103 protein-coding genes, 1 other RNA gene and 2 pseudogenes (2 of these 106 cut by a window edge) are annotated in these 111,632 nt (G+C 71.1%); 49 read left to right on the top strand and 57 right to left on the bottom strand.

All coding sequences use genetic code 11. The features are described from left to right. The 3 genes from ACZ68L_RS19645 to ACZ68L_RS19635 all read right to left on the bottom strand — a co-directional run. A protein-coding gene (locus ACZ68L_RS19645; RefSeq protein WP_469578554.1) for a substrate-binding domain-containing protein crosses the window boundary here: on the bottom strand, window positions 1–268 show its 5' end (the start). It extends 980 nt beyond the left edge of the window; 268 of the gene's 1,248 nt are visible here — the first part of the coding sequence; its start codon is at window positions 266–268; its stop codon lies beyond the left edge, outside the window. Between the two features lie 195 nt (window positions 269–463). Next, a complete protein-coding gene (locus ACZ68L_RS19640; RefSeq protein WP_469578552.1) occupies window positions 464–820 on the bottom strand; it encodes a DUF4190 domain-containing protein in 357 nt (118 codons plus the stop codon). Between the two features lie 95 nt (window positions 821–915). Then, window positions 916–1,599: a TetR family transcriptional regulator gene (locus ACZ68L_RS19635; RefSeq protein ID WP_469578550.1), complete on the bottom strand. Its 684-nt coding sequence runs from the start codon at window positions 1,597–1,599 to the stop codon at window positions 916–918. Between the two features lie 230 nt (window positions 1,600–1,829). Here ACZ68L_RS19635 and ACZ68L_RS19630 point away from each other — a divergent pair, with 230 nt between their 5' ends. The 3 genes from ACZ68L_RS19630 to ACZ68L_RS19620 all read left to right on the top strand — a co-directional run bounded on the left by ACZ68L_RS19630 (window position 1,830) and on the right by ACZ68L_RS19620 (window position 5,049). Next, window positions 1,830–3,161 (top strand): glycosyltransferase family 4 protein, encoded by a 1,332-nt coding sequence (locus tag ACZ68L_RS19630; protein ID WP_469578548.1) that lies wholly within the window; start codon window positions 1,830–1,832, stop codon window positions 3,159–3,161. Between the two features lie 62 nt (window positions 3,162–3,223). After that, window positions 3,224–3,979: a class I SAM-dependent methyltransferase gene (locus ACZ68L_RS19625; protein WP_469578546.1), complete on the top strand. Its 756-nt coding sequence runs from the start codon at window positions 3,224–3,226 to the stop codon at window positions 3,977–3,979. Beyond that, entirely contained in the window at window positions 3,976–5,049 is a 1,074-nt protein-coding gene (locus tag ACZ68L_RS19620) for a prenyltransferase (RefSeq protein WP_469578544.1), read from the top strand. The genes ACZ68L_RS19625 and ACZ68L_RS19620 overlap by 4 nt, the downstream gene beginning before the upstream one ends. Window positions 5,050–5,147: 98 nt before the next feature. On the opposite strand, the gene ACZ68L_RS19615 is transcribed toward ACZ68L_RS19620, so the two are convergent. Beyond that, window positions 5,148–5,438 (bottom strand): hypothetical protein, encoded by a 291-nt coding sequence (locus ACZ68L_RS19615; RefSeq protein ID WP_469578543.1) that lies wholly within the window; start codon window positions 5,436–5,438, stop codon window positions 5,148–5,150. 151 nt (window positions 5,439–5,589) lie between these two features. Between ACZ68L_RS19615 and ACZ68L_RS19610 the strand changes: the two genes are divergently transcribed. The 4 genes from ACZ68L_RS19610 (at window position 5,590) to ACZ68L_RS19595 (ending at window position 9,030) form a co-directional block, all read left to right on the top strand. Next, the gene (locus tag ACZ68L_RS19610) at window positions 5,590–6,174 is read left to right on the top strand and encodes a hypothetical protein (RefSeq protein ID WP_469578541.1); all 585 of its coding nucleotides are present in this window, start codon (window positions 5,590–5,592) and stop codon (window positions 6,172–6,174) included. A gap of 243 nt (window positions 6,175–6,417) precedes the next feature. Further along, complete coding sequence (locus ACZ68L_RS19605) at window positions 6,418–7,194, top strand: maleylpyruvate isomerase family mycothiol-dependent enzyme (RefSeq protein ID WP_469578539.1); 777 nt, start codon at window positions 6,418–6,420, stop codon at window positions 7,192–7,194. Window positions 7,195–7,309: 115 nt separating this feature from the next. Further along, window positions 7,310–8,398 carry a PHP domain-containing protein gene (locus ACZ68L_RS19600; protein ID WP_469578538.1) on the top strand — a complete coding sequence of 363 codons (1,089 nt, stop codon included), beginning with the start codon at window positions 7,310–7,312 and terminating at the stop codon, window positions 8,396–8,398. Beyond that, window positions 8,395–9,030: a VOC family protein gene (locus tag ACZ68L_RS19595; protein WP_469578536.1), complete on the top strand. Its 636-nt coding sequence runs from the start codon at window positions 8,395–8,397 to the stop codon at window positions 9,028–9,030. The genes ACZ68L_RS19600 and ACZ68L_RS19595 overlap by 4 nt, the downstream gene beginning before the upstream one ends. Here ACZ68L_RS19595 and ACZ68L_RS19590 read toward each other — a convergent pair whose 3' ends face one another. From ACZ68L_RS19590 to ACZ68L_RS19550, 9 genes are all read right to left on the bottom strand, one after another. Beyond that, complete coding sequence (locus tag ACZ68L_RS19590) at window positions 9,031–10,053, bottom strand: LLM class F420-dependent oxidoreductase (protein ID WP_469578534.1); 1,023 nt, start codon at window positions 10,051–10,053, stop codon at window positions 9,031–9,033. It abuts the gene before it with no gap. 122 nt (window positions 10,054–10,175) lie between these two features. Continuing rightward, window positions 10,176–11,012, bottom strand: a complete 837-nt coding sequence (locus ACZ68L_RS19585) for a hypothetical protein (RefSeq protein WP_469578532.1) — start codon at window positions 11,010–11,012, stop codon at window positions 10,176–10,178. A 192-nt stretch (window positions 11,013–11,204) separates the two neighbouring features. Continuing rightward, window positions 11,205–12,146, bottom strand: coding sequence for an N-acetylmuramoyl-L-alanine amidase (locus ACZ68L_RS19580; RefSeq protein ID WP_469578530.1), 942 nt, complete (start codon window positions 12,144–12,146; stop codon window positions 11,205–11,207). A 22-nt stretch (window positions 12,147–12,168) separates the two neighbouring features. Beyond that, window positions 12,169–12,825, bottom strand: a complete 657-nt coding sequence (locus ACZ68L_RS19575; RefSeq protein WP_469578528.1) for a class I SAM-dependent methyltransferase — start codon at window positions 12,823–12,825, stop codon at window positions 12,169–12,171. A 132-nt stretch (window positions 12,826–12,957) separates the two neighbouring features. Beyond that, the gene (locus ACZ68L_RS19570) at window positions 12,958–13,416 is read right to left on the bottom strand and encodes a PIN domain-containing protein (protein ID WP_469578526.1); all 459 of its coding nucleotides are present in this window, start codon (window positions 13,414–13,416) and stop codon (window positions 12,958–12,960) included. Next, on the bottom strand, window positions 13,406–13,675 hold the full coding sequence (locus tag ACZ68L_RS19565) for a type II toxin-antitoxin system Phd/YefM family antitoxin (protein WP_469578524.1): 270 nt from the start codon (window positions 13,673–13,675) through the stop codon (window positions 13,406–13,408). The genes ACZ68L_RS19570 and ACZ68L_RS19565 overlap by 11 nt, the downstream gene beginning before the upstream one ends. Window positions 13,676–13,908: 233 nt before the next feature. Beyond that, complete coding sequence (locus ACZ68L_RS19560) at window positions 13,909–15,237, bottom strand: M20/M25/M40 family metallo-hydrolase (protein WP_469578521.1); 1,329 nt, start codon at window positions 15,235–15,237, stop codon at window positions 13,909–13,911. Further along, a complete protein-coding gene (locus ACZ68L_RS19555; RefSeq protein ID WP_469578518.1) occupies window positions 15,234–16,616 on the bottom strand; it encodes a cytosine permease in 1,383 nt (460 codons plus the stop codon). The genes ACZ68L_RS19560 and ACZ68L_RS19555 overlap by 4 nt, the downstream gene beginning before the upstream one ends. Continuing rightward, window positions 16,616–17,569 carry a DUF1177 domain-containing protein gene (locus ACZ68L_RS19550; RefSeq protein ID WP_469578516.1) on the bottom strand — a complete coding sequence of 318 codons (954 nt, stop codon included), beginning with the start codon at window positions 17,567–17,569 and terminating at the stop codon, window positions 16,616–16,618. Before ACZ68L_RS19550 ends, ACZ68L_RS19555 begins: the two co-directional genes overlap by 1 nt. Window positions 17,570–17,744: 175 nt before the next feature. Here ACZ68L_RS19550 and ACZ68L_RS19545 point away from each other — a divergent pair, with 175 nt between their 5' ends. Continuing rightward, window positions 17,745–18,575: an IclR family transcriptional regulator gene (locus ACZ68L_RS19545; protein ID WP_361445032.1), complete on the top strand. Its 831-nt coding sequence runs from the start codon at window positions 17,745–17,747 to the stop codon at window positions 18,573–18,575. An 82-nt stretch (window positions 18,576–18,657) separates the two neighbouring features. Then, window positions 18,658–19,386 carry a dipeptidase PepE gene (pepE, locus tag ACZ68L_RS19540; RefSeq protein ID WP_469578513.1) on the top strand — a complete coding sequence of 243 codons (729 nt, stop codon included), beginning with the start codon at window positions 18,658–18,660 and terminating at the stop codon, window positions 19,384–19,386. A gap of 69 nt (window positions 19,387–19,455) precedes the next feature. Here pepE and ACZ68L_RS19535 read toward each other — a convergent pair whose 3' ends face one another. Further along, window positions 19,456–21,270, bottom strand: coding sequence for an MFS transporter (locus tag ACZ68L_RS19535; protein ID WP_469578511.1), 1,815 nt, complete (start codon window positions 21,268–21,270; stop codon window positions 19,456–19,458). Window positions 21,271–21,602: 332 nt separating this feature from the next. Between ACZ68L_RS19535 and ACZ68L_RS19530 the strand changes: the two genes are divergently transcribed. The 3 genes from ACZ68L_RS19530 to ACZ68L_RS19520 all read left to right on the top strand — a co-directional run bounded on the left by ACZ68L_RS19530 (window position 21,603) and on the right by ACZ68L_RS19520 (window position 26,641). Next, a complete protein-coding gene (locus ACZ68L_RS19530) occupies window positions 21,603–23,780 on the top strand; it encodes an acyl-CoA dehydrogenase (RefSeq protein WP_469578506.1) in 2,178 nt (725 codons plus the stop codon). 66 nt (window positions 23,781–23,846) lie between these two features. Next, the gene (locus ACZ68L_RS19525; RefSeq protein ID WP_469578709.1) at window positions 23,847–25,043 is read left to right on the top strand and encodes a lipid-transfer protein; all 1,197 of its coding nucleotides are present in this window, start codon (window positions 23,847–23,849) and stop codon (window positions 25,041–25,043) included. Window positions 25,044–25,210: 167 nt separating this feature from the next. After that, the gene (locus tag ACZ68L_RS19520; RefSeq protein WP_469578505.1) at window positions 25,211–26,641 is read left to right on the top strand and encodes an MFS transporter; all 1,431 of its coding nucleotides are present in this window, start codon (window positions 25,211–25,213) and stop codon (window positions 26,639–26,641) included. Window positions 26,642–26,665: 24 nt separating this feature from the next. Here the strand turns inward: ACZ68L_RS19520 and ACZ68L_RS19515 are convergent, their stop codons facing one another. The 4 genes from ACZ68L_RS19515 to ACZ68L_RS19500 all read right to left on the bottom strand — a co-directional run bounded on the left by ACZ68L_RS19515 (window position 26,666) and on the right by ACZ68L_RS19500 (window position 30,330). Continuing rightward, window positions 26,666–27,304: a response regulator gene (locus ACZ68L_RS19515; protein WP_469578503.1), complete on the bottom strand. Its 639-nt coding sequence runs from the start codon at window positions 27,302–27,304 to the stop codon at window positions 26,666–26,668. 130 nt (window positions 27,305–27,434) lie between these two features. After that, on the bottom strand, window positions 27,435–28,646 hold the full coding sequence (locus tag ACZ68L_RS19510; RefSeq protein WP_469578501.1) for a sensor histidine kinase: 1,212 nt from the start codon (window positions 28,644–28,646) through the stop codon (window positions 27,435–27,437). Between the two features lie 11 nt (window positions 28,647–28,657). Continuing rightward, window positions 28,658–29,380: an ABC transporter permease gene (locus tag ACZ68L_RS19505; protein WP_469578498.1), complete on the bottom strand. Its 723-nt coding sequence runs from the start codon at window positions 29,378–29,380 to the stop codon at window positions 28,658–28,660. Further along, window positions 29,380–30,330, bottom strand: a complete 951-nt coding sequence (locus ACZ68L_RS19500) for an ABC transporter ATP-binding protein (RefSeq protein ID WP_469578495.1) — start codon at window positions 30,328–30,330, stop codon at window positions 29,380–29,382. The genes ACZ68L_RS19505 and ACZ68L_RS19500 overlap by 1 nt, the downstream gene beginning before the upstream one ends. A 276-nt stretch (window positions 30,331–30,606) precedes the next feature. On the opposite strand from ACZ68L_RS19500, the gene ACZ68L_RS19495 reads away from it, so the two are divergent. From ACZ68L_RS19495 to ACZ68L_RS19485, 3 genes are read left to right on the top strand one after another with little or no spacing between them, the layout of a single operon-like run. Beyond that, complete coding sequence (locus ACZ68L_RS19495) at window positions 30,607–31,479, top strand: MaoC/PaaZ C-terminal domain-containing protein (protein ID WP_469578491.1); 873 nt, start codon at window positions 30,607–30,609, stop codon at window positions 31,477–31,479. Between the two features lie 43 nt (window positions 31,480–31,522). Continuing rightward, window positions 31,523–32,599 carry a Zn-dependent alcohol dehydrogenase gene (locus tag ACZ68L_RS19490; RefSeq protein WP_469578490.1) on the top strand — a complete coding sequence of 359 codons (1,077 nt, stop codon included), beginning with the start codon at window positions 31,523–31,525 and terminating at the stop codon, window positions 32,597–32,599. A gap of 51 nt (window positions 32,600–32,650) precedes the next feature. Then, window positions 32,651–33,592: a 3-oxoacyl-ACP reductase gene (locus tag ACZ68L_RS19485; RefSeq protein ID WP_469578488.1), complete on the top strand. Its 942-nt coding sequence runs from the start codon at window positions 32,651–32,653 to the stop codon at window positions 33,590–33,592. Window positions 33,593–33,669: 77 nt separating this feature from the next. Here the strand turns inward: ACZ68L_RS19485 and ACZ68L_RS19480 are convergent, their stop codons facing one another. Together ACZ68L_RS19480 and ACZ68L_RS19475 are read right to left on the bottom strand one after the other, a co-directional pair. Then, window positions 33,670–33,843, bottom strand: coding sequence for a hypothetical protein (locus ACZ68L_RS19480; protein ID WP_469578486.1), 174 nt, complete (start codon window positions 33,841–33,843; stop codon window positions 33,670–33,672). Between the two features lie 113 nt (window positions 33,844–33,956). Continuing rightward, complete coding sequence (locus ACZ68L_RS19475; RefSeq protein WP_469578484.1) at window positions 33,957–35,312, bottom strand: hypothetical protein; 1,356 nt, start codon at window positions 35,310–35,312, stop codon at window positions 33,957–33,959. A gap of 197 nt (window positions 35,313–35,509) precedes the next feature. On the opposite strand from ACZ68L_RS19475, the gene ACZ68L_RS19470 reads away from it, so the two are divergent. The 4 genes from ACZ68L_RS19470 to ACZ68L_RS19455 all read left to right on the top strand — a co-directional run bounded on the left by ACZ68L_RS19470 (window position 35,510) and on the right by ACZ68L_RS19455 (window position 39,626). After that, window positions 35,510–36,553 (top strand): ABC transporter substrate-binding protein, encoded by a 1,044-nt coding sequence (locus ACZ68L_RS19470; RefSeq protein WP_469578480.1) that lies wholly within the window; start codon window positions 35,510–35,512, stop codon window positions 36,551–36,553. A 213-nt stretch (window positions 36,554–36,766) separates the two neighbouring features. Beyond that, complete coding sequence (locus ACZ68L_RS19465; protein WP_469578479.1) at window positions 36,767–37,609, top strand: Nif3-like dinuclear metal center hexameric protein; 843 nt, start codon at window positions 36,767–36,769, stop codon at window positions 37,607–37,609. Continuing rightward, entirely contained in the window at window positions 37,606–38,349 is a 744-nt protein-coding gene (locus ACZ68L_RS19460) for a zinc ribbon domain-containing protein (RefSeq protein ID WP_469578708.1), read from the top strand. The genes ACZ68L_RS19465 and ACZ68L_RS19460 overlap by 4 nt, the downstream gene beginning before the upstream one ends. Next, complete coding sequence (locus tag ACZ68L_RS19455) at window positions 38,349–39,626, top strand: bifunctional RNase H/acid phosphatase (protein WP_469578476.1); 1,278 nt, start codon at window positions 38,349–38,351, stop codon at window positions 39,624–39,626. The genes ACZ68L_RS19460 and ACZ68L_RS19455 overlap by 1 nt, the downstream gene beginning before the upstream one ends. A gap of 95 nt (window positions 39,627–39,721) precedes the next feature. Here the strand turns inward: ACZ68L_RS19455 and eda are convergent, their stop codons facing one another. Continuing rightward, window positions 39,722–40,342, bottom strand: coding sequence for a bifunctional 4-hydroxy-2-oxoglutarate aldolase/2-dehydro-3-deoxy-phosphogluconate aldolase (gene eda / locus ACZ68L_RS19450; protein ID WP_469578473.1), 621 nt, complete (start codon window positions 40,340–40,342; stop codon window positions 39,722–39,724). Between the two features lie 74 nt (window positions 40,343–40,416). Then, entirely contained in the window at window positions 40,417–41,217 is an 801-nt protein-coding gene (gene yaaA, locus ACZ68L_RS19445; protein ID WP_469578471.1) for a peroxide stress protein YaaA, read from the bottom strand. Between the two features lie 134 nt (window positions 41,218–41,351). On the opposite strand from yaaA, the gene ACZ68L_RS19440 reads away from it, so the two are divergent. Then, window positions 41,352–42,794 (top strand): RNB domain-containing ribonuclease, encoded by a 1,443-nt coding sequence (locus ACZ68L_RS19440; protein WP_469578469.1) that lies wholly within the window; start codon window positions 41,352–41,354, stop codon window positions 42,792–42,794. Here ACZ68L_RS19440 and ACZ68L_RS19435 read toward each other — a convergent pair. After that, window positions 42,739–43,602 (bottom strand): hypothetical protein, encoded by an 864-nt coding sequence (locus ACZ68L_RS19435; protein WP_469578467.1) that lies wholly within the window; start codon window positions 43,600–43,602, stop codon window positions 42,739–42,741. The two genes, ACZ68L_RS19440 and ACZ68L_RS19435, sit on opposite strands and share 56 nt — an antisense overlap. After that, window positions 43,599–44,354: a MerR family transcriptional regulator gene (locus ACZ68L_RS19430; protein WP_469578465.1), complete on the bottom strand. Its 756-nt coding sequence runs from the start codon at window positions 44,352–44,354 to the stop codon at window positions 43,599–43,601. The genes ACZ68L_RS19435 and ACZ68L_RS19430 overlap by 4 nt, the downstream gene beginning before the upstream one ends. A gap of 179 nt (window positions 44,355–44,533) precedes the next feature. On the opposite strand from ACZ68L_RS19430, the gene ACZ68L_RS19425 reads away from it, so the two are divergent. Both ACZ68L_RS19425 and rnpB read left to right on the top strand, forming a co-directional pair. Further along, window positions 44,534–45,103, top strand: coding sequence for a Uma2 family endonuclease (locus tag ACZ68L_RS19425; protein ID WP_469578705.1), 570 nt, complete (start codon window positions 44,534–44,536; stop codon window positions 45,101–45,103). Window positions 45,104–45,155: 52 nt separating this feature from the next. Continuing rightward, an RNA gene (rnpB, locus tag ACZ68L_RS19420) (RNase P RNA component class A) lies at window positions 45,156–45,557 on the top strand. 107 nt (window positions 45,558–45,664) lie between these two features. Here the strand turns inward: rnpB and ACZ68L_RS19415 are convergent. Further along, a complete protein-coding gene (locus tag ACZ68L_RS19415) occupies window positions 45,665–46,819 on the bottom strand; it encodes a glutathione-independent formaldehyde dehydrogenase (RefSeq protein WP_469578463.1) in 1,155 nt (384 codons plus the stop codon). Between the two features lie 565 nt (window positions 46,820–47,384). On the opposite strand from ACZ68L_RS19415, the gene ACZ68L_RS19410 reads away from it, so the two are divergent. Both ACZ68L_RS19410 and ACZ68L_RS19405 read left to right on the top strand, forming a co-directional pair. Then, window positions 47,385–48,275 carry a metallophosphoesterase family protein gene (locus tag ACZ68L_RS19410; protein WP_469578461.1) on the top strand — a complete coding sequence of 297 codons (891 nt, stop codon included), beginning with the start codon at window positions 47,385–47,387 and terminating at the stop codon, window positions 48,273–48,275. Between the two features lie 165 nt (window positions 48,276–48,440). Further along, on the top strand, window positions 48,441–49,316 hold the full coding sequence (locus ACZ68L_RS19405) for a glycosyltransferase family 2 protein (protein WP_469578460.1): 876 nt from the start codon (window positions 48,441–48,443) through the stop codon (window positions 49,314–49,316). A gap of 199 nt (window positions 49,317–49,515) precedes the next feature. On the opposite strand, the gene ACZ68L_RS19400 is transcribed toward ACZ68L_RS19405, so the two are convergent. After that, window positions 49,516–50,178: a ScbR family autoregulator-binding transcription factor gene (locus ACZ68L_RS19400; protein WP_469578458.1), complete on the bottom strand. Its 663-nt coding sequence runs from the start codon at window positions 50,176–50,178 to the stop codon at window positions 49,516–49,518. A 133-nt stretch (window positions 50,179–50,311) separates the two neighbouring features. Between ACZ68L_RS19400 and ACZ68L_RS19395 the strand changes: the two genes are divergently transcribed. After that, entirely contained in the window at window positions 50,312–51,364 is a 1,053-nt protein-coding gene (locus tag ACZ68L_RS19395) for a ScbA/BarX family gamma-butyrolactone biosynthesis protein (protein ID WP_469578456.1), read from the top strand. Next, window positions 51,361–52,290: an NAD-dependent epimerase/dehydratase family protein gene (locus tag ACZ68L_RS19390; RefSeq protein ID WP_469578455.1), complete on the top strand. Its 930-nt coding sequence runs from the start codon at window positions 51,361–51,363 to the stop codon at window positions 52,288–52,290. The genes ACZ68L_RS19395 and ACZ68L_RS19390 overlap by 4 nt, the downstream gene beginning before the upstream one ends. Before the next feature lie 22 nt (window positions 52,291–52,312). Here the strand turns inward: ACZ68L_RS19390 and ACZ68L_RS19385 are convergent, their stop codons facing one another. The 3 genes from ACZ68L_RS19385 to ACZ68L_RS19375 all read right to left on the bottom strand — a co-directional run bounded on the left by ACZ68L_RS19385 (window position 52,313) and on the right by ACZ68L_RS19375 (window position 54,662). Next, window positions 52,313–53,194, bottom strand: coding sequence for a PhzF family phenazine biosynthesis protein (locus ACZ68L_RS19385; RefSeq protein ID WP_469578453.1), 882 nt, complete (start codon window positions 53,192–53,194; stop codon window positions 52,313–52,315). A gap of 82 nt (window positions 53,195–53,276) precedes the next feature. Beyond that, complete coding sequence (locus ACZ68L_RS19380) at window positions 53,277–53,744, bottom strand: lamin tail domain-containing protein (protein ID WP_469578452.1); 468 nt, start codon at window positions 53,742–53,744, stop codon at window positions 53,277–53,279. 147 nt (window positions 53,745–53,891) lie between these two features. Then, on the bottom strand, window positions 53,892–54,662 hold the full coding sequence (locus tag ACZ68L_RS19375) for an SDR family oxidoreductase (RefSeq protein ID WP_469578450.1): 771 nt from the start codon (window positions 54,660–54,662) through the stop codon (window positions 53,892–53,894). A gap of 262 nt (window positions 54,663–54,924) precedes the next feature. Here ACZ68L_RS19375 and ACZ68L_RS19370 point away from each other — a divergent pair, with 262 nt between their 5' ends. Further along, window positions 54,925–56,553 carry an alkaline phosphatase D family protein gene (locus ACZ68L_RS19370; RefSeq protein WP_469578448.1) on the top strand — a complete coding sequence of 543 codons (1,629 nt, stop codon included), beginning with the start codon at window positions 54,925–54,927 and terminating at the stop codon, window positions 56,551–56,553. A gap of 23 nt (window positions 56,554–56,576) precedes the next feature. On the opposite strand, the gene ACZ68L_RS19365 is transcribed toward ACZ68L_RS19370, so the two are convergent. Continuing rightward, window positions 56,577–57,581 carry a Gfo/Idh/MocA family protein gene (locus ACZ68L_RS19365; RefSeq protein WP_469578703.1) on the bottom strand — a complete coding sequence of 335 codons (1,005 nt, stop codon included), beginning with the start codon at window positions 57,579–57,581 and terminating at the stop codon, window positions 56,577–56,579. Window positions 57,582–57,668: 87 nt separating this feature from the next. Here ACZ68L_RS19365 and ACZ68L_RS19360 point away from each other — a divergent pair, with 87 nt between their 5' ends. After that, on the top strand, window positions 57,669–58,991 hold the full coding sequence (locus tag ACZ68L_RS19360) for a multidrug effflux MFS transporter (RefSeq protein WP_469578446.1): 1,323 nt from the start codon (window positions 57,669–57,671) through the stop codon (window positions 58,989–58,991). A gap of 206 nt (window positions 58,992–59,197) precedes the next feature. Here ACZ68L_RS19360 and ACZ68L_RS19355 read toward each other — a convergent pair whose 3' ends face one another. Next, window positions 59,198–60,505: a hypothetical protein gene (locus ACZ68L_RS19355; protein ID WP_469578444.1), complete on the bottom strand. Its 1,308-nt coding sequence runs from the start codon at window positions 60,503–60,505 to the stop codon at window positions 59,198–59,200. 141 nt (window positions 60,506–60,646) lie between these two features. Here ACZ68L_RS19355 and ACZ68L_RS19350 point away from each other — a divergent pair, with 141 nt between their 5' ends. Continuing rightward, complete coding sequence (locus ACZ68L_RS19350; protein ID WP_469578442.1) at window positions 60,647–61,654, top strand: small ribosomal subunit Rsm22 family protein; 1,008 nt, start codon at window positions 60,647–60,649, stop codon at window positions 61,652–61,654. 105 nt (window positions 61,655–61,759) lie between these two features. Here the strand turns inward: ACZ68L_RS19350 and ddaH are convergent, their stop codons facing one another. Continuing rightward, window positions 61,760–62,575 carry a dimethylargininase gene (gene ddaH, locus ACZ68L_RS19345; protein ID WP_469578440.1) on the bottom strand — a complete coding sequence of 272 codons (816 nt, stop codon included), beginning with the start codon at window positions 62,573–62,575 and terminating at the stop codon, window positions 61,760–61,762. A 197-nt stretch (window positions 62,576–62,772) separates the two neighbouring features. Here ddaH and ACZ68L_RS19340 point away from each other — a divergent pair, with 197 nt between their 5' ends. Both ACZ68L_RS19340 and ACZ68L_RS19335 read left to right on the top strand, forming a co-directional pair. Further along, window positions 62,773–63,411, top strand: coding sequence for a TetR/AcrR family transcriptional regulator (locus ACZ68L_RS19340; RefSeq protein ID WP_469578438.1), 639 nt, complete (start codon window positions 62,773–62,775; stop codon window positions 63,409–63,411). A 122-nt stretch (window positions 63,412–63,533) separates the two neighbouring features. Next, the gene (locus ACZ68L_RS19335; RefSeq protein WP_469578436.1) at window positions 63,534–64,280 is read left to right on the top strand and encodes a bifunctional DNA primase/polymerase; all 747 of its coding nucleotides are present in this window, start codon (window positions 63,534–63,536) and stop codon (window positions 64,278–64,280) included. Between the two features lie 122 nt (window positions 64,281–64,402). Here the strand turns inward: ACZ68L_RS19335 and ACZ68L_RS19330 are convergent, their stop codons facing one another. From ACZ68L_RS19330 to ACZ68L_RS19300, 7 genes are all read right to left on the bottom strand, one after another. After that, window positions 64,403–65,335 carry an SCO2278 family lipoprotein gene (locus tag ACZ68L_RS19330; RefSeq protein WP_469578434.1) on the bottom strand — a complete coding sequence of 311 codons (933 nt, stop codon included), beginning with the start codon at window positions 65,333–65,335 and terminating at the stop codon, window positions 64,403–64,405. Beyond that, window positions 65,268–66,239, bottom strand: a complete 972-nt coding sequence (gene efeU, locus ACZ68L_RS19325; RefSeq protein ID WP_469578432.1) for an iron uptake transporter permease EfeU — start codon at window positions 66,237–66,239, stop codon at window positions 65,268–65,270. Before efeU ends, ACZ68L_RS19330 begins: the two co-directional genes overlap by 68 nt. A 17-nt stretch (window positions 66,240–66,256) precedes the next feature. Then, window positions 66,257–67,534 (bottom strand): iron uptake transporter deferrochelatase/peroxidase subunit, encoded by a 1,278-nt coding sequence (gene efeB, locus ACZ68L_RS19320; RefSeq protein ID WP_469578431.1) that lies wholly within the window; start codon window positions 67,532–67,534, stop codon window positions 66,257–66,259. A 19-nt stretch (window positions 67,535–67,553) separates the two neighbouring features. Further along, window positions 67,554–68,690 (bottom strand): iron uptake system protein EfeO, encoded by a 1,137-nt coding sequence (efeO, locus tag ACZ68L_RS19315; RefSeq protein WP_469578429.1) that lies wholly within the window; start codon window positions 68,688–68,690, stop codon window positions 67,554–67,556. A 178-nt stretch (window positions 68,691–68,868) separates the two neighbouring features. Continuing rightward, a complete protein-coding gene (locus ACZ68L_RS19310; RefSeq protein WP_469578427.1) occupies window positions 68,869–69,711 on the bottom strand; it encodes a heme ABC transporter ATP-binding protein in 843 nt (280 codons plus the stop codon). Beyond that, on the bottom strand, window positions 69,708–70,808 hold the full coding sequence (locus tag ACZ68L_RS19305) for a FecCD family ABC transporter permease (protein WP_469578425.1): 1,101 nt from the start codon (window positions 70,806–70,808) through the stop codon (window positions 69,708–69,710). Before ACZ68L_RS19305 ends, ACZ68L_RS19310 begins: the two co-directional genes overlap by 4 nt. Next, window positions 70,805–71,887 carry a heme/hemin ABC transporter substrate-binding protein gene (locus ACZ68L_RS19300; RefSeq protein ID WP_469578422.1) on the bottom strand — a complete coding sequence of 361 codons (1,083 nt, stop codon included), beginning with the start codon at window positions 71,885–71,887 and terminating at the stop codon, window positions 70,805–70,807. Before ACZ68L_RS19300 ends, ACZ68L_RS19305 begins: the two co-directional genes overlap by 4 nt. A gap of 136 nt (window positions 71,888–72,023) precedes the next feature. On the opposite strand from ACZ68L_RS19300, the gene ACZ68L_RS19295 reads away from it, so the two are divergent. The 3 genes from ACZ68L_RS19295 (at window position 72,024) to ACZ68L_RS19285 (ending at window position 75,831) form a co-directional block, all read left to right on the top strand. Further along, window positions 72,024–73,418 (top strand): HtaA domain-containing protein, encoded by a 1,395-nt coding sequence (locus tag ACZ68L_RS19295; protein WP_469578420.1) that lies wholly within the window; start codon window positions 72,024–72,026, stop codon window positions 73,416–73,418. Between the two features lie 46 nt (window positions 73,419–73,464). Next, window positions 73,465–75,066 carry an HtaA domain-containing protein gene (locus tag ACZ68L_RS19290; protein WP_469578418.1) on the top strand — a complete coding sequence of 534 codons (1,602 nt, stop codon included), beginning with the start codon at window positions 73,465–73,467 and terminating at the stop codon, window positions 75,064–75,066. A 78-nt stretch (window positions 75,067–75,144) separates the two neighbouring features. Then, a complete protein-coding gene (locus tag ACZ68L_RS19285) occupies window positions 75,145–75,831 on the top strand; it encodes a PhzF family phenazine biosynthesis protein (RefSeq protein WP_469578415.1) in 687 nt (228 codons plus the stop codon). A 52-nt stretch (window positions 75,832–75,883) separates the two neighbouring features. Here the strand turns inward: ACZ68L_RS19285 and ACZ68L_RS19280 are convergent, their stop codons facing one another. Both ACZ68L_RS19280 and map read right to left on the bottom strand, forming a co-directional pair. Beyond that, on the bottom strand, window positions 75,884–76,549 hold the full coding sequence (locus ACZ68L_RS19280) for a biliverdin-producing heme oxygenase (RefSeq protein WP_469578412.1): 666 nt from the start codon (window positions 76,547–76,549) through the stop codon (window positions 75,884–75,886). A 267-nt stretch (window positions 76,550–76,816) separates the two neighbouring features. Continuing rightward, a complete protein-coding gene (map, locus tag ACZ68L_RS19275) occupies window positions 76,817–77,674 on the bottom strand; it encodes a type I methionyl aminopeptidase (protein WP_469578409.1) in 858 nt (285 codons plus the stop codon). A gap of 58 nt (window positions 77,675–77,732) precedes the next feature. On the opposite strand from map, the gene ACZ68L_RS19270 reads away from it, so the two are divergent. Then, the gene (locus tag ACZ68L_RS19270) at window positions 77,733–77,963 is read left to right on the top strand and encodes a hypothetical protein (protein ID WP_469578406.1); all 231 of its coding nucleotides are present in this window, start codon (window positions 77,733–77,735) and stop codon (window positions 77,961–77,963) included. A gap of 69 nt (window positions 77,964–78,032) precedes the next feature. On the opposite strand, the gene ACZ68L_RS19265 is transcribed toward ACZ68L_RS19270, so the two are convergent. Together ACZ68L_RS19265 and ACZ68L_RS19260 are read right to left on the bottom strand one after the other, a co-directional pair. After that, window positions 78,033–79,334 (bottom strand): MFS transporter, encoded by a 1,302-nt coding sequence (locus tag ACZ68L_RS19265; protein WP_469578404.1) that lies wholly within the window; start codon window positions 79,332–79,334, stop codon window positions 78,033–78,035. A gap of 214 nt (window positions 79,335–79,548) precedes the next feature. Next, on the bottom strand, window positions 79,549–80,151 hold the full coding sequence (locus ACZ68L_RS19260; RefSeq protein WP_469578401.1) for a hypothetical protein: 603 nt from the start codon (window positions 80,149–80,151) through the stop codon (window positions 79,549–79,551). Between the two features lie 140 nt (window positions 80,152–80,291). Here ACZ68L_RS19260 and npdG point away from each other — a divergent pair, with 140 nt between their 5' ends. Next, a complete protein-coding gene (npdG, locus tag ACZ68L_RS19255; RefSeq protein WP_469578398.1) occupies window positions 80,292–81,002 on the top strand; it encodes an NADPH-dependent F420 reductase in 711 nt (236 codons plus the stop codon). Window positions 81,003–81,094: 92 nt separating this feature from the next. Next, window positions 81,095–81,268, top strand: a complete 174-nt coding sequence (locus ACZ68L_RS19250) for a hypothetical protein (RefSeq protein ID WP_361447569.1) — start codon at window positions 81,095–81,097, stop codon at window positions 81,266–81,268. Window positions 81,269–81,275: 7 nt separating this feature from the next. On the opposite strand, the gene ACZ68L_RS19245 is transcribed toward ACZ68L_RS19250, so the two are convergent. Further along, entirely contained in the window at window positions 81,276–82,073 is a 798-nt protein-coding gene (locus tag ACZ68L_RS19245) for a site-2 protease family protein (protein WP_469578394.1), read from the bottom strand. A gap of 205 nt (window positions 82,074–82,278) precedes the next feature. Between ACZ68L_RS19245 and ACZ68L_RS19240 the strand changes: the two genes are divergently transcribed. Further along, on the top strand, window positions 82,279–85,602 hold the full coding sequence (locus ACZ68L_RS19240; RefSeq protein ID WP_469578391.1) for a BTAD domain-containing putative transcriptional regulator: 3,324 nt from the start codon (window positions 82,279–82,281) through the stop codon (window positions 85,600–85,602). A gap of 17 nt (window positions 85,603–85,619) precedes the next feature. Here ACZ68L_RS19240 and ACZ68L_RS19235 read toward each other — a convergent pair whose 3' ends face one another. From ACZ68L_RS19235 to panB, 3 genes are all read right to left on the bottom strand, one after another. Beyond that, the gene (locus tag ACZ68L_RS19235) at window positions 85,620–86,480 is read right to left on the bottom strand and encodes an ABC transporter permease (RefSeq protein ID WP_469578388.1); all 861 of its coding nucleotides are present in this window, start codon (window positions 86,478–86,480) and stop codon (window positions 85,620–85,622) included. After that, window positions 86,477–87,499 carry an ATP-binding cassette domain-containing protein gene (locus tag ACZ68L_RS19230; protein ID WP_469578385.1) on the bottom strand — a complete coding sequence of 341 codons (1,023 nt, stop codon included), beginning with the start codon at window positions 87,497–87,499 and terminating at the stop codon, window positions 86,477–86,479. Before ACZ68L_RS19230 ends, ACZ68L_RS19235 begins: the two co-directional genes overlap by 4 nt. A gap of 233 nt (window positions 87,500–87,732) precedes the next feature. Beyond that, window positions 87,733–88,620, bottom strand: a complete 888-nt coding sequence (gene panB, locus ACZ68L_RS19225) for a 3-methyl-2-oxobutanoate hydroxymethyltransferase (protein ID WP_469578381.1) — start codon at window positions 88,618–88,620, stop codon at window positions 87,733–87,735. Window positions 88,621–88,799: 179 nt separating this feature from the next. Between panB and ACZ68L_RS19220 the strand changes: the two genes are divergently transcribed. The 3 genes from ACZ68L_RS19220 to ACZ68L_RS19210 all read left to right on the top strand — a co-directional run bounded on the left by ACZ68L_RS19220 (window position 88,800) and on the right by ACZ68L_RS19210 (window position 92,483). Then, a complete protein-coding gene (locus ACZ68L_RS19220; RefSeq protein WP_469578378.1) occupies window positions 88,800–90,413 on the top strand; it encodes an MFS transporter in 1,614 nt (537 codons plus the stop codon). Between the two features lie 131 nt (window positions 90,414–90,544). After that, window positions 90,545–91,207, top strand: coding sequence for a TetR/AcrR family transcriptional regulator (locus ACZ68L_RS19215; RefSeq protein WP_469578375.1), 663 nt, complete (start codon window positions 90,545–90,547; stop codon window positions 91,205–91,207). Between the two features lie 247 nt (window positions 91,208–91,454). Next, complete coding sequence (locus tag ACZ68L_RS19210; RefSeq protein ID WP_469578371.1) at window positions 91,455–92,483, top strand: endonuclease/exonuclease/phosphatase family protein; 1,029 nt, start codon at window positions 91,455–91,457, stop codon at window positions 92,481–92,483. A 361-nt stretch (window positions 92,484–92,844) separates the two neighbouring features. On the opposite strand, the gene ACZ68L_RS19205 is transcribed toward ACZ68L_RS19210, so the two are convergent. From ACZ68L_RS19205 to ACZ68L_RS19185, 5 genes are all read right to left on the bottom strand, one after another. Further along, window positions 92,845–94,599, bottom strand: a complete 1,755-nt coding sequence (locus tag ACZ68L_RS19205; RefSeq protein ID WP_469578368.1) for an NAD+ synthase — start codon at window positions 94,597–94,599, stop codon at window positions 92,845–92,847. Window positions 94,600–94,676: 77 nt separating this feature from the next. Further along, complete coding sequence (locus ACZ68L_RS19200) at window positions 94,677–96,398, bottom strand: multicopper oxidase family protein (protein WP_469578364.1); 1,722 nt, start codon at window positions 96,396–96,398, stop codon at window positions 94,677–94,679. A gap of 404 nt (window positions 96,399–96,802) precedes the next feature. After that, window positions 96,803–97,228: a CBS domain-containing protein gene (locus ACZ68L_RS19195; protein ID WP_469578362.1), complete on the bottom strand. Its 426-nt coding sequence runs from the start codon at window positions 97,226–97,228 to the stop codon at window positions 96,803–96,805. Between the two features lie 128 nt (window positions 97,229–97,356). After that, a complete protein-coding gene (locus ACZ68L_RS19190) occupies window positions 97,357–98,076 on the bottom strand; it encodes a DUF305 domain-containing protein (RefSeq protein ID WP_469578359.1) in 720 nt (239 codons plus the stop codon). Further along, window positions 98,073–98,750, bottom strand: a complete 678-nt coding sequence (locus ACZ68L_RS19185; RefSeq protein ID WP_469578354.1) for a DUF3105 domain-containing protein — start codon at window positions 98,748–98,750, stop codon at window positions 98,073–98,075. The genes ACZ68L_RS19190 and ACZ68L_RS19185 overlap by 4 nt, the downstream gene beginning before the upstream one ends. A 246-nt stretch (window positions 98,751–98,996) precedes the next feature. Between ACZ68L_RS19185 and glnA the strand changes: the two genes are divergently transcribed. The 5 genes and pseudogenes from glnA (at window position 98,997) to ACZ68L_RS19160 (ending at window position 103,662) form a co-directional block, all read left to right on the top strand. Beyond that, a complete protein-coding gene (gene glnA, locus ACZ68L_RS19180; protein WP_072483343.1) occupies window positions 98,997–100,358 on the top strand; it encodes a type I glutamate--ammonia ligase in 1,362 nt (453 codons plus the stop codon). 532 nt (window positions 100,359–100,890) lie between these two features. Continuing rightward, window positions 100,891–101,039: pseudogene (locus tag ACZ68L_RS19175) on the top strand (IS1380 family transposase); the annotation flags it as partial. Window positions 101,040–101,837: 798 nt separating this feature from the next. After that, entirely contained in the window at window positions 101,838–102,179 is a 342-nt protein-coding gene (locus ACZ68L_RS19170) for a hypothetical protein (protein ID WP_469578347.1), read from the top strand. A gap of 233 nt (window positions 102,180–102,412) precedes the next feature. Then, window positions 102,413–102,793 (top strand): annotated as a pseudogene (locus ACZ68L_RS19165) (transposase); the annotation flags it as partial. Next, window positions 102,790–103,662, top strand: a complete 873-nt coding sequence (locus ACZ68L_RS19160; RefSeq protein ID WP_469578344.1) for a glutamate racemase — start codon at window positions 102,790–102,792, stop codon at window positions 103,660–103,662. The pseudogene ACZ68L_RS19165 and the gene ACZ68L_RS19160, both read left to right, overlap by 4 nt. A 697-nt stretch (window positions 103,663–104,359) precedes the next feature. On the opposite strand, the gene ACZ68L_RS19155 is transcribed toward ACZ68L_RS19160, so the two are convergent. After that, complete coding sequence (locus tag ACZ68L_RS19155; RefSeq protein WP_469578341.1) at window positions 104,360–104,569, bottom strand: hypothetical protein; 210 nt, start codon at window positions 104,567–104,569, stop codon at window positions 104,360–104,362. Window positions 104,570–105,084: 515 nt separating this feature from the next. Between ACZ68L_RS19155 and ACZ68L_RS19150 the strand changes: the two genes are divergently transcribed. Next, window positions 105,085–105,234: a hypothetical protein gene (locus tag ACZ68L_RS19150; protein ID WP_469578337.1), complete on the top strand. Its 150-nt coding sequence runs from the start codon at window positions 105,085–105,087 to the stop codon at window positions 105,232–105,234. Window positions 105,235–105,369: 135 nt separating this feature from the next. Here ACZ68L_RS19150 and ACZ68L_RS19145 read toward each other — a convergent pair whose 3' ends face one another. Further along, complete coding sequence (locus ACZ68L_RS19145) at window positions 105,370–105,960, bottom strand: acyl-CoA-like ligand-binding transcription factor (RefSeq protein WP_469578335.1); 591 nt, start codon at window positions 105,958–105,960, stop codon at window positions 105,370–105,372. 406 nt (window positions 105,961–106,366) lie between these two features. Between ACZ68L_RS19145 and ACZ68L_RS19140 the strand changes: the two genes are divergently transcribed. Beyond that, on the top strand, window positions 106,367–107,167 hold the full coding sequence (locus ACZ68L_RS19140; RefSeq protein WP_469578333.1) for a putative protein N(5)-glutamine methyltransferase: 801 nt from the start codon (window positions 106,367–106,369) through the stop codon (window positions 107,165–107,167). A gap of 34 nt (window positions 107,168–107,201) precedes the next feature. Here the strand turns inward: ACZ68L_RS19140 and ACZ68L_RS19135 are convergent, their stop codons facing one another. Both ACZ68L_RS19135 and ACZ68L_RS19130 read right to left on the bottom strand, forming a co-directional pair. Beyond that, the gene (locus tag ACZ68L_RS19135) at window positions 107,202–107,504 is read right to left on the bottom strand and encodes a DUF6191 domain-containing protein (protein ID WP_469578330.1); all 303 of its coding nucleotides are present in this window, start codon (window positions 107,502–107,504) and stop codon (window positions 107,202–107,204) included. 102 nt (window positions 107,505–107,606) lie between these two features. Next, window positions 107,607–108,116, bottom strand: a complete 510-nt coding sequence (locus ACZ68L_RS19130) for a pyridoxamine 5'-phosphate oxidase family protein (protein WP_469578327.1) — start codon at window positions 108,114–108,116, stop codon at window positions 107,607–107,609. 298 nt (window positions 108,117–108,414) lie between these two features. Here ACZ68L_RS19130 and ACZ68L_RS19125 point away from each other — a divergent pair, with 298 nt between their 5' ends. Further along, window positions 108,415–111,405, top strand: a complete 2,991-nt coding sequence (locus ACZ68L_RS19125; RefSeq protein WP_469578325.1) for a bifunctional [glutamine synthetase] adenylyltransferase/[glutamine synthetase]-adenylyl-L-tyrosine phosphorylase — start codon at window positions 108,415–108,417, stop codon at window positions 111,403–111,405. A 50-nt stretch (window positions 111,406–111,455) separates the two neighbouring features. Here the strand turns inward: ACZ68L_RS19125 and ACZ68L_RS19120 are convergent, their stop codons facing one another. Then, a protein-coding gene (locus tag ACZ68L_RS19120; RefSeq protein ID WP_469578320.1) for a TetR/AcrR family transcriptional regulator C-terminal domain-containing protein crosses the window boundary here: on the bottom strand, window positions 111,456–111,632 show its 3' end. It continues 453 nt past the right edge of the window; the window shows 177 of its 630 coding nt (coding positions 454–630); the start codon falls outside the window, past its right edge; the stop codon is at window positions 111,456–111,458.

The raw sequence follows: 111,632 nt of genomic DNA, 5'->3' as shown, positions 1-111,632 counted from the left end.
CCTTGCCGGTGCCCTTCGTCGCGTGGTCCAGGCCCGCCATGAACCCGTCGCGGTACTGCTTCCCGTAGTCCGCGAGCAGCCCCGTACGGGAGTAGACCAGGCCCACCTTGACGGTCTGGTCCTTCGCGTCCTTCCCGGACGCGGGATCGGCCTCGCCCGCCTTCCCGGCGGCGGTGCACCCGGCCAGCAGAAGACCGGTCGAGGCCAGTGCGACGGCGACGGAGAGGGATCTGTGATGACGGACGGTGCCTGTGGCTCTGCGACGCATGGTGACCGGCTCCTCGGCGTGTTCATGTGATGTCGCCGAACCGTATGAACACCCTGCCGCCGTCGACATGGTGCAGGGCACCCCACCTGGCGCGGTGCGCATGTGGGGGCCGCACATGGGCCGCGCCCAGGGGGCGGAGCGTACCGCCCTTGGGCGCGGCGGCCTCTGCGTGTCAGCGCCGCGGGTGGTGACCCGTCAGGCGTACGCGAGCGCCTGGACCGTGGCCGTGATCACGCCGAGTGCGGCGAACGCGATGCCGATGATGCCCATCACCATTCCGGCGGTCGCCATGCCGCGGCCGCCGCCCTCGCCCCGGTCGGCCATGCGCCGGGCCGAGACGCCGAGGCACAGCGCGATGATCGGCAGGACGATCGGGATCAGCACCAGCCCGAGGATGCCGAGCACCATCGAGGCCGTCGCCTTGCCGCTGGGCAGCGAGGCACCACCGGGGTAGCCGTAGCCGTAGCCGGGCGGGGGCTGGACGCCGTAACCCGGCCCTCCCGGGGCCTGCGCCCCCGCCGGGACGCCCGCGCTGCCTGACTGGTCAGTCATGTCTTCCTCTCCATCGGTGCTGGTCAGGACCATGTTAGGGAGAGGTTTGTGGTGTTATCGGACGGAACGGTGAGGGATGTGTGACGAACGGTCCGTCAGGACGCGTCCGCAGGCGCGGAGGCGTCGGAACGCCGGGACGTGTCGGAACGCCGGGACGTGTCGGACCGCCGGGACGCATCCGGGGGAGCCGTCACGTCGATCAGCCGGCACACCGTCTCGATGTCTATCTTCACCTGGGCGATCGACGCCCGCCCCGACAGCCAGGTGATCAGCGCGGAGTGCCAGGTGTGTTCGATGACCCGGACCGCGGACAACTGCTCCGGCGTCGGGTGCTCCAGGCCCATCGCGTCCAGGATGATCGCCGTCGTGATCCGCGAGACGGTGTCCACCTCCGGGCTGACGCTGCGGTCCGCGAAGGTCAGCGCCCGCACCATCGCGTCCGCCAGATGCGGTTCGCGCTGCAGTGCGCGGAACGCCCGCATCAGGGTGCCGGCGACCCGCTGCGCCGCGTCGTCCCCGGCCGGGGGGCGTTTGTGCAGCGTCGTGTGCATGTGCTGGAGCTGGTCCTGCATGGTGGCGACCAGCAGATGGATCTTCGACGGGAAGTAGCGGTACAGCGTGCCCAGGGCGACCTCGGCGGCCTCCGCGACCTCGCGCATCTGAACCGCCTCGAACCCGCCCCTGCCGGCGAGCTGGGCGCTGGCGTGCAGGATGCGGCGGCGACGGGCCTCCTGGCGTTCCGTCAGCGGCGGCGACGCCGGCCTGGCTTCCGCTGTCATGTGTCCCCATCCATGGCTTCTGTCCGCAACCGGAGGGAGGCGCTCGGTCTCCCGGCGGCGCACAGCATGCCAGGGTGCCGGGCCGTGGCGCGAATCACCCGGTCCGGCCGTTGCACCGACGCTACCTGCCGGTAGATTCGTAGCTCATTGAACGATCCAGTCTGAAACTTGTTCTAGATTAGCGTGAGCGGTTACGCTCCGGCGAACACGCAGGGAGAAGGGGGCCGAGTGTGACCGCTGAGGCCGTGGAGTCGGGCCCCCGCACGGGGTGCGCCGCGTCGGGCACCCCCGGCGACCGCCCGCTGCGCATCGCACTCCTCACCTACAAGGGCAATCCTTTCTGCGGCGGCCAGGGCGTCTATGTGCGCCACCTCGGCCGCGAGCTCGCCCGCCTCGGCCACAGCGTCGAAGTGATCGGCGCCCAGCCCTATCCGGTGCTCGACGAGGGCGTCCCGCTCACCGAACTGCCGAGCCTGGACCTCTACCGCCAGCCCGACCCCTTCCGCAGCCCGAAGCGCGGCGAGTACCGGGACTGGATCGACGCCGCCGAGGTCGCCACCATGTGGACCGGCGGCTTCCCGGAACCGCTCACCTTCAGTCTTCGCGCCCGACGCCATCTCGCCGCCCGGCGCGGCGAGTTCGACGTCATCCACGACAACCAGACCCTCGGTTACGGGCTGTTGGCGGACCTCGGCGCCCCGCTCGTCACCACGATCCACCACCCCATCACGGTCGACCGGCAGTTGGACCTGGACGCCGCCGCGACCCGTCGCCGCCGCGCCTCCGTGCGCCGCTGGTACGCCTTCACCCGCATGCAGAAGCGGGTCGCGCGCCGGCTGCCGTCGGTGCTCACCGTCTCCGGCTCCTCCAAGCAGGAGATCGTCGACCACCTCGGGGTGCGCGAGGACCGCGTCCATGTGGTGCACATCGGCGCGGACACCGGTCTGTGGTCGCCCGACCCGTCCGTCGCCGAGGTCCCCGGCCGGATCGTCACCACCTCCAGCGCCGACGTCCCGCTGAAGGGCCTCGTCCATCTCGTCGAGGCGCTCGCCAAGCTCCGCACCGAGAACCCGCGGGCGCACCTCGTGGTCGTCGGCAAGCGGGCCGAGGACGGCCCGGTCGCGCGGGCCATCGAGCGGCACGGACTCCAGGACGCCGTCGAATTCGTCAAGGGCATCAGCGACGCCGAACTCGTCGACCTGGTGCGCGGCGCCCAGATCGCCTGCGTCCCCTCGCTGTACGAGGGGTTCTCGCTGCCGGCCGCCGAGGCCATGGCCACCGGTACGCCGCTGGTCGCCACCACCGGCGGCGCGATCCCCGAGGTCGCGGGCCCGGACGGCGAGACCTGCCTGGCCGTCCCGCCCGCCGACGCCGGGGCACTGGCCGACGCGCTCGCCCGGCTGCTCGGCGATCCGGAACTGCGCGCCCGGCTCGGCGCCGCGGGCCGCGCCCGGGTGCTCTCCCGGTTCACCTGGAAGCAGGCCGCCATCGGCACCGCCGCCCTGTACCGCGAGGCGATCGACGCCCGCGCGGGCACCACGCGCCCCGGCGGCCGACGGTGACCCCGCAGTCCGCCCACGCTGTCCCCGCCCCCTGACCCCCTCGACCGCGAAAGCAGGCATTTGTGCTGACCGTGGACTTCACCCGCTTCCCGCTCGCCGCAGGTGACCGAGTGCTCGACCTGGGCTGCGGCGCCGGACGCCACGCCTTCGAGTGCTACCGGCGCGGCGCCCAGGTCGTGGCCCTCGACCGCAACGGCGAGGAGATCCGCGAGGTCGCGAAGTGGTTCGCCGCGATGAAGGAGGCCGGGGAGGCCCCCGAGGGCGCCACCGCCACCGCGATGGAGGGCGACGCGCTCAACCTGCCGTTCCCCGACGAGTCCTTCGACGTCGTGATCATCTCCGAGGTGATGGAACACATCCCCGACGACAAGGGCGTGCTCGCCGAGATGGTCCGGGTGCTCAGGCCCGGCGGCCGGATCGCGATCACCGTGCCGCGCTACGGCCCCGAGAAGGTCTGCTGGACGCTCTCCGACGCGTACCACGAGGTCGAGGGCGGCCACATCCGCATCTACAAGGCCGACGAACTGCTCGGCAAGATCCGCGGCGCCGGCCTCAAGCCGTACGGCACCCACCACGCCCACGCCCTGCACGCGCCGTACTGGTGGCTGAAGTGCGCGTTCGGGGTGGACAACGACAAGGCTCTGCCGGTCCGCGCGTACCACAAGCTGCTGGTCTGGGACATCATGAAGAAGCCGGCCGTCACCCGGGTCGCCGAGCAGCTGCTCAACCCGGTGGTGGGCAAGAGCTTCGTGGCGTACGCGACCAAGCCGCACCTGCCCGTGGCCGCCGCCGAGGACCTCTCCAAGGCCGAGGCGTGACCACTCCCGAGCAGACAGAACATCTCGTACTGCCCGGAGTCCTCACCGCCGAGCAGGCCGCCGAGACCGTCGCCGCCCTCCTCGCCGCGCAGTGCGAGGACGGCGCGCTGCCCTGGTTCCGCGGCCACCACCTCGACCCCTGGGACCACACCGAGGCCGCCATGGCCCTGGACGCGGCGGGCGAGCACGCCGCCGCGGAACGCGCGTACGACTGGCTGGCCCGGCACCAGAACGAGGACGGCTCCTGGTACGCCGCGTACCACGACGGCGACCCGGAACGGCCGACGGACCGGGGTCTGGAGACCAACTTCTGCGCGTACGTGGCCGTCGGCGTCTGGCACCACTACCTCGCCACCGGCGACGACGCGTTCGTCGACCGGATGTGGCCGACCGTCTACGCCGCCGTCGAGTTCGTGCTGCGGCTCCAGCGGCCCGGCGGCCAGATCGGCTGGAAGCGCGAAGCCGACGGAACCCCCGTCGACGACGCGCTGCTGACCGGCTGTTCCTCCATCCACCAGGCGCTGCGCTGCGCACTCGCCCTCGCCGAGCGGCGCGAGGAGCCGCAGCCGGACTGGGAGTTGGCGACCGGTGCGCTGGCCCACGCGATCCACCGCCATCCGGAACGCTTCCTGGACAAGAGCCACTACTCGATGGACTGGTACTACCCGGTCCTCGGCGGCGCGCTCACCGGAACGGCCGCCAAGGAGCGGATCGAGGAGGGCTGGGACCGTTTCGTGGTGCCCGGCCTCGGAGTGCGCTGTGTGCTGCCCAATCCGTGGGTGACCGGCGGCGAGAGCTGTGAACTCGCCCTGGCGCTCTGGGTGATGGGCGAGTCCGACCGGGCGCTGGAGATCCTCCAGTCCATCCAGCACCTGCGCGCCGACGGCGGCATGTACTGGACGGGGTACGTCTTCGAGGGCAACCGGGCCTTCTGGCCGGAGGAGCTCACCACGTGGACCGCAGGTTCGCTGCTGCTCGCGGTGGCCGCGCTCGGCGGCGACGAGGCGACCATCGCGGTCTTCGGCGGCGAACGGCTGCCGCGTGGGCTGGAACCGGACTGCTGCGGATAGAACCGGCCGACCAGGGTCTTTCGTCCGGACCGGGCCGGATCGGCGAGCCGGGCCCGGTACCGGGGCACGCGGGACCGGCATGGTCCGGACGGGCGGCTTCAGCGCCGGATGCGGCCGGCCACCGCGTGACCCACGAAGAGGTAGACGACGGCGGCCAGTCCGTATCCGGAGACCACCCGGGCCCACGCCTCGTCGAAGGTGAACAGGTCGTACGACCAGCTCGCCAGCCAGCGTGCGGTGTGCTGGACGACGTTCACCAGGTCGTTGCCCCGGTTCGCGTCCAGCAGGTACATGAGGATCCACAAGCCGATGACCAAGGCCATGACGTCGGCCGCGACGGCTATGACACGTGCTGCGGTGGTGCTTCTCGTTCCTGTTCGAGGAGACATGGCTTGCGGGTTGCCGTTTCCCGGCGGGTGAAACCCGGACGGCGGCCCCGAGTGGCACGCCGCCCGCAGCCACGCGAGCCTTACGGAGAGTGGCGATGTCCGTCACTTACCGTAGAGGTCGCCGTGAGGTGCCCGGTCAGGGAGGCCCGCTGTGCGCAGTTCCGCCGCGAACGGTTCCGTACCGCTTCGCCGTCTGCTCGTCCCGCTCCTGCTGTCCTGCGTCGTACTGGTGGGCGCCACCGCGTGCGGCGGCGGTGACAAGGGCGGCGCGAGCCGTTCCGCGTCCCCGAGCGATACCGCGTCCCCGGGCGGGACGCCGTCGGCGCAGGCGCAGAAACTGGCCAAGACGCGGTTCGTCGCCAACGCGGGGCTCGCGGCCGGGGCGACGTACCAGTGGATCGTGAAGCCGTACCGCGCGGGCACGTTCAAGAAAGGTACCAACGGGCGGACGTCCGCCCTGGTCAAGGCCGGCCTCGCGGGTGGCTTCGCCTACAACCGGCTGAAGGCCGCCGTGGTCAACGCCAAGGGCGACCCCCTGCTGTCGAAGGCGGTCGCGCCGCTGACGGCGGGCATCGAATCGCTCAAGGGGCTCGGCACCAAACTGCGCAGGGGCGAGGCGGGCGCAGGCGACATCGGCGCCTTCGAGAGCGTGATCAACAGCGTCAAGGACGCGGGCAGGAGCGCGGGCGCCGATGTGAAGGACAAGGTGCCCACCACGTCGCAACTCGGCGGATGATCGATGGGGCCCCGGCTCTTGATCGAACTAAGGGCTGTCCCGTGATCCGTGGTGGATCGGCGCGCGGCGTCGGATGCGGTGCATCGCAAGGCGGAGGGACGTCCGCATACTGGATGTATTCGGACGTTCCGACAACGCGGCGAGGATGGGGCCTCCCCTGTTCGAGCGCAGCCGAGAGCTTGGGGAAGTAGCTGTCGTCGCGCGCCCGCCAGGGATGACGGGACAGCCCTTAGGGTGCGTGTCATGAGCGCACTGCCGCACGACCTCTACTGTGACGAAATCAGCGGCCGCACCGACGCGTTGAGGGCCGCGATCAGCGGCGCCGACCTCGGTGCGACCGTACCGACCTGCCCCGACTGGACCCTGCGCGATCTCGCGGTCCACGTCGGCCGCGCGCACCGCTGGGTGGGCGAGATCGTACGCACCCGGGCCACCGAAGCGGTCCCGCTCGAACGGGGACCGGAGTCCGGGCCCGAGGGCGACGACCCCGCCGTGCTCGACGCCTGGCTGGCGGACGGGGCGGCGGAGCTTGTCGAGCTCCTGCGCGCGGCCGGCCCGGACCGGAAGGTGTGGTCCTGGGGCTGGGAGCACAGCACGGGTTTCTGGGCGCGTCGCATGGCGCACGAGACGATCGTCCACCAGGCCGACGCCGCGCTCACCGCGAGGACCGGCTATGAGGTGGCACCCGAGCTGGCCGCCGACACGATCGAGGAGTGGCTGGAGATCGTCGCCTTCGTGCGGGCCGCGGGCAACGAGAAGGCGGCCGGGCTCACCGGCGCCGGGCGCTCGATCCACCTGCACGCCACGGACGTGCCCGGCGCCGAGTGGCTGATCGAGCTCGGCGAGGACGGCTTCACCTGGCGGCGGGCCCACGAGAAGGCGACCGTGGCGCTGCGGGGCCCGCTCACCGACGTCATGCTGGTCTTCAACCGGCGCCTGCCGGCGGACAGCGACCGGGTCGAGGTGCTGGGGGACGCGGAGGTGCTGGACTTCTGGCTGGAGCGCGCCGCGTTCGGCTGAGCCGCCGCGGGCCTCCGTGGGGGCGCCGGTCCCGCGTCCGCCGCGCGGGCCGGGCGGTGCTGAGCCAAGCTGGAATCGACAGCCCGTGTGTCCGGCGGCCCCTGTGGAGGTGCCGATGGAGCCCGTCCGCGCCCTGAAACGGATCGCCTTCCTGCTGGAACGCGGCAGGGCCGACGCCTATCGCGTACAGGCGTTCCGTACGGCTGCCGACGTGGTCGCATCGATGGCGGACGGCGAGATCGGGCGGCGGGCCGCGGACGGCTCGCTGGAGTCGGTCGAGGGCATCGGACCGAAGACCGCACAGGTGATCAGGGAGGCGGCGGCCGGGGAAGTGCCCGGCTACCTGGAACGAGTGGAGAAGGAGGCCGCCGCCGTCCCGCTCACCGAGGGCGGCGCGAGCCTCCTCGCTCTCCTGCGGGGCGACTGCCATCTGCACTCGGACTGGTCGGACGGCGGCAGCCCGATCGAGGAGATGGGCCGCACGGCGGCGGAGCTGGGCCACGAGTGGGCGGTCCTCACCGACCATTCGCCCCGGCTGACCGTGGCGAACGGGCTCTCCCCGGAGCGGCTGTACCGGCAGCTGGCGGCGATCGCCGGGCTCAACGAGCGGTGGGCACCGTTCCGGCTGCTCACCGGCATCGAGTGCGACATCCTCCCCGACGGCTCCCTCGACCAGGAGGACGAGCTGCTGGCTCGACTGGACGTCGTCGTGGTCTCCGTACACTCCGCACTGCGGATGGACGCGGCACCGATGACCAGGCGCCTGCTCGCGGCCGTCCGCCATCCGCGGGCGAACGTCCTCGGGCACTGCACCGGCCGGCTGATCACCGGCCGGGGGCGCCCGGAGTCGCGGTTCGACGCGGACGAGGTCTTCGCCGCGTGCGCGGAGGCGGGCACGGCGGTGGAGATCAACAGCCGGCCCGAACGGCTCGACCCGCCCCGCCGGCTGCTGCGCCGAGCCGTCGCCGCGGGCACCCTGTTCGCCATCGACACCGACGCACACGCGCCCGGTCAGCTGGACTGGCAGATCCACGGCTGCGCCCGCGCCGAGGAGTGCCGTGTCCCGGCGGAGCACGTCATCTCCACCTGGCCGGCCGACGACCTGCTGGCCTGGTCGCGCGCGGGCACGACCCCGGAGCGGGTCCGCTCCGGAGCGGACGGGACCCATCGGCGCGGCCCCGGGACAGGAACGGTGAACCCATGACGGCCACAAGCGTGCGCGGCATCGACCACATCGGGGTCACGGTCCCCGATCTGGAGACCGCGACCCTCTTCCTCACCAGGGCGTTCGGCGCCGAGGTGCTGTACGACACCCTGCGCCGCCACGACGAGCCGCTCGGCGGTCCGGACGTCGAGCGGCGGCTCGGCGTCCCGGCGGGCACCCGGCAGCTGGCGATCCGGATGCTGGCCCTGCCCGGTGACGGTCCGGCCATCGAGCTCTTCGAGTTCGAGGGTCCCCGCCGGGAACCCCCGGCGCTGCCCTGCGACTTCGGCTGGCAGCATGTGGCGCTCTACGCCGACGACCTGGACGCGGCCGTGCGGGGCTGTGTGGCGGCGGGTGCCTCACTGCTCGCCGAGGCACAGCCGCTGCCGGGCCCCGAGGCGGGAGAGCGTAACCGCTTCGCGTATCTGCGCACTCCCTGGGGCAGCACGCTGGAACTCCTCACGTACCCCGACCCCCAGCCCTGGGAACGCACCGCATCACGCCGGCGCGTGCGCCCCGCCCCGGTCAGCACCGGGACCTGGCCGACGGACCCGGCACGACCAGGGCCTGGGGGCTTTGGTGCGGACCGGACCGGATCGGCGAGCGGTGCCGGGCACGCGAGCCCGGCCTGATCAGGACGAGAGACCCTGATTGAGCTCCGCGAGCACCCGCAGCGTGTGCGGGTCCGGCGCCGTCACCAGCAGATCGGTCACCGGCCCCTTGCGCCACAACTCCAGCCGCTCCGCTATCCGTTGCCGGGGTCCGACGAGCGAGATCTCATCGGCGAACGCGTCCGGCACGGCCAGCACCGCCTCCTCCTTGCGCCCTTCGAGGAAGAGCTGCTGGATCCGCCGCGCCTCCTCCTCGAATCCCATGCGCGCCATCAGATCGGCGTGGAAGTTGCGGGCCGCGTGCCCCATCCCCCCGATGTAGAAGCCGAGCATCGCCTTCACCGGCAGCAGCCCCTCGGAGACGTCGTCGCAGACCCGCGCGCGGGCCATCGGCGCGATCATGAACCCGTCGGGCAGGTCCGTGAGCGACGCCGCGTACACATCGGTGCGCAGCGGTGACCAGTACAGCGGCAGCCAGCCGTCGGCGATCCTCGTCGTCTGCGCGATGTTCTTCGGCCCCTCCGCCCCGAGCAGTACCGGGAGCCGGGACCGCAAGGGATGGGTGATCGACTTCAGCGGCTTGCCCAGTCCGGTGGCGTCGGGGCCGTTGTACGGGTGGGAGTGGAAGCGTCCGTCCAGTTCGACGGGGGCCTCGCGGCCGAGCACCTGGCGGATGATGTCGACGTACTCGCGGGTGGCGGTCAGCGGGCTCCGCGGGAACGGCCGCCCGTACCAGCCCTCCACCACCTGTGGCCCGGACAGGCCGAGGCCGAGCATCATCCGGCCGCCGGAGAGATGGTCGAGGGTGAGGGCGTGCATGGCGGTCGCGGTCGGGGTGCGCGCCGCCATCTGCGCGATGCCGGTGCCCAGCCGGATACGGGAGGTGTGCGCGGCGATCCAGGTCAGCGGGGTGAACGCGTCGGAGCCCCAGGCCTCCGCCGTCCACACCGACCCGTACCCCAGCTCCTCGGCCTGACGGACGAGCTCCAGTTGGGCCGGATCGGGGCCGCGGCCCCAGTAGCCGAGCGCGAGTCCGAGCCGCATTCCGTCGCCTCCCAAGGATTCTGACGTTTCGTCAGATCATTGACGCACGGACGGAGAGTACGACAGCGGCCCCCCGCCCGGAAGGGGCGAGGGGCCGTTGTTCGTCCTGCGGGCGGGTGGGCTCAGCCGCGCTGGATGCCCGTGGTGTCCTGGAGCACACCGCGACGGCCGTCCTGCGTCTGGGCGATGAGGCTCGCACCGCGCTGCTCCACCGCGAGGTACCAGGTGCCCGGAGCCAGTTCGGCGATCGGCGACGGCGAACCGTCCTCCCCGTACAGCGGGCGGGCCACCGGCACCGCGAACCAGAACGGCGTGAAGTCACCGGACGGCGCGCCGGCCGCCGGAGCCTGCTGGGCCTGCTGCGGCTCCGGCTGACCCGCCTGGGGCTGACCGGCCTGCGGCTGCGCGCCGTACGGCTGCTGCTGACCCGGCTGGGCGCCGTACGGCTGCTGCTGGGCGCCGGGGTAGCCGTACCCCTGACCGGGCTGCGGCTGGCCGCCGTACGGCGACTGCACGGCCTGCGGGCGCGGGGCGCCCATCAGCGGAGCCTTGAGCGCGGGAATCAGCGGAGTCCCGACGGCGCCGACCGCGAGCACGGCCGTGCCCAGCAGGCCGAGGATCAGACCGGCGCCCGCGTTGCTGGCGTCGATGGTCGACCAGAACGCCGTCCACAGGGTGAAGACGCTGAAAGCGGCGCCGAGTTGGCCGAGCTCGAAACCGAGGACCTTGCGGGCCGGCAGGGTGTGGCCCACCACGACCAGCGCCGCGGCGATGATTCCGCCGAGGTAGATGCTCATGAGGGCCGCGAGCGAGTCCCAGGCGTTCGGGGCCGAGTAGCCGGAGCAGTTGAGGCCCGAGGGGCATTCGTAACCGTAGAGGTGGAGGAAAGAGGCGATGAACAGCACCACCGCTGCTCCGATCACCACGCCGTCGCCTCGAGTGAGGGAGCGCATATTCACGTGAAGGTCCTTAGTCGGTCGTCTCGTCGGAGTGGTCGTCGCTGCGGCCCGCACGGGTACGGCGGGCACGGCGCAAGGCTCGGGAGTGGCTCCCCATCGTAAGGATGAATCTATCGCCTGCCGGGCAGGGCTGTGTCCCTGACCGGACCCTGGACGCACTTCCCCCCAATTTCGCCGCAGAACTACCTCTTGTTACCCCTTGAGGTAGCTGCTGATGCCATCGGCAATGCCCTGTGCCGCCTTCTGGCGCCAGTTCGCGCTGGTGAGCAGAGCGGCGTCCTTCGGATCACGCATATTGCCGCATTCGATGAACACTTTGGGCACGGTCGACAAATTAAGTCCGCCGAGATCCTTGCGGATGTCCAACCCGGTATTGCCGCCGACGTAATTGGAAGGCGCACTTCCGGTATCGCGGACGAAGAGACCGGCGATCCGGGTGCCGAGATCGCGGGAGGGTTCGACGATCTTCGTGGTGTCCGCCTTCCCGCCCCGCACCGGCCCGGGGAGGATCACATGGAAGCCGCGGTTGCCGGCCGCGGAACCGTCCGCGTGCACCGACACCACCGCATCGGCCTTGGCCGCGTTGCCGATTCGGGCCCGCTCGTCGACACACGGGCCGTACGGACGGTCGTTGTCGTACGTCAGCACGACGTGCGCGCCCTGCGCCTCAAGGAGCGTGCGCAGCCGGTGCGACACATCCAGGGTGAACTCGGCTTCAGGATAACCGGAGTTGGTCGACGTGCCGGTGGTGTCGCACTCCTTGCGCGTGGTGCCGATGTCGACCTGGCGGCTGATCTCGCGGGTGTGCAGACGGTTGTTCGGGTTGTGTCCGGGATCGATGACGACGGTCCTGCCCGACAGCGGCCCCGAGGCCCGGCCGCCCGTGGACTTCGAGGGCTTCGCGGAAGGAGCGGGGGAGGCGGACGTTCTCCCCGGAGCCGGGGCACTCCTCGACGGCGAGGCCGGCGGCGGCGCCGCGGAGGTGCCGGCGCCGCCCTGTTGGGGCTCCGCCCGTGCTCCGCCGTCGTCGCCCGCGCCGCAGCCCGCGGCGGTCAGGCACACGGCGGTGAGCACGGCGGCGGCGAGCAGGGGCCGGCGGCACGGGGTGGGGGGAACGCTCTCGTCGTACGGCACCACGCGATGCTATCGGGGCGCCTCAGATGCCCGGTCCCGTACGCCGCAGCACCCGCAGCGAATCCGTGGCCGAGACCTCGGCGAACGCGCCGGAGGCCAGCGCCCGCAGATAGATCCGGTACGGGGCCTGGCCGCCGTGCGCCGGGTCCGGGAACACGTCGTGGATCACCAGCAGCCCGCCCTCGGCGACATGCGGTGCCCAGCCCTCGTAGTCACCGCCCGCGTGCTCGTCGGTGTGCCCGCCGTCGATGAAGACGAAGCCGAGCTTCCCGCCCCAGACGGCGGCGACCTGCGGAGACCGCCCGACCAGGGCCACGACGTGGTCTTCGAGCCCCGCCGCGTGCAGGGTCCGGCGGAACGTCGGCAGCGTGTCCATCCGGCCGACCTCCGGGTCCACGACGGTCGGGTCGTGGTACTCCCAGCCCGGCTGCTGCTCCTCGCTGCCGCGGTGGTGATCGACGGTGAGGGCCGTCACACCGGCCGCGCGGGCGGCGTCGGCGAGCAGGATGGTGGAGCGTCCGCAGTACGTGCCGACCTCAAGGACCGGCAGCCCCAGCGCGGCAGCCTCGACGGCGGCCGCGTACAGCGCGAGTCCCTCGACCACCGGCATGAAGCCCTTGGCGGCCTGGAAAGCGGCGAGAATCTCGGGCGACGGCTCGGCTACGGACTCGGCGGGCACGGGTTCCTCCTTGGGTGGGGACGGTTCTGCGGGTACGCGTTCGACGGCGCCCCATCGTGCCGTACACCCCCGCCGAGGGCATCGGCGGGGGCGTACGAGGGGTGAGCCCGGGTCACGGCACGCCCCGACGGCCTATCGATCGTGGAGGACCCGTGGTCGCGTGACGGGGACAACAGTGAGCAGGTCGTCCAGCCCCTTGAAGTCGTCGGGGTTCGTGGTGAAGAGCGGAAGCTCCTCGGCGATGGCGATGGACGCGATCATCAAGTCGGCCACCCGGCGCCGCGGTTTGCGGCCGGCACCGATCACGGCAGCACAGACCCTGCCATAGATCCGGGCTGCCTCCGCGTCGAAGGGGATCGGGTCGAACTCGTTCTCGGCGCGCTGAAGGACATCGAGCCGTCGGGCCCGCTCGGCGTATTCGTCGTAGTCGTCCTGCTCTTCGTTCCGCCGCACCTCGTGCGGTCCGGCGGAGAGCTCGGCCAGGGTGATGGCGCTGATCGCCACCTCGGCGGGGAGTTCCTCGGGATTCACCCACCTGCGAAGAATCATGACGTTGGTGTCGAGCAGCCCCTGGTCGTACTCAGCGCGCATAGGGATCGTCCGGCCTCTGCTCGGCGGTGGCCTCCTGATCCGCCCGGAAGGCGTCCAGCGAGAGGTCGGGAGAAGTGCGGGACATGGCGGTGAACTCGCCGCGCGGGACGAACCGCCTGCGCCGGCGCAGCGGGATCAGCTCGCCGATGCGATGTCCGTCCCGCGTGACGGTGAACGCCTGCCCGTCCTGGACGGCGTCCATGATCTCTTTGGACCTGTTGCGCAGGTCGCGTTGAGTGATCTCCTGCTGTGCTGCCATGGCATCCACAGTAACGTGCGGTGCTACCAGGTGCCACTGGATGTCACACCCGACGCGGAGCCGCGGTGGCCTCTCACAGCCAGAGCGGGACGGCCACGGAGAGCACCTCGAACTGAATGTCGACCCCTGAGTGGCGCCCCGTCATGCCGTACGCCCCCGCCGAAGGAATCGGCGGGGGCGTACGAGGGGTGAGCCCGGGTCGGGGCGCCCCCGGCGGGGCTGCGATGTGGAGGTCAGCAGCTCTGCCAGAGTCGGGTCATGACGCGGACGCCGAAGCGCAGGCCCTCCAGCGGGACGCGCTCGTCCACGCCGTGGAAGAGGCGGCCGTAGTCCAGGTCGTGCGGGAGCTTGAGGCCCTTGAAGCCGAAGCAGCGGATGCCGAGGTGGGTGAAGGCCTTGGCGTCGGTGCCGCCGGGGTTGCAGTACGGGACCGGGTGCCCGTCCGGGTCCTCGGCGCGTACGGCCGCGCACATGGCGTCGACCAGCGGGCCGTCGAACGTCGTCTCCATCGCGATGTCGTGGTTGACCCACTCGCGGCTGACCGACGGGAGGAGGAGCTTGTCGATCGTGTCGACCAGCTCCTGCTCGTGGCCGGGCAGGAAGCGGCCGTCCACCCGGGCGGTCGCCTTGCCGGGGATGACGTTGGTCTGGTAGCCCGCGTTGAACATGGTGGGGTTCGCGGAGTTGCGGAGCACCACCTGCATGAAGTCGGAGACCGGGCCCAGCCGCTCCAGGCTGCCCTCGATGTCGTCCTCGTCGAACTCGACGCCGTAGAGGCGGGCGGCCTCTTCGAGCAGGGCGCGGACCGGTTCGATCAGACGGATCGGGAAGGTCTCGCGGCCGATGCGGGCCAGCGACTCGGCGAGGTCGGTGACCGCGTTCTCGTCGTTGGGGGACGAGCCGTGGCCGGCCCGGCCGGTGGCGGTGAGTTCCATCCAGGCCATGCCGCGCTGGGCGTTCTCGATCGGGTAGAGGCGACGGGTGTCGTCGATGGCGAAGGAGAAGCCGCCGCCCTCGCCGATCGCCTCGGTGACGCCGGAGAAGAGCTCGGGGCGGTGCTCGACCAGCCAGTGGGCGCCGAACTTGCCGCCCGCCTCCTCGTCGGCGAGGAAGGCGAGGACCAGGTCGCGGGACGGCTTGGTGCCGGTACGGGCGAAGTGGCGGGCGGTGGCCAGCATGACGGCCACCGTGTCCTTCATGTCGATCGCGCCGCGGCCCCAGAGGTAGCCGTCGCGGATCTCGCCGGAGAACGGCGGGACCTGCCACTCGGAGGCGTCGGCGGGGACCACGTCCAGATGGCCGTGGACCAGGAGGGCGCCGCGCCCTGAGTCGCTGCCCGCGATGCGCGCGATGACGCTGGCGCGGCCCGGCGCCGACTCGACCAGTTCGGAGTCGATGCCCACCTCGGCGAGGCGGCTCACCACCCAGTCGGCGCTCGCGCGCTCGTCGCTGGTGGGGTTGGAGGTGTCGAACCTGATCAGCTCGGCGCAGAGTCCGATGACCTCTTCCTGTGCCTCGTCGGAGGCCGGGACGAACGAGGCGGTGGGGTCGGGGTTGCTCATGCTGCTCCCACAGTGGTTGTCGCGCGGGCGGCGGGGGCGTCCTCGTCGTCCAGGGTGGAGGTGCCGTACGGCCTCACCCAGCCCAGCAGGCCGAGGACGCTGTACAGGATGAAGGCGGTGGCCAGCGAGTTCAGGGCCGGGATGCCGCCCTCGTAGAACTTGCCGACGCAGAACGCCGCGATCCAGATGGCGATGGACATCGGTACCCAGGTCGGCGAGGTCTTGGGCAGGGTCTCGGACTCCCGGGTGTCGTCCAGCGGCTTGCGCATCCGCTTCACGACCCAGTACTCGGCCACGATGATGCCGCCGATCGGCGGGATCGCGACGCCGAGGATGGAGAGGAACTCGGTGAAGTGGGTCATGATCCCGACCGCGGACAGGAGCGTGCCGGCGATGCCGAGGACGATGGTGACCGCGCCGCGGTGGATCCGCTTGCCGAAGACGACCTGGAAGAAGTTGACGACGCCCAGCGAGGAGCCGTACAGGTTCCAGTCGTTGATCTTGGCGGTGGACATCAGCACCACGATCACACCGAAGGCACCCGAGGTGGAGAGCACGATGTGCGAGACCTCGTTGCTCTTGACCAGGTGGCCCAGGAGCACACCGGTCATGCCGACGATGTACTCGGAGAGGATCATCGACGAGGCGCTCTGCAGGAAGACGTGCGAGCCCTTCCGGTTGTACCGGGTCATCTCCGGGGCCACGATCGCGCCGGTCATGAAGCCGCCCGCGATGGCGGTGGCGGCGACGGCGAGCGGAATCGTCTGGCCGGGGGCCGGCGAGTGGATCAGGTCGCTGAGCGAGTGGTCCTTCAGCGTCGAGATGATCGACCAGGCGACCATCGCGAAGAAGAGCGGCGTGACGATCTTGGCGAAGACGGCCATGTACTTGAAGCCGAAGATCACCAGTGCGGTGATGGCGATGCCCGCCAGCACGCACCACATCCAGGACGGGCCGCCGACCAGCGCCGAGACGCTGTTGCCGAAGATCGTGTTCTGGACGCCGAACCAGCCGACCAGGCTGACCGCGATGACGAAGCTGACCAGCGCCGAGCCGTTGCGGCCGAAGCCGACCCAGCGGGTCAGCATCGGGGTCGCCAGACCCTCGCGCATACCGGCCAGACCGATCGCGAAGATCACGATCTCCAGGATCACCGCGCCGAGCGTGAAGGCGAGGAAGGCGTTGCCGAAGGTCATACCGACACCGATGGTGGCGCCGAGGGTGAACTGCGAGACCGAGCCGGACTGGGCCAGCCACTGCAGCAGCATGGACCAGAAGCCGAAGCGCTTGTCACGCGGGACGCGGGAGAGCGCGTAGTCGTCGCTGCCGATGCTCTTGGCCTCTGGGACCACGGCCTCGGCCTGCGGGGCGGCTGCCATCAGGACTCCTGGGGTGTGCGGCCGAGGGTCTGCAGGTGTGCCAGCGACCCGTAACGGCTGACGAGGTTGTCGAACTCCACCGCGTCGTGGAAGTCCAGGTGGCCGCTGCCGTAGGTCTTGGCGACCTCCACGGCGTAGCGGGCGGCGGACGCGATGTCCGTCTCGTGGCTCGCGCCCGTACCGCAGCCCGGTACCGCGGCGGCCGAGGTGATGGCCAGGCCGACGACCGGAGCGGCCGTCGCGGTGGCGGGCTGCAGGATCGAATTGATGTGGTGTGCACCATTACCGTACGGGGTGATGTCCTGCGTGGTCACGGGGTACGTGACCAACGGCTCACCGGTCACCACGGCCAGCAGCTCGCCGAGCTGCTCACTGACGCGGAGCACCCAGCCCTCCTTGACGGTGGGCGACAGGGCGAGGCCCTTGTGGTTGATGATCCGGTTGCCCTTGGTGGTGTCGATGGAGAGCACGGCCTCCATCTCGCCGGTCACCTCGTGGCGGTTCATGGTGGCGATGTCCACGGGCGAGCCCATGAAAGGCACCGGGTCGTGCGGCTCGGTCGGCGCGTCCGGGCAGATGTGCGTGGCGACGATCACGTCGCCGGGCAGCACGTCGCCGCGGCGGCGCATGTCGAGCAGCTTGGCGGCGGTGGCGAGGGCGGCGACCGCCCCGTCGGCGTCGGAGACCATGCCGGTCACCTCGGGCCGGGCGCCGATGCCGCCGAGTCGGCCCACCACACCCAGCGTGCGGGCGCTGCCTCCGGACGTACGTCCTTGGGAGCCGGGGATGCGGACCATCACGAAGTCCGTCGAGCCCCGCTCGCCGGTGACCGTGGTGACCTGGGCGGACGATCCCTCGGCCCCGCTCACGGAGTCGAGGTACTCGGCGACCGTCTTGCCATTGACCTGGGGATCGTCCAGCAGCTCGACGATGTCCAGTACGTACTTCAACATGGGGGGCCTTTCTCACTCATCCGGACACCCGGGGCGGCGCAGTCCGGGCACCCGGGCCGAGGCGCTCGACGGGAAAAGCGCGGGGCGGGGTGCTGAGGCAACATTCGGGATCGGATAGCGTTGAGCGCAACTGTTTCCCGTTATTTGCAATTCAGGTCTGAATGGTGAGATGACGATGGCGGACTTCGATCTGGACCGGCGCACCCCCGCCGGGGCGCTGCAAACCGTCGACCGGGCGCTCCTGGTGCTGCTCGCCTTCGAGCGGACCCGGCCCGACTGGGGCGTCACCGAGGTCGCCGAGGAGTTCGGCTGGGACACCTCGGTGGCCCAGCGGCTGCTCGCCACCCTCGCCGGGCGCGGCTTCCTGGTCTCCGACCCCGCCACCCGGCGCTACCGCATCGGCCCCGCCGTGCTGCGCCTGGGCAGGCTCTGGGAGCGTTCCGGATCACTGGAGCTGCTGGCCGGACCGGTCCTGGAGGAGCTGCGCCGGGTCACCGGCGACACCGTCCTGTTCTGTCTGCCGGACAGCTTCCACATGCGGTGCGTCGCCGCGGAGGAGGGCGAGGCCGGGCCGCTGCGCTACTACCCGCTGGTCGGCGAGCTCTACCCGGCGCACGCCGGGGCGACCAGCAAGTCGTACTACGCGTATCTGCCCGACGAACAGCGCCACCGGCTCTTCCGGGGCCGTCCGATGGCCCGCTTCACCGACCGGACGGTGACCGACCCGGACCGGCTGGAGGAGGAGTTCCTCAAGGTCCGCGCCCAGGGGTACGCCTGGACGGTCGGCGAGTACGACACCGGCATCGCGACCGTCGCCGTGCCGGTGTTCCTCGGGCGGGAGCCGTACGGGAGCCTCAGCCTCGGCGGCGCCGAGGAACTCTTCCGCGGCGCGCCCGAGGACCGGCTCGACGCCCTGCGCCACGCGGCCCAGCTGCTGGAGCGGCGGCTGACCCAGCCCCCGCAGCGGCCGAAGCCCCGCGCCCGCCGCCCTCGCACCGACCGCTGATCCGGAACAGAACCAAGAACCGGAACAGAACCAAGAACCAAGAACCAAGAACAGAACCAAGAACAGAACCAAGAGGAACCCCGTGAATCTGCTGCTGCTCTCCAACTCCACCCAGTACGGGCGCGGTTATCTGGAACACGCCCTCGACACCGTCACCGCGTTCCTGCCCTCCGGCGCCCGGCTGGCCTTCGTCCCCTACGCGCTCGCCGACTACACCGCGTACACCACACGCGTCCGCGACGCCCTCGCGCCGTCCGGCATAGGTGTCCGAGGAGTCCACGAGAACGCCGACCCGGTCGCCGAACTCGCCGCGTCCGACGCCGTGTTCATCGGTGGCGGCAACTCCTTCCGGCTGCTGAGCGCCCTGTACCGGACCGGTCTGCGGGACGCCGTGATCGAAGCGGTGCGCGGCGGGCTGCCGTACATGGGAGCCAGCGCGGGGACGAACATGGCGGCGCCCACCCTCCGTACGACCAACGACATGCCCATCGTGCAGCCGCCGTCCTTCGAGACCCTCGGCCTCGTCCCGTTCCAGATCAACCCGCACTATCTGGACCCGGACCCGGGGAGCACCCACAAGGGCGAGACCCGCGAGGAGCGGCTCACCGAGTTCCTGGAGGAGAACGACGTACCGGTGCTCGGCCTGCGCGAGGGTTCCTGGCTGCGGGTCGACGGGCGCCAGGCCCGGGTGCAGGGTGCCCGCCCCGCCCGGCTGTTCACCCGCGGCGCGCTGCCGCAGGAGCTTCCGGCGGGGTCGGACGTCTCTCATCTGCTCGCGACGACACCGCGGTTCGACGCTCCGGTGCGCTGAGCCTCTTTGTTCGGGCCAGGCCGGACCAGGCCGGCCAGGGCCGGGCCGGATCGGCCCGGTCGGCCCGGATCAGGGCGCGGTGCCGGGGCCCGCGAGCCCGGCGTGATCCAGGCGAGGGGCCCCGGCCGTCAGCACCAGATCGGCGTCGACCGGCAGCCCGTTGCCCGGGTAGGCCGCCGGGCGGGCGCGCGGCGCGTACCCGGCGGCCGATCCGGCCAGCACGTAGTTGCCGCCGGACGGGGCGGCCAGCATGTAGTGGCCGTCCTCGTCCGCCACGGTGAGACCGGCCTGCCGGCCCCGGTGGTCGATCAGCGTGACGTTGGCGCGGGCCACCGGCGCACCGTCCGCGTCCAGCACCCGGCCGCGGAAGCCGCCCGAGCCGGTGACCGGTCGGGAGACGGAGCGTGCGGGGGCCGGCGCGTCGTCGTCGCTGCTCGCCAGCAGGGCCGGGCGCATCGCCTCGCGCCGCGACGGCAGGAACGAGGCCAGCACCAGCCCGACCACCACCGCGCCCGTCGCGATCAGGAACGAGATGCGGAACCCCTCCATCGAGGGCAGCGACACCCCGCCCGTCCGTACCGATGTGTTGGCCAGCACCATGCCGATCACGGCACTGGACACCGACGTGCCGATCGACCGCATCAGGGTGTTCAGACCGTTGGCCGCACCCGTCTCGGACGGATCCACGGCTCCGATGATCAGCGCGGGCAGCGAGGAGTACGCGAGTCCGATACCGGCCCCGAGCACCACCGCGATCACGACGGTCTGCCAGGCGGCGCTCATCAGCCCGAGCCCCGCCCCGTAACCGATCGCGATGATCAGCATGCCGAGCATCAGGGAGACCTTGGGGCCCCGGCGGGCGGACAGCCGGGCGTACAGCGGGGCGATGAACATCATCGTCAGACCCAGCGGCGCCACGCACAGCCCCGCGACCACCATCGACCGGCCGAGCCCGTACCCCGTCGACTCCGGCAGCTGGAGCAGCTGCGGCAGGACGAGCGAGACGGCGTAGAACGCGACCCCGACCATGATCGAGGCGAGGTTGGTGAGCAGCACCTCGCGCCGGGCCGTGGTCCGCAGATCGACCAGCGGGGCCGGGCTGCGCAGTTCGAAGAGGCCCCACAGGACGAGGATCACCAGGGCGGCGGCGATCAGTCCGAGCGTGCTGCCCGAGGTCCAGCCCCAGTCACTGCCCTTGGTGACGGGCAGCAGCAGACACACCAGACCCAGGGAGAGCCCGAGCGCGCCGACCACGTCGAACCGCCCGGGGGCGCGCAGCGTGGTCTCCGGTACGACGAGGACGGTGAGTGCCATCGAGAGCACGCCGAGACCGGCCGCACCGAAGAACAGGGTGTGCCAGTCGGCGTGCTGGGCCACCAGCGCGGCGGCGGGCAGCGCGAGTCCACCGCCCACCCCGATCGAGGAGCTCATCAGCGCCATCGCCGAGCCGAGCTTCTCGCGCGGCAGTTCGTCGCGCATGATGCCGATGCCCAGCGGGATGGCACCCATGGCGAAACCCTGGAGCGCGCGCCCCACGATCATGATCACGAGATCGTCGGTGAAGGCGCATATCAGGGAACCGACCACCATCACGGCGAGACTGGCGAGCAGCATCTTCCGCTTGCCGTAGAGGTCGCCGAGCCGCCCCATGATCGGGGTCGCGACGGCCCCCGCGAGCAGGGTCGCGGTCATCACCCAGGTGGCGTTGGACGGATCGGTGTGGAGAAGGGCGGGCAGATCCTTGATGACGGGGACGAGCAGGGTCTGCATCACCGCGACGGTGATTCCCGCGAAGGCGAGTACGGGGACGACCCCGCCGCCCGCCCTGCGCGGCTGCGGATCGGGGAGTTCCCCGCTGTGCTGTTCGTTCGTCGTCTGTGGCATACGTGCGGCCTCCGGGCGGCGTGATCGAGGGTGTGAAGCGGGGTGCGGGTCCGGCGCGGGCAGCGCCGACCGCCAAGTATGTGCAGGGTGAAACCTTCCTTGTCGCCGGGGTATTCCGGTGAACGCGGCGCGAAGGGGGCACGACGGCGCGAACGAGGCATGGCCGCGCATTCGGCCCGGAGCGCGCGCCGATCCGGCCGCCCCGAGCCGCCCCTCCGGCCGTCCGTCGGACACTCTTGCGGCTGTCATCCGGTGCTGTGCTGACCTTCCGTCAGAATGAAACGTGTTCTACTCTTGCGCCGTTCCAGTGGCTGCGACCGGCGAGGATCCGCATGGGCATCGGAATCACCGAAGAACAGAAGGAGTTGGCGCAGGCCGTACGGGGGTGGCTGGCACGCGCCGTACCGCCGGAGGAGATCCGCAAGCTCCTCGACGCCGACACTCCCGGCACCCCCGGCGTGCGCCCCGGATACTGGGACGGGCTCGCCGAACAGGGCCTCCTCTCCATCCATCTGCCCGAGGCGTGCGGCGGCGGAGGCGGCCAACTCCTCGATCTGGCCGTGGTCCTGGAAGAAGCCGGCCGGGCCGCGCTCCCCGGCCCGTACCTCGCGAGCGCCCTCGCCTCCGCCGTACTGCACGCGGCGGGCGCGGACGAGCTGGTACGCGACCTCGCGGCCGGTACGCGCATCGGCTCCATCGCGCTCGGCCCCGGCACCCTCACCGCCGTGGAGCACGGGGACGGCCATCTCCTCGACGGCGCGGCCCCGCCGGTCCTCTCCGGCGCCGACGCCGACCTCCTCCTACTCTCCGCCGAATCGGCCACCGGCACCCTCTGGTTCGCCGTCGACGCCGCCACCGAAGGGCTGACCGCCCGCCCGCACCGCGGCGCCGACCCGACCCGTCCCACGGCCGAGATCCGTGCCGAGGGCGTACTCGTCCCCGCGGAACGCGTCGTACGGACCGACACCGCGCACGTCCGCGACCTCGCCGCCGTCCTCTTCTCCGCCGAAGCCTGCGGAACCGCGGCCAGGGCGCTGCACACCGCGGCCGAATACGCCAAGGTCCGCGAACAGTTCGGCCGCCCCATCGGACGGTTCCAGGGCATCAAGCACCTCTGCGCCGACATGCTCGTACGGGTCGAGCGGGCCCGTGCGCTGGTGTGGGACGCGGCGCGCGCCGCCGACGAGGAGGACCCGGACGTACGGTCCATGGTCGCCGCCCTCGCCGCGTCGGACGCCCTCGACGCCGCCTACAGCTGCGCCAAGGACTGCGTCCAGATCCTCGGCGGCATCGGTTTCACCTGGGAACACGACGCCCATCTGTATCTGCGCCGGGCCCTGGTGGCCCGGCAGCTGCTGGGGGCCGGCGACGCCCACCGGCTGCGGGCCGCCCGGCTGGCCGAGGGCGGGGCCCGCCGCGAGCTCGTCCTCGAACTCCCCGCCGAGGCCGCCGCCCACCGCGCCGAGGCGCGCGAGGCCGTCGCCGCCGCCCGGGGCCTCGACCCGAAGGCCGCCCGCCGCGCCCTCGCGCCCACCGGCCACGCCGCCCCGTATCTCCCCGCCCCCTACGGTCTGGGCGCCGGACCCGTCCAACAACTGGCCGTACAGCAGGAGTTGAAAGCTCAGGGAGTGAAGCTGAGCGATCTCGGGATCGCCACCTGGGTGGTGCCCTCGCTCCTCGCCCATGGGACGCCGCAGCAGCAGGAGCGCTATGTGCTGCCCACCCTGCGCGGTGAACTCCTCTGGTGCCAGCTGTTCTCCGAACCCGGCGCGGGCTCCGATCTCGCCTCGCTCCGCACGAGGGCGGAGCGGACCGACGAGGGCTGGCGGATCAACGGGCAGAAGGTGTGGACGAGCGCCGCCCGGTCGGCCGACCACGGCATCCTGCTGGCCAGGACCGACCCGGACGCCCCCAAGCACCGGGGCCTGAGCTACTTCCTCGTCGACATGAAGAACACCGAGGGCATCGACATCCGCCCGCTGAAGGAGATCACCGGCGACTCCCTCTTCAACGAGGTGTACTTCGACGACGTCCTGCTGCCCGCCGACGCCGTCGTCGGGCAGATCGACGACGGCTGGCGGGTCGCCCGCAACACCCTCGGCAACGAACGCGTCCACATGGCCGACCAGATGACCTTCGACACCGGCCTGGAGGCGCTGATCGCCCGCTCCGGCGAACTCGACGGCACGTACCGGGCCCGCATCGGAGCACTCGCCGCCGAGGCCCACGCACTCGCCTGCATCGGACTGCGGACCACCCTGCGGCAGGTGTCCGGCCTGGAACCGGGCGCGGGGGCCTCCGTCCGCAAACTCGTCCAGACCACCCATCAGCAGAAGGTCGCCGAACTGACCCTCGAACTCCTCGGCCCGGCCGGCGCGGTCGGCGAAGGCGCCGGGGAGCGGGCCGTGCACGGCTTCCTGATGTCCCGCTGTCTGACCATCGCGGGCGGCACCACCCAGGTTCAGCTCAATGTCGTCGCCGAGCGCATCCTCGGCCTCCCGCGCGATTGAAGGGACTTGCCCATGAAGCCCACGAAGCCCATGGAGTCCACGAAGCCGATGAAGCCGATGAAGCTCATGAAGGCGTACGTCGTCGGTGTCGGCATGACGAAGTTCGAGAAGCCCGAGACCCGCGACTGGCAGTACTGGGACATGGCGAAGGAGGCCGGGACGGCGGCGCTCGCCGATGCCTCGCTCACCTACGAAAAGGTCCAGCAGGCCGTCGTCGGCTACTGCTTCCAGGCCTCCACCGCCGGTCAGCGCGCCGTGTACGGACTCGGGCTGACCGGAGTGCCCGTCTACAACGTCAACAACAACTGCGCCACCGGTTCCACCGCGCTGATGACGGCCCGGCAGTTCGTCGAGGGCGGCGGCAGCGACTGCGTCCTCGCGCTCGGCTTCGAGAAGATGGCGCGCGGTGCGCTCGGTGGCGGTGGCGCCGACGGCGGCGCCTCGGACTTCAAGACGTCACCGGTGGCCCGGCACTACGGGATCATGGCCGCCGCCCACGGCTTCGAGATGAGTCCGCCCACCGCCCAGATATTCGGCAACGCGGCCCGTGAGCACATGGAGCGGTACGGGACGACCGAGGCGCAGCTCGCCGCGGTCGGTGCGAAGAACCACCGGCACTCGGTGAACAACCCCTACGCCCAGTTCCAGGACCCGTACACGGTCGAGGAGATCCTCGCCGCGAAGACCATCCACCGGCCGCTGACCAAACTCCAGTGTTCACCCACCTCCGACGGGGCGGCCGCCGCCGTCGTCGTGTCGGAACGTTTCGTCGAGAGCCACGACCTGGGCGACCGGGCGGTCGAGATCGTCGCCCAGGCCATGACCACCGACACCGACGACTCCTTCGCCTCCGGCACCTGCATCGACGCCGTGGGGCAGCCGATGTCGCGCGCCGCCGCCCAGCAGGTGTACGCGGCCTCGGGGCTCTCGGCCGGCGACCTCGACGTCATCGAGCTGCACGACTGCTTCTCCATCAACGAACTCCTCACCTATGAGGCGCTCGGCCTGTGCGGCGAGGGCGAGTCCGGGAAGCTCGTCGAGTCCGGGGCCACCACGTACGGCGGCCGGTGGGTGGTCAACCCGTCCGGCGGGCTGATCTCCAAGGGGCACCCGCTCGGCGCCACCGGAATCGCTCAGGCCGCCGAACTCACCTGGCAGCTCAGGGGGGAGGCACGGGGCCGGCAGGTGAAGGACGCGCGGGTCGGCCTGGCGCACAACATCGGGCTCGGCGGGGCGGCGGTGGTGACGCTGCTGCGGCGGTAGCGAGGCGATCAGCGGACGTCAGCGGGCGATCGGCGGAGGTCGCCGGGCCCGTCGGCGGGGGCCGGCGGGCCGGTGGGCGGGGCGATCGGCGCGCGGCCCGCTGCGCCGCCGGACCGAGCCGGGGTCGGTCCGAATACCGATGTACGAGCCCCCGAACGGCTGCGAGGATGACCGTCATGGTTGACGTCACGACGCCCGCACCCCGGCTGCACCGGCCCAGGACCCGCACCTGGGCGGCGGTACTCGCCGCCTGTACCGGCCAGTTCCTCGTCGTGCTCGACGTGTCCGTCGTCAATGTCGCCCTGCCGTCCATGCGCTCCGACCTCGGGATGAGCGCGGCGGGGCTCCAGTGGGTGCTCAACGCCTACTCGATCGCGTTCGCCGGATTCATGCTGCTCGGCGGACGGGCCGCCGACATATACGGGCGCAAGCGGATGTTCCTCATAGGCCTCGGGCTGTTCACCGCGGCCTCCCTGGGCGGCGGACTCGCCCAGGAGGGCTGGCAGCTGCTGGCCGCCCGCGCCGCGCAGGGGCTCGGTGCCGCCGTGCTCGCCCCCGCCACCCTCACCCTGCTCACCACCGCCGTCCCCGAGGGCCCGGCCCGGACGAAGGCGATCGGCACCTGGATGGCCGTCGGCGCGGGCGGCGGCGCGGCGGGCGGGCTGATCGGCGGAGCACTCACCGATCTGCTCTCCTGGCGGTGGGTCCTGCTGATCAACGTCCCGGTCGGCGTGCTCGTCCTGGCCGGTGCCGCCCTCTGGCTCGCCGAGGGCCGGGCGGGCGACCGGCGGCGGATCGACTTCCTGGGCGCGGTCCTCGTCACGGCGGGCCTCGCCTCCGTCGCGTACGGCATCGTGCAGACCGAGGAGTCGGGCTGGACCGCCGCCGCGACCCTGGTGCCGCTGCTCGGCGGGGTGGCCGTGCTCATCGCCTTCGTGGCGGTGGAGGCCTGGACCGCGGAGCCGCTGATGCCGCTCAGGGTGCTCAGGGAACGGGCGGTGACCTCGGCGAACGCGGCGATGTTCGTGATCGGTTCCGCGACGTTCTCCATGTGGTACTTCATGACCGTGTACGCCCAGTCCGTGCTGGGCTACACCCCGCTGGAGGCCGGACTCGCCCTGATGCCCACGTCGTTGGCCATCGTGCTGGGCTCGAAGTGCGCGCCCCGTGTCATGGCCCGGGTCGGTGCGAAGAACCTGGCACTCATCGGTACGACCGTCGCAGCCGCGGGCTTCGGCTGGCAGTCCACGATGGGGGCCGACGGCTCCTACCTCACCTCGGTCTGTCTGCCCGGCGTCCTGATGATGGCCGGTGCCGGCCTGGCGTCCACCCCGCTCGCCTCCCTGGCCATCACGGGCGCGGCCCCCGGCGAATCCGGTCTGGTGTCCGGCCTCGTCAACACCTCCCGCACGATGGGCGGCGCGCTCGGTCTCGCCGCGCTGTCCACCGTCGCCGCGGCACGCACCGCGGGCGGCACCGGGCCGGCGGAGCTCACCGCCGGGTACGCGCTGGCGTTCCGCACGGCCGGCACGGTGCTGCTGGGCGGACTGCTGCTGATGGTGCTCTGGCTGCCGCGCCACCGGTCCGCTCGGCACTGACCCGGACAGGGCCGTCCCGGCCTCCTACAGCCACCCCTGCTGCCGCGCCGCGCGCACCGCCTCCATCCGGTTGCGCGTACCGGTCTTGCCGATCGCCGACGACAGGTAGTTCCGCACCGTCGACTCGGACAGATGCAGCTTCGCCGCGATGTCGGCGACCGTCGCCCCGTCCACCGAGGCGTTCAGCGCGTCCCGCTCCCGCGCTGTCAGCGGGCTGGGACCGGCGCTGAGCGCGGCGGCGGCCAGCGCCGGGTCGATCACCGTCTCGCCCCTCAGCACCCGGCGGATCGCGTCGGCGAGCTCCTCGACCGGTCCGTCCTTGACCAGGAACCCCGCCGCCCCGGCCTCCATCGCGCGGCGCAGATAGCCGGGGCGGCCGAACGTGGTGAGGATCAGCACCCGGCAGTCCGGCACCTCCGCGCGCAGATCGGCGGCGGCGTCCAGACCGCTGCGGCCCGGGAGCTCGATGTCCAGGAGCGCCACATCGGGGCGGGACAGCAGCGCGGCGTCCACGATCTCGTTCCCGGCGGCCACCTGGGCGACGACCTCGATGTCCGGCTCCAGACCGAGCAGCAGGGCGAGCGCACCGCGCATCATGCCCTGGTCCTCGGCGAGGAGGACGCGTACACACTTCGCGGGCCGCCCGCCGGGCATGTCAGTCATACGGCCAGCGTCTCAGACAAGGGGCGGTACGGCGGTGAACGTCGCCATACCGATGGACCGCTCGCCCCGGCGGCTGTTCCCCGGGAACGGCACACGAACGGACCGCGCCGGACGGTGTCCCGGGGCCCGTTCACCGGCTCCGCGCGCGGGTCGAGGCCGTGGCGTCCGCGGGATCCGTCCCGCCCGTCCCGTCCACCGGCAGTTCCGCGGTGAGCACGAAGCCGCGCTCCGGCCCCGGGCCCGCCCGGAGCGAGCCGCCCGCCGCGGCGAGGCGCTCGGTCAGGCCGGTCAGTCCGGTGCCGCCGATGCCGGGCGTGGCCGATGCGTCGGGGGCCGATCCGTAGCCGTCGTCCGTGACCGTCAGCCGGACCCGTTCGGACGTGCCGTCGACCACGAACGTGCAGGTGGTGGCGTGGGAGTGGCGTACGACATTGGTGACGGCCTCCCGCACCACCCAGCCGAGCAGCGCCTCCGTCTGCGGGGCGAGCGGCGGTCCCGAGCGGCGGAGCACCGGTTCGATCCCGGCGGCGGTCAGCGCGGACCGGGCCCGGTCCAGTTCGGTGGCGAGGCTTCCCTCGCGGTAGCCGGTGACGGCCTCACGGATCTCGGTGAGGGCCTGGCGGCCGACGGACTCGATGTCCGCGACCTGGACGAGTGCCGCATCCATGTCGCGCGGCGCGAGCCGGCGCGCGGCCTCCGACTTGACCACGATCACGGAGAGCGTGTGGCCCAGCAGATCGTGCAGATCACGGGAGAACCGCAGCCGTTCCTTCTCGACGGCGGTGCGGGCCAGTTCCTGCCGGGTCGCGCGCAGTTCCATCACGGTCTCCGCGAGGGTGAGGATCGCGGCGGTCACCGCGCCCGAGATGAAGGTGCCGTATCCGATGGTCCACGGGTCGGAGCCGCCGTTCCCGCGCCACACCGCGACGAGGGTGGCGACCACGGCGAGCGAGAGCAGCCCGGCGACCAGCCGCCGGTGGCGCAGGATGGTGCCACAGGCCAGTGAGAGCAGCGGGAAGAACAGTAGCCAGCTCCCGCCGTAGCCGATCGCGAGCCCGAACGTGACCGTGGCCATCGCGGCGAGCAGCCAGTACGACACCGGGCTCTCGCGCTTCCTCCTGTCGAAGCCGCGGAACACCACGGAGATGTAGAGCGAGTTGAAGACGAGCAGCCCGAGACCGCCGAGCCAGGGGTTGGGGGTCTCGCCCTGGAAGAGATTGGAGAAGGCGCCCAAGCCCATCAGCAGCCAGGGCAGCAGGGTGTACGGTCCGGGCGGGCCGGGGCGCCGGTCGTCGCGAGATCTGCGCCCTTCCCGCCGCGTGTCCGCTCGGTTCCTGGCCATGTCCACTCCTGTCACACGGTCCTCGCGGACCGACGGTACGAGATCACGGCGTACGCACCGAACAGCAGGAGCCACGCGCAGAGCACGGCGATCGTGCCGGTGCCGGGCGCGTGTCCGTCGGTGGTCGCCCAGCCCAGGTCGGCGAACCGGTTGGCGGGGGTGAACCGGCCGATCGAACGCAGCCACCCGGGAAGCAGGTCCAGCGGGAACCACAGCCCGCCGACGATCGCGAAGCCCATCAGGCAGGCCACGTTGACGACCCCGGTGCCCTGCGGGGTGAGCCGGTAGCCGTTGCCGAGGCCGAGCAGGGTGAACGGCAGCGCGCCGATCCACAGCAGCAGCGTCAGGGTGATCCACTGCCAGGCGTCCAGCCGTACCCCGTTGACCAGTCCGCCGGCCAGCAGCACCGTCAGGATCGTCGGCAGGACGGTCACCGAACCGCTGATCGCCCGGCCCACGACTGCCTGGGAAGGGGCAAGCGGGGTGACCCGCAGCTGCTGCAGCCAGCCGAGCGTCTTGTCGGAGGCGACCCCCGTACCGATCGACATGGCGGAACCAAGTGCTCCGTACGCGGCCATGCCGACCATCGAAGCCGTCTTCCAGCCGTCGACGCCCTCGCCCCCGCCGATGTTGGTGAAAAGCAGATACATCATCACCGGCATCCCGGTCCCGAAGATCAGGAAGAAGCCGTCACGCAGGGTCCGGCGGACCTCCAGCACGATGTAGCGGAACATCACGCGATCTCCTTCTCGGTAGCGGTCGGGGCTGCCCCGGCGGCGGGTGCGGTGAGGGCGAGGAAGGCGTCCTCCAGCGTGGCCCGGGAGACCTGGAGGCCACGGATCAGGCCGAGGCGGGCCAGCTCCACGACGGTGGCGTCCGAGTCGTCCGTGTGCAGCAGCGCCCGGTCCCCGGTCGCCTCGACGGTGACGACGCCGGGCAGCAGTTCCAGGCCCTCGGTCGGCCGGCCCGCCAGGTCGAAGGAGACGAGGCTGCTGCCGGCCGAGCCCCGGATCGTGTCGCCGCTCCCGTCCGCGACGATCCGGCCCCGGTCGATGACGACGATCCGGTCGGCGTTCTCGTCGGCCTCCTCCAGATAGTGGGTGGAGAACAGAACGGTGTTGCCGCGCCGGGCGTAGGCCCGCATCGACTCCCAGAACGTGCGGCGCGCCTCCACGTCCAGGGCGGCGGTCGGTTCGTCCAGGACGATCAGCTCGGGGTTGCCGGCCAGCGCGACGGCGAAGCGGACGCGCTGGGTCTGGCCGCCGGAGAGCTTGTCGACGCGCCGGTCCGCGTACCCGGTGACGCCCGCCAGGGAGAGGGCCTCGGCCACCGGCATCGGCTGCGGGTAGGTCGAGGCGACGAAGGTGATCAGTTCGCGGACGGTCACCCGCTGGATGGGCCGTCCGTCCTGGAGCATGGCGCCGACCAGACCGTCCCGTACCGCCTGCTCGGCGGTCCTGCCCAGCACCCGCACACTGCCGGAGTCCGGCTCGTCCAGCCCCAGCAGAAGGCCGATGGTGGTGGACTTGCCCGCCCCGTTGCGGCCGAGCAGGGCGACGGTCTCGCCGCGGCCGATGGACAGATCGATCCCGTCCACGGCCCGTACGCTCCGCCCCGCCCGGCCGAAGGTCTTGACCACCTCGGTGAGGACCACCGCGGCCGAACTCCCCGTTGTCTGCTTCATGACCACGACGCTACGGAACGGCGCCCGGGGCCCGGCAGGGGTGTGCGTACGGACTTCGCGATGACATATGTCATGGCGGGCGGCGCGGCCGGCAACGGATCTGACGCAGCGTCAGCAGCGGTCTTCACAACTGCTGGGTGCTGCGTTATACATGGGGTCATCGGCTAGAACGCGTTCTAGAACAGGACGCGGCGGCCGGTCCCGCACGACCTCGGTGCGGCCGACGGTGCGGACGGCCGCGCCGAGGTCTTCCCACCATCAAGGAGCGGCTTCCCCATGCCCATTGATGCCGAAAAGGCTGTCGCCGCCGAACCGCGGTCCACCCGGATCAGCTGGGATCACAAGGACGTGCAGCTCTACCACCTGGGGATCGGCGCCGGAGCCGATCCCGACCGGGCCGACCCGGCCACCGACCCCGGCGAACTGCGCTACACCCTGGAGTCACGGCTCCAGGTGCTGCCCTCCTTCGCCACCGTCGCGGGGGCGGGCGCGGGCGTCGTCGGCGGGCTCTCCTCGCCCGGTGTCGACGTCGACCTGGCCGCCGTCCTGCACGGCGGGCAGTCCGTACGCGTGCACCGGCCGATCCCCGTGAAGGGCACCGCCGTACAGACCTCGAAGGTCGCCGCGGTGTACGACAAGGTCAAGGCGGCCGTACTGGTGCTGCGTACCGAAGCCGCCGACGACGAGGGCCCGTTGTGGACGAACGACGCCCAGATCTTCGTCCGGGGCGAGGGCGGCTTCGGCGGGGAGCGCGGACCGTCCGAACGGGTCGCCTGTCCCGAGGTCGCGCCCGACCATGTGGTGGAGCGGCCGATCCGGCCCGACCAGGCGCTGCTGTACCGGCTCTCCGGGGACTGGAACCCGCTGCACGCCGACCCCGAGTTCGCCCGGCTGGCCGGCTTCGACCGGCCGATCCTGCACGGGCTGTGCACCTACGGCATGACGCTCAAGGCCGTCACCGACACGGTGCTCGGCGGCGATGTGACCCGTATCCGCTCCTATCGCACCCGTTTCGTCGGCGTCGTCTTCCCCGGCGAGACCCTCCGCATCCGGATGTGGACCGGCGAGGACCACGTCCGCGTCGAGGTGCGAGCCGTCGAGCGGGACGACGCCCCGGTCCTCGGCGACACCTTCGTCGAACACTCCTGAACCAACTCCAAGAGGTCCACAGGCCCATGAGGGGAGCCGCACCATGCGCGCAGCCGTACTGCACGAGATCGGTCAGGACAAACTGGAAGTCCTCGACGACGTCGAGGCGGTGGGCTTCGGCCCCGGCAAGGTCAGGCTCCGCATCCGGGCCACCGGACTGTGCCACTCCGATGTCTCCGCGATGAACGGGGTGCTGCCGCAGCCCGCCCCCTTCATCCCGGGCCACGAGGGCGCGGGCGAGGTCGTCGACGTCGGCGACGGCGTCACCGGGCTGAGCGCGGGGGACCGGGTGCTGGTCTGCTGGCTGCCCGCCTGCGGGGCGTGTCCGTCCTGCAAACGCGGCCAGACCCACCTCTGCCTGGCCGGCTTCATGAACGCCGGCACCCCCAACTTCAAGCGCCCCGGGGGAGAGGTCTTCGGCTTCGCGGGCACCGGCACCTTCACCGAGGAGGTCGTCGTCGGCGCGGGCTGCGCGGTACCGATCCCCGAGGACGTGCCGTTCGAGATCGCCGCGCTGATCGGCTGCGGGGTGACCACCGGGCTGGGAGCGGCCATCAACACCGCACAGGTGGAGGCCGGTTCGTCGGTCGCCGTCATCGGCTGCGGCGGCGTCGGCATCTCCACCATCCAGGGGGCCAGAGTGCGGGGGGCCGCCCAGATCGTGGCCGTGGACCCGGTGGCCTCCCGGCGCGAGGCAGCGCTGCGGTTCGGCGCGACCGAGGCCGTCCCGCCCGAGGAATTCGCCGACGCCAAACAGCGGATCACCTCGAACGAGGGCTTCGACTACGTCTTCGAGGTCGTCGGCAAGTCCGCCACCGCCCGCACGGCATACGAGAACACCCGGCGCGGCGGCACCCTCTGCATCGTCGGCGCGGGCGCGATGGACGACAACTTCCAGGCCAACATGTTCGAGCTGTTCTTCGACGAGAAGCGGATCCTGCCCTCGATGTACGGCGGAGGCGATGTGCTCCGGTCGTACGAACGGGCCATCGCGTTGTGGCGGGCCGGCCGGATCGACCTGGAATCGATGATCACCCACCGGGTGCGGCTCGACGGCATCAACGACGCCCTCGACCAGATGAGGACCGGCGAGTCGCTGCGTACCTGCATCGAACTCTGACCCCCGCCCCGCTCCCTCCCTGTGTCCACCTGAGAGGACTCCGAGATTCCGATGTCACTTCCCCTGGACGGCATGTCCGCGATCGTCACGGGCGCGGGCCGCGGCCTCGGACGCGCCGAAGCACTGGAACTGGCGGGGCTCGGCGCGTCCGTCGTCGTCAATGACTACGGACAGCCGGGCCGAGACGGCTCCGGCGAGGCGTCCGCGACCCCGGCCGAGGAGGTCGCCGAGGAGATCCGGGCGGCGGGCGGCCGGGCGGTCGCGCACCTCGGCGACGTCTCCGACCACGACCAGGCCCGCGCCCTGGTGGAGCTGGCCGTCGACACCTACGGAAAGCTCGACATCCTGGTCAACAACGCCGGGATCCTGCGCGACCGGATGATCTTCTCGATGACCGAGGACGAGTGGGACTCCGTCATCCGGGTCCACCTCAAGGGCCACTTCAACACCACGCACTTCGCCGCCTCCCACTGGCGCACCCGCTCCAAGGAGTCCGGCGGCCCGGTCTACGGCCGGATCGTCAACACCTCCTCGGAGGCGTTCCTGGCCGGATCGGCGGGTCAGCCGAACTACGCGGCGGCCAAGGGAGGCATCGTCGGCCTCACCACCTCCACGGCCCTGGCCCTGGCCAAGTACGGCGTCACCGCCAACGCCATCTGCCCGCGGGCCCGTACCCGGATGACCGAGGACGTCTTCGCGGGCTTCCAGGAACCGACGGACGGCCGGCTCGACGCGCTCGCCCCCGAGCACGTCTCACCGCTGGTCGGCTATCTGGCCTCCCCGGCGGCCGCCAAGGTCAACGGGCAGCTGCTCGTCGTGCACGGCGGGATGGTCGCGATCGTCGAACGTCCCAAGGTGGCGGCCAAGTTCGACGCGTCGAAGGAGACGTTCTCCTTCGACGAGCTGGACGAGCTGATCTCCCCGTACTACGAGGACCGGCCGCCGAACGAGACCTTCGCCGCGGCGGAGGTGCTCGGTCTGAAGCGGGGCTGATCACCACGGACACGGGTGGGCCCCGGCAGCCGACCGGCTGCCGGGGCCCACCCGTCCCTCGTCGATGTTCCGCGCGGTCAGGCCGCCCGGCCGTCCCCCTCGGAGGGACGCCGGTGGCGGCCGTGCGGCTGTGCCGCCTCGTCCTCCGACGACACGCCCCCTCGGTGCTTTCCGGCGCCGCCGGCTTCGGCCCGTTCCGCGTCCGCCACCGGCGGACGCGTCTGGGTCGTGTCGGTTCGGGCTTCAGACATGTGGGAAGTCACCCCGTTGTGATCGCTTATGTGTGTGTCACCAGGGCCGATCACGCCACCGCAACACGGCACGGTCGCCATCGGCGACGGCTGCGTAGCCCAGGCCCAGGATTCTAGAACGCCCGGCCATTCGGGGACGGCGCCCGCCCCCCTCGATCGCCGACCGCTCCAGCAGGCACCGTGCGCCCCGTGAGAGGCGCCTGCGCCAGTGGAATCGGCTTGCACACGGGAAGAGGCGCAGCGGCGGCGGACGGTTGCATACCGCTTTCCGTGCCCGCCTCCCGCGCCGGTCCCGCGCCGTGCTCCCCGTCCGTCGGCGCCTCCAGCAGCGCCACCCCGCACGCCACGTTCTCGTCGGCGTACGGAAGTCTGAGCACGCCGTTCCGGGTCCACACCCCGCGACCGGCCTGCCACCCCTCGGGGGCGGCGAGTTGATGCAGCCGGCGCCCCGCGGGGCGCCACACCCCGAGCCAGCTGCCCGCCGCCCCGTCGATCCGCAGGGCCACCGCGCAGCTCTCCGGCATCAGGGTCTGCCCCGGCTGTACGGCGAACGGCCTCACCGCGACATCCGCCGGGCGCAGACACTCCGGGAAACGCACCGGCAGACAGCTGCCCAGCACCCCCCACCCGAGCCGGTCGTGCCCCGGCGCGTCCGAGCGGATCAGCAGCAGCCCGCTGTCCGCGTCGGCCAGCAGCAGCCGGTCGTCGCTGTCCGGTGCGATCTGCAGCAGCGGTGTCACCTCGCCGCCCCGCTCCAGGTCCACGGCGACCGCCTTGACCGGACCGCCGCCCGGCATCTCCCGGTCCAGGGCCAGCATTCGCCCCGCCCGGTCCAGCCAGACCCCGCCGGAGCAGCGCCCCGGCACTTCCGCGACCCGCTCGGGGCCGAAGGCGCCGCCCGCCACCAGCCAGACGGCGGTGGAGTGCGCACCGACCGACAGGGCGTACGCACTCGCGCCGTCCGGTGACGGCGGCAACAGGGTCAGATCCGCGCATCCGACGGCGCCGAGGGGCAGTTCACCGGTACCGGGGCCGGTCGGATAGAGCAGCGAGAAGGCGTGCCGGTCCGCGACCCGGCGCCGGATCAGCACCCGTCCGTCGGCCAGCGGCAGTACCTCGGAGTCCGGCTCCTCCGGCTGGTCCAGGGGGAGCGGTACGGCGTACGGCTCGTGCCCGTCGAGGGTCCAGCGCTCCACGAACCACGCCTGGGCGGCCTCGTCGGACGGTTCGGTGACGACAGTGCGCAGGGCGAGCCGGGCCGCGTACGAACCGTCCGCGGTGATCGTGAACGAGGGCGGGGCGAGGGCCGCCCCGCAGGGCGCACCGGATCCGCCCCACGCACCGGCCGCGGCGGCCTGCTCGGGCGGGATCTCCGTCCCGCCCGTGACCGGCTCGTCGTCCGCCAGGACCGCGTCTCCGGCGGCTCCGGCCGGCCCCTCGGTCCCGTTCTCGATGGCACAGGCAGTCATGGACGGGTCACCTCCGGCAACCGAAGCTAGTTTTCGCACTTCCTGCCGAACAACACGAGACCTGTCTCTTCACACATAAGGGTGGTGATGGCCGGATTCGCCTGAGGGGGAGGGGGCGCCTGTGCTGGCCGCGAAGCGGGTGACTAAGGTTAGGCATCCCTAAGCGATAACTGTGTGACCCTCGACTGGAGCCTGTGATGTCCCTTCGTCGCCGCGGTACTGCCGCAGTCGGCCTGGCGGTGGCCGCCGCCCTTTCCCTCTCGGCCTGCGGGAGCGACGGCGGGGGCTCGGCCGGCTCGGCCAAGTCCGAGGGCGGCGGTGACAAGAAGGCCGCCGTCGCGACGGGCGGCAAGGACTTCGGTGACGCCGCGAAGAAGACGGCGGAGTACGGAACGGACGCCAAGGCGGGCCAGTTCCCCCGGACCCTCACCCACGCCATGGGCAAGACCGAGATCAAGTCCGCCCCCAAGCGCGTCGTCGTGCTGGACGTCGGCGAGTTCGACAACGTGGTCTCGCTGGGCGTCAAGCCGGTCGGCTACGCCCCCTCCGAGGGCGACGCGGCCATTCCCTCGTACCTGAAGAAGGACGCGGGCAACCCCAAGAACGTCGGCACGATCAACAACCTCAACCTTGAGGCGATCGCCGGCCTGAAGCCCGACCTGATCCTCGGCAGCCAGCTGCGCGCCGCCGACAAGTACGACGCCCTCTCCAAGATCGCGCCGACCGTGTTCTCCATCCGTCCGGGCTTCACCTGGAAGGAGAACTACCTCCTCAACGCGGCGGCACTGGACAAGACCGCCAAGGCGAAGAGCGAGCTCGCCGCCTACGAGGCGAAGGCCAAGAAGCTCGGCGAGGACATCGGCCCGAACAAGCCGACCATCTCCATGGTCCGCTACCTGCCGGACCGGATCCGGCTCTACGCCAAGGCGTCCTTCATCGGCACGATCCTTGAGGACGTCGGTCTGCCGCGGCCCAAGAACCAGCAGATCGACGACCTCGCCGCGGAGATCAGCCCGGAGAAGATCGACGAGGCCGACGCCGACTGGATCTTCACCGGTGTCTACGGGGACGTGAAGGCCACCAAGCGCGACACCACCCAGTCCAACCCGCTGTGGAAGAACCTCAAGGCGGTCAAGGACGGCCAGGCCAAGGACGTCTCCGACGAGACCTGGTACCTCGGGCTCGGTGTCACGGCGGCGAATCTCGTCCTCGACGACCTCCGTGCCGACCTCGTGAAGTAACGATTTCCCCGTTCGTGTCGGCGGGCCGCCCGTCGGCTGCCCGTCGGCCGCGCGTCCCTCGGCGCCGCCGCTCGCGGCGCCGGGTGTCGCGCGGCCGTCCTCCGGGCGGCGACCGGCCGCCCGACGACAGGACCCGGCGGACCCGGCGGCCCGTCCGCACGGGTCGCCGAGGCCATGGGCGACGGGGCGCCGGGGGCAGGTAGCCTTTTCCCTGTGCCCCGTCTGTCTGAAGTCCTCGCCGAGCTCGACGCTCTCTGGCCGCCCGAGCGGGCCGAAGGATGGGACGCGGTCGGCACCGTCTGCGGAGACCCCGGTTCCGAGGTCGACCGCGTGCTCTTCGCCGTCGACCCCGTCCAGGAGATCGTCGACGAGGCGCTCAGGCTCGGCGCCCAGCTGATCGTCACCCACCACCCGCTCTATCTGCGGGGTACGACGACGGTCGCGGCCGACACCTTCAAGGGCCGGGTCGTGCACACCCTCATCAAGCACGACGTCGCGCTGCACGTCGCCCACACCAACGCCGACACCGCCGATCCGGGTGTCGCCGACGCCCTCGCCGGCGCGCTCGACCTGCGCGTGGAGGGGCCCCTCGTACCGGACCCGGCCGACCCCAAGGGCCGTCGCGGCCTCGGCCGGATCTGTGTGCTCGACCACCCCGAGAGCCTGGCCGACTTCGCCGCCCGCGCCGCCGCGCGGCTGCCCGCCACCGCGCAGGGCATCCGGCTCGCGGGCGATCCGGCGGCGACGGTGCGCACCGTCGCGGTGAGCGGCGGCTCCGGTGACAGCCTCTTCGACGCGGTGCGCGCGGCGGGCGTCGACGCCTTCCTCACCGCCGACCTGCGCCACCACCCGGCCTCCGAAGCCATCCAGCACTCCCCGCTCGGCCTGGTCGACGCCGCGCACTGGGCCACCGAATGGCCCTGGTGCGAACAGGCCGCGGCGCAGCTCGACGCGATTTCCGACCGCCATGGATGGGGCCTTCGGGTCCATGTCTCGAAGCAGGTCACCGACCCCTGGACCACCACCACCCACCACTCTTCTGGAGCCCCCAACTGAACGCCGCGCCCGCCGACCAGATCCGACTCCTCGACGTCCAGGCCCTCGACGTACGTCTGTCGCAGCTTGCGCACCGGCGCAAGTCGCTGCCCGAGCACACCGAGATCGAGTCGCTCACGAGCGACCTCGCGCAACTGCGTGACCTGCTGGTCGCCTCGCAGACCGAGGAGAGCGACACCGCCCGCGAGCAGACGAAGGCGGAGCAGGACGTCGACCAGGTGCGCCAGCGCGCCACCCGCGACCAGCAGCGCCTCGACTCGGGTGCGGTCACCTCCCCGAAGGACCTGGAGAGCCTCCAGCGCGAGATCGCCTCGCTCGCCAAGCGCCAGGGCGACCTGGAGGACATCGTCCTCGAAGTGATGGAGCGCCGCGAGTCCGCCCAGGAGCGCGTCGCCGAACTGTCCGACCGGGTCTCCGCCGTCCAGGCCAAGGCCGACGACGCGACCGCCCGCCGCGATGCCGCGACCAAGGAGCTCGACGAGGAGGCCGCGACCGTCACCAAGCAGCGCGAGCTCGTCGCCGGTTCCGTCCCTGCGGACCTGCTCAAGCTGTACGACAAGCTCCGCGTCCAGCAGGGCGGGGTCGGGGCCGCCCGCCTCTACCAGCGTCGCTGCGAGGGCTGCCGTCTCGAACTGAACATCACCGAGGTCAATGACGTGAAGGCGGCCTCCCCGGACACCGTCCTGCGCTGCGAGAACTGCCGCCGCATCCTGGTCCGTACGGCGGAGTCGGGCCTGTAATGACCCAGCCGCGCCAGCTCGTCGTCGAGGCCGACGGCGGTTCCCGGGGCAACCCGGGGCCCGCCGGTTACGGAGCGGTCGTCATCGACGCGGTGACGGGGGAGACCCTTGCCGAGACCGCCGAGTACATCGGCGTCGCGACGAACAACGTCGCCGAGTACAAGGGCCTCATCGCGGGCCTGAAGGCGGCGAAGGCGCTGGTGCCGGACGCCTCGGCGGACGGTGCGCTGCGGGTGCGGGTGCGGATGGACTCCAAGCTGGTCGTGGAGCAGATGTCGGGCCGCTGGAAGATCAAGCATCCCGACATGAAGCCGCTCGCGGCACAGGCCGCCAGGATCCTGCCGGCCTCCGCCGTCACGTACGAGTGGATCCCGCGCGAGAAGAACAAGCACGCGGACCGGCTGGCCAACGAGGCGATGGACGCCGGCAGGCGCGGCAAGCAGTGGGAGCCGTTGTCCTCGACGGCCGCCCTCGACGCCCCCCGGCCCTCGACGACCGCCGGCCTGCCGCCCGTCTCCGGCCCGCCCGGTGACGCGGCGGCGGGCGCGGCCAGGGCCCGTGCGGCACTGTCCTCCCGCCCGGGAGCCGGACCGGCCGCGGCAGCCGCGTCCCCGGCCGCCCCGCAGGTGGGCTGGGGTGCGGCGCCCGATCTCGGGGCGCCCGCCACCTTCGTACTGCTCCGGCACGGCGAGACGGCCCTCACCCCCGAGAAGCGGTTCTCCGGCAGCGGCGGCAGCGACCCCGAACTCTCGGCGACCGGCCGCCACCAGGCCGAACTCGTCGCCCGGTCGCTGGCCGCCCGGGGCACGATCGAGGAGATCGTCAGCTCCCCGCTGCGGCGCTGCCGCGAGACGGCGGCGGCGGTGGCGTCCCGGCTCGGTCTGGAGGTCCGGATCGAGGACGGCCTGCGCGAAACGGACTTCGGCGCCTGGGAGGGGCTGACGTTCGCCGAGGTGCGTGAGCGTCACGGCGCCGACCTGGACGCCTGGCTCGGCTCCGCGAAGGCGGCCCCCACCGGTGGTGGTGAGAGCTTCGCCGAGGTCACCCGCCGCGTCGCCGCCACCCGCGACCGCCTCACCGCCCGCTACGCGGGCCGCACGGTCCTTCTGGTCACCCATGTGACGCCGATCAAGACCCTGGTGCGGCTGGCGCTCGGCGCTCCGCCGGACGCCATGTTCCGGATGGAACTCTCGGCGGCCTCGGTATCCGCGGTGGCGTACTACGCGGACGGGAACATGTCACTCAGGCTGCTGAACGACACCTCGCATCTGAGGTAGCAGGCAGCGGGCGGGGGGAGGCGGCGGGCGTCCGCAACCGCCGGTTCCCCGCCGGGCTCGGAACCAGCCGTCGAGCCCGCCCCGCCCCGCCTCCGTCAGTCGCGCAGCGCCGCCGCCTCGCTCGCCAGCCGTTCCACCCGGGCCCAGTCCTTCGCCGCCACCGCGTCCGCCGGGATCATCCAACTGCCGCCCACGCAGCCGACGTTGGGCAGCTTCAGATAGGACGGTGCGGAGGCGGGCGAGATGCCACCCGTCGGGCAGAACCGGGCCTGCGGCAGTGGCGAGGAGAGCGCCTTCAGATACGCCGTGCCGCCCGCCGCCTCGGCCGGGAAGAACTTCATCTCGGTGATCCCGCGCTCCAGCAGCGCGACCACCTCGGACGTCGTCGATACGCCCGGCAGGAACGGCACCCCCGACGCCTTCATCGCGCCCAGCAGTGCGTCCGTCCAGCCGGGACTGACCAGGAACCGGGCCCCCGCGGCGACGGTCTCGGAGACGTTCGGCACGGAGATCACCGTGCCGGCGCCGACCACCGCGTCCGGCACCTCGGCCGCGATGGCCTTGATCGCGTCCAGGGCCGCGGCGGTGCGCAGCGTCACCTCGATGGCCGGGAGCCCGCCCGCGACCAGGGCGCGGGCGAGCGGCACCGCGTCGGCGGCGTCCTCCAGGACGACGACGGGGACGACGGGGGCAAGGTCCAGCACGGAGGAGGTCATGCGCCCCATCTTGCCGCGCCCGCAGCATCGTACGCAACGAACGTTGCACATGCTGCAACGCGTGACTGTCCGGGTCAGTGGATCTCGGTCACCACGACATCGAGCGACCATGCCCGCCCGGCCCGTGCGGGGGCCTCGGCCTCCACCACGTACCCGAGCTCCCGCAAGGTCTCCACCAGCTCCGCGGGCCCCTTCGGCCGAGCGCCCGCCATCAGCAGATCGCGGACCAACCGCCCCTTCGTCGCCTTGTTGAAGTGACTGACCACGGAGCGCTTCTCGACCCCGTCCACCACCTGGGAGTGCAGCACCCGCACACTCGCCGTGCGCTCCGCCACCTCACCCTTCGGCTTCCAGGCCGCGGTGTACGCGGACGACCGCAGGTCCAGAACGAGCCCGTCCCCGGCCGCCTCCGGCATGACCTGTGCCATCGGGCCGCGCCAGTACGCCCCGAGCGCGCCGAGCCCCGGCAGCTTCACACCCATCGAACAGCGGTACGAAGGAATCCGGTCGCCCACCCGCACGGCGCCCCACAGCCCGGAGAAGACCAGCAGCGACCTGCCGGCCCGCCGCCCGGCCGCCGCGTCCAGGGAGGCCAGGTCCAGGGCGTCGTACAGCACCCCCGTGTAGATCTCCCCGGCCGGACGCGTCCCCGCCGTCCGCAGCTCGACGTTCTTCGCGATCTCGCCGCGCAGCCCCTCGCTCAGCCCGAGCACCTCACGGGCCTTCTCCTCGTCCGCCGCGCACAGCTCGACCAGCTCGTCGAGGACCGCGGCCCGTGCCGGGGCCAGACCCGGCAGCGACAGCGACTCCGGCTTCAGGGATGCTCCGCGCCCCGACGCGGCCTTTCCTTCGGAGGGCGGCAACAGCACGAGCACGGCGGTTCTCCTTCGTACGCACAGGCAGGCGGGCCGCGGAGGCCCGCGCCCAGCGTACGGGGGCGCCGCAGGCCGACCGGAGCCTGTCCGGCACCCGGGATGCCGCCCCGCCCGCCCCGCCATACGCTCGATCCATGCCTCGCCGCCACCTCCACATGACCGGGCCGGCCGACACCCCCCTGCGGGCGGCCCTGCGCAAGCTGCGCACCGAGCTCGAACTGCCCGACGGCTTCCCGCCCGCCGTCCTCGCCGAGGCGGCGCAGGCAGCGGCGGCCCCGGCGGTGTCGGGCCACAAGGACGCGACGGACCTGCCGCTCTTCACCATCGACCCGCCCGCATCGGCCGACCTCGACCAGGCCGTGCATCTCGAACGCCGCCGTCACGGCTTCCGCGTGCACTACGCCATCGCCGATGTCGCCGCCTTCGTACGCCCGGGTGGCGCACTCGATGCCGAGGCCCACCGCAGGGTGACGACCCTCTACTTCCCCGACGGCAAGGTCCCCCTCCACCCCACCTCGCTCTCCGAGGACGCCGCCAGCCTCCTTCCCGGGCAGACCCGCCCCGCCGCGCTCTGGCAGATCGACCTCGACGCCGAGGGCGCCGTCGTCGCCACCTCGGTGCACCGGGCCCTCGTCCGCAGCCGCGCGAAACTCGACTACGCGGGCGTCCAGCGGCAGATCGACGCGGGCACCGCCGAAGAGCCCCTGGCGCTGCTCCGGGACATCGGACGGCTCCGTGAGGAGCAGGAGGTCGCCCGCGGCGGCATCTCCCTCAACGTGCCCGAGCAGGAGATCGTCGCGCGCGACGGCGCGTACGGCCTGGAATACCGCGCTCCGCTGCCCGCCGACGGCTGGAACGCCCAGATCTCCCTGCTGACCGGCATGGCCGCCGCCCACCTCATGGCGGAGACCGGCACCGGCATCCTGCGGACCCTGCCGGTCGCGCCGGACGGCGCCGTGGCCCGGCTCCGCCGCTCGGCCGAGGCGCTGCACATCGACTGGCCGCACCACGTCCCGTACGCCCAGGTCGTCCGCTCCCTCGACCCGAGGAGGGCCGACCACGCCGCGTTCCTCCAGGAGTGCACCACGCTGCTGCGCGGCGCCGGCTACACCGTCTTCGAACGCGGTGAACTCCCCACCCCCGCCATCCACGCCGCGGTCGCCGACCTCTACACCCACTGCACCGCCCCGCTGCGCCGCCTGGTCGACCGGTACACGGCCGAGCTGTGCCTCGCCGCGGTCGCGGAACACGACCCGCCCGAATGGGTCCTCGCCGCCCTGCCCGACCTGCCCAGGGAGATGGCGGACGGAACCAGACGCGCCAACACGGTGGAGCGCGAGTGCGTCGACGTGGTCGAGGCCGCGCTGCTCAAGGACCGGATCGGCGAGGTCTTCGACGCGTACGTGGTCGACGTGCTGGACCAGGAACCCACCACGGGCACCGTCCACATCGACGTCCCCGCCGTCGTCGCCCGGATCGAGGGCGGCACGGAGAACCTTCCGCTGGGGGAGCGGCTGCGGGTCAGGCTCGCCCAGGCGGATCCTGGCACCGCGAAGGTCCTGTTCGCCCCCGCGTGAGCGCGGCCACGGCGGCGCCCGGGTCATCCGCATGGAACCGCACGGTCCGCGCCCACCCGCGCGTCCCGAGCGGCCGGACGAACTCCACCGGAGAGACCAGCTCCACGGTCACCGTCGTCTGACCGCCCACGACGAGGTCGAGCACCCCGTCCGCCTCCGTCCGCACCGGCCCGCCCTCGGGGTATCTCCGCTCGACCCGTGCACCGGCCACCACGTCGGCGGGAACCCGCAGGTCGAACAAGCCCCCGTACCGAATGCGCAGCGCCCCGTCGGCGTCCACGACGTGCGGCCGGGTCACACACGCGGCGTGGAAGGCGAGAACCAGGAGGACCCCGTACACATCGACCACGAGGAGCACCGCGTGCACGACCGGCCACGGGACCAGCAGCGCCAGCATCACCGTCTCGACCACGGCGACGAAGGCCAGGCCGTAGAGCATCGCGGTCTGCGGCCCGGTGTAAGGGACGGCGAGGGCGCCCTCCGGCACACCGTGCCGCCGCCGCAGCACCCACAGCCCGAGACTGTGCAGGCCGCGCACCTCGTGCGCGACGAGACGGCGCGCCTTGTCGGGAACGACGGCGCGGAGCGCAGCGCCCATCGCCTCCCGCCGTCCGGCACCGGCCCGCCGCCCCGCGCGCCAGAGCCGCCACAGGGCCATGACCTCGAACCCGAGCACGCCGATCACCAGGGCCTCGGCCCCGAGCAGCACCGCACCCGGGACCCGGACCCCCGCCAGCAGGCAGCCGCCCAGAGCCAATTCGACAGCCGGCACAGCCCCCACGGCATACCGCGCAATGCGCACGCTCATCCTGTTCCCCTCCCCGCCACACGTGCCGCCAAGACCGCCATCACCCGGCGCACCACCTCGGCCTGCGCGGGCGCGTATGCGTCGAGCAGGGCCTGACCGAACCCCGCCGTGACCGGCCCGTCGGAGGGGATCGCCGCCAGCATCTCGTCCGGTACGGCGGCGACCAGATCGGCGGCGAGACGGGCGACCCGGGGGTCGTCCACGGGCGCCGCGAGCAGTGCGTCCAGCCGCTCGTACAGCGCGTGCGCGGCCGGGTCCTCGGCCAGCGGCCTCAGCGCGGCATAGACCTCACTGCCGACGCCCGCCGTGTCCAGGAGCACCAGGTGCTCGCGGTCCTTGGCGGCCGTCGGGGAGCCGGTGGCCACAGCCGCGCCCAGCAGCTCGGCCAGCGCCGGCGATACGGGCTCCTCGGCGCTCACCGGCCCGTCCAGCAGCCGGGCCAGCAGCCGGGCCAGCCGACGCCGCCGCTCCCGGATCTCGTCCTCCTGCCGGGCCAGATCGGCATCCAACTCGACGATCACGTCGACGAGTTCACGCCCGGAGTCGTCGGCGAGGACGTCCCGTACCTCGTCCAGCCCGAGCCCGAGCTCGGTGAGACGCCGGATCCGGGCCAATACCACGGCGTCGCGCACGCCGTAGGCACGATAACCATTGGGTCGGCGCGCGGGCTCGGGAAGCAGTCCGATGTGGTGGTAGTGCCGGATCGCCCGTGAGGTGACCCCTACGAGCGCGGCGATCTCTCCGATGCGCATGGAGCCAGTAGAAACCTGGACGCTGCGGCAAGGTCAAGCGCGCACCCCACCCGTCCGCATCTGACAACCGCGCTCCCTCCTGTGCCACGATCGAGGGAAGCACTCCCATCTCACGGACGGCGGATCCATCGATGTCCCCATCTGGCGAGCGACCGAGGAAGGGGCGTGTCATGACTGCCATGCCGCACGAACCGCTCACGCAGGCGGACGTCCTGCTGGAGGGCTTCCTGGCGCTGGATACGCCGGAGGGCTTCCGGGCCGAGCTCATCGAGGGGGAGATTGTCGTGACGCCGCCGCCGGACGGGGACCACGAGGACTACATCAGCCTGGTTCTGAAACAAGTGATCAGGCTCGCCGGGACCGACATGGACTTCTCCGGGAACAAGGGACTGAAACTGAAGAGCGGCGGACGCTGCCCCAGGAACCACGTCATCCCCGATGGCACCTTCGCCCCCACAGAGCTGCGTCTGTACCGGGGAGCGGACCCCTGGATGCTATGCGAGGGCGTGGCCCTCGTCGTCGAGGTCACCTCGACCAAGCCCCGGGCCGACCGCACGGACAAGAGGCACTGCTATGCCCGCGGACCCATCCCCCTGTACCTGCTGGTCGACCGCGAGGAGTCCTCGGTGACGCTGTTCAGCGAGCCGGAAGGGGACGACTACCGTCAGCACTGCACGATCCCGTTCGGCAAGTCGCTCACCCTTCCGGCCCCCTTCGCCTTCGACCTGGAGACCGAGGCGTTCATCTGAGCCACCCGTCCGGCGCCCCCGGTCAGGCGGGTAGCATGGTCGGCACGGCAGACGAGCCGGGCGGACGGCCGCGTGGGGATCCTCGGATCTCCCCGAGGAACGTCCGGGCTCCACAGGGCAGGGTGATGGCTAACGGCCACCCGGGGTGACCCGCGGGACAGTGCCACAGAAAACAGACCGCCGGGGACCTCGGTCCTCGGTAAGGGTGAAACGGTGGTGTAAGAGACCACCAGCGCCTGAGGTGACTCAGGCGGCTAGGTAAACCCCACCCGGAGCAAGGTCAAGAGGGGCCGTCGCGAGACGGCCCTGCGCGAATGTTCGAGGGCTGCCCGCCCGAGTTCGCGGGTAGACCGCACGAGACCGGCAGCAATGCCGGTCCTAGATGGATGGCCGTCTCCCCGGCCGCCGCGAGGCGACCGGGCGACAGAACCCGGCGTACAGCCCGACTCGTCTGCCGTCCCGACCTGTCACGGGTCAGGACGGATTTTTCGTTGCGGGAACGCCGACGAGCCCCTTCGCGGTCGCCCTCGGGCGGCAGGCCCAAGGGCGACCGGGCCCGGTTCAGCCGGTGCCGTCGGGGTGGAGGACGACCTTGGTCCAGCCGTCGTCCCGGGCGTCGAAGTGCTGGTAGCCGTCGGGGGCCTGGTCCAGCGGCAGCTCGTGGGAGACGATCCACGAAGGCTTCGCCTTGCCCTGCTCGATCAACGCGCACAGCTGGCGGTTGTAGGCCTTGACGTTGGCCTGCCCCGTGCCCATCGACTGGCCCTTGAACCAGTACAGGCCGTAGTCGAAGGCGACCTCGCCGTCCTCCTTGTACAGCTTGTCCGGACTGCCGGGATCATGGGGCAGGAAGACTCCCACGACCCCGATGGTGCCGGTGAACTTCACCGAGTGCACCAGGTTGTTCAGCGTCATATTCGGGTGCTCGCGCCCCTGCGCGTCGTGAGCCTGGTAGCCCACGCACTCGCACCCGCGGTCCGCGCCCAGCCCGTTGGTGTGCTCGTTGATCTGGTCGATCGGTGAGGCCTTGGAGTCGTCGATGGGGATCGCGCCGATCTCCTCGGCCAGACGCAGCCGGTCGGGATGACGGTCCACCACCATCACCTTCGCGGCGCTCTTGAGGTTCGCCGACAGCGCTGCCATCAGGCCGACGGGACCGGCACCGTAGATGACGACGGTCTCACCCGGCTGCACACCGGCGAGTTCGGTGCAGTGCCAGCCGCTCGGGAAGATGTCGGACAGCATCACGTAATCGGTCTGCTTCTCCCGGGCCTCTTCCGGCAGCACCAGACAATTGGAGTCGCCGTACGGAACCCGCAGGAACTCCGCCTGACCGCCGCTGTACGGGCCCATCCCCGCGAAGCCGTACGCGGCACCGGCCATCTTGGGATCCACGGGCGTGGTCAGACAGAACGCCGTCAGTCCCCTGTCGCAGTTGCGGCAGAACCCGCAACTGATGTTGAGCGGAAGGCAGACCAGGTCCCCCACCCTGACCCGGTCCACACCGTCACCGACCTCGACGACCTCGCCCATGTTCTCGTGGCCCAGGACACGCCCCGTCTCCATGTCCGTACGTCCCTCGTACATGTGCAGGTCCGACCCGCAGATGTTCGTCGAGGTGATCTTCACCAGCACATCCGTCGGCCGCTCGATCCTCGCGTCCGGCACGTCCTTCACGCTCACCGAATGCGGACCGTCGTACACCAGCGCCTTCATGAGCGACTCTCCTTCTTTTCGGCGTTCCGAATTTCGGTCGAAGGGACTCACGGACTGTGATTTCTGCACCTGCGCGGTATCGGCATGAGTTCTCGGAAAAACGGAAGAACCCTCATCCGAAGAAGCGGAGACGGCGAGAAGAATCACCGTGAGTCCCGCCTCGGTACCGGCGACCGACCTGGTTCCCGTCGACTCGCCGGTCGCAGCCTGGAGGTACGGCCCCGCCGGGCAACCCCTTCAAGCGTCCCACCGGGGCACTGCATGTCAATCCGGGAACGGTGAGGAGAATGTGGCCGCCCCGCGACAGCCGGTAGTAGCCGGGCCCCGGGTGGAAACGCGATGCCGCAGTGCCGGCCACCGCGGAACGGAAGCAGGATCCCATCGAGAATATGACGAGTTCTCGGTGGCTTCTTCCGTGCGTTCTCGTGGTGCTGCTGTGTGCGTTGATCACCTTGCCGTGCAGGAAACACCTGCGACACAGGCGCGACAGCCGCACAGGGGGTGATGTGCCAGGCCGCTTCATGGGGCACGATCTTGTCCAGTCGTTCCTCGGGAAAGGTTCTCCATGACGGATCGTGCCAATGGGAAACGCGGGTCTCTGCTGGCGGTGAGCGATCTTCACGTCGGGGTGAAGGACAATCGTCCCATCACTGAGTCCCTGCGGCCGGATTCGGACGAGGACTGGCTCATCGTCGCCGGTGATGTCGCGGAGCAGATCGAGGACGTGGAGTGGGCACTGCGGCTGCTCGCGGGCCGGTATGCGCAGGTGATCTGGACCCCGGGGAACCATGAGCTGTGGACGACCAAGCACGACCGGGTGCAGCTGCGGGGCCAGGAACGGTACGAGCATCTGGTCGAGTTGTGCCGGGGCCTCGGGGTGACCACTCCGGAGGACCCCTACCCGCTGTGGCCCGGACCCGAGGGGCCGGTGGCCGTCGCGCCCGTGTTCGTGCTGTACGACTACAGCTTCCGGGCGCCGGGCACGACGACCAAGGAGGAGTCCCTGGCGTACGCGCACGGGACGGGGGTGGTGTGCACCGACGAGTTCCTGCTGCACCCCGACCCGTACCCGAGCCGTGATGCCTGGTGCCGGGCGCGGGTGGCGGCGACGGAGCGGCGCCTGGCCGCACACGATCCGGAGATTCCACTGGTCATCGCCGGCCACTGGCCCCTGGTCCGCCGGCCGATGGACGTCCTGACGTATCCCGAGTTCGCCCAGTGGTGCGGCACCGAGCTCACCGCCGACTGGCACCGGCGCTTCAATGTGGCGGCCATGGTCTACGGACATCTGCACATCCCCCGTACGACCTGGTACGACGGGGTGCGCTTCGAGGAGGTCTCCATCGGCTACCCCAGGGAATGGCGCCGACGGGGCCACCCCAGGGGACTGCTGCGGCGGATCCTCCCGTACGACGAGGGCGCCACCGCGCCGGATCCGGCCGGGCGGACGTCGTGATCCGGCCGTGGGCCACGACCTCCCGGGGGCCCGGCGAACCGCAGAACTCCGCGTTCCGCTCCGTCGCGGCAGCGGAGAGGCGATGCACGCCGCCCGCTGATCCACCGGGGGTCACGGGACAGCCCCTAATATCGGCACGGTCGTCGACCCCGGGAGTTCACCGCCATGCCGTTGCCGCGTATCGGAGTTGTCGTCGTGACGATGGGCACTCGCCCGCGGGAGCTGGAGGCCCTGCTGGCCTCTGTGGAGAAGCAGGATGTGCCCGCGACGCGGGTGGTGCTGATCGGCAACGCGACACCGCTCACGGATGTCACGGCGGACGTGACCAAGGTTCCGCTGGAGGAGAACCTCGGCTGCCCCGGCGGTCGCAACGTCGGGCTGAAGATGCTGCGCGAGTCGGGCGAGGTCGATGTCGTCATCGAGTTGGACGACGACGGGCTGCTGATCGCCGATGACGTGTTCCGCAGGGTCCAGCAGTTGTTCGCGACGGATCCGAAACTGGGGATCATCGGGTTCAGGGTCGCTGATGAGCACGGGCACACGGAGCGACGCTGGGTTCCTCGATTGCGCGCTGACGATCCGATGCGCCGTGGTCCGGTGACCGCCTTCCTGGGCGGCGGCCATGCCTTCTCGATGCCCATGCTCCGGCAGATCGGCCTGTGGCCTGCGGAGTTCTTCTTCGGGCATGAGGAGTCCGATCTGGCATGGCGCGCGCTAGACGCAGGATGGAAGATCCTTTACGAACCCGAGCTCGTCCTCCAGCATCCGAGGACGTCTCCTGCTCGCCATGCGGTCCACTACCGGTTCACCGCACGGAACCGCGTCTGGCTGGCCCGTCGCCGACTGCCCGTGCTCCTGATCCCGGTCTATCTCGGCGTATGGATCCTTCTCGCCATGGCGCGGATGCGGTCCTTGACGGGGATCACAGCATGGTGGGGCGGTTTCGGCGAGGGCATTCGGACGCCTTGTGGCCCGCGCAAGGCGATGAAGTGGCGCACGGTGTGGCACATGACTCGGCTGGGGCGTCCGCCGATCCTCTGAGCGGTCGGTCCGGCTCCGCGCTCCCAAGCCCGAGGGGCTGTCCGCACGACGAGCGCACCTCACCGCGACCGGTGATCGTCCGGCCGTCCTCGCCCCCGAACGGCCGCCGGGCTGCCTCGACGCGCACGGCGGCGGCATCGATGTGCACCAGGTCACCGACATCTTCCTCGCCCGCGCCCGCTGACCCGGCTCCCCTCCGTCAGCCGGGCGCGCCGGCCTGGCTGGGCACCGACCCCATGGTGCCGATCAAGCGCTCGCCCCGGTCCTCGGCCATGTCGAGCGTGGCCAGCACCGCCGGGGTCGAGATGCTCGGCAGCACGTAGTGCAGAAGGACCGAGATCCGTCGCCCCAAGTCCTCGCGCTTGCACAGGGCTTGGGACATCACTTGAATGCCGGAGAAGGAGCCGGCCAGCATCTCGGCGGTCTCGCGGGGGCTGACGTGCGGCAGGAGCTCGCCCTGGCTCCCCGCGGCGGTCAGCAGATGTTCGAGCCGGTCTATCCAGGCACGGAACGGGGTGCCCCGGTCGAGCCCCTCCACCGCCTGGTCCATGGCCAGTCCGACACTGGCGCGCACCAGCGGCTCATGGCGGAGCCGGTGGGCGAGCAACATACCCTGATCGACCAATTCCTGAAGCTTCGTCAGCTGTGGGGGAAGTGGATCGCTGTCCAGTTGCACGTCCATCACCCCGAGAGCCAGGTCTTCCTTCGAGGTGAAATGGAAGTAGAGCGCACCCTTGGTGACACCGGCCCGCGCGAGGATTTCGCTGATGGTGGCGCTGCTGTAGCCGCGTTCATCGAAAACGGCGGCGGCCGCCACCAGGATCGACCGTCGAGTCTGGATCGCGCGCGCCTGCTGTGCCATCAGCTACGAGTCTCTCTCAGTCGTGGCGTGGTCAGCGCCACTGGGATATGGCTGGATAGGAAAACCGGACTGTCAGTATCTTACTGCGGGGGCTGCCTGCCCTCCCGGTATGGATCCTCTGGGAGGAAAACTCATGGTTCAGCTCACCTCGCACAGCGCTTCGCTCTCCGTCGAGGGTGTCGGGTCCGCCGAATCCACCGGGGCCCCCGGAGCCGAGGGGGCGGAGTCGGGGGAGAGACGGGCCGAGGCGGACTTCCTGGGGCCGCTGGTCCACCGGTCCGATGCCGAGGACATCTTTCCCACCGGCTGGACCCGGCAGACCGAGACCCAGTTCTCGGTGTCGGCCCGCTGGCCGCACGCGCACCGCTTCTTCGTCCCTGTGTCGGGCCGCCACCAGGACCCGCTGCTGATCGCGGAAACCATGCGTCAGACGACGATGCTCCTGGGCCACGCGGCGTTCGGCGTCCCGGTGGGGGACCAGTTCTTGATGTGGGAGCTGGCGTACGTCTGCGAGTCCGATCAGCTGCTGGTGGGAGAGGCGCCCTGGGACATCACCGTGGATGTGTCCTGCTCCCGGATCCGGCGGCGCGGCCGGAGCATCGGCTCCATGCATGTCGAACTGCTCCTGCACCGCCTCGGCACCGTCCTCGCCAGCGGCGGCGGACGCATCAGCTGCACCTCGGCCAAGGTGTACGGCAGGCTGCGGGGTGACCGGCGGGACGTCATCGGCGCCCCGATACCCCTCCTGCCCGCCGTCGCACCGGGCGAGGTGGGCAGGACCGATGAGCGCGATGTCGTCCTGTCGCCGACGTCGCGGCGGAACGTCTGGCAGCTTCGGCTCGACACCACGCATCCGACGCTCTTCGCCCGGCCCAATGACCATGTGCCGGGCATTCTGCTGCTGGAGGCGGCCCGTCAGGCGGCCGTGGCCGTCACCCCCGGCCACTGCTTCCTCCCGGTGTCGGTGAAGACGGACTTCGTCCGGTACGTGGAACTCGACCGCCCCTGCTGGGTCGAGGCCCGGCCCGTGCCGGCCGGCGACCCCACAGTGGCCGCGGTGCAGGTCTCGGCGACACAGGACGGTGAGACGGTCTTCAGCTGCACCCTCGAATCCCCTGGCCCGCGGCACGACGCGGCGGGCGATCGGGGGAGCCGGCAGGACGACCGGCAGAATGACCTGTCATGACATCGCGCGTACTCATCACCGGCGCGACCGGTTTCATCGGCGGCCACGTGGTGGCCGAGGCCCGGTCCGTCCCCGGTCTCCGGCTGCGCCTGATGACCCACCGGACCGCCCTCGCCGCACCCACCGGGCCCGATGCCGAGACGGTGTACGGGGATCTCGCCGATCCCGCGACGCTGCGCGGCAGCTGCGAGGGCGTCGACGCGGTGATCCACTGCGCCTCCTCGATCGGCGGTGACGAACCGACCGCCCGGTCCATAAATGATCAAGGAACTCGTGCGCTGGTGGAAGAGGCGGCCCGCTGCGGGGTCACCCGGATCATCCAGCTGAGCACGGCATCCGTCTACGGCCGTGGGCCGTTCACCCGGCTGCGGCCCGGACAGGCCGAGCCCGCCCCGGCCTCGGTCACCAGCCTGACCCGGGCCGCCGCCGAGCGGCATGTCCTCGCGGCCGGCGGCGCCGTCGTGCGCCCGCACATCGTGTACGGGGCCGGGGACCGGTGGGCCGTGCCCGGACTGGTCGGGCTGCTCCGGCAGCTCTCGGCCGGTCTGAACGGGTGCGAGGCGCGGCACTCGATGATCGACGTCCGGGCGCTGGGCAGGGCGCTGCTGAGCGCGGCGCTCTCCCCGAAGGAGCCGGCCGGGGTCTACCACGTCAACCATCCCGAACCGGTGAGCTGTTCGCAGCTGCTGTCCACGGTCGTCGACGGGCTGCGGCTGCCCTGGGGAGCCGCGGGCATCGACGTGGACACGGCCCGCGAACGGCTCGCCGGCGTCCCGTACGCGCTGCACCACCTCGGCATGCTCGCCGTGGACCACTGGTTCACGGACGAACGGGTCGGCCGGGACTTCGACTGGGAACCGGGCGAGGGGTTCACGACCGGGTTCGCCCAGCACGCCCCGTGGTACCGCGGTCACCTCGGCCGGTGACGGCCCACGGGGCGTGCGTGCGTCAGTCCCCGATCCGGGTGCCCGTACCGCTCACCCGCACCCGGGCATCGCCCGCCCGCAGTTCGACCGTGAGGGTGCCGGGACGGCCCATGTCCTCGCCCTGGTGAAGGGTGAGGACCGTGGTGTCCGGGACGAGTCCCAGGGCGCGCAGATAGGCACCGAAGGCGGCCGCCGCCGCACCCGTGGCGGGGTCCTCGACCACACCGCCGACCGGGAACGGGTCGCGGACGTGGAAGACGTCCGGCGCCGCCCGCCACACCAGCTGCAGGGTGGTCAGGTCCAGCCGGTGCATCAGGGCTTCGAGGCGTGCGAAGTCGTAACGGAGGTCGGCGAGGCGCTCACGGGTCGCGGCGGCCAGTACCAGGTGGCGGGCGCCCGCGTAGGCGATCCGGGGCGGCAGGGCCGGGTCGAGATCGGCGGCCGGCCAGTCCAGGGCGGCGAGCGCCTCCGCCAGGTCGTCCGGGGCGATGTCCATGACGTCCGGTTCGACGCTGGTGAGGGTGGCGCGGAGTTCGGTGCCCTCCTGGGTGACGGTGACCGGGACCGTACCCGCGCGGGTGCTGAACACCAGATCGCCGGGGCCGTCGCGCTCGGCGAGTGCGAGGGCGGTCGCCACGGTGGCGTGGCCGCAGAACGGGACTTCGGCCTTCGGGCTGAAGTAGCGGATCGTGTACCCCCGGGCGGCCGGCGGTCCCTCGTCGCCCCGCTCGTTCCGCCCGGTCAGGAAGGCCGATTCGCTGTAGCCCAGCTCCGCCGCCACGGCGAGCATCGCCGCGGCGTCGAGGCCGGACGCGTCGAGGACGACCCCTGCCGGATTGCCGCCCTCCGGGTCGGCGGAGAAGGCGGTGTAGCGCAGGATTCCGTTGGTTGAGTTCTGGGTCATGCCGCAGGTCAACTCTGCCGCGGCCCGGGACATTCCCGCCCGGTGGGCCGGACGGGAATGTCCCGGGCCGCGGTCGCCGGGCTCAGTGGCAGTTCTTGACGCCCTTGTCCGACCTGGTCCAGGAGCAGGAGTCCTGGAGCTTGCTGTTCGGCTTGATCAGCCGGGCCTTGTCACCGGTGTTGTTCCAGACGTACGAACCGCGGTTCCAGTAGACGTGGCCCGACCCGTTCCTGCCCTTGCCCGTGTGGACCTTGACGGTCTTGCCCGCGCCGACGGTGTAGCTGCCGAAGGTGTACGTGTAGCCGGTGTTGTCCTTGAGCTTGTACCCCTTGAGCTGCAGCTTCGACTTGCCGTTGTTGTGGATGTCCACCCACTCGGCGTTGAGGGAGGCGTTGGTGCGGGTGTCCTTGCCGGGGCTGTCGTACTGGATCCTGCCGAGGTGCAGCCCGCCCTGGTGCGAGGCGGCCGAGGCCGGGGCCGTGGCGAGCAGCGAGCCGGCCAGGGCGGTGGCGGCGGCCAGGGCGAGCGGTGCCGCGGTGCATATGTGCATGCCGTGATCCTTGCGTGGAGTTCCGGTGAAGAACTGTGAGCATAGGGGCAGCGCACACCCGTCCGGGCGGAAATGCCGCACTCCGGCCGAGAAGCGGTCGACCGGGCGGCAACCGCGCGCGCCGGGCGCCCGGTTCGGGCGGATCCGTCAGCCGCGTCCCACGTACGGCATGGCCGTCGCCAGGACCGTCGCGAACTGCATGTTCGCCTCCAGGGGCAGCTCCGCCATGTGGAGCACCGTCCGGGCCACGTCCGCCGCCGCCATCACCGGCTCCACCGCCAGTTCGCCGTTGGCCTGGAGGATGCCCGTCCGCATCTGCTCGGTCATGTCCGTGGCCGCGTTGCCGATGTCGATCTGACCGCAGGCGATCCGGTACGGACGGCCGTCCAGCGACAGCGACTTCGTCAGGCCCGTCATGGCGTGCTTGGTCGTGGTGTAGGCGACCGAGTGGGGGCGCGGCGCGTGGGCGGAGATCGAACCGTTGTTGATGATCCGGCCGCCCTGCGGGTCCTGTGCCTTCATCAGCCGGTACGCCGCCTGCGCGCACAGGAACGCGCCCGTCACGTTCACGTCCACGACCGCGCGCCAGTCCTCCAGCGAGACGTCCTCGACCGGGACGGAACGCGGGCCGAACGTGCCCGCGTTGTTGAAGAGCAGATCGAGGCGGCCGAAGCACTCCCGTACCGAGGAGAAGAGGGCGGCCACGTCCTCGGGGCGGGAGACGTCGGCGGGGACGGTGATCACCCGGGCCTTCTCCCCGGCCAGCGCGGCGGTCTCGGCGAGGGGGTCGGGGCGTCGGCCCGCGAGCGCCACCGACCAGCCGGCGCCGGTCAGCGCGAGGGCCACCGCGCGGCCGATTCCGGAGCCCGCGCCCGTCACGACCGCCGTCTTCGAGTCGTTCAACCGTTTGTTGCTCATGGCGCCGCAGCGTACGCCTTCGCGTTCCGCGGGCCGCGTGGGGCCACATGGGGTCAAGAAGGCACGCGGGGCGGCGGGTTCACCCTTCGGACGGCGATGGGTGATGATCATGGTTCCCGTCCTGTATGCGCGTTTTGCCGGGTGGACCCATTCCTGCCGCGTTCCTCATCCGCGCGACGCCGGAGCAACGCGAACACGACAACCGCTCGATGTGCTGGACCGGTGGACTGCGAGAGCACACCACCAGCCAGGGGAGGGACAGATGACGTACTCATCGCACCAGCAGGAGATGCGCGACGCCGCCAGGCACGTCGGGCGCCGCCGTTTCCTCACCGTCACCGGTGCTGCCGCCGCGCTCGCCTTCTCGGTCGGTCTGCCGGCCGCGGGCACCGCGAGCGCCGCCGAGCTGGACGCCCGGAGGATCAGCGACGACCCGTTCACCCTCGGCATCGCCTCCGGCGACCCGCTGCCCGGCTCGGTCCTGCTGTGGACGAGACTCGCACCCCGGCCGTACGAGCCCGGCAGCGGACTGCCCCGGGCCCGCGTCCAGGTGCGCTGGGAGCTCGCCCGCGACGAGCGCTTCTCCCGCATCGTCCGGCGTGGAACGGCCACCGCCCACCCGGAGTTCGACCACAGCGTCCACGTCGAGGTCAAGGGCCTCGAAGCCGACCGCGTCTTCTACTACCGCTTCCGCGCCGGCGCGTGGACCAGCCCCGTCGGCCGGACCCGCACCGCGCCCGCCCGCGGCGCCGGCAACAGCGCGCTGAGCCTGGCCGCCGTCTCCTGCCAGGCCTACCACGACGGTTACTTCACCGCGTACAAGCATCTCGCCGGGGAGGACGTCGACGTCGTCTTCCACCTCGGCGACTACCTCTATGAGTACGCCGTCAACGCGACCGGCGGCGCCCGCAACCACACCGGCCGCACGCTCCCCGCCCACTTCAACAGGGAGACGGTCACGCTGGAGGACTACCGGCTGCGGTACGGCCTCTACAAGTCCGACCCCGATCTGCGCGCCGCCCACGCCGCGCACCCCTTCGTCGTCACCTGGGACGACCACGAGACCGAGAACAACTACGCGGGCGACACCCCCGAGAACGACGTACCGGCGAAGGAGTTCCTGCTGCGGCGCGCCGCCGCCTACCGGGCGTACTGGGAGAACCAGCCGCTGCGCACCCCGCAGCGGCCGACCGGTCCGGACATGAAGCTCTACCGGCGTCTGCACTTCGGCGCCCTCGCCCAGTTCGACATCCTCGACACCCGCCAGTACCGCAGCGACCAGGCGTACGGCGACGGCTGGCAGAAGCCGGGACCGGAGTCCGAGGACCCGTCGCGCACCCTGACCGGCGCCGCCCAGGAGCGCTGGCTGCTCAGCGGCTGGCACGCCTCGCGGGCCACCTGGAACGTCGTACCGCAGCAGGTCACCTTCGCCCAGCGGCGCGATGTGCCCACCGACGCCTTCAAGCTGTCCATGGACGCGTGGGACGGCTACCCCGCCTCCCGCGACCGGGTCCTGAGGGGGGCCGAGGCCGCCGGAATCCACAACCTGATGGTGCTGACCGGCGATGTGCACGTCGGCTACGGCTTCGACCTGAAGAAGGACTTCGACAACCCGTCGTCCCGCACCGTCGGCACGGAGATCGTCGCCACGTCCATCACGAGCGGCAAGGACGGCTCGGACAGGCCCGGCAGCTGGAACAACCAGATGCGGGCCAATCCGCACATGAAGTTCTTCAACGGCCGCCGCGGTTACGCCGTCATCACGCTGGGCCGCGAGCGGGCGCGTGCCGACTACCGCACGGTGTCGGCCGTCACCGTACCCGGCGCGCCCGTCGCGACGGCCGGATCGTTCGTCACGGAGGTGGGGAACCAGGGCCTCACGCCCGCGTAAGGCCCTGCGCGGACGGGTTCCGGTCAGCCGAGGTCGTCGGCCGGGTAGCGGACGCCGATGCGGTCACGCACCGCGTCGAGCGTCCGCATCACGGCCAGGGAACCGTCCAGCGGCACCAGCGGCGACTCCGTCTCGCCCGCCCGCAGCGCCCGAGCCACCTCCGCCTGCTCGAACTGCATCCCGCGCAGCCCCGCGCCCGCCGCCCCCGCGGTGAACTCCTCCGGTTCCTTTCCCGGCCGGTGCAGCACGAAGCGCTCCGGGTAGAAGAATCCGTGCGGGAAGTCGATCCGCCCCTTCGTCCCGGTGATCGCCGCGGTGACCGGGGTGTCCCCGACGATCGAACAGTTCAGCAGTGCCGAGGCGCCGGCCTGCGACCAGCCCAGCAGCATGGCCGTGTTCAGATCGACGCCCTCCGGGGAGAGCAGCGCGTCGGCCTGCACCCGGTCCGGCTCGCCCAGCAGCAGCTGGGCGAACGACACCGGATAGACCCCGAGGTCCAGCAGCGCGCCACCGCCCAGTGCCGGGTCGCGCAAACGGTGTCCGGGGCCGAAGTCGCCCGCGAACCCGAAGTCGGCCTGCACGGTACGGATATCGCCGATGGCGCCGTCCCGGACGAGCTCCGTCATGCGCCGGATGACCGGGTTGCAGTACGTCCACATGGCCTCCATCAGGAAGAGGCCGCGGTCCCGGGCGAGCTTCACCAGCTCGTCCGCCTCCCGCGCGTTGAGCGTGAACGCCTTCTCGCACAGCACGTGCTTCCCGGCCTCCAGGCAGAGCGCGGCGGCCTCCCGGTGCGCCGAGTGCGGCGTCGCGACGTACACCACGTCGACCTCGTCGTCGGCGGCGAGAGCGGCCCAGCTGCCGTACGCCCGGGGTATCCCGAACCGCTGCGCGAACGCCTGCGCCGAGGCGTCCGTACGGGATGCGACGGCCACCACCTCCTCGTCCGGCATCGCCCGCAGGTCCTCGGTGAACGTCGCGGCGATGCCGCCGGTCGCCAGTACACCCCAACGCAAGGACCCGCTCATGCCTGTCATGACTGCTCCCCAAAAAGGTCTCGACCAGTACGGCTGAGCTGAGAGCATAGGGGCGGATTCAACGACATGGAGATGAGAATGCCGGAGAGCGGCGCAAGCCGGGCCCAGCAGGAACGCACACACATATCGACCACCGGGACCGGGGCCGAGGAGCCCGCGGCCACCGGCACACCTCCCGGGAATCCGGCCGCCGCCGAAGCGGCCCGGCGCACCGGACTCCTCGTCACCCTGGTCCTCGGCGGCCTCACCGCGCTGCCGCCGCTCTCCATGGACATGTACCTCCCGGCGCTGCCCGCGGTCACCGACTCCCTGCACTCCTCCGCCGCGACCGTCCAGCTGACCCTCACCGCCTGCCTCACCGGCATGGCGCTCGGACAGGTCGTCGTCGGACCGATGAGCGACCGGTGGGGGCGACGCAGGCCGCTGCTCCTCGGCATGATCATCTACGTCGTCGCCACCGCGATCTGTGTCTTCGCCCCCACCACGGAACTCCTCATCGGCTTCCGTCTCCTGCAGGGTCTGGCCGGTGCGGCGGGGATCGTCATCGCCCGCGCGGTGGTGCGCGACATGTACGACGGCGTGGAGATGGCCAGGTTCTTCTCCACCCTGATGCTGATCTCCGGCGTCGCGCCGATCGTCGCCCCGCTGATCGGCGGCCAGGTGCTGCGGTTCACCGACTGGCGGGGGATCTTCGCCGTTCTCACCGTCGTCGGCGTGGCCCTCACCCTGATCGTCTGGAAGTGGCTGCACGAGACCCTGCCGCCGCAGGACCGGCACACCGGTGGCGTCGTCGACGCGCTGCGCACCATGCGCGGGCTGCTCGCCGACCGGGTCTTCACCGGCTACATGATCGCGGGCAGCCTCGCCTTCGCCGCCCTCTTCTCGTACGTGAGCGCCTCGCCGTTCGTGGTGCAGGAGATCTACGGGGCCTCGCCGCAGACGTTCAGCCTGCTCTTCGGCATCAACTCGGTCGGTCTGATCATCGTGGGCCAGATCAACGGCAAGGTGCTGGTCGGCCGGATCAGCCTGGACAAGGCGCTCGCCTTCGGCCTCTCGGTCATCGTGCTGGCCGCGGCCGCGCTCCTGCTGATGACCTCAGGGGTCTTCGGGGACGTGGGGCTCGTCCCGGTGGCGGCCGGCCTCTTCGTGCTGATGTCGGCGATGGGGCTCGCGATGCCGAACACCAACGCGCAGGCCCTGATGCGTACGAAGAACGCGGCCGGATCCGCCTCCGCGCTGCTCGGCACGTCGTCGTTCCTGATCGGGGCCGTCGCCTCGCCGCTCGTCGGGATCGCGGGCGAGGACACGGCCGTCCCGATGGCGCTTGTGCAACTGGTGTGCGCGGCGGGCGCGATGGCCTGCTTCCTGGGGCTGTGCCGGCCCTGGCAGCGGGCGGCGTAGGGCCCCTCGTCCGGATCATGCCCGGCTGATCCGCACGAAGTCCCTGGCGGTCTCAGCCCCGGGTCCTGCCGCTGATCAGGTCCGGCCCGAGGTGGCGGCACGGGGGACGGTGCGGCGCGAGCGGGTTTCCGTACGGCAGGACAGGCCGCGGCTGGTGCTGTGACCGGAAGGGTGTGCCGGCTCGCAAACCCTTCCGGTCACAGCCCTTAGTGGGCGGCCGGGTAGCCGATCAGATGTGGGCGGTCCTTCTCGTCCGTCCAGCGAAACAGGCCGACCCCGTCCGACGTCACCACGCCCGGGACCAGTTGGTTCGAGGGCAGGGCGCCCGTCGTGCCGCTCCTGATCGCGACCGCGACGGGGGTGCCGCCGCCGGCCAGTACGTCCGCCGCGTTGCGGGCGTTCGCCGCGCCGTACGCGATGCCGTCGTCGTTCACCGACACCAGCGTCAGCGGCTTCGTGCCGTCCGTCCCCTCGAAGCAGAAGCCCCGCTTCGTCAGCAGGTCGAAGGCGAGCGGCCCGGCCACCAGGAAGTTCCCCGAGGGCGCGGAGACGAGCTGCGGGTACTGGCCCGGCTTTATCGCGGGCTTGCTGCACTCCACCGAGGCGAGCGGCTTGCCCGTCTCCACGTCGTGCACCGTCCACAGGTCGTGGGTGGTGGCGCGCTTGGCCCCCTTCGCGAGCTGCCACTTCGCCAGCACCAGGCCCGGGATCACCGCGGTCGGGATGCCGCTGAGCCGGTCGGTGCCCTTGGGGGCGACATCGCGGCTGAACCAGCCGCCCTGCACCCAGAACTCCTTGGCCCCGCTGGCCAGCAGGCCCTTCTCCGTCATGCCGCGCACCTCGGTGAGCTGCTTGCAGGTCGTGCAGCCCTTCGGGTACTTGAGCGCGGGGGCGGTGACCGTCGACACCCGGCCGGTCACCGGGTCGACGACCGCGCTGTTCGTCCGGCCGTCGCTGATGAGGATGCCGGGGCCGGTGGTGGAGATCGTCGGCACGGAGTTCCACGGCACCTCGACGCGCCGCCGGGAGCCGTCCTGCACGTCGTAGACATCCAGCGAGATGATCGTGTCGGCGGGGGTCAGCGCGTTCTCGCCGACCTTCCCGTACGCCCATGTCACGAAGTACTCGTGGTCGCCCACGGTGACCGGGACGAGCTTCGGGAAGTGCTGCGGGGACGGGGGCCGCCACGTCTCCCCGTGCCAGCCTGCCTCCCCGGTCTCCGAGTCGATGGTCCGCAGCTGGTACTTGCCGTCCGAGACCCGCACCAGGTAGGCGAGGCTGCCCGTCGTCCGGGAGATCGCGTAGTCGGGCGAGGTGCCGATGAGCTCCCAGCCGCGCTCCGGCGCGAACACGGAGGGAACGGTGAGCCGCGTCACCGTGGACGCGCTCGTCCTGACCTGCTTCTTCGACTTGTCGGAGCTCTTCTCACCGCTGCCGCAGGTGGCCAGCAGAAGAAGCATGGCAAGCAGGAGAACTCCGCCGACCAGAACCAGGCGCACGATCTTCTGTCTCATGGTTTCCCTCGATGGGCGATCCCGACCTCGCGCCGGTCAGCGTAGCAACTGGCGCACGGCCCGCGGCAGTTCGCGGGCATTGCGGTTCGCCATCGGTGCCGGGCCGGAAGCGGGTGGGTGGCCTCCGCCTACAATTCGTCGGTGAACGCCACCCTCCCCACCGCGGAAGCCCTGCGCACGGCGCTGGCCGGACTGCTCGACGGGCTGCCGCCCAAGCAGGCCGCCCAGGCCGTCGACCGGCTCATCGCCAACTACCGCGGGACCACCCCCACGGACGCCCCGGTGCTCCGCGACCGCTCCGACGTCGCCGCGTACGCCGCGTACCGGATGCCCGCGACCTTCGAAGCCGTACGCTCCGCCCTCGCCGCGCTCCAGGAGGCCGCCCCGGACTGGGCGCCCGCCACGCACACCGACATCGGCGGCGGTACCGGAGCGGCGAGCTGGGCCGTGGCGGGGGCCTGGGAGGGGCCGCGGACGACCGTCCTGGACTGGGCCGAGCCCGCACTCGCCCTCGGCCGTGAACTGGCCGCGCTCTCCGGCATCCCCGCCCTGCGCGCCGCCGAGTGGCGCCGGGCCCGGATCGGTGCGGGCCTCGACCTCGCACCCACGGACCTGGTCACCATCTCCTACGTGCTCAAGGAACTGCCTGCGGACGTCCGCACCGGCCTCGTCGACACCGCGGCGGCCGCGGCACAGGCGGTCGTGGTCGTCGAGCCGGGCACCCCCGACGGCTACGCCCGGATCATCGAGGCCCGCGACCGGCTGATCGCCGCCGGGCTGAAGGTCGCCGCACCGTGCCCGCACGACGACGCCTGCCCCATCGAGCCGGGCACGGACTGGTGCCACTTCTCGGCCCGGGTCAGCCGGTCCTCGCTGCACCGGCAGGTCAAGGGTGGCTCGCTGTCGTACGAGGACGAGAAGTTCAGCTATGTCGTGGCGACCCGTTTCGGGACGGAGCCCGTCCGGGCGCGGGTCACCCGCAAACCGCAGATCCGCAAGGGGCAGGTACTGCTGGACCTGTGCACCCGCGACGAGGCGCTGCGGCGCGCCACGGTCACCAAGCGGCACGGCGAGCTGTACCGGGCCGCCCGGGACATCGCGTGGGGCGACGAGTGGCCGCCGCACGACGCGGGCCGTTCCGGCGTCTGAGGGCGGTCGGACGGCCGAACTGCTCCGGCGTCTGAGGGCGGTCGGACGCCCGAACCGTTCCGGCGACTGACGGCCGCCGGACGCCCGAACCCCCGGACGGGCCGGCTACCCGCGCAGCTCCTGCGTGCAGCACTTCACGCTGCCGCCGCCCTTCAGCAGCTCGCCCAGATCCATCGGCACGGGCTCGAAGCCGCGTGCCCGCAACGGATCGAGCAGGCCCGTGGCGGCCTGCGGCAGCAGCACATGGAGCCCGTCGCTCACCGCGTTCAGGCCGAGCGCCGCCGCGTCCGCCTCCCCGGCGATCAGCGCGTCGGGGAAGAGCCGCGCCAGCACCGACCGGCTGCCCGGCGAGAAGGCGCCCGGGTAGTACATGACCTCGTCCCCCGCCTCGTCGAGCACGCACAGCGCCGTGTCCAGGTGGTAGTAACGCGGGTCGACCAGGTCGAGCCCGATCACCGGGCGGCCGAAGAACTCCTGCGCCTCGTCGTGCGAGAGCGGGCTGGACCGGAAGCCCCGGCCGGCCAGGAGGTACGACGCGGTGACCGCGAAGTCGCCCTCGCCCTCGTTGACGTGGGCCGGTTCGTGGATCTCGGTGAAGCCGTCGGCCCGGAACCACTCACGATGGGCCTCCGCCTCCTCGAACCGCTCCCGGTACGCGAACCGGGCACCCAGAACGCGGCCGTCGACGACGGTGGCGCCGTTGGCGGCGAAGACCATGTCGGGCAGCTCGGGCCGGGGCGTGAGCAGTTCCACGGTGTGCCCGAGGGCGCGGTAGCGGTCGCGCAGGTCCTCCCACTGGGTCTGGGCCAGGGGGAGGTCCACGGGCTTGCTGGGGTCCATCCAGGGGTTGATGGAGTACGTCACCCTGAAGTGGGCCGGAGCGCACATCAGGTAACGGCGGGGTGTGGCTTCACGAGGCAACGAAGGCTCCTCACGAACACGGCAGGGGTGGCCTGCCGAGGGACTTCGCACGGGTGTGTGCGTGAGCCCATGGTCCGCTCTCCGGGGCCGGTTGTGCAGTGATCCGATCGGGTGGTTCCTGACAGCGATGGGACGATACGCATCGACTCGTGCCGCTGCCCGGCATGATCCGAGCGAGAGGCCCCAGATTGACCGGCATGGCAGAGAACAGGCCGCCCGACTCCAGCCGCCGCAGCGAGCGCTCGCGCCGCGCGATCCATGACGCGGCTCTCGGCCTGGTCGGTGAGGTCGGCTACCCCAGGACCACCATCGAGGCCATCGCCGCACGGGCCGGCGTCGGGAAGCAGACGATCTACCGGTGGTGGCCCTCCAAGGCGGCCGTCCTCCTGGACGCCTTCGTCGCCCTCGGCGACCGGGCCGCCGAGCAGAGCGGCGGGGGCGGGACGCGGGGAATCCCGGACACCGGTGATCTCGCGGCCGACCTCAGCGCCGTGCTGCGGGCCACCGTCGACGAGCTGACCGACCCCGCCTTCGAGGCGCCGACCAGGGCGCTGGCGGCCGAGGGGATCGTCGATCCGCGGCTCGGCGCCGAATTCGTCCAGAAGCTGCTCGACCCGTCGCTCCAGCTGTACGCCGCACGGCTGCGCGCCGCCCAGGAGGCGGGCCAGGTGCGCGCCGACGTCGATCCGCGGATCGCCCTGGAGCTCCTCGTCGGACCGCTCACCCACCGCTGGCTGCTGCGGACCCTCCCGCTCACCCATGAGTACGCGGACGCGATCGTCGACTACACCCTGCGCGGGCTGACACGGCACTCAGACGCACCCGTCATTTCATGACAAGAAGTGCGATAGTGCCCAGCTCATGGCGCTGTCCGACGTACCCCGCTTCGGGAGTCCGGCCACCCGAGGCGCAGGATGGTGGGACGATGGACAGGGGCAACGCAGAGGTAAGGGGATAGATGGGCGCCGATTTCGGCCGTTATCGCGGCTCCGAGAGCAAATTTTCCCAATGGCTTCGCCGCCGACCCAAACCGCAGCAGCGCGAGGTCGACGACACCGCCCGGGAGGCGCTGCTCCTGGCCGTCGCCGAGGCCGGAATGCCGATCGCGCCCGCCGCCCATCCGGTCGGCTACCGATGTTCCTGTGAACGCATCGGCTGTCCCACTCCCGCCCGGCACCCCATCTCCTTCGCCTGGCAGACGCAGTCCACCACCGACCGGGCCCAGATCGAGCGCTGGGCACGCAGCCAGCGCCAGGCCAACTTCATCACGGCGACCGGCATGATCCACGACGTGCTCGACGTCCCGCTCTCCGCCGGCAGCCAGGCACTGGAGCGGCTCCTCGCCGCGGGCATCGACGTCGGCCCCGTCGCCCGGTCCGGCGACGACCGGATGCTCTTCTTCACCGCCACCCGCGGTACCCCCGAGGACGAGGACGAGTGGTGGCCGTGCGAGCTGGACTGTCACCCCGAGACCATGGACGAGCATCCGGGACTGCGCTGGCACTGCCGCGGCAGCTACGTACTCCTGCCGCCGGCCAGGCTTCCCGGTGAGCTGGACGTGGGGTGGCTGCGGGGGCCGGAGAACCCGCTGCCCGATCCGCTGACACTGCTGGAGACGCTCACCGACGCGTGTGCGCAGTACGCGGACGCGGCGGACCAGGGCGATCTCGACCACGGCTCGGTGGCGTGGCCGATGAGCCGTTAGGGCTTTTCGCCCGGATCGCACCGGGCTCGCCGGTCCGGCCCGATCCGAACGGAAGACCCTGGCCGGTCAGGTGGGACCGGTGCCGGACGGATCCTGGGCGACGGGCTCGATTCCGTCCCCGGTCACGAACCCTTCGCCGCCGTCAGGCCCGGCAGCCGGTTCAGCATGACCACCTTGCCGTCCTTCGCGCCCTTCTTCGGCACGTACACCAGCTCGCTGGAGACCCGCTCCTTGGTGAGGGTGGACCGCACCTCACCGGTCAGCAGGGCCTCCACATCCGCGTTGAGCGGCGGACGCAGTCCCTTCGCCGCGGTCTGCCGTTCGAAGTGCTTGCTGCTGAAGAAGACCAGCGCCCCGCCGTCGTCCGTCCTCAGGCCGAGCGGGGCGAACGTGCCGCTGTCCAGCGGCTGATCGATGTACTGGTACGAGAAGCCCGCCCGCCGGGTGGTGCGGCGCGCCTCCCGCCAGCCCGAAGTGGCGTCGCCGGGGGCGAAGACGTCCGGGGTGCCCTTCTGCAGGTACTCCGTGTACCGAATGCTCAAATCCTCCGGTGCCACGGCCAGTTCGGGGCTGTCCGGGGCCACCGGTGCGGCCCGGCCGTCGTCGTCCTTCGAGAAGCGGGGCACCTGGGACGACGGGACGACCGACAGATAGGTGGTCTTCCAGCCCGCGCCGGGCCCGGACTTGACGAAGACGAGCAGCCAGCGGGTGTCCAGCTTCCCGGTGTCCTCGTCGCGGTTGGAGTCGGTGTCCGCGAGGAACCAGCGCGGCCAGCCGGCCTTCTTCGGGATCAGATACCTGGCGTCGGTCAGCTCCAACGGCGTGTGGCTCGCGTTGCCGTTCGGATTGTTCTTCTGCCGCGCCTTCAGCCCGGCCTGGTTGATCGCGCCGAGCGGGCCCGCGACCCGGTCCGCGTCCAGAGCCGGGTCGTAGGCCTTGTCCGCCGCGTTGTACGCGGCGGTGAACTCCTTCAGCGCCCGGGCGGCCTCAGACCTGGTTGCCGCCGGCACCACTTCCAGCTCGCCGTGCACCGTCACGCACGCGCTCGCCGTCAAGGACAGCACCGTCACCGTCGCGAGCCCCGTCGCCAGCCGAATCGGCCTCAGGCTTCTCATCCGTTGCTTTCCGCGCCTTCTGATCCGTCGCCCCCACTGACCGTCCGAACCCTACCGGGGCGAGGAACAGCGCGAGGGTGGGGATCAGATACAGCCCCCACACCGTGATCTGAAGAACGGTCGGGTCCGGCTGGAAGTTGAACGTGCCCTTCAGCAGCGTGCCGTACCAGCTGTCCGGCGGAATCGTGGCGCTGATGTCGAACGCCTGGTTGTGGATACCGCCCAGGAACTCGGCTTCCTGCAGGTCGTGGACGCCGTACGCGAGCACGCCCGCGGCGACGATCACCAGCATGCCGCCGGTCCAGGTGAAGAACTTCGACAGATTGATCTTCAGCGCGCCGCGGTAGAACAGCCAGCCCAGCACGACGGCGGCCGCGATACCGAGGAACGCGCCGATCATCGGGTGCCAGCCGTCGTCCGCCGCGTGCACCGCACGCCACACGAACAGCGAGGTCTCCAGGCCCTCCCGGCCCACCGCGAGGAGCGCCGTGGCGACCAGCGCGCCGGTGCCCATCGCGAGCGCCGCGTCGAGCTTGCCGTGCAGTTCCGTCTTCAGATGCCGCGCGGTGCGTCGCATCCAGAAGACCATCCAGGTGACCAGGCCGACCGAGACGATCGACAGCGAGCCGCCGAGTGCCTCCTGGGCCTTGAACGTCATCTCCTGCGAACCGAATTCGAGACCGGCGCCGAACGCCAGGCTGACGACGATCGCGATACCGACACCGATCCAGATCGGCACCAGCTTGCTCTTGTTGCCGGTCTTCACCAGGTAGGCGATGAGGATGCAGACGACCAGGCTGGCCTCAAGGCCTTCGCGCAGGCCGATCAGAAAATTACTGAACACGTCTCGGTTCTCCTTCTCTACGAGAACAGCGCCCGGCCCCACCAGTCGTCCTTGTCGCGGACGCCCGGCGGGACGGCGAAGTGCGCCGAACCCACGTGCTGGATGTACTCGTTGAGTGCGTCGTTCGCCGCGAGGCGCCGCTGCAGCGGAATGAACGCCTTGCGGGAATCGCGCTGGTAGGCGATGAAGAACAGCCCGGCGTCGAGCCGTCCGAGGCCGTCCGTTCCGTCGGTGAAGGAGTACCCGCGGCGCAGGATCGTCGCACCGTCGTTGCTGTCCGGGTGCGCGAGCCGCACATGCGCGGTCGGCAGCATCGCCTTCAGGAACGGCTCGTCGCGCTCCTTGGATCTGCCGACCGGGGCGCCCTCGCCCTTGTCGCGGCCGAAGACGTCCTCCTGCTCCTGGAGCGACGCGCGGTCCCAGGTCTCGATGTGCATCCGGATGCGCCGGGCCACCAGGTACGAACCCCCGGTCATCCAGGCCGTCTTGTCCTTCTCGCCCACCCACACATGCTTGTCCAGGGCGGCGGTGTCGGTTCCGGAGATGTTCCGGGTGCCGTCCTTGAAGCCCATCATGTTGCGCGGGGTCTGCGCGTCGGGCGTCGTCGAGGACGTCTTGCCGAAGCCGAGCTGGGACCAGCGGATCGCGGTGCGGCCCATGCCGATCCTGGCGAGGTTGCGGATGGCGTGCACCGCGACCTGCGGGTCGTCCGCGCACGCCTGGACGCAGAGGTCGCCGCCGCTGCGGGCCGCGTCGAGATTGTCGCCGGAGAACTTCGGCAGATCGACGAGCGCCTCGGGGCGCCTGTCCTCCAGGCCGAACCGGCCCTTGGCGAAGAGCGAGGGGCCGAAGCCGATGGTGAGCGTGAGCCGGGACGGCTTGAGCCCCAGCGCCTCGCCCGTGTCGTCCGGCGGGGCCTCGGCGAGACCACCGTAGGCACCGTCGCCGACCGCGTGACCGGCCGTCATCCGCTCGGCCGCCCGGGTCCACTCCTTGAGCAGCGAGATCAGCTCGGCGCGGTCCTTCGTCGTCACGTCGAACGCGGCGAAGTGCAGCCTGTCCTGTACGGCGGTGGCGATACCGGCCTGGTGCGCGCCGTGGAACGCGACGGCCGCACCGCTGTCCGCGGTCGGTACCGCGTCGCTCCCCGGCCGCACCGCGGCGACCGCGCCACCCGCCACGGCGGCGCCCAGCGCCAGCCCGGCGCCGCCCCAGCCCAGCAGCGCCCGACGGGACGGGGCACGGCCACCGGTCCCGGCTTCGTCCACGGTGGTGTTCTGCGTGTCCTCGGACATCCCGGTTCCTCCCGGCCCGTTACTTCGTCACCGCGGCGGCGAGCCGGGACAGCGGCTCGGCCAGCGCGTTGACCGCGTCCGACAGCTCCTTGCGGTCGGCCTTGCCGACCTTCTCGTACGAGACGAACTCGTAGGAGCTCTTGTCCTTGCGGTACTTGTCCAGCAGCGTGTTCAGTGCCGCGAACTGCTTGTCCAGGGTCGCCGTCAGCGTCGGGTCGTTCTTCGAGGCGATCGGCTTGAGCAGCTCGTAGGACTTCTCCGCACCCTCGACATTGCCCTTGAAGTCGATCAGGTCGGTGTGGCTGTAGCGCTCCTCCTCGCCGGTGACCTTGCCGGTGGCGACCTCGTCGAGGAGCTCCTTGGCGCCGTTGGCCATCGAGGTCGGGGTGATGTCCGCCGTGCCGACCCGCTTCTGCCAGTCGAGCAGGTCCTTGTAGAGGACCGGCGCCAGGGCCTTCTCCTCGGCGCCCAGCTTCTTCTCCTGCCACAGCGCCTTCTCCAGACGGTGCCAGCCGGTCCACTTCTGGCCGTCCTCCAGGCCGTCCTCGCGGAGGTCGACCTTCGGGTCGATGTCGCCGAAGGACTCGGCGACCGGCTCGGTGCGCTCCCAGCCGAGCCGGGAGTCGGCGTAGATCTTCTTGGCGGCCTCGACGTCACCGGCGGCCACGGCGTCCGTGAACTTCTTGGCCTTGGGCAGCGTCTCGTCGGCCTGGGCCTGGACATAAGTGCGGTACTCCGCCACGGCCTTGTCCATCTCGGGGCTGCGCTTGGCGGCGGTGCCGCCGGCGACCTCGATCTGCTGCCGGATGCCCTTGCCCTTCATACCGGGCTTGCAGACGACGTTGTACGAACCGGCCTTCACCTCGGCGGTGATGGTGGCCTTGGTGCCGGGGCCGATGTTCTCGCGCTCGGCGGCGATGCGGTCGTCCGGGAAGAGGACGTAGACCTCGGTGACCTTCGAGCCCTTGTTCTGTACGGCCAGTTCGACGTGACCGGCCGGCAGCTTCTTCTTCGACAGCTCGCAGGCGTCGTCCTTCGCGACGACCTGCAGGGCGTTGTCCCCCTTTCCGTCGCTCTTCTGCGCGCAGCCCGTGACGGCGGTCAGGGCTGCCACTGTCGCGGCAGCGGTGACGACGGAGAAACGAACGGCTCGCATACGGGCTCCACAGAGGATGAAGGAGAAGCGGGAGAAGGTCGGACATAGGAAGGTGAGGCAGACCTAACTTAACCGAGGCTTACCTGACCCGTACCCACCCGTGCAGTGATTCAGCTCTCATCCCGGCGGTGCGGGAGCGGAGAGATCACGATCGCCTCACGGAAGGCTCATGGAAAGGTCAAGTCCCTCGTGTCGGTACGACGAGGGGCGCCCCGGTGCGCGGATGCGGGAAGACCTCGACCGGCTGCCGGTAGACCTCGCCGAGCAGCTCGCCCGTGAACACCTCGACGGGCGGGCCCGCCACCGCGATCCGCCCGTCGCGCAGCACGGCGGCCCGGTCCGCGTACGCCGCGGCCAGCCCCAGATCGTGCAGCACGACGACGACCGCGTCCCCGGCGGCGGCCCGCTCCCGGCAGATCCGCAGTACCAGCTCCTGGTGGCGCAGATCGAGCGCGGCGGTCGGCTCGTCGAGCAGCAGCAGCGGGGCGCGCTGTGCCAGCACCCTGGCCAGCGCGACCCGGGCCCGCTCGCCACCGGACAGTGCGGAGAAGGGGCGTTCGGCGAACCCGGTCACCTCGGTGGCGGCCATCGCCGCGGCGATGGCCGGATCGTCCTCGTCCGCCCGCTCCGTCCCGGCCCACGGCGCCCGCCCCATCCGTACGACGTCCGCCACCGGGAACGGGAACGACAGCGCGGCGGACTGCGGCAGCACCGCCCGGCGCAGGGCCAGTTCGGCGGCGGACCAGTCGGCGACCGGGCGCCCGTCGATCCGCACCCCGCCGCTCTCGGCGGGAAGATCGGCGGCCAGCGCCGCCAACAGGGTCGATTTTCCCGCCCCGTTGGGCCCGACGAGCGCCAGCACCTCGCCCGCGTACGCGGTCAGTTCGATGGAGTCGAGTACCAACCGCCGGCCCAGCCGCACCCGCAGCCCGCGCGCCTCGGCGACGGGGGAGCCGGACGGGACGGGAGCGGGCAGCAGCCGTCGGCCTCGTCCCCGGAACGGATTCCTCGGCGTTCTCATGCCCAACCACCTTGCCTACGACGGGTCCTGCGCAGCAGCCAGAAGAAGAACGGGCTGCCGAAGAGCGCGGTCAGCACGCCGAGCGGCAGCTCGGCGGGGGCGGCGACGGTGCGGGCCGCGAGATCGCCCGCCACCAGCACCAGGGCACCGCCGAGCGCGCTGGCGGGGACGAGGAAGCGGTGCCCGGGACCGTTGGCCATCCGCAGCAGATGAGGGACCAGCAGCCCCACGAACGAGATGATCCCGGCGACCGCCACCGCGGCGGCGGTCAGCAGTGCCACCACGAGGACGAGCGTGATCCGCAGCCGCTCGACGTCGACCCCCAGATGCCGGGCGGGCCGCTCGCCGAGCGCGAGGAGGTCCAGCTTCCGGGAGTGGAACGGCGCCACGAGCAGCCCGAGTGCCGCGCACGGCAGCACGGCGAGCACCTTGGGCCAGGTCGCCTGCGCCAGCGAGCCCAGCTGCCAGAAGGCGATCTGTGAGATCTGCGCGTTGTCGGCGAAGAAGACGAACAGTCCGATCAGCGCACCCGCGAAGGCGTTGACCGCGATCCCGGTGAGGATCAGCGTCACGACCTCCGTCCGGCCGCCCGACCGCGACAGTGTGTACACCAGCAGCACCGTCGCGAGCCCGGCGACGAACGCGCAGACGGTGATGGTCCAGTTGCCGAGGAAGTTCAGCCCGAGCGAGATCGAGGCGACGGCACCGACCGCCGCGCCGGAGGAGATTCCGATCACCCCGGGCTCGGCGAGCGGATTGCCGAACACGCCCTGCATCAGGGCGCCCGCGCAGCCCAGCGACGCCCCGACGAGCAGCGCCAGGACGACCCTCGGCAGCCGTACGTTCCACAGCACGCTCTCCCCGACCCGGTCGAGCGCGGCGCCGCCGAGGCCGAGCCGGTGCTGGACGGAGGCGAGGACGTCGCCGAGCGGGATGTTGTACGCGCCGATTCCGGCGGAGAGCAGGCAGCACACCACGAGGGCGGCGAGCAGCCCCGCGGTCAGGGCGAGGCCGGTGGCGCGCGGGCGTCCGGGCGTCCGGGGTTCCGGTGGCGCTGTGGTGGCAGGCCGGGCGCGTTCGCCGTAGGAGGTGGTCACGTGTCCGCCCCGGCCTTCCGGTGGAGCCCGGCGACCAGTTCGCTCAGCACCCGGTCCGTGCGCGGCCCGTAGTTCAGCAGCACGCCGTCGTCGATGGAGACGATCCGCCGGTCCATCCCGGCCGGGGTCTCGGCGACGCCCGGGATCTTCACCAGACCGTCGACGCCGCCCACCGAGTCGAGTCCCTTGCTCATCACCAGAATGGCGTCGGGCGCGGCCTTGGCCAGGGCCTCGCTGGTGATGGCGGTGAAGTCCTTCTTCAGCCCGGACGCCTTGCCCGCGTCGACGGCCCCCGCCGCCTCGATGAGCGAACTCGCGCCGGAGTCCCGGCCGCCCAGCAGATGGACGGAGGCCGAGCCTCGCAGATAGAGGAAGGCGACCCGGGGCTTCTCGTGCCCGTCGGCCGGGGCGGGCACGGACTTCCGTACGGCCTCGATGCGGGACCGGGTGCGCGCGTCGAGTTCGGCGCCCGAGTCCGGCACGCCCAGGGCCGCCGCCACGGTGTCGATCCGGCGGCCGACGTCGTCGAGTTCCTTGGCGGGTTCGACGACGACGAGCGGGATGCCCGCGTCGCGGATCTGGTCGATGGCCTCCGCGGGGCCGGTCGTGGTCTCCGCCAGGACGACCGTCGGTCTCAGCGAGAGCACGCTCTCCGCCGAGACGTCATGGGCGCGGGTCACCACCGGGAGCCCGGCGGCCTGTTCGAAGGTGGCGGTGATGTCGCGGGCCACGACGCGCTTGCCGAGGCCGAGCGTGAAGACGATCTCGCTCAGGCCACCGGTCAGCGGAACGATGCGGTCGGTCGAGGCGACGGTGACCTCGATGCCGTCCGCCGACTTCACCGTGACCGGCAGCCGGGGTCTCGGTGCGGTGGTCAGGGGCTCGACGCGATCGGCCTCGGCGCTCTTGGAGCGGGCGACGGGAGCCCGCGGGTCCGTACCGCCGCCGCAGCCCGTCAGGACGAGGGCCAGGGCGACGACGGCCGTCGTCGAGGCCAGCGGTCCACGGGCCCTGACCGGCCCGCGCCCTGGTCGCCGGGCGCCCCGGACCGGCGGGGCGAAGTCCTGCGAGAAGCGCACTGGGGGCACCGTCCTGTCTTTCTGTGGTGAGCGGTTGGGCATGGTTTGCGAGCAATGCGGTGGAAGGGGTACCTCCGGAGGACCCGTATAGCTTAGGTTAGCCTTACCTGACTTTCCAGGCCTCGGAGGGGTCCTCATGCTGTCGTCCAGACCTGCCCGCGCGCTCGCTGTCGCGCTTCTCGCGGTGTTGCCCGGAGCGCTGCTCCCGGCCACCGCCGCGCAAGCGGCGAGCCGCACCGTGCAGGGCGGCAGGCTGGACTGGGGCATCAAGTCCTCCTTCCAGAGCTACGTCACCGGCCCCGTCGCGAACGGCAGTTGGAGCCTGACCGGTGGTGCCGCCACGGTCGGCGGCAGCCAGTTCCGCTTCCATTCCGCCACCGGTTCCTACGACCCGGCGAGCGGCGCCTTCAGCTCCGCCTTCTCGGGCGGGGTCCGATTCCTCGGCCACAAGAAGTCCGCCGGGGGCTACGAGCTGGACCTCACCATCAGCCGCCCCACGGTCCGCATTTCGGGCGGCAGCGGCACCGTCCACGCGGACATGGTCAGCAAGGACCGGGGGAGCGGTCGCGTCACCTCGGCCGCCCAGGTGCCGCTGGCGAGACTCGGTCTGTCCGGGATCGACATGAAGGGCGGTTCCACCCCCATCGCCCTCGACAACATCCCGGCGACGCTGACTTCACAGGGTGCGAAGGCGTTCGCCGGCTACTACACGGCCGGCACACCGCTCGACCCGATCAGCCTCTCCGTGGACACCTCCGCCCCCGCCGGGCAGCCGTCCGCGTCCAAGTCCCCCGAAAGGCCGACGGATTCGAAGAAGACGGAGAAGGCGCACCAGGTGGCGGGACGCTTCGAGGACGCCGCCGTCGACTGGGGCGTGCGCCGGACCTTCCGCGAGTACGTCACGGGCTCCATCGGCAAGGGGAAGTGGACCCTCGCCGAGGGTGCCCAGGACGGCGGGGCGCTCTTCCGCTTCCCGCGCGGCAAGGGCACGTACGACCCGGCGGGGCGGAGCCTGGACGCGGGCTTCGCGGGCAGCGTCCGCTTCACCGGCGCCGATGGGCTCGATCTGAGACTCTCCGCGGTCGCGGTCCGGGTGAAGGCGGGCAAGGGCACGCTCTCGGCCGACGTCCTGAGCGGCGGCGACCGGCGAAGGGCCGTCCCGCTCGTCACCTTCGCCGCGAAGGACTTCACGCCGAAGAACGGGCTCGCCGTCCTCACCGAGGCCCCCGCGACCCTCACCGCCGACGGTGCGCGGGCGTTCGGCTCGCTCTACCGGGCCGGCACCGCGATGGACCCGGTCTCACTGGCCGTCGCCCTCGACACCCGGGCCGAGCTCCCCGCCCTGCCCGACCTGGGCAGCGCGCCCGACCCGTCCGGCCCGCCGGCGGCGAAGACCACGACCACCGCCGCATCGGCGTCCGACGCCGACCCCGGTTCCGGCTCCCGGACCGGGCTGTACCTCGGCATCGGCGGAGCGGGCGTACTCGCGGCGGCTGCCGCGCTGTACCTCGCCCGACGCCGCAATATCTAGACCCCCTCCCACCCCCGCCTTCCATCCCCTGAGGAGACCACCGACCATGGCAGCCACCCGCCGTCCCAGAGCTCTCGCCGCCGCCGTCGCCACGGCAGCCGCCCTCGGCGCGACCGCGTTCACCTTTCCGGCGCTCGCCGCCGACAGCACCGCCTCCGACGGGGCGGCCGCCACGGCGCCGAAGCTGGAACTGAAGGACGGCACGCTGGAATGGGGCGTCAAGGAGTCCTTCCGCACGTACCTCGCCTCGCCGTTCTCCGGCGGGAGGGTCACCGTCGAGGACGGCGCCACCCAGGCACCCGACAACGGCGTGTTCACCTTCGCCGACGGCAAGGGCACCTACGACACGGCCACGCACGGCACCGACACCGCCTTCGGGGGCGGCGTCAACTTCTACGCCCACGGGGGCGTTCTCGACATCACGCTCTCCGACGTGAAGCTCGCCACGACCCGTAACGGCGGCACGATCACCGTCGACGTCACGACCCCGGAGGGCACCCGCGACGACGTGGCGTTCGCCGCCCTCGACCTCTCGGCGGTGAAGCCCGGTCAGGGCGCGGGCGGTGCGATGGTCTTCGAGGACATCCCGGCGACGCTGACGAAGGCGGGCTCCGAGGCATTCAACGGCCAGTACAAGGAGGGCGACGCGCTCGACCCGGCCACGCTCTCGGTGAAGGCGGTCACGGCCCCGACCGAGAAGCCCACGGAGGAGCCGACCACCGAGCCGACCACCGAGCCGACCGGGAAGCCGACGACCGAACCCACCGGGAGGCCCACCACGGAGCCGACCACCGGGCCGACCGGGAAGCCCACCGCGTCCGCGTCCCCGTCCCCCTCCGCCCCGGCCACCGACGAGCCGGCCGCCGACGACCCGGGCGCGATCGTCGACGGCACCCTGGACTGGGGCGTGAAGAAGTCCTTCCGGACCTACGTCACGGGCCCGATCGCCCACGGCAGAATCGAGACGACGGGAGGTGCCACCGCGTCCGGCGACGGCTACCGGTTCCACGACGTCGGCGGACACTTCGACGCCTCGAAGCAGACCCTGAACGCCGGGTTCGACGGCAAGGTCCGCTTCCTGGGCCACGAGGAGAACGGCGCGTACACCCTGGACCTCTCCCTGACCGGCGTGGAGATCCGGGTGAACGGGACGAAGGGCACGCTGATCGCGGACGTCACCACCAAGGACCGCGCGACGAAGAAGGTCTCCACCTACACCGGCCTCGCGGTCGCCGACCTGAAGCTGCCCAAGGGTGAACTCGCCGCGAAGGACGGCGTGGTGACCCTCTCGGCGGTGCCGGCGACCCTCAGCGCCGACGGCACCAAGGCCTTCGGGGGCATGTACCCGGCGGGCGAGCAGCTCGACGCGCTGACCGTCGCGGTCGCCCTCGACAAGGACGCCGAACCCCCCAGCGGTACGGGCGGCACGGGTTCCACCGGCCTGGCGGGAGGCTCCACGACCGCCGATGGCGGCAGCGTGGGCGGCGGCTCGGTCGGTGGTTCGGCGGGCGGTTCGGTCGGCGGCTCGGGTTCCCTCGCCGCCACCGGCTCCGAACTCCCGGCGGGCGCCCTGTTCGCCGCCTCGGGCGTGGTCGTGGCGGCCGGCGCCGGCGCGGTGTTCGCCGCCCGCCGCCGTCGTACCGCCTGACCCGTCCGCGTCCCATGACGGCACCGCCCGGGTGGACCGGCCGAGCGGCCGCCACCCGGGCGGTGCTTGAATGCTGACGTGAGCGACAGCGACTTCGACGTACCCGCGGGCATCGACGTACTGCGCGTGTTCTGCGGCCCCGACGGCCGGCACGGCAACGCCCTCGGTGTGGTGCGCGACGGCAGCGCCTACCCGGACCGGGCGTCCCGGCAGGCGCTGGCAGGCCGGCTCGGCTTCAGCGAGACGGTGTTCGTCGACGACCCCGAGCGCGGACACGTCGACATCTACACCCCGGGTCTCCGCCTCCCGTTCGCCGGGCATCCGCTCGTCGGCACGGCCTGGCTGCTCGACCTGGAGATCCTGGAGCTTCCGGTCGGGGAGGTCTTCGCCCGTCAGGACGGCGAGTTCAGCTGGATCACCGCCCGCCCCGAGTGGGCACCCCCGCGCACGCTGGAGCGGTACGGGTCCGCCGCCGAGGTCGAGGCGCTGACCGGGCCGCCGCCGGGGGAGGGCTGGCTGTACGTATGGGCCTGGGAGGACGAGGCGGCCGGCCGGGTCAGGGCGCGGGCGTTCCCCCGGCGCGACGACAACATCGTGGAGGACGAGGCGACGGGGGCCGCGGCGCTGCTGCTCAGTGCGGAGCTGGGGCGCGCCCTCAACATCACGCAAGGACGCGGCTCCCAGATCCTCACCGCTCCCGCGCCCGACGGCACGGTGGAGGTCGGGGGCCGCGTGACACTCGCCGCCGTCCGCGCCCGACGCTGAACCGGGGTGACCGGCGAACGCCGGTCACCCCGGTTCAGCGTCGGGCACGGCACTACGCGCTGAGCGGGAACACCTCGCCCAGCTCCCGGAACACCGCCGTGTTCAGCGCGAAGGCGCGCTTGCACTCGTCGACGATGCGCTGCTTCTCCAGGTCGTCGACGTTCACCGCGTCCAGCAGCTCGCGGTAACCCCGCTTGAACGAGGCGGGGTTGGAGATCTCCTCGAAGACATAGAACCGGACCCCGTCACCCTTGCGCGCGAAGCCCCAGGCCCTCTCCGCCTTGTCACGGATGATCTGGCCGCCCGAGAGGTCGCCGAGATACCGGGTGTAGTGGTGCGCGACGTAACCGGCGGGCCAGGTCCGGGCGCACTCCTCGACCCGGGCGGCGTACGCGGCCGCGGCGGGCAGCGGCTCCAGCCCCTCGCGCCAGCCGGCACCCCGCAGATGGGCCAGATCGCGCTCCAGCTCGGCGGTGCGCATCAGCTCGGGCCGTATGAACGGACCGGCGACCGGGTCGCTCCGCAATGCCTGGGCGCCCTCCTCCAGCGCCCGGTACACGAACCACAGCTGCTCGGTGTAGCGCGTGTACGCGTCCACTCCGAGCCGCCCGCCGAGCAGGTCGCTCATGAAGGTCGAGGTCTCCGCCTCGGTGTGCTGCTCGTGCGAGGCGGTGCGGATGAGCGTCGAGAAGGGCGTGGGGGCGGCGGTCGTGTCCAAGGCGGGCCTCCAGGGGCCGGGAGGGGGACGGGAAGTCCGGAAAGAGACAGAAGCATCGGCAGCGACCGCGTAGGGCGGTGGCTGTCGACATCCCCGATCCTCCTATTTAGGCTTACCTAAGTCAACAGCTTCCCGACAGTCTGTCGGTAAAAACGATACGCCTGGTTCCGCCGCCGCGCGGGAGTTCGCGCGGACAGCGGGAACGCCGGGAACATGCGAAAGCGGCCGCCCGGGGGCGACCGCTTCGGGAAAGAACTGTCCGCGTGGTTACGGGAGCGTCAGGATCTCGGCGCCCGACTCCGTGACCACCAGCGTGTGCTCGAACTGGGCCGTACGCCTGCGGTCCTTCGTCACCACGGTCCAGCCGTCGTCCCACATGTCGTAGTCATGGCTGCCCAGCGTCAGCATCGGCTCGATGGTGAACGTCATGCCGGGCCGCATCACGGTGGTCGCGTGCGGGCTGTCGTAGTGCGGGATGATCAGACCGGAGTGGAACGAGGAATTGATCCCGTGCCCGGTGAAGTCCCGCACCACCCCGTATCCGAAGCGCTTCGCGTACGACTCGATGACCCGCCCGATCACATTGACCTGGCGCCCCGGCCGGACCGCCTTGACGGCCCGGTTCAGCGCCTCCTCGGTGCGCTCCACGAGCAGCCGGGACTCCTCGTCCACGTCGCCGCAGAGGTACGTGGCGTTGTTGTCGCCGTGCACCCCGTTGATGTAGGCCGTGACGTCGAGGTTCACGATGTCGCCGTCGCGCAGCACCGTGGAGTCCGGGATGCCGTGACAGATCACCTCGTTGAGCGAGGTGCAGAGCGACTTGGGGAATCCCCGGTAGCCGAGCGTCGACGGGTATGCGCCGTGGTCGCACATGAACTCATGGGCGACCCGGTCGAGTTCGTCCGTCGTGACGCCCGGGGCGATGTGCTTCGCGGCCTCCGCCATCGCCTGCGCGGCGATCCGCCCCGCGACGCGCATGCGCTCGACGGTGTCGGCGTCCTGGACCTCCGGACCGGTGTACGGGGTGGGGCCCGGCTTGCCCACGTATTCGGGGCGCCGGATGTTTCCGGGTACGGAACGGATGGGAGTGATCTCCCCGGGTACGAGCAGCGACTGGCCAGACATGTCAGCGAGTCTAACCAGCGCGCTTGGGGCAGCATGGCCCCGAGGGAAGGAGCCGATGATGGCCCTGTTCAAGAAGCGCACGGCCGGCAAGCCGGGCGAGTGGTACTACTGCCTGCAGCATCAGAAGGTCGAGGAGGGCCCCGAGTGCCCGGCCAAGGACCGTTTCGGGCCGTACGCCACCCCTGAGGAGGCGCGCCACGCGATGGAGACGGCGCAGGAGCGGAATCTGGAGTGGGAGACGGACCCCAAGTGGCACGACCGGGGCACACCGCCTGATTCGGAGGCCTGACCGGGGCCGGGACCCGGACACCGGGGCGCTGGGACCGGGAGCCCGGGGCGCGCCCCCGGTCCCCGTTCCTCAGACGCCGGACGCGTTCGACTCCCTGGCCGCGCGCCTGCGCACCGCGTCCTGGTCCGTCTCGGAGTCGTACGTCAGCAGCTTCGGCAGCGTCGCGGTCAGCAGCGCGACCGAGGCGACGCATGCCACGCCCCCGCTCCAGATCGCGGAGCGGGTCCCTGTCCACCCCGCCATCGCACCGGCCCGCACCTGGCCCAGTTGCGGGCCGACGCTGTACGAGAGCACCTCGATGCCCGCCAGCCGGCCCCGCAGCTCCTCCGGGATGGTCTGGTTCCAGATCGTGGAACGGCCGAGACCGCTGAGCATGTCGCCCGCGCCCGCCACCGCCAGACAGAGCAGCACCAGCCATACGTCGCTGAACCACCCGGCCGCCGCGATCGCCAGCCCCCAGGCCGCCGCCCCGAACACCACGAAGAGCCCGTGCCGCCGTACCCGCGACGTCCAGCCGCTGGTCAGGCCCAGGACCAGGGAACCGACCGACCCCGCCGCATACATCAGGCCCAGCGACCACTCGGCGTCCAGCTCGTCGGCGAGGAACGGGAAGATCGTGTTCGGGAAGGCGAAGAACATCGCCGCCAGATCGACCGCGTACGTCCCCAGCAGCACCGGCCGGCTCCAGGCGTACCTCGCCCCTTCCGCTATGCCGCGCAGCGAGGGCTTCGCGCTGTCCGGGGAGGGCGGCGCGGGTGCCAGCCGCAGGCACAGCAGCACGGAGACGGTGAACGTGGCCACCGTGACCGTGTAGGCCGTGGCGTGTCCGGCATAGGCCACCACCAGTCCGGCCACCGCGGGACCGGTGATCGCGCCGAACTGCCAGCGCAGCGAGTTCAGCGCGGCGGCAGCGGTCAGCTGGTCGTGCGGAACGATCCGGGCCATCAGGGAGTCCAGCGCGGGCCGCTGGAGCCCGGCGAGCGCGGAGACCCCGCCCGCGACCAGATAGAGCGGCCAGAGCAGGGGGTCGGGCAGCGCGGCGTTCACCAGGAGTACGAGGGCGAGCAGCCCCAGACCCGCCTCGGTGCCCAGGATCACCTTGCGGCGGTCCACGGCGTCCGCGAGCGCCCCTCCGTACAGACCGAAGACGACCAGCGGCACCAGCTCGACCGCGCCCATCGCGCCGACGGCCAGCGGCGAACCCGTCAGCTCCTTGATCTGGAGCGGCAGCGCGATCAAGGCCATGAAGCTGCCGAAGTAGGTCACCAGGCCCTGGATCCACAGCAGCCGGAAGTCGGCCGAGGAGCGCAGTGGCGAGAGGTCGGGCAGCAGTGCGCGCAGCCGGGCGGCCGGGGAGGGAGCTGAGGTCACGAGAGGCCATGCTCCGGCGCCGCCGGTGCGCGCTGCAACAGATTTTCGCGGCGGCTGTGGAGCCCGGGGGCAGGGGGGTGCGCGGCGGTCGGGGTGCGGGGCGGTCGGGGTGCCCGGCCACCCGGCGGATCACGCTGTCGGTCCTGCACGGCGGCCGGTGCGCGGCTTCGGTCCGGCCCGGCCGCCCGGCGGATCACGCCGCCGGGGCCAGCGCTCACCACCGGGCCGGTGGCGGCGCCGTCAGCTGGTCGGCGAGCCGGGACAGCCGGTCCCGGAAGCGGCGGCGGCCGCGCGGCGCGGGGGCGCTGTTCTCCCCGGCGGCCGCGCTCACCAGGTGCTGCACGGTGTCCAGGTCGACATCGTCGGTGGCGGTCACCGCGAGCGTCTCGTGGGCGAGCCCCCGTACCTCGGGGTCGCCGCCGTCCAGCGAGAGGACCGTCGCCCCGGCCCGACGGGCGTCGTGCACCCGCTCCAGCAGCCCGGCGCCGGGCCGCTCCGGGGCCACCAGCAGCAGCGTCTCGCCCCGCCCGGCCGCCTCGATCCGGGCCAGACCGAAGGCCAGATGCGCCGGATCACCCGGATCCACCCGATGGCGCACCAGGGTGGGGGCCAGCTCCGGCAGCCCGGACCAGGCGGACTCGTCGACCAGATGGGCCGCCAGATGCCACGGCTCGTACGCCGCCGTGCCCACCAGCAGCAGACCGCCGCCGTGCGGGACGACGGAGGACCTGAGCGACCCGGCGAACCGCCGGGTCGCCGCGGGCCACTCCGTCCCGGCGAGCACTTCGCGCAGCAGGGCGACACGTACGGCATCCATGGCCCGGCATCATGCCCCAGGGCCCGGCCCCGCTATCGGTGAACGACGACGGAACCGTCCGAACGGGTCCGGCGCTGCGGGCCGGACCGCTGGTGGGACGACGGAGCGTTCCTTCGCATCGCGGCAGTAGTGTCGCAGCCATGACTACGAATGACAGTGGCAGCGCACCCAAGCCCCCCGCCAAGGACCCGTGGGACCTCCCCGACGTGTCCGGGCTGACCGTCGGCGTACTCGGCGGCACCGGACCGCAGGGCCGCGGGCTCGCCTACCGCTTCGCCCGCGCCGGGCAGAAGGTGATCATCGGCTCCCGCGCCGCCGACCGCGCGCGGACCGCCGCCGACGAGCTCGGCCACGGCGTCGAGGGCGCGGACAACGCCGAATGCGCGCGCCGCAGCGATGTCGTGATCGTCGCCGTGCCGTGGGACGGCCATGCCAAGACCCTGGAGTCGCTGCGCGAGGAGCTCGCGGGCAAGCTCGTCATCGACTGCGTCAACCCGTTGGGCTTCGACAAGAAGGGCGCCTACGCCCTGAAGCCCGAGGAGGGCAGCGCCGCCGAGCAGGCCGCCGCCCTGCTGCCGGAGTCCCGGGTCACCGCGGCCTTCCACCATCTCTCGGCGGTGCTGCTGCAGGACGAGGCCGTCGAGGAGATCGACACCGATGTGCTGGTGCTCGGCGAGGCCCGCGCCGACACCGACCTCGTGCAGGCGCTGGCGGGCCGGATCCCCGGCATGCGCGGCATCTTCGCCGGGCGGCTGCGCAATGCCCACCAGGTCGAGTCGCTGGTCGCCAACCTGATCTCGGTCAACCGCCGCTACAAGGCGCACGCCGGGCTGCGTACCACCGACGTCTGAGCGCGTTCCCGCCCCACCCTGCGGCGAGCGGAAAGGGGCATGGGGGACACTGGACGGGACCGTGCACCACCCCCGGTAAGGAGCCGCCCCCCATGCCCCGCCTCGCTCTCTACGCCATCGCCGTCTGCGTCCTGGCCGTCGTCGCGGCCGTGATCTCGTTCGTCCAGGGCAGCTGGCTCGGGATCGTCTGGGTGCTGCTGGCCGGCCTCTCGTCCAACATGGCGTGGTTCTACCTCCGTCGGCAGCGCGCACAGGCCGCCGGCTGAGCGGCGGTCAGCGGTTGACCGCGCAGACCGGATCGGCCGCCTGCCAGAAGCGGTAGGTGTCGAATCCGCAGTACGTCGTGAACTCGCTGATGCCCAGTGTGCGCAGCAGCGCGTGGATCGCGTCGAAGAACGCGTGATTGATCTCCGGGATCCACAGCACGCCGAAGACCGCGATCAGCCCGAACGGGGCGAACGGCTCGACCTGCCGGCGGATCCGGTACGAGAGCCAGGGCTCGATCACGCCGTAGCCGTCCAGCCCCGGCACCGGGACGAAGTTGAGGATCGCCGCGGTGACCTGGAGCAGCGCCAGGAATCCCAGCGCGTACTGGAAGCCGACCGGCACGCCGTCCAGCGCGTGCAGCCAGAACGGCGCGGTGCACAGAAACGCGAACAGCACGTTCGTCAGCGGGCCCGCCGCCGAGATCAGGCTGTGCTTCCAGCGCCCGCTGATCCGGCCCCGCTCGATGAAGACCGCACCGCCGGGCAGACCGATACCGCCCATGATCACGAAGAGCACCGGAAGCACGATGCTGAGCAGCGCATGGGTGTACTTCAGCGGATTCAGGGTCAGATAGCCCTTCGCCCCGATGGAGATGTCCCCGCTGTGCAGCGCGGTACGGGCATGCGCGTACTCGTGCAGGCAGAGCGACACCACCCAGGCCGCCGTCACGAAGAGGAAGAAGGCGATTCCGGGCTGTTTCGCGAAATCCGTCCACACCGCCCAGGCCGACACCGCCATCACGGCGACGATCCCGAGGAAGACCGGGCTGATCCGCCGGTCGCTGCGGGCGCTTGCGGTGGTCATCGGCGAACTCCAGGTGGCTGGCCGGAAGGGGGACGGGGCGGCGGGCGGCGAGAGCGACCGTACAGCCGACACGTCACAAACGTCTCGCGTCGGGGCGGTGGTTCCGTGAAGGGTGGGGGCATGACGAGCGATTCCGGCACACGGCGAACACGGGTACGGCCGAACGTGCGTCCCTTTCCCGGTCTCGGTCACGGAGAATAGGCGCGTGCGTTACTGCATCCTCGGGACCACCCTGGCACTCCGCGACGACGGCACGGCCGTCGCCCTCGGCGGTGCACGGCTGCGCGCCCTCCTCACCGTCCTCGCGCTGCGCCCCGGCCGCACCGTCCCGGCCGCCGTCCTCATCGACGAGGTGTGGGACGGCGACCCGCCGGCCGACGCGGTGGGTGCCCTGCAGGCGCTCGTCGGCCGGCTCCGGCGGGCGCTCGGCCATACGGCGGTCGCCTCGGCGGAGAGCGGCTACCGGCTCGCCGTGGAGCCGGAAGCGGTCGACCTGTACCGCTTCGAGCGGCTCGCGGCGGAGGGGACGCGGGCGCTGGAGGAGGGCGACGCGGCGAAGGCCCAGGCCGTGCTCGACGACGCGCTCGCCCTGTGGCGGGGGCCGGTCCTGGCCGATCTCCCCGACCGCGGCGCCGTCGCGGCCCGCTGGGCTGCCCGGCGCCTGGACGCCCGGCGCACCGGACTCGCCGCCGCCCTCGCGCTCGGCCGCGCGGACGAGGTCCTGCCCGAACTGCTCGCCCTCTGCGCCGAACACCCGATCGACGAACCCCTCCAGGCACTGCGACTGCGCGCCCTGCGCGACGCCGGGCGCCCGGCGCAGGCGCTGGCCGCGTACGACGAGGTGCGCACCGTGCTCGCCGACCGTCTCGGTACCGATCCCGGTCCCGAACTGCAGTTCCTGTACGCCGAGTTGCTCCATCGGGCCCCGGCTCGGCCGGTCGCGGCGGCCGATCCGGCCCCCACCGCCCGTACCCGGGCCCCCGCCGCCCCGCGGGGAAACCTCCGGGCCAGGCTCACCAGCTTCGTCGGGCGCGAGGATGACATCGACGCCCTGCGCGAGGACCTCTCGCACGCCCGGCTGGTCACCCTCCTGGGTCCCGGCGGGGCGGGCAAGACCCGGCTCTCCCAGGAGGCCGCCGAATCCGTCGCCCCCGCCTGGCCGGACGGCGTCTGGCTGGCCGAACTCGCCCCCGTCGACGACCCCGAGGCGGTGCCGCAGGCCGTGCTGACCGCGCTCGGCGCCCGCGAGACCGTGCTGCGCGGGGCCGGCGCCGAGGAACTGAGGGTCGCCGAGGGCAACGCCGGCGACCCCCTCGTGCGCCTCACCGAGCACTGCTCACGGCGCCGGATGCTCCTCCTCCTGGACAACTGCGAGCACGTCGTCGGGGCCGTCGCCACCCTCGCCGACCATCTCCTCGTCCACTGTCCGGAACTCACCGTGCTGGCCACCAGCCGCGAACCGCTCGGGGTGCCCGGCGAGTTCGTCCGGCCCGTCGACCCGCTGCCCGACCCGATGGCGCTCCGGCTGTTCACCGACCGCGGCGCCGCCGCGCGGCCCGGCTTCCGGGCCGACGCGGACGAGGGGACCGCCGCGGCCGCCGCCGAGATCTGCCGCCGCCTCGACGGGCTGCCGCTCGCCATCGAACTCGCCGCCGCCCGGCTGCGGATGCTCACCCCGCGCCAGATCGCCGACCGGCTCGACGACCGGTTCCGTCTGCTCACCAGCGGCGCCCGTACCGTCCTGCCCCGCCAGCAGACGCTGCGTGCCGTCGTCGACTGGTCCTGGGACCTGCTCGACGACTCCGAACGGGCCGTGCTGCGCCGTCTGTCGGTCTTCGCGGGCGGCTGCACCCTGGCCGCCGCCGAGGCCGTCTGCACGGACGGCCCGCGGGGTGTGCCCGAGGTCGCCGGGCTGCTCGGCTCGCTCGTCGACAAGTCCCTCGTCGTCGCCGCGCCCGCCGACGACGGCGCGATGCGCTACCGGCTGCTGGAGACCGTGGGCGAGTACGCCACCGAACGGCTCGACGAGGCGGCGGAGCGGGACGCCGTGGAGCGGCGCCACCTGGTGTACTTCCGGGAACTGGCCCGGACCACCGACCCCGAGCTCCGCGGCGCCGGGCAGCGGGCCGCCATCGACCTCCTCCAGCGCGAGTACGAGAACCTCCGCACCGCCCTGCGCCGGGCCGTCGCCGCCCGCGACGAGCAGGAGGCGCTCTGCATGGTGCTGTCGCTGTGCTGGTACTGGCAGATGCGCGATCTGCGCACCGACGCCCTGCACTGGGCCGACACGGCCGCCGGGCTGGGCCCCGACCCGTTCGCCGAGCCCGCCGAACCCGCGCCCTCCCTCCACGAGCGCTGCATCGACGCGCCGCCGCCCATGTCGCCCGAACTGCTCCAGGAAGCACGGCGCCAGGTGGCCCTGGTCCAACTGGTCAGCATGGACCACTCCCAGGACGTGTGGGCCGACGAGAAGGGCATGGCCCGGCTGCGCGTCATCGCGGACACCTACCGCGCGGGCCAGCCGCAGACCTGCCGCACTCCGGCGTCGCTCTGGTTCTTCGCGGTCATGCTGACCGGCGCGGTCGACGACCTGCGCGAGCTGCTGGACGAAACGGTCCGCGCCAGCCGGGAGTTCGGCTACGCGTGGGAACTGGCCGGCGCGCTCCAGATGCGCGCCAACGTGCTGGCCAACCGGTCCGAATGGGCGGGGGACGCGCGCCGTGACGCGGACGAGAGCCTGGAGATCTTCGTCCGGCTCGGCGACGACTGGGGCGCCGCCGAGGCGCTCTCCGCCCGGGGCGAGGCCAACGAGAAACGGGGCGAGTACGCGCGCGCGGCCGAGGACTTCGGGGCCGCCATCGGCTACGCGCGGAAGCTAGGCGCCGAGTCCCAGGTGTCGGTCCTGCGGTCCCGGTACGCGTCCGCGCTCACCGAACTCGGCCGCGGCGACGAGGGCGAGGCGATCCTGCGGGAGGTGGTCGCGGAGGGAAGTACGGGTCACGAGGCGATGCCCGCCGCCCGGCTCTACCTCGCCATGTGGCTCGGACGGACCGGACGCACCGGCGAGGCCCGGGAGCAACTGGACACGGTGCTTCAGGAGTTCCGATCCGAGACGCTGGCCATCTTCGAGGGCTTCATGCTGGGCGGGCTGGCCTGGCTGGACAACCAGGACGGCCGGTACGCCGAGGCCCTGCCCAAGGGGCTGAAGGCGCTGGCCCGGTCCCACGACCGGCTGTCCCAGATGGTGGCGCCCCATATGTCCGTCATCCATCTCGTCGGCCTCGCACGGTCGTTGGCCGGCATCGGCGGCGAGCGCCGGGCCGCGACCGCGGCACGGCTGCTGGGGGCCGGCCGCGGACTGCTGCCCCGGGGCCACGCATCGGCGTCGATGGAGCGGCACGACTGGGCCGAGGCGGAGGGACTGGCCGTCGCCGTCCTCGGCCGGGCCGCCTACGAGAGCGCGTACGCCGAGGGCGGCGGCCTCTCCCTGGAGGAGGCCACCGCCCTCGTCGAGGCGTACCGGGACTGAACCGTCACCGGTGCGCGTCAGCTCCGCTTGCGGAACTTGGCGACTGCGAGCGGAGCCGTCACCGCGGTGATCGCCACCGCCCAGCCGAGCGTCAGCCACACCGAGTGGGCGACCGGCCCGCCGATCATCAGCCCGCGCGCCGCGTCCGCCAGGTTGGACAGCGGGTTGTAGTCGGTGAATGCCTGGAGCCAGCCGGGCATCGTGGCGGTCGGGGCGAAGATCGAAGAGCCGAACTGCAGCGGAATGAGCACCAGCATCCCCAGTCCCTGAACCGCCTGGGGTGTCTTCAGGGACAGCCCGAGCAGGATGAAGATCCACATGATCGCGGCGCCGAAGGCCGCCGACAGGCCGACCGCCGCGAGCAGGCCGAGCACCGAGGTCTTCAGCTCCATGCCGAGCAGGAAGCCCATGCCCAGCAGGATCGCCGTGGCGACCATCATCCGGCCCAGCTCGACCGCGATCTTCGCGATGAGGACCGAGGAGCGGGCGATCGGCATCGTCCGGAACCGGTCCATGACCCCCTTGTGGAAGTCCTCGTTGACACCGGTCCCGACCGCGGTGGCGATGTTCATGCCCATCATCGCCATCAGGCCGGGGACCACGTAGTTGATGTACGTCTGCCGGTCTCCGCCCATGCTCGTGCCGATGGACCCGCCGAAGACGTACACGAACAGCAGGGTGAAGATGATGGGCATCAGCAGCACATCGAACATCGACTCCGGATCCTTCTTGATCTGGAGCAGATTGCGCCGCATCAGCGCCCCGATGTGCCGCAGGTTGCCGCGCAGCCCGATCCGGCCCTCACCGGCGGGCGCCGGCGGCCGGCCGGCAGCGGCGGCGGTATCGGCGGGGGCAGGCTTCTGGATCGTCGTGCTCATGCCGCGACCTCCGTCGGGATCGTGTCGGTGGCGGAAGCGCTCTTCTCGCCGGTGATGGCCAGGAAGACCTCGTCCAGGCTGGGCAGCGCGGTGGCGACATGGGCCAGTGAGAAGCCCCGGGTGCCGAGCAGGCCGATGACGGCGGTCAGCTGCTCGTCGCTGAGGATCGGTACGTACAGCAGCCCTTCGTCCGGGACGGCCTGCGCGCCCGCGACCCCGTCGAGGCCGGCCTCCCTGAGCGCCTGCGCCATCGAGGGCAGCTGCGCCGGGTCCGAGGGCCGGATCTGCAGGGTGCGGCCGCCGACCTTCGCCTTGAGCTCGTCGACCCTGCCGTTGGCGATGATCCGGCCCTTGTCGATGACGGTGAGCTCGTTCGCGAGCTGCTCGGCCTCTTCCATGTACTGGGTGGTGAGCAGGACGGTCGCCCCCTCCGCGACCATCCGCTGCACCTCGTCCCAGACCTCGTTGCGGGTCCGGGGGTCGAGCCCCGTCGTCGGCTCGTCCAGGTAGAGGACGGCCGGGCTGCCGATCATCGAGGCGGCCAGGTCCAGCCGGCGCCGCATGCCGCCGGAGTAGTCCATCGCGGCGCGCTTGGCGGCGTCGGTGAGCGAGAACCGCTCCAGCAGCTCGTCGGCGCGGGCGCGGGCGGTCTTGCGCGGCAGATCGAGCAGCCGCCCGATCATGTAGAGGTTCTCCCAGCCGGAGAGCTTCTCGTCGACCGAGGCGTACTGCCCGGTCAGGCCGATGGTGCGGCGCAGCTGCCGGGGCTGCTTCACCACGTCGTAGCCCGCCACGACGGCGTGCCCGGCGTCGGGGACGATCAGGGTGGACAGGCAGCGTACGAGCGTGGTCTTGCCGGCTCCGTTGGGGCCGAGCACACCGAGCACGGTGCCCTCGCGGACATCGAGGTCCACGCCGTCCAGAGCCTTGGTCGAGCCGTAGTGCTTGACCAGTCCCCGGACCTCGACGGCGTTCGGGCCGCTCCTGGGGTTCTTGTCGATTCGCGTCATGCCCACCATGGGACCAGGTGCCACCGACAGTCCGCCGACAACGGGCCGACAGCCCGCCGATGGGGGATGTCGGCGGGCTGTCGGTGGTGCGGGCAGTGGTCCGAATCCGGGCCCGTCCCGCTGAACGGGCGGACCCGGGGGAACTAGGGCCTTCGTCCGGATCGCGCCGGATCCGGACGAAGAACCCCAGGGCCTTTCGTCCGGATCACGCCGGGCTCGCGGCCTGGTCCGAACGGGAGAACCTAGTGGAAGGTGTGCTCCGCGGCCGGGAACGCGCCGCCCACGACCTCTTCCGCGAACTCCTTCGCGGCGTCGCCCAGCACCTGGCGGAGGTTCGCGTACTGCTTGGTGAAGCGCGGCACCTTGCCGCCGGTCAGCCCGACCATGTCGGTGTAGACCAGCACCTGGGCGTCCGTGTCGGGACCGGCGCCGATGCCGACGGTCGGGATGTGCAGGGTGCGGGTGACCTCGGCGGCCAGCTCGGCCGGAACGAGCTCCAGGACGATGGCGAACGCGCCCGCGTCCTGCACGGCCTTGGCGTCGCGCAGCAGCTGCTGGGCGGCCTCCTCGCCGCGGCCCTGCACCCGGTAGCCCATCGCGTTGACGGACTGCGGGGTCAGACCGATGTGGGCCATGACCGGGATACCGGCGTCGACCAGCAGCCGGATCTGCTCGTGGCTGCGCTCGCCGCCCTCCAGCTTGACCGCGCCGACACCGGACTCCTTGATCAGCCGGGTGGCGTTGCGCAGGGCCTGGACCGGCCCCTCCTGGTAGGCCCCGAAGGGCAGGTCGGCGACGATCAGGGCGCGCTTGGTGCCCCGTACGACAGCGGCGGAGAGGATCGCGATCTCGTCCATCGTGACGGGCACGGTGGTCTCGTAACCGAGGTGGCAGTTCCCCATGGAGTCACCGACCAGCATGACCGGGATACCGGCCTCGTCGAAGACGGACGCGGTCATCGCGTCGTAGGCGGTGAGCATGGGCCACTTCTCGCCGCGCTCGGTGGCGGCGGCGATGTCATGGATGGAGATACGGCGGGTGCTCTTGCCTCCGTACAGCGCCTTGCTGCTGTCGGTGGTGGCTCCCGCGGGGGTGGCGGCGGACTTGTTCTGCGCAGCCTGAAGCGACATTGCCAACGGCTCCTTCGTCATCTCGAGGCGCCCTGACGGCGTCCCCGGACCGGTTCCATGGTGGCATCCCGCGGCCGTCCACGGGAAGTGGGCCCGCCCGTCCGTGTCCGTGGCCGCGCCTCGGTAAAGACCTTCCAATACGAGACGGTGTCGTATCGAAATCATATAAGCTCCGTGACATGTCAATACCGTCGGGCGCTCGCCCCGCCCTGCCCCAGGTTCCCGAGGCGGTTCACCGCCGCCGTTGGGCGATCCTCGTCGTTCTGATGTTCAGCCTGCTCATCGTGGTGCTGGACAACTCGATCCTGAACGTCGCGGTCAAGACCATCGCCAGCCCCGCACCCACCGGCATCGGTGCCACCCAGAGCGAACTGGAGTGGGCGATCAACGCCTACACGCTCGTCTTCGCCGGACTCCTGTTCACCGCGGGACTGCTCGGCGACCGCATCGGCCGCAAGAAGGTGCTGCTCTTCGGCATCCTCCTGTTCGGAGTCGGCTCCGCCTTCGCGTCCATGTCCGGCTCGCCCGGCGAACTGATCACCTGGCGTGCCGTGATGGGCTTCGGCGCCGCGTTCGTCATGCCCGCCACGCTCGCCGTCCTGATGAACGTCTTCGAACGCGACGAGCAGCCCAAGGCCATCGGTATCTGGGCCGGCAGCGTCGGCCTCGCCATCGCGATCGGCCCGATCACCGGCGGACTGCTGCTCGAACACTTCTGGTGGGGCTCGATCTTCCTGGTCAACGTGCCCGTGGTGGTCGTCGCGCTGATCGCGATGGTGCTGCTGGTGCCGGACTCCAGGGACCCGAAGCCGGGCCGGACCGACCCCGTCGGTGTGCTGCTGTCCATCGTCGGTCTGGTCCTGCTGGTGTACGGCATCATCCGCGGCGGACAGCTCGCCGACTTCACCGACCCCGTCGTGCTCCTCTCGGTCGTCGGCGGCCTGATCGTCCTGGCCGCGTTCGTCCAGTACGAGAAGCGCACCAGTCACCCGGCCCTCGACGTCACGTACTTCAAGGAGCCGTCGTTCTCCGCGGCCGTCGCCGCCATCGCGCTGGTCTTCTTCGCGCTCATGGGGGTGACCTTCTTCTCCGCCTTCTACATGCAGAGCGTGCGTGGCTGGAGCGCACTGGAGGCCGGTCTGATGATCCTGCCGCTGGCTGTCGCCCAGATGATCTTCGCACCGCGCGCCCGGCTGGTCGTCGACCGGTTCGGCGCCCGCGTGGTCTGCAGTGTCGGCATGCTGCTCGTCGCGCTCGGCCTCGCGGCGTTCGCGCTGTTCGACGCCACCACGCCGGTCTGGGTGCTGTGCGTGCTCTTCTTCGTGCAGGGCACGGGCATGGCACATGTGATGACGCCGGTCACGGTCTCCGTGATGCAGGCGCTGCCCAGGGAGAAGGCCGGTTCCGGATCGGCGGTCAACAACACGTTCCGGCAGGTCGGCGGGGCGCTCGGCATCGCCGTGCTCGGCTCGGTGCTGTCCACCGTCTACCGCGGCAGCATCGAGGGTCACCTCAGTGCGCTCCCGGCCGCCGCCAGGCAGGCGGCGGGGGAGTCGATCGAGGCGACGCTCGGCGTCGCGGACAAGCTGGGCCCGGCGGGCGCCCCGCTGGTCGCCGCGGCGAACGACGCGTTCCTGAAGGCCATGCACGTCACCGCCATCGGTTCGGCGGCCATCGCCCTGGTGGGCATGCTCGTGGTCGCGCTCTTCCTGCCGGGGAAGACGCCCGTCGAACAGGGCTCCAGCGGCTCCGGCGAGAGCGAGCCCTCGATACGCGCCGAGGCGGGCCGGTAACGGCCCCGGAGAGCTGAAGAGTGCCGCCTTCCGGGTTCCGGGTGACCCCGGACCCGGAGGCGGCTCACCGGGGCACCGCCGCCTTCGGCGAGAATCGGAAGAGCGGACGGTGCGGCGAGAGGCGGATTCAGGTGCAGGTAGACGCGCAGGCACAGGGCCGGAACCACCCGGTCCGGCAGGATCCGGAACCGCGAAGGGGCCGGCCGCGCAGTGCGGCGGCCGAGCGGGCGATCCTCGACGCCGTCGTGCAACTGCTGGAGGCCGGCGAGCCCCTCGCCGCCCTGTCCATCGAGCGGATCGCCCGCACCGCCGGGGTCGGCAAGGCGACCATCTACCGGCGCTGGAGCGGCAAGGAGGAGCTCTTCGTCGACGTCCTGCGCGACATCGAGCCCCCCGAACCCACCGTCTCCGGCACCGCCGGAATCGACGACCTGCGGCTGCTGCTGGAGTCCCTGCGCCGACGCGGCCTCGCCCAGCGCTCCTCCGTCCTGCTCCACAACGTCTTCGCGCAGATGAAGAGCCACCCCAAGCTGTGGTCCGAATACCAGTGCACCGTCATAGCGCCCCGCCGCGCCGCCATGCTGGCCGCCGTGCGGCGGGCGGTCGACGCGGGGGAGCTGCGCGGGGACCTGGACGTGGAGCTGACGAACGACCTGTTCCTGGGGCCCATGCTCGTCCGCACCATCCACCGGCCCGATGCGCCGCTGCCCGAGGACCTCGCCGACCGCATCATCCGGACCCTGACCGAGGGCCTCGCCCCCCGGACGGGTTCCGCCCCGGCCGCCGACGAATGAGAGGCTGTCGGGTGACCTCCGATCGGGCGGGCAGGAGGCCACCCGACACCCTCTGGCGCGCCCGGGGCCCGCGCGAGTGTGATCGTTCTGTCACAAGCCCCCGCAGACCGCTCCTTTCAGGAACCCTCCGGACCCCGCCCTTCGTCCTCGTGGCAGTACAGCCGTCGTGGACGGCAGGAAACCCGCCGCCCATCGCCTAGGGTCGAGGGCGCGGCGATACGCACGGCAAGGCAGTGAGGACAGCGCGATGGTGCAGGCGTACGGAGCGGACACCGGGAACAACCGTACGGGGCCGCAGCGCACCGGGTCCGGATCCCGTCTCCGGGACCTGCGCGACAGATGGACCCGCGACCCGGGCATCTGGCGGCGCGGAATCGTGCTCGCCCTCTGCTCGGTCCTCCTCACCCTGGTGATGGCCTTCCACGCGAAGATCCCGAACACCATCGGCAACCTGGGCAGCCTCTCCGAGACGTTCCTGCCGTGGATCGGCGCGTTCGTCCCGCTCCTGCTGATTCTGGGCCTGGTGCGCCGCTCGGCGACCGCGCTGATCGCCCTCCTGCTGCCGATCGTGGTCTGGTTCAACATCTTCGGCGGGCTGCTCACCGACAAGTCGGGCAGCGGCGGCGACCTCACCGTGGCCACCCACAATGTCAACGCCGACAACCTCGACCCCGCGGGCACCGCCCGGCAGGTCGCGAGCTCCGGTGCCGACATCATCGCCCTGGAGGAGCTGCCGAGCGGCAAGGTGTCGAAGTACGAGGCGGCACTCGCCGAACGCTTCCCGTACCACTCGGTGCAGGGGACCGTCGGCCTGTGGAGCAAGTACCCGATGAGCAACACCCGCCCGGTCGACATCAAGATGGGCTGGACCCGGGCGATGCGCTCCACGGTGAAGACCCCCCGGGGCGAGGTGGCCGTCTATGTGGCCCATCTGCCGTCCGTACGGGTCAAGCTGCACGCCGGATTCACGGCCAACCAGCGCGACGACAGCGCGGACGCCCTGGGCGAGGCCATCGCCGACGAACGGCTCGGCAAGGTGATCCTGCTCGGTGACCTCAACGGCACGATGAACGACCGCTCGCTCAACGCGGTCACCGCGCAGATGAGGTCCACCCAGGGCGCGGCCGGCAACGGCTTCGGCTTCAGCTGGCCGGCGTCGTTCCCGATGGCGAGGATCGACCAGATCCTGGTGAAGGACGTGGAGCCGGTGTCGTCGTGGACGCTCCCGGCGACGGGCAGCGACCATCTCCCGATCGCCGCACGCCTGAAGCTGTGACAGGTACGAGATAGGCCCGCCGCCGCCCGTCCCGTGCGGCGGCGTGACGCACGAGCCGGGCGCTCGCGCACGTGGGGCCGTGACGCCGGGCGCGCTCGCGGCGGGCCCGCTCACGGACCGGGCGCTGCGCCCGACGCTGTACGGATCGCTCGGCGCGCTCGCCGTCGTCCTGCACGTCTTCCCGTTCGCCGTCCATGTGGGGCCCCCACGGCGGCCGACGGGCTCAAGCGGGACCGGGTCCTTCCGCCCAGGACGGCGGCCGGCCGGGGCAGGCCCGTCCGGTGCCGGAGGGCGAGCCCGGCTCGGGCCGTCGGGTGGCCGAGGACAGGACGGCCACCGGACGGCCCCGGTACCTCATTGCTCAGCCCGACTCGCGCCACCGGTTCGTGATCGGCAGCCGCCGGTCCTTGCCGAAGCCCTTCGGGGAGATCTTCGTGCCCGGCGGGTACTGCCGCCGCTTGTACTCCGCGGTGTCCACCATCCGCAGCGTCTTCGTCACCAGGGCCCCGTCGAACCCGGCCGCGACGATCTCGTCCAGCCCCTGGTCCCGGTCGACGTACAGCTCCAGGATCCGGTCCAGTACGTCGTAGTCGGGCAGCGAGTCCGTGTCGACCTGGCCCGGCCGCAGCTCGGCGCTGGGCGGCTTGGTGATGGACGCCTCCGGGATCGGCGGGGTCTGCCCGCGCTCCTCGGCGGCGCGGTTGCGCCACTTCGCGAGGCGGAAGATCGACGTCTTGTAGACGTCCTTGATCGGGCCGTACGCCCCGACCGAGTCGCCGTACAGCGTCGAGTAGCCGACCGCCAGTTCGGACTTGTTGCCGGGGGCCAGGACGATCTGGCCCTCCTGGTTGGAGACGGCCATCAGCATCGTGCCGCGCAGCCGGGACTGCAGGTTCTCCTCGGCGAGGCCGGTGAGCCCCAGCGAGCCCATGTACGCGTCGAACATCGGCTCGATCGGCACGGTGCGGAAGTTCAGCCCGGTACGGCGGGCCAGCTCGGCCGCGTCGCCCTTGGAGTGGTCCGAGGAGTACTTCGACGGCATCGAGATGCCGTACACGTTCTGCGCGCCCAGCGCGTCGCAGGCGATGGCCGCGACCAGCGCCGAGTCGATCCCGCCGGAGAGCCCGATCAGCACACTGCTGAAGCCGTTCTTGGCGGCGTACGCGCGCAGGCCCACGACCAGTGCGGAGTACAGCTCCTCGTCGTCGTCGAGCCGCTCCGCGTATCCGCCGGCCAGCTCCGGCTCGTACGCGGCCAGGGGCTCCTCGGAGAGCACCACGCGATCGATCCGCAGCCCGTCGTTCACGACACCCGACGGCGCCTCGGCCTCGGCGGCCGGCAGGTCCAGATCGAGCACGACGCTGCCTTCGGCGAACTGCGGAGCGCGGGCGATCACTTCGCCGTCGCGGTCGACGACGATCGAGTCACCGTCGAAGACCAGCTCGTCCTGGCCGCCGATCATCGCCAGATACGCGGTGGTGCAGCCGGCCTCCTGGGCCCGCTTGCGGACCAGCTCCAGCCGGGTGTCGTCCTTGTCCCGCTCGTACGGCGAGGCGTTGATCGACAGCAGCAGCCCGGCGCCGGCGGCCCGCGCGGCCGGCACCCGGCCGCCGTCCTGCCAGAGGTCCTCGCAGATCGCGAGCGCCACGTCGATGCCATGGACCCGCACCACCGGCATCGAGTCGCCCGGTACGAAGTACCGGAACTCGTCGAAGACGCCGTAATTGGGGAGGTGGTGCTTGGCGAAGGTCAGCGCGACCTGCCCGCGGTGCAGCACCGCCGCGGCGTTCTGCGGGGCGCCGGCCGGCTGGCCGTAGCGCGGCTGGGCCGTTTCGGAACGGTCGAGATAACCGACCACGACCGGCAGCTCCCCGAAGCCCTCCGTGTCGAGACGGGCGGCGAGCGCGCGCAGGGCCTGACGCGAGGCCTCGACGAAGGACGACCGCAGGGCCAGGTCCTCGACGGGGTAGCCGGTCAGCATCATCTCGGGGAACGCCACCAGATGGGCGCCCTGCTCGGCGGAGTGCCGGGTCCAGTGGACGATCGCCTCGACGTTGCCGGAGAGATCACCGACGGTCGAGTCGATCTGATTCAGTGCGAGGCGTAGTTGAGGCACGCGCACCAGTGTAATCGTCTGACTGACGCGATGTCCTGGCGGGCCGCGCGCTCGCGGGGCGGCCCGCCAGGAGCGGGTCAGCGGCGGTAGCCGACGACCGTCATCATGCCCACGTCCGAGTGGTAGATGTTGTGGCAGTGGAGCATCCACAGACCCGGGTTGTCCGCGTCGAACTCGACGGCCATTGAACTGTGCGGCCGGACGATCACGGTGTCCTTGCGCGCCCACCCGGCCGCGCGCCGGTGGGAGGCCCGGTGCTGCGGCCCCGCCGCACCCACCACGCCGAACGAGTGCCCGTGCAGATGGACGGGGTGCCACATCGACGTGACGTTGTAGAACTCCAGCCTGACCCGCTCGCCCGCCCTGACCGGATGGCGCTGTCCGGGGTTGTACGGCTTGCGGTCGAAGGCCCAGTCGTACGCGCTCATGCTGCCGGTCAGCTTGAACCGCAGGGTCCGGTCGGCCTTGCGGACGGACAGCGCCACGGATTCGTCCGGCGACAGGTCGAACGCCTCCACCAGCTTTCCGTCCAGCTCCTTCGGCCGTACGGAGGCGGTGGGTGCCGTGCCCATTCCGGTACGGAGCAGGGCCAGCGCCGACGCCCGCTTGCCCTCGGCGAGCGCGGTCAACGGGAACACTCCGTCCCCGGCGGTCACCACCACGTCGTACCGCTCGCCCATGCCCAGCAGCAGGGCGTCCGTCGTGGTGTGCCGGACCGGGTAGCCGTCGGTGTGGGTGATGGTCATCCGGTGACCGCCGAGCGCCACGCGGAACGCGGTGTCGCCGCCCGCGTTGATGATGCGCAGCCGGATGCGGTCGCCGGGCTTGGCGGAGAAGGAGGTGGGCGACTGCGCGGTCCGGCCGTTGATCAGGTAGTACGGGTAGGCGACATTGCCTCCGTGGCTGTCGAGCAGTCTGCTGAAGGAGTCCCTCATGATCCGTGAGGGGCCGGAGCGGCGCTTGGTGGACTTGGGGGACCCGCCGTGTCCGTTGTCCCCCGCGTCGCCCTTGTCGTCCATGTCGCCCTGCTGGTCCATGTCGGCGTGGTCCGAGCCGCCGTGGTCCATGCCGCCCCTGCCATGGCTGAGCTCGTCGAGCACCGAGTCGGGCGTGGAGCCGTCCACTCCGTCGACCCAGTCGTCGAGGACGACGACCCACTCCTTGTCGTACTTGAGGGGCTCCTTCGGATCGTCGACGATCAGTGGCGCGTAGAGCCCGCGGTCCTGCTGGACACCCGTGTGCGGATGGAACCAGTACGTCCCCGGGTGCGGCACCTTGAAGTGGTACGCGAATTCCGCGCCCGGCTTGATCGCCTTCTGGGTCAGGTCGGGGACGCCGTCCATGTCGTTGCGCACGTTGAGGCCGTGCCAGTGCAGGGTGGTCGCGGCCGGAAGGTGGTTGGCGAGGGTGAGTGCCACGTTGTCGCCCACCTTGAACCGGAGCTCCGGGCCGGGCAGGCGGGCTTCGTAGGCCCAGGAGCCGACGACGAGCCCGCCGCCCAGATCGAGACGGGACGGGGTGGCGGTGAGGTCGATCCTCCGCAGGGGACCGGACGGCCGCTTCGCCTCGGCCGCGGCGACCTCCTCCCCGTCGGGGGAGACGTACTCGCCACGGGACCTCTCCCGGGGGGAGGTCCCGTGGTTCACGCCGCCGCGGGTCGTGCCGTCGGCGTTGGCGCCGCCGGCCTTCGTACCACTGCGGCCCGTCTCGGATTCGCCGGAACAAGCGGCCAGGACCGTCGTACCGGCGGTGGCGACAGCGGCGCCGAGCACGGCGCGCCGGGTGGGTGGAGTGCGCATGACGGAGAGCACCTCGGGGTGTGGTCGGTGGACGGTCTGCTGGGGGAGGGGCGGCACCCCTTCCGTATCCGCAGCACCGACAACGGGGCACGACGCGTCCGGCCCGGCCGGGCGTCCGGCCCGGGAACCGGCGACACCCGCGCCGCACCACCCCCGACGAGGTGGGCGACCTCGATGGGCAGCACGACGGACGGAAACAACTGTCCGTATGTCGCACATCCACTCAGTGTCATGTCGAGCACCCTACCCCTGCTGGGTATGCACCGCGCGGGGAGACGTACCGGCGCAGTGCGGAAACGTATCTCCCCAGTACTGATGGGCCCGCCGGGGCGCACGGCGCAGCGACCCGGTACCCCTCGCGCACGAGGGGCACCGGGCCATTGAGCGGTGCGTTCGAGGAGCCGTCAGCCGCGGGCGTAGACCTTCTCCGCCCAGGCGCCGATCTGCTCCTCGGACAGGTGCTGCGCCAGATCGGCCTCGCTGATCATGCCGATCAGCTTCTTGTTCTCGACCACCGGAAGCCGGCGGATGCGATGGGTCTGCATCTCCTCCAGAACCTTCTCCACGCCCGCCTCCGCATCGATCCAGCGGGGGGTGCCGTGGGCGAGGTCGCCCGCGGTCATCTTCGACGGATCGTGTCCCATCGCCACACAGCCGACCACGATGTCGCGGTCCGTGAGGATGCCGATCATCCGGTCCTCCTCGCCGTGGGCCGAGATGGGCAGCGCGCCCACCTTGTGGTCGCGCATCAGCTGTGCGGCGCGGTCGAGTGTCTCGTGCGCGGGGATCCAAGTGGCCCCGGTGTGCATGATGTCCTTGGCGGTGGTCATGAGGGATTCCTCCTGCGTGCCGTCGGGCATGCTGTACGACCCCGAGCGAAACCCATCGTCATGGGCCCGTTCGGGGCACGCGACCGCTATCACCCGTTCGGGTGCATCTGCGGCTCGGAGGGAATCATTCAGGACCGGGGCTTCGCCCCTCGCGCCGCCAGCATGCGCGCCATCGTGTCCAGCTCGGACTGCTGGGCGTCGGCCATTCCCCGGGCCAGGCGCTTCTCCACCTTCACCGTGCACAGCCGGGCGCAGCCGCGAGCCATGTCGATGCCGCCCTTGTGGTGGTCGGTCATCAGCTGGAGGTACAGGACCTCGGCGTTCCTGCCACTCGCCCTCCGGAGCCGGTCCAGCTCGGTCCTGGTCGCCATGCCGGGCATGAGGGAGCCGTCGTGCGCGCGGTACCCGGTCGTCCCCGTGCCCTCCATCCCCGCCATGCCGTCCATGGGATGCCCCTCGTGCCCGTCGGCCGCCATCCAGGCCATCGGCTCCTGCCCGGCGGCCGCCTTCGGCAGCTCCCACAGGTCCAGCCAGCCGAGCAGCATGCCCCGCTGGTTGGCCTGTGTATTGGCGATGTCGTACGCGAGGCGGCGCACCTCCTCGTCACGCGTGCGGTCACGCACGATGAAGGACATCTCCACGGCCTGCTGGTGGTGGACCGCCATGTCGCGGGCGAAACCGGCGTCCGCCGAGTCCACCGCAGGCGTGCGCGGGGCGGGGACGGCGACATGGTCCGCACCGTCGTCCCGCGCGGAGGCGACCGTCGCCACCCCCGCGAACAACAGCGCGAGCCCGACGGCGGAGCCCGCCACCCACTTGACGCGCCGGTCACGCCTCACAGCGGTCACCGGGCCCCCAGCCCGCCCGTGCACGCCGCGCCGGGCTCGGGCGTCTGCGGCCCCTGCACGAACGCGGCGAAGAACTGGCCGACCCGCGGGTCGTCCGCGCCCTCCACCGTCACCTGATTGCCCCAGGCACTCAGCATGATCGTCCCGGCCTGGCCCTCGTACGGGCTCATCAGCGAGTACGGCGTCCGGCCGACCCGCTCGGCGAGCTTCGCCACATCGGCGTCGGAGGCCTTGTCGGTGTACGTCACCCACACCGAGCCGTGCTCCAGCGAGTGCACGGCGTTCACGTCGGGGATCGCCTTCTTGTAGACCTCGCCGTCGCAGTTCATCCACACGGGGTTGTGGTCACCGCCGACCGGGGGCTTCATCGGGTACGTGACGGGCGTCGTGACGTGGTTGCGGGTCAGCTTCTTGGCGTCCCACGTCTTCAGGCCCTCGATCGGCCCGTCGGCCGGCTTCTGCTGATCCGTCGCGGGGGCCTTGGCGTCATCGGCCCGGACGTCCTGCTTCTTCTCCGACGCCTCGGACTTGTCCAGCACCATGTACGAGCCGAAGCCGACCAGCCCCACGACGACGAGGACGCTCAGGCTTATGGCCAGGACACGGTTGCGGCGCTCGCGGGCGCGGTCGGCGTTGCGCAGCTGCTCCATGCGGGTCCTGCGGTCGAAGCTCATGGCGGCGGGTCCTTCTGCGAAGGGGCGGGGAGGGACGGGAATCGGTCGGGAGAACCGGCGTGCACCGGGCAGTCGCGAAAGCCGCTCCACCCCATGCGCACCACGGGCGCCGATCGTAGTGGGTGGCCGGGTGCTCCATCTCACTTCGTGTGCGTAATCTGGGTGAAATCCCGGGTCGTGACACTGGAGCTCCTCCCCTACCCCGGGCGGTGGTGCACGGACCGTCTGAACTGCAAGGATGTGGCTATGGACAAGCAGCAGGAATTCGTCCTCAGAACGCTTGAGGAGCGCGACATCCGCTTCGTACGGCTGTGGTTCACCGATGTCCTCGGCTACCTCAAATCCGTTGCCGTGGCCCCCGCCGAACTGGAACAGGCGTTTGACGAGGGCATCGGCTTCGACGGCTCGGCCATCGAGGGTTTCGCCCGGGTGTACGAGTCCGACATGATCGCCAAGCCGGACCCGGGCACGTTCCAGATCCTGCCGTGGCGCGCGGAGGCCCCTGGCACGGCCCGGATGTTCTGCGACATCCTGATGCCCGACGGCTCGCCGTCCTTCGCCGACCCCCGCTACGTCCTCAAGCGCATCCTCGCCAAGACGTCCGACCTGGGCTTCACCTTCTACACCCACCCGGAGATCGAGTTCTTCCTGCTGAAGGACAAGCCGGTGGACGGAAGCCGCCCCACCCCCGCCGACAGCTCCGGCTACTTCGACCACACCCCGCAGAACGTCGGCATGGACTTCCGCCGCCAGGCGATCACCATGCTCGAATCCATGGGCATCTCGGTCGAGTTCAGCCACCACGAGGGCGCCCCCGGCCAGCAGGAGATCGACCTGCGGTACGCGGACGCGCTCTCCACCGCCGACAACATCATGACCTTCCGTCTGGTGATGAAGCAGGTCGCGCTGGAGCAGGGCGTGCAGGCGACGTTCATGCCGAAGCCGTTCTCCGAGTACCCCGGCTCAGGCATGCACACCCACCTCTCCCTCTTCGAGGGCGACCGCAACGCCTTCTACGAGTCGGGTGCCGAGTACCAGCTGTCCAAGGTCGGCCGCTCCTTCATCGCCGGCCTGCTCACCCACGCCGCGGAGATCTCCGCCGTGACGAACCAGTGGGTCAACTCCTACAAGCGCATCTGGGGCGGTTCCTCCCGCGCCGCGGGCGCCGGCGGCGAGGCCCCCTCGTACATCTGCTGGGGCCACAACAACCGCTCCGCGCTCATCCGCGTCCCCATGTACAAGCCCGGCAAGACCGGCTCCGCCCGCGTCGAGGTCCGCTCCATCGACTCCGGCGCCAACCCCTACCTGACGTACGCGGTGCTGCTCGCCGCGGGCCTCAAGGGTATAGAAGAGGGCTACGAACTCCCGGCCGGCGCCGACGACGACGTGTGGGCGCTGTCCGACGCGGAGCGCCGCGCGATGGGCATCGAGCCCCTGCCGCAGAACCTGGGCGAGGCGATCGCGCTGATGGAGAAGAGCGAACTGGTCGCCGAGACGCTCGGCGAGCACGTCTTCGACTTCTTCCTGCGCAACAAGAAGCAGGAGTGGGAGGAGTACCGCTCCGAGGTCACGGCCTTCGAACTGAAGGCCCTGCTGCCGGTGCTGTAGGCGCGGGCCGGCGCCTTGTGTGTCGTGGAACGGCAGCCGGGCCCGACGGTCATCGACCGTCGGGCCCGGTTCGTCTTCTCAGCCGTGGGCCGTCTGTGGGCCGTCAGGCGTCAAAAATGAGCTGTCGTACATGGAGTCCACGGCCTTACGTGTACGCCCCTCACTGCTCGTCAGGAGGTGCGTGTACACGCGGAGGGTGAAGCCTGGGTCGGGCCTTGACCCCTGATCCTGAACACGACTTATGCGGCTTTGGCCAGCCTAGTTGATGGTGCGTCGAGTGCCGCCTCGGAGCTTGCGGGTTGCAGGACGCTGGGATCTGACTACATGTGGAGCGCTCTGCGGCCGAGCCGAGCTTGAGGGTCCGCTCAGCCGGTTCGGCGCATGGTTTTGGCGCCGCCTCCGTCGCCTGTTTGTGCGGCAGTGCTCTTGACGTCCTCAAGCACCCTCCCACCTTGCGCATGAACTTCGTGGTGACACCGTGCAGGCCTGCGAGCTCGTGGATGTCGACGGCGCCAGCATTGCCGGCCTCAGCGACCTGCCGGCTTGGATGCCGGTGCTCGCGCTGACCGGCCGGACTCGGCGGTGGGAGCCCAAACCCCGACGGCGGCGGCTGTTCTCCGCCGCTGCCCAGATGGACACCCGGGCCGCCGCTGCATGCGGCTCGCCCGTCACTGGCCCTGACGCGATATGACCACCAGCGCGTGCGAGCGACTGCGAGCCCTGCCGAACCTTGGACGACCAGCGGCAACGACCTGTCCCGACCAGTACCCATCACACCCGGAGCCGTGGAACCCGGCGCCCACCCGGCACGTCAGTCGGGCCGCCTGCATGCCCGCAACCCGCCACGGTCCGCAATACGCTGCCGACTCCGTCGGTAGACCGTCACGAAAGATCGATGTTAAGCCAAGCGGGATAATCGGCCATCATTTTGAGGTGACTTCAAAATCCCCTAAAAAGCCTATAGTCATTCGTGACCAGAGCAGTAGGACGCAAGTATTTCGTTTCACCTACGGGGATTTGAGGAGATAATGAATCTCGCGCGTCGCGTTTTCGGTATCGGTGCCACATTGGCCGTGGTCTCCACATCCATGGTGGTCGCGTCAGTCAGCCCAGCCGCTGCCGCGGACCCGTGTGCTGGGAAGTCAACGAACCACATAGTGAAGAACTTCACGCGAGGATTCGTCAACGTGCCTCTTCGCTGCCCCACGTCGACGTGGGGGTACCGGCACCTGGCCCCGAAGCACGGATACGACAGCTCTATGATTGCGAACACAGTCTCCCGCGGAAAGCAAAGCTTCGGGTTCTACTATCAGAACCTCTCCCAATGCCCCCCAGTGGCGTTCAAAGTGGTTTTCAACAACGGCCCGATCGGTGGAAGTGGCGTAAGCCCTCAGGGAATCATCACCGCGTACTATCAGCCCGGACATATCGCATCGGTGGCCTCGAACAGGGCTGCAGCAGCCTGCTAAAGTAGGCAATATGGACGAGGTGCAGGGCCCGGTGGGCCTCGATGCAATGCTTTCGGAGAGTTTTAGCGAACCAGGGAGTCCTGTATTCAGGATCACTCAGGCGATCGTAAAGCCCGAGGGTGACGGCATTCGCATTGTCGCAACAGTAGATGTGACCTCCAGCAGTATGTGCGATGAGCAATGGGTTCTCACCCTGGATTTTCCCGCAGAAGACTCCGCTGCGGCTGCGCCAAATGCATCGTCGAGCGAACACTCTTGGTTCACCTTGATGGTGAGATCGAATATCATTGAGTGGTGGCACACGAGGGAGATCGATCCCAACATCCCAGTGGCCCCTCGGCGTACAAAATAGCTATAGCGAAGCCGCTCACCAAAATCCGACGCCCGTGGTCGGGTCTCCCGGGGGTGCGATTCCCCCGAGAGACCCGACCACTGGTGCCGAATCCGCCTTATTGGAGGCCGCACAGATAGGCACGGTGGCGGTACCTCGGTAGCAAAGCAGGCACAAGTCTTGGCGATCACGGAGTTGCGACGCTCTGTGATCACCGGGGAGACCTGTGCCTGTACTGCCATCATGGCTGACCGAACCGTCACGACTCCCCGCTACTTGCCCCGACCCTGGACCGCCTGCAGGACCTGGGACCGCCGCCCGAAGACGTCACCGTGCACCTGGACGCCGGCTACGACTCGGACAAGACTCGCACCCTGCTCCACGAACGCGGCCTGCACGGCCGCATCGCGCACAAGGGCGAGAAGGCACCCCTTCAGGCAAGTCAGAGGTGGCACGTCGAACGCACCCACGCCTGGCAGAACGCCTTCCATCGCCTCGCCCGCTGCAACGAGCGCCGGGCCACCGTCATCGACGCCTTCTTCGACCTTGCCGACACCATCATCACCGTGTGTAGCCTGATCCGCCGAGCATGGACCACTAACCGCTGGGAGGACCGCCCCCACCGCCGCCTGTGACGGACCGCCATTCGCGCCGATGGTCGGCTGGTAGCTTGACTTCCATGATGGTGGCAGTGATCGACTCAGGGCTTGGCCTCCTTTCCACCACAGGATGGCTACGGCACCTCGCCCCGGAACTCGATCTGCTTCTGTTCTTGGACCCCGACGGCGCCCCCTGGGGATCGAAACCTGCCTCCTTCGTCACGGACCGTCTGTTCAGTGCCGCCCAATTGGCCGTCCAGCGCGGTGCGGAGGCCATCGTGGTCCCCTGCAACACCGCCACCGTCACCGCGATCGACGCTCTGCGTGAGAGTTTTGAACCCCGTGTGCCTGTGATCGGAACCGTGCCCGCCGTGAAGTCGGCCGCAACGGCCGGCCAAGGCATCGCCGTGTGGGCAACCGTCCGGACCACAGCGAGTGACTACCAGGATCGCCTGATCGCGGACTTCGCGAACGGTCGGCCTGTCGCGCGTGTCGCATGCCCCGGTCTGGCCGAGGCGATCGACCACGGAGACATGGCCGCCGCAGCAGAAGCGATCGCCGACGCGGCCAAGCGGACCCCCCAGAATTGCGACTCCGTGGTGCTGGGATGCACGCACTACCCCCTGCTGGCACCAGAGATTCTGCAGAGCCTGCCCACCGGAACCACCCTGTACGACAGCGCGGAGGCAGTCGCCCGCCAAGCACTTCGGCGATTGGACCGAACCACGGAATCGCACAGCACCACGGGCTCCATCGACGTGGTACTCAGCGGGCGCTGCGGAAATCTCCCAGCAGGCGCCCACGCCTACCCGGTGGGTCGCGCCCTTGCCGCTGCAGCGCGGGTGCCCCGCGACATTCTCATCTCCGCCGCAACTCGCGCCTCGATGAACGCTCCAGCGATCTGAGAAAGCCCCGGAACCTCTACCACTTGTCGGCCAGGCATATAGCCACTCCGTTCGCGGCGGACCCCGGGAACCACAGAGCGTGACAACCACCTGATCGCCCAGGACCTGTGTCTGCCTCGCGCCGGGTTCCCCACCGCGCCTATCTGCGCGACCTCTTGGACGCTCACTGTTGCTGCCCATTGATTTCCGCTCAATCGGGCATACGCTGGATACGACGGAGTCGCCAGGCGTGGATCTCGCCGTAGAGCACGGATACCGCAAGCATGAAGAGCACGGCCTCTATACTCGCTGACCACGGTTCAGGCAACCACCAGTGACCTATGACCGCCCACCCAGCGGCGATCGGCACGGCGAGGAGGTAGCCGCGCAGACGCACACGGAACCGACGCACATCGTGCCGTGGTTCAACTGCCATGATGGCCCTGTGTCATCGCGGGATGATGCCTGATCACAAACGTATGCTGCTCACCTTTGCCCGGCAGGTCAATGCTCCAGCAGGGACTCGGTGTTGGATCACGTATCGGCCAGTTCTTCTGGAACTAGCTCGTCAAGTGTGCCACCTGCGGCGCCTCAGTGGGGCGGACTTCTGACCTGCGGCGGCGTGAGCGCTGTCTGTCAATATTGGTCAGCCTCGGTTCGCCTCGCACGGACCCAGCGACGGCCCAACACCGCATGGAGGCTTCGGCGGCCTTCCTTGTCAGAAGCCGGCAGGGCCGTTCGCGACTGGCGGCTGCCCCGGCGCTCCGTCCCCCTGGTGACGACCGGCTATGGCTGCGGCGAGCGCCAGAAGCGCCTCCACCTGAGCCATCTGCAAGCGGTAGTCCGGCTGGACTGTTCCTCCCATGGCACCTCTTAGCGGCGCCAAGAGGTCGATGGCAGCTTGCTCGTGTTCCTTGTAGCTGGCCATGTATGCCTCCGAAGTCAAGTTGGGCAGCGCGGCACGCTACCACTCGGGCGGCGGAGCGGCTTTGGCCAGGAGCGGCTTCGGCGTCGCTCCGGCTGCCGCCGTCGACCGGTGCGACAGCCGGAGGGAGAAGCTGGGGTACGCCTCCGTCCGGCGCCGTTGATGTCAGAGCTTCAGTGTTGGGGCCGCCGGACCAGCACCGGGCTGAAGGAGACCGAGCGTCTGCCGTACAGCAGCGGAGTACCGCAACCACAGCAACCGTCCCCGTCTTGCTGCTCGATCGGGCATGCGGAGGGCACGTGTGCTCCTCCGCCGCCCCTTCGGCCGTCAGACGGCACACCCGTTGCAAGGAGACCCTATGGTGCCCTCCCCGGGCTGTGAGCGGCTCGGACCGCCTCGTAGTCTCGTTCCGTCAACACGGCAAGGACGGGGGCGTTCACTCGATGGCAAAGCCTGTACGTGCAGCACTGGGGGATGTCTGGCTCACCTGCCAGGTCTGCCAAGGAGACCTGTTCCGAGTGCGGGAAGTCCTGCTCAACAGCACCGGCATGGAGTTCATGAAGTTGGCCTGGGCCAACAAGAGCGCCACCGGGCTGATCTGCTGGCAGTGCGGCTACGTCCACCTCTTCGTCAACAAGGACATCGAGCTCTACCGAGCTGACAAGTAACGGAGGGAGAAGCCGACCTGGGCGGCACAGCGGTTGCCCCCCAGCCGCTCGTGTGAGGACCGGCGACGCCCCACCGTCCCCCCGCTCCCGCGCTCGGCACAGTGCCGCGGAATCCGGTCCTGCGCCGCTCCCCGCTCAGTCGAACCGGCGGGCCATCTCGTCCAGGATCTCGTCGATCACCGCGGAGGGCTCACGGGCCAGGTCCTCCTCGATCCACAGGTGCATGGCGATCCGCAGCGAGGACAGGAACGCGGCGGCCAGGACCAGGGGGCGGACCGCCTTCTCCGCCGGGCCCTGGCGCACCGCCATGGCGTCGGCCAAGTCCCCTTCCAGGGTCGCGTGGTTGGCCAGTTGACGGGCGAGCAGCGAGGGGTGCCGCATCGCCAGCCTGGTCCGCAGGGCCCACTCGCGCTCCGGCGGTGCGACCCGTTCGGCGAACTGTGTCATGGCTGCCCGCAGCGCCGCCCACGCGGTCTCCTCGGCGGGCCGGTCGCGCACGGTCCGGACGAGCTCCCTGATCTGTTGCTCCTCCCCGTACAGGAGGGCGTCCTCCTTGCCCGTGAAGTAGTTGGAGAACGTTCTGCGGGAGATCCCGGCCGCGTCCGCGACGGCCTCCACCGTGACGTGGTCGAAGCCGTGCTCCACGGTCAGCCGCAACGTCGCCTCGTGCACGGCCTGCCGCGTGGCTTCCTTCTTGCGTTCCCGCAGTCCCACAGCGCGCTCCATGGGTTCAGTATCGCCCGGCCGGGGATAATTGCGCAGTGGGCAAATTTGTGCGTGGTGACCGTCCATGTCCGGGGCCGGGACCGCCATGCCGCCACCCGCTCCGAGACCGCCGCCGCAGGCACCGCCGACTGGCCCGGGACCGCCGTCCCGTGCGAGGTGACCCACGCTGCAGCGACGGCGGCGGAACACGATCGGCCGTGCCGGCGCCCTTGCGGACATCTCCGGCAGGGGCACCGCCCGACGCCGCGACTGAGGTAATGTGACGCATCCCCACCTGGGGACCGACCAAGGAGGTGAGACCCATTACCGCTGTATCAGGCTGGGTGCTCACCCCACACGATCGCGTGGTCGACCCGACATAATCGACCGCGGAGCGCCCATCGGCTTTCCCGAAAGGCTCCGCTTCATGTCGGTTCCCGCTTCACCACTCACCGTTGCCACCATCGTCACCACACTCCGCGCCGTCGGCTGCGTATTCGCCGAGGACGAGGCGGAGTTGATTGTCTCCACAGCCACCGACCCCGCCGACCTCGCCGCCATGGTCGAACGGCGGGCCGCCGGTCTGCCCCTGGAACATGTCCTCGGCTGGGCCGAGTTCGGTGGTCTGCGGATCGCCGTGGACCCCGGCGTCTTCGTACCCCGCCGCCGCACCGAGTTCCTGGTGGGGCAGGCCGCCGCTCTCGCCGGGCCGGGGGCGGTCGTCGTCGACCTGTGCTGCGGCTCGGGCGCACTCGGCGCCGCGCTCGCCGCGACGCTGGGCCGCATCGAACTGCACGCCACCGACGTCGAACCCGCAGCCGTACGGTGCGCCCGCCGCAACATCGCCGAGACCGGCCGGGTGTACGAGGGCGACCTTTTCGAGCCGCTCCCCGGATCGTTGCGCGGCCGGGTGGAGACACTGCTCGCCAATGTGCCGTACGTGCCGACCGAGGACGTCGAACTGCTGCCCCCGGAGGCCCGTATCCACGAACCGCGCGTCGCACTCGACGGGGGAAGGGACGGCCTCGACGTCCTGCGGCGGGTCACCGCCGAGGCCCCCCGGTGGCTGGCACCGGGCGGGCATCTGCTGGTCGAGACGAGCGAGCGGCAGGCGGCACGGGCCGAGGAGACCGTCGCCCGCAGTGGTCTGATCCCGCGCGTGGTCACCTCCGACGAGCTGTACGCCACCGTCGTCATCGCGACCCGGCCGGAGCCGTCGGGGAACTGAGCGCGGACGGATGCAGGGGCGGCCCGGTCCGGGCTCAGGATTCCGGCTTCCGCCTGACCACCGCCGTCCCGGCGTCCAGGTCCACCCCCATGCGGGGCGGCGCGCCGTCCAGCGCGTCGTCCTTCAGGACCTGTTCCTCCACCCGGTGCTCGATCTCCACGCGCTTCGCCGAGTTGAGGAACGCGTGCAGCTCATCGGCGACCGAGGCCCCCACGCCCAGCCCGTGACGAGGCGTGCGGGCCGCGAGGACACGTCGCAACCAGTCGGGCCGGCCGGTACGGACCACGGCGTAGCGGGCCGAGGCCAGCAGGAACGGCACCATCACCAGCACGGCCATCACTAAAAGGCTCGACATCATCACCATGCCCGTCCCAACGGCGGGCGCCGGGCCGCCGTTCCCGCCGTCGTACGGAGAGCCGGGGCCGCGCGCCCCCGCCGCTCAGCCGAAGCGCCACCGCGTCTGGCTGAACGGGTGCTTGCCGAAGCCGAAGACCGTACGCGGCGACACCTCGAACACCAGCGCCACATGGCCCGCGTGCCGGAACGTGCCGTCCTGGACGTCGAAGTGCCACTGAGAGCCGTACTTCGACTCCCAGGCCGCGGCCAGTAGGTTCAGCCGGTCCTCGTCCGTCACCCGCTCCGCCCGGCCCTCGACCACCACGTCGAACCCCTCCGACAGGGTGTTCCGGCCGGTGGTCACCACCACTTCCGGGTTGGCCGCCAGATTCCTGCCCTTGCGTTCCGACGCACCCGTGCTGAAGTACAGCGCGCGCCGGGACCACACCCCGATCAGCGGGGTGACATGCGGGCGGCCGTCCGGCCGGACCGTGCTCAGCCAGTACGTCTCCGCGCCGGCCAGCAGTTCCTGTGCCGCCTGCCACGGGCAGGCCGTCGCACTCTCGTGGCTGTAGCGGGTGTCCAGTTCGGCGAGGGGTTCGAGTCCGGACATGCGGGCCTCCCGGTCGGGTCCTTGAAACGATCCTGTCTGCGAAGTGTGGACCGCGCACCTGCTCCGAATTCATCGGTACAGCCCTTACGGCCTCGCCCGCGATTGGCAGCGGCGTCGCGGTATCCGGGGCCTCCGCCTCCGGCGTTGTCGTCAGTCGCCGACGCTCCGCGTCGACTCCCTCCTCCGCCTTGGATTCGAAGGCCCCGGATGCCGCTCCTTGTCCCACTGCCAATCGTGGGCGAGGCCGTTAGGCTCGGAACGCTGGATGGTGTGTGGGCGGCGAGCAGGAGAGCGCGGAATGACGACGGTGCCGGGACGCAGGAGCAGTACGTTCACCCGACTGCTGCGGCACGGTTTCACCGACCCCTCCGCCGCCGAGCGCCTCCTCGATCTGCCCGTGCTGTCGTCCGTGCGCTCCGATCCGGTGCTGCTCGACGCCCTCGGCGCCACCGCGGACCCCGATCTGGCGCTGCGCGGGGTCGTCCGGCTGGTGGAGTCCGAGGAGCCGGACGAGCGGCAGATCCTGCTGGACACCCTCGTCACCGCCAAACCGCTGCGGGACCGGCTGCTCGGAGTGCTCGGGGCGTCCGAGGCGCTCGGTGACCATCTGGCCCGCCACCCCCGCGACTGGCACGCGCTCGTCACCTACGAGGCCACCGATCTGCACCCCGGGGTGCACGAATTCGAGCAGGACCTCGCCGGAGCCGACGACCCCGACTCGCTGCGCGTCTCCTACCGCCGGTGCCTGCTGGCCATAGCGGCCCGCGACGTGTGCGGTACGACGGACGTCGCCGAGGCCGCCGCCGAACTGGCCGATCTGGCCACGGCGACCCTGCGGGCGGCGCTGGCCATCGCCCGAACGGCCGCACCCGCCGACGCCGCCCTGTGCCGGCTCGCCGTCATCGCGATGGGCAAGTGCGGCGGGCACGAGCTGAACTATGTCTCCGACGTCGACGTCATCTTCGTCGCGGAACCGGCCGACGGCGTCGAGGAGAGCGCGGCCGTGCCGGCCGCCACCCGGCTGGCCGCGCACATGATGCGGATCTGCTCCGACACGACCGTCGAGGGCACCATCTGGCCCGTCGACGCCAACCTGCGCCCCGAGGGCCGCAACGGGCCCCTCGTCCGGACGCTGTCCTCGCATCTCGCGTACTACCAGCGCTGGGCCAAGACCTGGGAGTTCCAGGCGCTCCTCAAGGCCCGGCCGGTGGCCGGCGATCCCGAACTGGGCGCGGAGTACCTCGAGGCCGTCTCGCCGCTCGTATGGCAGGCCGCGGACCGCGAGAACTTCGTCGCCGACGTGCAGAAGATGCGCAGGCGCGTCGTCGACAACATCCCCGCCGACCGCGTCGAACGCGAGATCAAGCTCGGGCCCGGCGGGCTGCGGGACGTCGAATTCGCCGTACAGCTCCTCCAGTTGGTGCACGGCCGCAGCGACGCCACCCTGCGCAGCGGCTCCACCCTGGAGGCGCTGCGGGCACTCGCCGCGGGCGGCTACGTGGGACGCGTGGACGCCGCGCAACTGGACGACGCGTACCGCTTCCTGCGCGCCATGGAGCACCGGATCCAGCTCTACCGGCTGCGCCGTACCCATCTGGTCCCCGAGGACGAGCGGGATCTGCGCCGGCTCGGGCGCTCCCTGGGGATGCGTACGGACCCGATCACCGAGCTCAACCAGGCGTGGAAGCGGCACGCCTCCGTGGTGCGGCGGCTGCACGAGAAGCTGTTCTACCGGCCGCTGCTCGACGCGGTCGCCCAGCTCGCGCCCGGCGAGACCCGGCTCAGTGCCGAGGCGGCCGGGCACCGGCTCGAAGCCCTCGGATACGCCGACCCGGCCGCCGCGCTGCGGCACCTGGAGGCACTGTCGTCCGGGGTCTCCCGCAAGGCCGCCATCCAGCGCACCCTGCTGCCCGTGCTGCTCGGCTGGTTCGCGGACTCCGCCGACCCGGACGCCGGACTGCTGGGTTTCCGCAAGGTGTCCGACGCGCTCGGCAAGACTCCCTGGTACCTGAGGCTGCTGCGGGACGAGGGCGCCGCCGCCGAGAATCTCGCCCGGGTGCTGTCGGCCGGCCGGCTCGCCCCCGACCTGCTGCTGCGCGCCCCCGAGGCGGTGGCTCTTCTCGGCGATCCGCAGGGACTGAGGCCGCGCAGCCGGGAGCACCTGGAACAGGAGGTGCTGGCCGCGGCGGGGCGCGCGGAGGATGCCGAATCCGCCGTCGCCGCGGTGCGCGGGGTGCGGCGACGTGAGCTGTTCCGGACCACGGCCGCGGACCTCATCGGCTCGTACGGTACGGAGGAAAGCCCCGCCGAGGAGGATCCCGGGGCCCTCGTCGACCGGGTCGGCAGCGCCGTCACCGATCTGAACGCCGTCACGATCGCGGGCGCCCTGCGCGCCGCCGTGCGCGAACAATGGGGGGACACCCTGCCCACGCGGTTCGCCGTCATCGGCGTGGGCCGATTCGGCGGGCACGAGCTCGGATACGGTTCCGACGCCGATGTGCTGTTCGTCCACTCGCCGCGCGAGGGCGTGGACGAGCACGAGGCGGCGCGGGCCGCGAACGCGGTGGTCGCCGAGGTGCGCAGACTCTTGCAACTGCCCACCGCCGACCCTCCGTTGATCATCGACGCGGATCTGCGGCCGGAGGGCAAGAGCGGGCCGCTGGTGCGTACGCTGCGCTCGTACGAGGCGTACTACCGGCGCTGGTCGCTGGTCTGGGAGAGCCAGGCGCTGCTGCGCGCCGAACCGGTGGCGGGCGACGAGGAACTCGGCCGTGGCTTCATCGAGCTGATCGATCCGCTGCGCTACCCGATGGAGGGTCTCGGGGAGGACGCGATCCGCGAGATCCGCCGTCTGAAGGCCCGGATGGAGTCCGAACGGCTGCCGCGCGGCGCGGACCCGACGCTCCACACCAAGCTGGGGCGCGGCGGCCTGAGCGACGTCGAGTGGACGGTCCAGCTGATGCAGATGCAGCACGGCTGGGCGGAACCGGGGCTGCGGACGACGCGCACCCGCGAGGCGCTGGCCGCGGCGTTCGCGGCGGAACTGATCCCGGCCGAGGACGCGCAGACGCTGGACGAGGCGTGGGTGCTGGCGACGCGCGTCCGCAACGCGGTGATGCTGGTACGGGGGCGGCCGGGCGACACGTTTCCGTCCGGACCACGTGAACTCACCGCGGTGGGGCGGTACTTGGGCTATGAGCCGGGGCATGTCGGGGACATGCTGGACGACTACCGGCGGATCACGCGACGGGCGCGGGCGGTGGTGGAGGAGCGGTTCTACGGGGCGTGAGGGGTACTGCGCGGGGCCTTCCGGGGCCCCGTCCCGGAAAGCCCCGGTCCTCAGTCGGCGGACGGGCTCGACGCGTCCTCCTCCAGCAGTGCGCGGCAGTGTCCCATGAAGGCCCCCAGCGCCAGTTCGAACGCCGCGTCCGCCCGGCCCGTCCCCACCGCGGCCAGGGCCTCCGCGAGGCGGGGTGTCGTCGTGTCGTCCGGCAGTTCCCACATCGTCTCCGGGGC

This window comes from Streptomyces sp. NPDC104309 (assembly GCF_055584025.1).
The sequence above is the reverse complement of the archived record's forward strand: the minus strand, read 5'-3'. Positions and strand labels throughout refer to the sequence as shown.

What these genes read in the sequence shown, in the direction of transcription:
- ACZ68L_RS19640 (WP_469578552.1), bottom strand. Translation starts at nt 820, where the DNA reads ATGACTGACCAGTCAGGCAGCGCGGGCGTCCCGGCGGGGGCGCAGGCC.
- ACZ68L_RS19635 (WP_469578550.1), bottom strand. Translation starts at nt 1,599, where the DNA reads ATGACAGCGGAAGCCAGGCCGGCGTCGCCGCCGCTGACGGAACGCCAG.
- ACZ68L_RS19615 (WP_469578543.1), bottom strand. Translation starts at nt 5,438, where the DNA reads ATGTCTCCTCGAACAGGAACGAGAAGCACCACCGCAGCACGTGTCATA.
- ACZ68L_RS19605 (WP_469578539.1), top strand. Translation starts at nt 6,418, where the DNA reads ATGAGCGCACTGCCGCACGACCTCTACTGTGACGAAATCAGCGGCCGC.
- ACZ68L_RS19600 (WP_469578538.1), top strand. Translation starts at nt 7,310, where the DNA reads ATGGAGCCCGTCCGCGCCCTGAAACGGATCGCCTTCCTGCTGGAACGC.
- ACZ68L_RS19595 (WP_469578536.1), top strand. Translation starts at nt 8,395, where the DNA reads ATGACGGCCACAAGCGTGCGCGGCATCGACCACATCGGGGTCACGGTC.
- ACZ68L_RS19590 (WP_469578534.1), bottom strand. Translation starts at nt 10,053, where the DNA reads ATGCGGCTCGGACTCGCGCTCGGCTACTGGGGCCGCGGCCCCGATCCG.
- ACZ68L_RS19570 (WP_469578526.1), bottom strand. Translation starts at nt 13,416, where the DNA reads ATGCGCGCTGAGTACGACCAGGGGCTGCTCGACACCAACGTCATGATT.
- ACZ68L_RS19565 (WP_469578524.1), bottom strand. Translation starts at nt 13,675, where the DNA reads ATGGCAGCACAGCAGGAGATCACTCAACGCGACCTGCGCAACAGGTCC.
- ACZ68L_RS19560 (WP_469578521.1), bottom strand. Translation starts at nt 15,237, where the DNA reads ATGAGCAACCCCGACCCCACCGCCTCGTTCGTCCCGGCCTCCGACGAG.
- ACZ68L_RS19555 (WP_469578518.1), bottom strand. Translation starts at nt 16,616, where the DNA reads ATGGCAGCCGCCCCGCAGGCCGAGGCCGTGGTCCCAGAGGCCAAGAGC.
- ACZ68L_RS19550 (WP_469578516.1), bottom strand. Translation starts at nt 17,569, where the DNA reads ATGTTGAAGTACGTACTGGACATCGTCGAGCTGCTGGACGATCCCCAG.
- ACZ68L_RS19545 (WP_361445032.1), top strand. Translation starts at nt 17,745, where the DNA reads ATGGCGGACTTCGATCTGGACCGGCGCACCCCCGCCGGGGCGCTGCAA.
- ACZ68L_RS19535 (WP_469578511.1), bottom strand. Translation starts at nt 21,270, where the DNA reads ATGCCACAGACGACGAACGAACAGCACAGCGGGGAACTCCCCGATCCG.
- ACZ68L_RS19530 (WP_469578506.1), top strand. Translation starts at nt 21,603, where the DNA reads ATGGGCATCGGAATCACCGAAGAACAGAAGGAGTTGGCGCAGGCCGTA.
- ACZ68L_RS19525 (WP_469578709.1), top strand. Translation starts at nt 23,847, where the DNA reads ATGAAGGCGTACGTCGTCGGTGTCGGCATGACGAAGTTCGAGAAGCCC.
- ACZ68L_RS19520 (WP_469578505.1), top strand. Translation starts at nt 25,211, where the DNA reads ATGACCGTCATGGTTGACGTCACGACGCCCGCACCCCGGCTGCACCGG.
- ACZ68L_RS19515 (WP_469578503.1), bottom strand. Translation starts at nt 27,304, where the DNA reads ATGACTGACATGCCCGGCGGGCGGCCCGCGAAGTGTGTACGCGTCCTC.
- ACZ68L_RS19510 (WP_469578501.1), bottom strand. Translation starts at nt 28,646, where the DNA reads ATGGCCAGGAACCGAGCGGACACGCGGCGGGAAGGGCGCAGATCTCGC.
- ACZ68L_RS19505 (WP_469578498.1), bottom strand. Translation starts at nt 29,380, where the DNA reads ATGTTCCGCTACATCGTGCTGGAGGTCCGCCGGACCCTGCGTGACGGC.
- ACZ68L_RS19500 (WP_469578495.1), bottom strand. Translation starts at nt 30,330, where the DNA reads ATGAAGCAGACAACGGGGAGTTCGGCCGCGGTGGTCCTCACCGAGGTG.
- ACZ68L_RS19495 (WP_469578491.1), top strand. Translation starts at nt 30,607, where the DNA reads ATGCCCATTGATGCCGAAAAGGCTGTCGCCGCCGAACCGCGGTCCACC.
- ACZ68L_RS19490 (WP_469578490.1), top strand. Translation starts at nt 31,523, where the DNA reads ATGCGCGCAGCCGTACTGCACGAGATCGGTCAGGACAAACTGGAAGTC.
- ACZ68L_RS19485 (WP_469578488.1), top strand. Translation starts at nt 32,651, where the DNA reads ATGTCACTTCCCCTGGACGGCATGTCCGCGATCGTCACGGGCGCGGGC.
- ACZ68L_RS19480 (WP_469578486.1), bottom strand. Translation starts at nt 33,843, where the DNA reads ATGTCTGAAGCCCGAACCGACACGACCCAGACGCGTCCGCCGGTGGCG.
- ACZ68L_RS19475 (WP_469578484.1), bottom strand. Translation starts at nt 35,312, where the DNA reads ATGACTGCCTGTGCCATCGAGAACGGGACCGAGGGGCCGGCCGGAGCC.
- ACZ68L_RS19470 (WP_469578480.1), top strand. Translation starts at nt 35,510, where the DNA reads ATGTCCCTTCGTCGCCGCGGTACTGCCGCAGTCGGCCTGGCGGTGGCC.
- ACZ68L_RS19455 (WP_469578476.1), top strand. Translation starts at nt 38,349, where the DNA reads ATGACCCAGCCGCGCCAGCTCGTCGTCGAGGCCGACGGCGGTTCCCGG.
- eda (WP_469578473.1), bottom strand. Translation starts at nt 40,342, where the DNA reads ATGACCTCCTCCGTGCTGGACCTTGCCCCCGTCGTCCCCGTCGTCGTC.
- ACZ68L_RS19440 (WP_469578469.1), top strand. Translation starts at nt 41,352, where the DNA reads ATGCCTCGCCGCCACCTCCACATGACCGGGCCGGCCGACACCCCCCTG.
- ACZ68L_RS19435 (WP_469578467.1), bottom strand. Translation starts at nt 43,602, where the DNA reads ATGAGCGTGCGCATTGCGCGGTATGCCGTGGGGGCTGTGCCGGCTGTC.
- ACZ68L_RS19430 (WP_469578465.1), bottom strand. Translation starts at nt 44,354, where the DNA reads ATGCGCATCGGAGAGATCGCCGCGCTCGTAGGGGTCACCTCACGGGCG.
- ACZ68L_RS19425 (WP_469578705.1), top strand. Translation starts at nt 44,534, where the DNA reads ATGCCGCACGAACCGCTCACGCAGGCGGACGTCCTGCTGGAGGGCTTC.
- ACZ68L_RS19415 (WP_469578463.1), bottom strand. Translation starts at nt 46,819, where the DNA reads ATGAAGGCGCTGGTGTACGACGGTCCGCATTCGGTGAGCGTGAAGGAC.
- ACZ68L_RS19410 (WP_469578461.1), top strand. Translation starts at nt 47,385, where the DNA reads ATGACGGATCGTGCCAATGGGAAACGCGGGTCTCTGCTGGCGGTGAGC.
- ACZ68L_RS19405 (WP_469578460.1), top strand. Translation starts at nt 48,441, where the DNA reads ATGCCGTTGCCGCGTATCGGAGTTGTCGTCGTGACGATGGGCACTCGC.
- ACZ68L_RS19400 (WP_469578458.1), bottom strand. Translation starts at nt 50,178, where the DNA reads ATGGCACAGCAGGCGCGCGCGATCCAGACTCGACGGTCGATCCTGGTG.
- ACZ68L_RS19395 (WP_469578456.1), top strand. Translation starts at nt 50,312, where the DNA reads ATGGTTCAGCTCACCTCGCACAGCGCTTCGCTCTCCGTCGAGGGTGTC.
- ACZ68L_RS19390 (WP_469578455.1), top strand. Translation starts at nt 51,361, where the DNA reads ATGACATCGCGCGTACTCATCACCGGCGCGACCGGTTTCATCGGCGGC.
- ACZ68L_RS19385 (WP_469578453.1), bottom strand. Translation starts at nt 53,194, where the DNA reads ATGACCCAGAACTCAACCAACGGAATCCTGCGCTACACCGCCTTCTCC.
- ACZ68L_RS19380 (WP_469578452.1), bottom strand. Translation starts at nt 53,744, where the DNA reads ATGCACATATGCACCGCGGCACCGCTCGCCCTGGCCGCCGCCACCGCC.
- ACZ68L_RS19375 (WP_469578450.1), bottom strand. Translation starts at nt 54,662, where the DNA reads ATGAGCAACAAACGGTTGAACGACTCGAAGACGGCGGTCGTGACGGGC.
- ACZ68L_RS19370 (WP_469578448.1), top strand. Translation starts at nt 54,925, where the DNA reads ATGACGTACTCATCGCACCAGCAGGAGATGCGCGACGCCGCCAGGCAC.
- ACZ68L_RS19365 (WP_469578703.1), bottom strand. Translation starts at nt 57,581, where the DNA reads ATGAGCGGGTCCTTGCGTTGGGGTGTACTGGCGACCGGCGGCATCGCC.
- ACZ68L_RS19360 (WP_469578446.1), top strand. Translation starts at nt 57,669, where the DNA reads ATGCCGGAGAGCGGCGCAAGCCGGGCCCAGCAGGAACGCACACACATA.
- ACZ68L_RS19355 (WP_469578444.1), bottom strand. Translation starts at nt 60,505, where the DNA reads ATGAGACAGAAGATCGTGCGCCTGGTTCTGGTCGGCGGAGTTCTCCTG.
- ACZ68L_RS19340 (WP_469578438.1), top strand. Translation starts at nt 62,773, where the DNA reads ATGGCAGAGAACAGGCCGCCCGACTCCAGCCGCCGCAGCGAGCGCTCG.
- ACZ68L_RS19335 (WP_469578436.1), top strand. Translation starts at nt 63,534, where the DNA reads ATGGGCGCCGATTTCGGCCGTTATCGCGGCTCCGAGAGCAAATTTTCC.
- efeB (WP_469578431.1), bottom strand. Translation starts at nt 67,534, where the DNA reads ATGTCCGAGGACACGCAGAACACCACCGTGGACGAAGCCGGGACCGGT.
- efeO (WP_469578429.1), bottom strand. Translation starts at nt 68,690, where the DNA reads ATGCGAGCCGTTCGTTTCTCCGTCGTCACCGCTGCCGCGACAGTGGCA.
- ACZ68L_RS19310 (WP_469578427.1), bottom strand. Translation starts at nt 69,711, where the DNA reads ATGAGAACGCCGAGGAATCCGTTCCGGGGACGAGGCCGACGGCTGCTG.
- ACZ68L_RS19295 (WP_469578420.1), top strand. Translation starts at nt 72,024, where the DNA reads ATGCTGTCGTCCAGACCTGCCCGCGCGCTCGCTGTCGCGCTTCTCGCG.
- ACZ68L_RS19290 (WP_469578418.1), top strand. Translation starts at nt 73,465, where the DNA reads ATGGCAGCCACCCGCCGTCCCAGAGCTCTCGCCGCCGCCGTCGCCACG.
- map (WP_469578409.1), bottom strand. Translation starts at nt 77,674, where the DNA reads ATGTCTGGCCAGTCGCTGCTCGTACCCGGGGAGATCACTCCCATCCGT.
- ACZ68L_RS19270 (WP_469578406.1), top strand. Translation starts at nt 77,733, where the DNA reads ATGGCCCTGTTCAAGAAGCGCACGGCCGGCAAGCCGGGCGAGTGGTAC.
- ACZ68L_RS19260 (WP_469578401.1), bottom strand. Translation starts at nt 80,151, where the DNA reads ATGGATGCCGTACGTGTCGCCCTGCTGCGCGAAGTGCTCGCCGGGACG.
- npdG (WP_469578398.1), top strand. Translation starts at nt 80,292, where the DNA reads ATGACTACGAATGACAGTGGCAGCGCACCCAAGCCCCCCGCCAAGGAC.
- ACZ68L_RS19250 (WP_361447569.1), top strand. Translation starts at nt 81,095, where the DNA reads ATGCCCCGCCTCGCTCTCTACGCCATCGCCGTCTGCGTCCTGGCCGTC.
- ACZ68L_RS19245 (WP_469578394.1), bottom strand. Translation starts at nt 82,073, where the DNA reads ATGACCACCGCAAGCGCCCGCAGCGACCGGCGGATCAGCCCGGTCTTC.
- ACZ68L_RS19235 (WP_469578388.1), bottom strand. Translation starts at nt 86,480, where the DNA reads ATGAGCACGACGATCCAGAAGCCTGCCCCCGCCGATACCGCCGCCGCT.
- ACZ68L_RS19230 (WP_469578385.1), bottom strand. Translation starts at nt 87,499, where the DNA reads ATGGTGGGCATGACGCGAATCGACAAGAACCCCAGGAGCGGCCCGAAC.
- panB (WP_469578381.1), bottom strand. Translation starts at nt 88,620, where the DNA reads ATGTCGCTTCAGGCTGCGCAGAACAAGTCCGCCGCCACCCCCGCGGGA.
- ACZ68L_RS19220 (WP_469578378.1), top strand. Translation starts at nt 88,800, where the DNA reads ATGTCAATACCGTCGGGCGCTCGCCCCGCCCTGCCCCAGGTTCCCGAG.
- ACZ68L_RS19210 (WP_469578371.1), top strand. Translation starts at nt 91,455, where the DNA reads ATGGTGCAGGCGTACGGAGCGGACACCGGGAACAACCGTACGGGGCCG.
- ACZ68L_RS19200 (WP_469578364.1), bottom strand. Translation starts at nt 96,398, where the DNA reads ATGCGCACTCCACCCACCCGGCGCGCCGTGCTCGGCGCCGCTGTCGCC.
- ACZ68L_RS19195 (WP_469578362.1), bottom strand. Translation starts at nt 97,228, where the DNA reads ATGACCACCGCCAAGGACATCATGCACACCGGGGCCACTTGGATCCCC.
- ACZ68L_RS19185 (WP_469578354.1), bottom strand. Translation starts at nt 98,750, where the DNA reads ATGAGCTTCGACCGCAGGACCCGCATGGAGCAGCTGCGCAACGCCGAC.
- glnA (WP_072483343.1), top strand. Translation starts at nt 98,997, where the DNA reads ATGGACAAGCAGCAGGAATTCGTCCTCAGAACGCTTGAGGAGCGCGAC.
- ACZ68L_RS19170 (WP_469578347.1), top strand. Translation starts at nt 101,838, where the DNA reads ATGGACGAGGTGCAGGGCCCGGTGGGCCTCGATGCAATGCTTTCGGAG.
- ACZ68L_RS19155 (WP_469578341.1), bottom strand. Translation starts at nt 104,569, where the DNA reads ATGGCCAGCTACAAGGAACACGAGCAAGCTGCCATCGACCTCTTGGCG.
- ACZ68L_RS19145 (WP_469578335.1), bottom strand. Translation starts at nt 105,960, where the DNA reads ATGGAGCGCGCTGTGGGACTGCGGGAACGCAAGAAGGAAGCCACGCGG.
- ACZ68L_RS19140 (WP_469578333.1), top strand. Translation starts at nt 106,367, where the DNA reads ATGTCGGTTCCCGCTTCACCACTCACCGTTGCCACCATCGTCACCACA.
- ACZ68L_RS19135 (WP_469578330.1), bottom strand. Translation starts at nt 107,504, where the DNA reads ATGGCCGTGCTGGTGATGGTGCCGTTCCTGCTGGCCTCGGCCCGCTAC.
- ACZ68L_RS19130 (WP_469578327.1), bottom strand. Translation starts at nt 108,116, where the DNA reads ATGTCCGGACTCGAACCCCTCGCCGAACTGGACACCCGCTACAGCCAC.
- ACZ68L_RS19125 (WP_469578325.1), top strand. Translation starts at nt 108,415, where the DNA reads ATGACGACGGTGCCGGGACGCAGGAGCAGTACGTTCACCCGACTGCTG.